Source organism: Arthrobacter sp. Soil763, from assembly GCF_001428365.1.
In the GTDB taxonomy this organism is placed as follows: domain Bacteria; phylum Actinomycetota; class Actinomycetes; order Actinomycetales; family Micrococcaceae; genus Arthrobacter.
Genome location: NZ_LMSH01000002.1, coordinates 730,094 through 843,137, shown reverse-complemented (window position 1 = coordinate 843,137; position 113,044 = coordinate 730,094). Strand labels below are relative to the sequence as shown.

Below are 113,044 nucleotides of genomic sequence, written 5' to 3'. Positions count from 1 at the left end.
AGCCGGTCCTTGTTCGACGCTTCCACGAGTTCCTTTGCCGTGAGGTCCACCTGCGCGGCGCCGGAGACCACGGGCACCGATTCGCGGGCCAGCTTCATCCCCGAGGGGAAGGCGCTCACGACGGCGCCCTTCAGGTAGGGGGCCGGGCCGCCGAGCAGGGCGCTGGCCATGGCCTTAACCGTCTTCTTCTTGATGAACCAGCGCATGTCCGGCACCGCGTAGGTGAAGGTGGGGTCGTAGAAGTAGATCGGGTAGGCGCCGTAGATGACCTTGAACGTCTCCTCCGGAATCGCTGTCCCGTCCGGGATTTCGGCGATCCGCCACTCCCCGTCCACCTTGGTCAGCGTGGCCGGGATGTTTTCCTTCGATCCCGGCGGCATCGGGGTGGCGATGCCGTCGGCGTCGACGGAGTAGGCGAGGTCGAGTTCGTAGTTGTAGACGTTCTCGACGGCGGTACGCACCACCCGGGCGGAGCGGAAGACCAGCACCCGCTGGTCCGGCTTCCACTTCACCGAGGACGCCTGGGTGAGGTACTGGCGGGCCACCGCGTAGTCGTCCTCGTAGCCGCTGCCGGCAAGGTAGAAGTCCTCGATGACCGCTTCCGGCCCCGCCCCGGCACGCGGGGCCACCGGGAAGAAGACCGGGGCGTTGTTGGGTTTTCCAGCGCTCTCGTCGGTGCTTTTGCCGACCGGCCCGGAACGCGGGATCTGCGCGCAGGAGGCCAGCAGCAGCACCAGCGCCAGGAGCGCCGCGGTCACCGCTGCCAGCTTCGGGGTCCGGCTCATGGCTGCTCCTTAGCGCCCGCGGCGGACGCCGGGCGGGGGTCGGTCGCGGGCTGGTTCACCAGCAGTGTGGTGCGCTCCATCAGGACCCCTGCGGGTCCGACGTCGGCCGGTTCCAGCTGCAGCGGCGACCGCGTGATCGTCTCACCCCGGCGCAGCGGAAGGGTCAGGCGGAAGTTCGAGCCGCTGCCCTTCTCCCCCCAGGCCTGGAGCCAGCCATTGTGCAGTTTGGTGTCCTCGGTGGCGATGGAAAGACCCAGGCCGCTGCCGCCGGTGGTGCGGGCGCGGGCCGGGTCGGCCCGCCAGAAACGGTCAAAGACCCGGGCTGCTTCCGCGGCGCTCATGCCGATGCCGTGGTCCCTGACGGCAACCGCCACGGCGGTGTCGTTGGCCGCCACGGAGATGTTCACCGGACGGCCTTCGCCGTGCTCCAGCGCGTTCAGGACCAGGTTCCGCAGGATCCGGTCGATCCTCCGGTCATCCATTTCGACGACGATGCTGCCGGCGGGGGCATTCAGGGTCACCTCCGAACCGTATTCGGCGGCCACCGGGGCGACACCCTCGATCACGTGCGAGATGAGCTGGACGATGTCGGTCGGTTCCGCGTCGAGCATCGCCACGCCGGCGTCGAACCGGGATATCTCCAGCAGGTCGGCCAGGAGCGACTGGAACCGTTCCACCTGGTTGTAGAGCAGCTCGGCGGACCGTTTGTTGATCGGGTCGAAGTCGTCGCGGGCGTCGTAGAGGACCTCGGCGGCCATCCGGACCGTGGTTAGCGGTGTGCGCAGCTCATGCGAGACGTCGGAGACGAACCGCTGCTGCATCTGGGACAGCGTGGCCAGCTGGGTGATCTGCTCCTGCAGGCTGGCTGCCATGTGGTTGAAGGAGGCACCGAGCCGGGCGACTTCGTCCTCCCCCTTGACCACCATGCGCTCCTGCAGCTGGCCGGCCGCCAGCTTCTCGGAGACGACGGCGGCGTGGCTGACCGGGCTGACGACATTGCGGGTGACGTACCAGGCGACGGCGCCGATCATCAGCGCCAGCGCGGCGGCGCCGGCGAAGAGGACGTTCTGGATCTCGTCCAGCGTCTTCTGCGCCGTGTTCAGGTCGTAGATCAGGTAGAGCTCGTAGACCGTGCCGTTGAAGGTCACCTTGTTGCCGACCGCGATCCCGGGCCGGTCCTCGGTGCCCACCGGGAATTCGGTGGAGGCCCAGAACTGGTCCTTGCCAGAATCCTGCACCGCTTTGCGCAGCTCGGGCGGAATGACGCTGATGGTGAGCTGGTCGGAAGCCCGCGATTCGACCCACCGGTTGCGCGGCTTGGTCTGTTCCGGCATGGCTTCGAAGACGTAGCGGCGCTGGATCACCGAGCCGCGCCCCTCGACGGCGTTCAGCGTGTCGTAGACAAGGGTGATGACGCTGGACTGGTCGGTGACCTGGGCGCCGTCGAACGTGTCCTGGACCTGTTTGACGTTGTAGCGGGTCTCGGACTCGGCCTGGGCCAGGCGCTCCTGGAAGAGGTTGTGCGCGATCTGGTTGGACAGGTAGGCGCCCACTACAGCGAACGAACCGACCGCCAGCATCAGGGTGGTCAGGACGGTGCGGAACTGCAGGGAGCGCCGCCAGCGCCGGTGCACGGCGCGCAGCAGGTACCTGATGCCGGGCAGCAGCCGGGTGGCCCCGGTGCGCACCAGCCGCAGCACGCGGGCGGTGACGATCCGGGCCCGGCGGCTCCAGATCCGGGCGCGGAACAGCAGGGACTGGCGCGGCTCCGGACCGGGCAGGCCGGAATCGTCCGCCGGTTCAGGAACCTGCTTTGTAGCCGACACCACGGACCGTCAATACAACTTCGGGGGCTTCCGGGTCGCGTTCGATCTTCGAGCGGAGCCGCTGGACGTGGACGTTGACCAGCCGGGTGTCCGCGGCGTGGCGGTAGCCCCACACCTGTTCCAGGAGCAGCTCCCGGGTGAAGACCTGCCACGGCTTGCGCGCCAGGGCGACCAGCAGGTCAAACTCCAGCGGGGTCAGCGAAATCCGTTCGCTGTTGCGGCTCACCACGTGGCCGGCGACGTCGATCGTGACGTCGGCGATGCGGAGCGTCTCGGGGGCTTTCTGGTCGCCGGGGCGCAGCCGCGCCCGGACCCGGGCCACGAGTTCGGCCGGTTTGAAGGGCTTCGGCACGTAGTCGTCGGCGCCGGATTCGAGCCCGCGCACGACGTCGGAGGTGTCGGACTTGGCGGTCAGCATCACGATCGGGACATCGGACTCCCCGCGGATCTGGCGGCATACTTCGATGCCGTCCATGCCCGGGAGCATCAGGTCCAGCAGCACCAGGTCCGGTTTGGCGGAACGGAAGATGTCCAGGGCCTGGCTGCCGTCGGCGCAAAAGACGGGGTCGAAGCCGTCGTTGCGCAGCACAATACCGATCATCTCGGCCAGCGCCTCGTCATCGTCCACAACCAAAATCCGTGCCTTCATAGCTTATATATTCCCCTATTGAAATGGCTTTGTCGTATTCGGGCGGTTCCCGGCATGGCGCCGCCGGCGGAGGCGGGCGCCGGGGTGCTTGCGGCGGGCGGCCGAAACTATAGGCTGGGGGCAAGCTTGGCGCGGGCCCGCGCCGGCGGGTGGGCGCAGCGGAGATACGGGGCCAGGCCGCGGCGTCCGCAGGGCACTTTCTTTGGGGAGGAAAAGTTTGTCTGATCAGGAGCCGGGCGGTCCGCCGCCGTGGGGCCGACCGCCGGGGCCGCAGCCGACGTGGGGGCAGCAGCCGCAGTGGGGACAACCGGCGGGCAGCCAGCCGGCGTGGGGACAACCGCGCTGGGGGCAGCCGGCGGGCAGCCAGCCGCAGTGGGGACAACCGCCGCAGTGGGCCGCGCACCCCGGGCCGGGCTGGCCCGGGCCGCCGCGGTACGCGGCCCCGCCGAAGCCCGGCATCGTGCCGCTGCGCCCGCTGCTGTTCGGTGAAATCGTCGACGGCGCCTTCCAGGCCGTGCGGCGCAATCCGGCGGCCATGCTCGGTGCCGGGGTGATCGCCCAGGCCCTGGGTTCCGTCACGACTGCCGTGGTCCGCTCCGGCGTCGTCTCCACCGGACCGCTCGGCCCATGGCTGGAGTCCCTCGCCCCCGCCGACGCCGTATCCCTCGGCCTCGGCGTTGCCGGGGCCGCCATGCTGCTGTCGCTGCTGGCAATCCTTCTCTCGGTCGTCATGCAGGGCTTCATGGCGGTACCCGTCGCCCGGTCGCTGCTGAACCGCCCCACCGGGTTCCGCCAGATGTGGACGCTGGCGCGGTCCCGCACCGGCGCCCTCCTTGCCCTGGCCGTCGTGCTGGTGCTCGGTGCCGTGGCGGCCGTAGCCCTCGCCGTGGCCGCAACTGTCGCCGTGGTGGGCCTCCTCGACCGATCGGCCGGGGTGCTGCTGGTCATCCTGTTCCCGCTGCTGGCCGTGGTCCTGCTGTGGCTGGCCATCCGTTTCCAGGCAGCCCCTTCGGCGATCGCCGTGGAGGAGCTCGGTGCGTTTGCGGGCCTGCGCCGCTCCTGGCACCTGACCGGGGGCCACTGGTGGCGCATCTTCGGAATCACCCTGGTGGTGGGCCTGCTCGTCGGGGTCATCACCCAGGTCATCCTGATTCCCGTGAATCTCCTCGGCCAGGGGCTGGGCGGGACAGTCTTCGCCCAGGGCGGAGACGCCGGGGACCAGGCGGTCAACGCCGCCGTGGTGGTCCTCGGCACCGTCGTCGCCGCCCTGGTGGCCGCCGTCGGCTTCGCGTTCCAGACATCGACGGTCGCGCTGGTGTACCTGGATCTGCGGATGCGCAAGGACGGCCTCGACCTGGCCCTGATGCGGCAGCTCGAGTCCGGCGCCGAACCCGGCGGGGTTCCGGGCCGGACAGCCGCTGCCGACGGCGGCTCCCGCCCGTGGCCGCCGGCCCCCGGGTGGCCCCCGGTCCGCGGATGACGGCCGGTCCCGCGCCGCGCGTGGCGGCGGGATGGACCGCCGGCCAGCCGGAACCGCCGGTGCTTCCCGGCAGGGAGGAAGCCGCCCGCTGGGCGGCCGAGGAGCTCGCGAAAGCGCCCTACCGGGAGGCCCGGCCCAGCTGGCTCGACAATGCCCTTGCCGACTTCGCCCGCTGGCTGGATTCCCTCGCCCCGGGCGGGGTGGACGCGCCCGGGTCCGGCGTTGCGGTGGTGCTGCTGCTGGCCGCCGCCGCCGTCGTCATCGCCGTCGCCGTCCGGGTGGTACGGCCCCGGCTCAACGCCCGGCGGCCGGACGCCAGGGTCGTTTTCGAGGCCGGCACGGACCTCACCCCGGAGGCCCACCGCGGCCGGGCTGCCGCGGCGGCCGCGGCCGGGGACTGGTCCACCGCCGTGGTCGAGCAATTCCGCGCCCTCGTCCGGGCAGCTGAAGACCGGGCCGTCCTCGACCCGCAGCCAGGCCGGACGGCCGCCGAGGTTGCGGCCCGGCTGGGCCGGGCCTTCGGCGCCCATACCGCGGAACTGGACACCGCCGCAGCCCGCTTCGACGCCATCCGTTACGGCGGCGCCAACGCCGGACCCGCCGATCACGCAGAGCTTGCCGCGCTGGACGCGGCGCTGGCGGCCACTGCCCCGGACTACCGCCAGGGCGCGCCCGATGCCCTCGCCCGGCCACTATGACGGACCAGTCCGCCGCCGTCCGCCCGACCGCGGGGAACACCCCGACCCCGCGCCGGGCGTTCCGGCGGCACCGCACCTGGGCCATCCTCGCCGCCGTTTTTGTCGCCGCCCTGGTCCTCACGGCGGTCCTGCAACTGCAACCCCGCGGCGACCGGGCTGCCCTCTCCACCCGGAACGCCGCCCCCGAGGGGGCGCGCGCCACGGCGGAGATCCTGGGCCGGCACGGCGTCGCCGTGGAGCAGCAGGACTCTCTCGAGGGAACCGCCCGGGCCCTCGAGGCCGCCCGGCGCGCCGGATCCGGCACGACCGTCCTGCTCTACGACCGCAACGGCTACCTCGGCCGCGAGCAATTGCAGCAACTGCGCGAAGCTGCGGACCGGCTGGTCGTGGTCACCCCGCGGCTGACTACCCTGCAAGGTGTGGGCAGCGGGTTTGCGCAGGCCGGCGTGGTGCGGGACGGCACAGTCGAACTCGCCCCGGCATGCGCGGATGCCGATCCCGCCGCAGCCGGGTCGGTGTCGGCCGCGGACGGCTTCCTGTACCTCGGGGAGGCGGTTTGCTACCCGGCACCCGGGGGCCGGGGAGGCCTGTACGCCCGCAGCGCGGACGGCCGGACCGTGGTCCTGGGCACCACCGCCATCCTCAGCAACCGGGCCCTGGCCGAGCACGGCAACGCCGCCCTCGTGCTGCGCACCCTGGGCAGGGAGCAGCAGCTGGTCTGGTACCTGCCCGGGATGGCCGACGTGGCAGCCGCGGCGCACCCGGTCACCCTGGACGAGCTCGCCCCGCCGTGGACCCGCGTCATCGGGCCCTGGCTGGCCTTCGTGGCGGTGCTCGCGATGCTCTGGCGCGGCCGCCGGCTCGGGCCGCTGGTCTTCGAGCCCATCCCGGTGGTGGTCAAGGCGGTGGAGACGGCCGAGGGCCGTGCCCGCCTCTACCATGACGCAGGGGCCGTGGACCGGGCCGCGGACGTGCTCCGCGCCGGCTCGCTGGTACGGCTGGCCAGGGCGCTGCGGCTGGGCCCGGAAGCGGGCGCCGCCGTCATCGTTGAGGCCGCCGCCCGGCACCTGGGCCGTACCCCGGAAAGTGTCGCCGCCGTCGTTGACGACATTCCGCGGAGCGAAACCGGACTCGTGCACTTTGCGGAGCGCCTGGACAGACTAGAGAAAGAGGTACACGCCCGATGAACGATCTACCCGGTGTCACCGGCGGCGCCGCCGCCGCCGCGGAGGCCCCCGCCCCCTGGCCCGCGCCGCGGCCGGTCCCGCACCATGCCCCGCACCAGTCGGCGCACGGCCCCCGCCCGTGGGACGACCGGGACCCCGACCCCGTCCGGCAGGCGCTGCTGGCCGTCCGCCGTGAGGTGGCCAAGGCCGTCGTCGGGCAGGACGCCACCGTCACCGGAATGCTGATTGCCCTGCTGTCCCGCGGCCATGTGCTGATCGAAGGGGTGCCGGGCGTGGCCAAGACGCTGCTGGTGCGCAGCCTTTCGGCCGCCCTGAGCCTGGACACGAAGCGGATCCAGTTCACCCCGGACCTGATGCCCGGCGATGTCACCGGTTCGCTCGTTTACGATGCGCACAGCTCCGAATTCAGCTTCCGCGAGGGGCCGGTCTTCACCAACATCCTGCTGGCGGACGAGATCAACCGGACGCCGCCCAAGACGCAGGCCTCGCTGCTGGAGGCCATGGAGGAGCGGCAGGTCTCGGTCGACGGCGCCTCCCGCCCGCTTCCGGCCCCCTTCATCGTCGCGGCAACGCAGAACCCGGTCGAGTACGAGGGCACCTATCCCCTGCCGGAGGCACAACTCGACCGCTTCCTGCTCAAGCTGACCATGCCGCTGCCCGGCCGGGATGACGAGATTGAGGTGATCCGGCGGCACGCGGCCGGCTTCGACCCGCGCGACCTGGCCGCGGCCGGCGTGCGTCCGGTCGCCGGCCCGGCCGAGCTCGAGCAGGCCCGCCAGGCCGTGGCGGCCGTGGAGATCGGTCCCGAGGTCCTCGCGTACATCGTCGACGTCGTCCGCGCCACCCGAGCGGCGCCGTCGTTCCAGCTGGGCGTCTCGCCGCGCGGTGCTGCTGCCTTGCTGAACGGGGCCCGGGCCTGGGCGTGGCTCTCCGGCCGGGGCTTCGTCACCCCCGACGACGTCAAGGCCCTCGCACTCCCCTGCCTGCGGCACCGGGTGGCCCTGCACCCTGAAGCGGAAATGGACGGCGTCCAGGTCGACGGGGTACTCGGCAGCATCCTCGCGTCCGTGCCGGTCCCGCGCTAGGCCATGGCGGTTTCGGGACGCTTCGTGCTGCTGGCCCTGCTGGGCCTGGTTCCCGTCCTGCTCGTTCCCGGCTGGCAGTCCGCCATGGTCACGGTACTGCTGCTCGCCGCGGCCGCGGTCCTCGACCTGGCCCTCGCCGCCCGGCCCCGGGACCTCTCGGTGCACCGGGCGGACCCCGGCAACGTACCGCTCGGCGGTTCGGCGGAATCCGTGCTCACGGTGGCCAATGCCGGCCGCCGCGCCCTGCACGCTGTGGTCCGTGACGCCTGGCAGCCCTCGGCAGGCGCCCAGGAGCCGGTCCAGCGGCTGCTCGTCCCGGCGGGCGAACGCCGCAGGATGAAGGTTGCGCTCCGGCCCACCCGTCGCGGGGAACTGGCCGCGGCCCACGTCACGGTCCGTTCCTTTGGCCCGCTGGGACTCGCCGCACGGCAGCGGACGCTGCCCTGCCCCGCGTCGCTGCGCGTGCTGCCGCCGTTCCGCTCCCGCCGGCACCTTCCGTCCAAGCTTCGCCAGTTGCGGGAACTCGACGGCAAGGCCGCGGTCCAGATCCGCGGCGCCGGCACCGAATTCGACTCGCTGCGCGACTACGTCCGCGGCGACGACGTGCGTTCCATCGACTGGCGCGCCACGGCCCGCCGCTCCGCCGTCGTGGTCCGCACCTGGCGGCCCGAACGCGACCGCCGGGTGGTGATCCTGCTGGATACCTCGCGCACCGCCGCCGCCCGGATCGCCGACGAGCCGCGGCTGGATACCGGCATCGAAGCCGCGCTGCTGCTGGCAGTGCTCGCCGAACGGGGCGGTGACCGGGTCGATTTCCTCGCCTACGACCGCAGGCTCCGGGCCCGTGCCGGTTCGGCGGAGAAAGGGTCGCTGCTGGGCCGCCTCGTCCAGGCGATGGTCCCGCTCGCGGCGGAACTGATCGAACTGGACTGGCCCGGGATTCCCGCGCAGGTAGGGGCGGTCTCGAGCCACCGGTCGCTGGTCGTGCTGCTCACTGCGCTCGACGGCGGAGCCCCCGAGGAGGGGCTGCTGCCGGTGGCCGCCCGGCTGGCCCGGGAGCACGTGGTCGTGGTCGCTTCGGTCCGCGACCCGGCGCTCGGCCGGATGCCGCAGGACCGCTCAAGCGCCGCCGCGGTCTTCCGTGCCGCGGCGGCCGAACATGCCCTGCTCGAACGCGAGGCGGTCAGCGCCCAGCTGCGCCGCGCCGGCGTCGAGGTCGTCGACGCCGAACCGCAGCAGCTGCCGCCGGCGCTCGCGGACGCGTACATTCGTTTAAAAGCCGCCGGACGGCTGTGACCCCCAGGAGGATGCCGTGACCAGCTACGCCCCCATCTACCGGACCGGCCTCGGGCCCGACTTTGCCCGGCTGCAGCCGGAACTGCAGGAGTACTTCTCGCTCGCGCCGGGATCCGGGCACTTCGGCGTCGGCGAGGGCGTCTTCGACGTCGTCGGCTGCCGGCAGCGCTGGCTGCGGCCGTTGCTGCGGCTCGCGACCGGCGAGGAGGCGTTCTTCCCGGAGTACGGCGAAGGGATCAGGTTCCGGATCGAGAACCACGCCCACCTTGACCCGTTCGGACGGTCCAGCCTGACCGCCCGGCGGGAGATTTTTTTTCCGGGGACCACCAGGATCTTCTCCGACACCACCAGCCTGGACGCCACCGGCGGCGCCCCGAGGCTGGTCGACTACGTCGGCAGGTACCGCCGGCTGGTCACCGACCTGAGCCTGGCCGTGACGCCGGAGGGCAGGTTGCGCGGGGTGTCCGAGGCGTCGCGGCTGCTCCTGGGGCCGTTGCGGATTCCGTTGCCGGAACCGCTGGATGCCAAGGCGTACGCGGAGCAGTGGTGGGCCCAGGAGGAAGGCCGGCACCGGATCCAGGTCAAGGTGATCCAGCCGCAGCTCGGACTCGTGCTGGTCTACGCGGGACACTTCGATTACCGCCTGGAGCCGTACCCGGGCGGGACGTCTGCGCCGGGGCACCTGCCCGCCCCGGCCCGGCCGGACCGCTGGGAGGCCCGGGTCTAGCCGAGCGCGAGCTGGTTCAGCCCGTCCGCCACCTGTGTCAGCCGGCCCAGCACCGCCGTCGCGGAGGCCGGTATGTGCCCGGCGAGGCCGCCGGCGGGGGTGACGCGGACCGCGCCGAGCGCGGCGGCCGGAAGTCCAATCTGGCGCCACGGACGCCAGAGCGCCTCGACCGCTTCGGGCACCCGCGGCAGCGCCGCGGCGGGTTCGTCGACCGGCAGCACCCCGGCCCAGAGGCGCTTCCCGGCTTCCACCGCGGCGGCAAGGTGTTCCCACTGGCGGGAGGTCAGTGCCCGCAGCGGGACCGCGATCCCGTCCGCTCCGGCGGCGAGGATCCGCTCGAAGGGTGCTTCCACCTCGGGCACGGCGATGACAATCTCCGCGGCGCCCGCCGCACGCAGGGCGTCGACGACGAGCCGCCAGGATTCGGTGGCTTCGGAACCGGCCACCGCGCGCAGGGTGCGGTAGCCGCTGGAGGTGGGGATGGTCCCGGCCAGGACGGCGGCGATGTCGGGTTCGTCGAGCTGCACCGTGATCCGGGCTCCCGGCGCCGCGCCGGCCACCCGCCGCAGGAAGTCGTCCATCCCGGCGGCAAGCGATGCCGCGAGATCCCGGCGGGCGCCGTGGTCGATCAGGGCGCGTTCGCCGTGGTGCAGGTGGAGCCCGGCGGCGAGGCTGAGCGGTCCGCGCAGCTGGACCTTGATCTCCGGGGCCGGGGACTCCTCCGCTCCGATGAGATCGGCCAGGATGTTCAGGTCCGTGGAAAGCGCGGAGCGGGCGCGCAGGTAGTCCTTGCCCGGCCGGTCCACGAGCCGCCAGCCGTAGGGCTGGACGTCGGCGGCGAGGCCTTCGAGCAGCGAGGCCGTGCGGCCCAGAGCGTCCGAGCCGACGCCCCGGCCCGGGAGCTCGGCCAGGAAGGGCAGGTGCGGGCTGCCGAGCTCACCGCGGATGATGCGGCCGGCCTCCACAGGGTCCTCGCCGGGCCACGGGCCCAGCGCGGTGGCGGTGACCTGGCCGGGAAGATCAGGCACGGCTACGCCTCGGCGGCGACGGCGGGGTCCGCGGCGGCGTCGGCAGCCGAGGTCCGCTGCGCGGACGCCTCGTGGTCTTCGGCGATCGCCTCGTGGTGGCGGATGACCTCGCCGATGATGAAGTTCAGGAATTTTTCGGCGAAGGCCGGGTCCAGGTGGGCTTCGGCCGCGAGCCGGCGGAGGCGGGCGATCTGGGCGGTTTCCCGGCCGGGGTCACCGGCGGGCAGCTTGTGCGCGGCCTTGAGGAACCCGACCTTCTGCGTCGCCTTGAACCGCTCGGCGAGGAGGAAGACCAGGGTGGCGTCGATGTTGTCGATGCTGGAGCGGATCGAGAGCAGTTCCGCCATCACCGCGGGATCAACCTGCCCGGCCAGGGAACTGGCGGTGGGGTCGTAGCTGTCGGCGTCGGGGAGGTTCTGGTTCTGCTCGGTCATTGGTCCAGTTTAGGGGGCCGGGGCCGAAATCCCCCGGGTGTTAAGCGGCCGGGCCCGCCGTGCGCTGCGATCGTTCGCAGCTCACGGCGGGCCCGGCCCCGGGTTCGTTCCGGCTCAGTACAGCTAGGCGCCGAGCACCGCGCGGAACGCCTCGCGGCGTTTGGCCTGCTCGTCCGGGTCGGGAACCGGCAGGGAGGCGATGAGCTTCTTCGTGTAGTCGTGCTGCGGGTGTCCCATGACCTGGTTGCCCAGGCCCTGTTCCACCATCTTGCCCTTGTACAGGACGCCCACCCAGTGCGAGAGGATGTCCACAACGGCCAGGTCGTGGCTGATGAAGAGGCATGCGAACCCGAACTCGGCCTGGATGTCCTTGAACAGTTCCAGCACCTTGGCCTGCACCGAAACATCCAGCGCCGACGTCGGTTCGTCGGCAATCAGCAGCTTCGGGTTCAGGATCAGGGCCCGGGCCAGCGAGGCGCGCTGGCGCTGGCCGCCGGAGAGTTCGTGCGGGAAGCGCTCGGCGTACGACGCCGGCAGCTGCACCGATTCGAGCAGCTCCCGGGTGCGTTGGCGTGCCTGCGCCGGGGTCGGGTTGCCGTGGATGACCAGGGGTTCGGCGATGCATTCGCCGATGGTCAGCTGCGGGTTGAACGACGCCGCCGGGTCCTGGAACACGAAGCCGATCTGCTTGCGCAGCGGTTTGAAGGTGCGCTCCTTGAGGTTGAGCATCTCGTAGTCGAGCACCTTCAGGCTGCCGCCGGTGGTCTTGTTCAGGCCCGCGATGGCGCGGCCGATCGTGGTCTTGCCGGACCCCGATTCGCCCACCAGGCCGAACACCTCGCCCTCGGAGAGGGTGAAGCTGACGCCGTCGACGGCCTTGAACGCCGGGCTGCCAAGACGGCCGGGGTACTCGATGGTGAGGTTCTTCGCCTCGACGAGGACCTTCCCGCCCTGGTGGGCGCGTTCGGCCATGCCCGCCGAGGCCGAGTTCCGGCTCAGGTGCGGGACCGCGGCCAGGAGCTTCTTCGTGTAGTCCTGTTTCGGTTCCGCGAACAGCACCCGTGCGCTGGCCTCCTCGACGACGTCGCCCTGGTACATCACGACGACGCGGTCGGCGAGGTCGGCGACGACACCCATATTGTGCGTGATCAGCACGATCGAGGTGCCGTACTGGTCCCGCAGGTCGCGGAGCAGGTCGAGGATCTCCGCCTGCACGGTGACGTCCAGGGCGGTGGTCGGCTCGTCGGCGACGATCAGCCCGGGATTCAGCGCCAGCGCGGCGGCGATGACGACGCGCTGCTTCTGCCCGCCGGAGAACTGGTGCGGGTAGTAGTTGACGCGGGTCTCGGGGTCCGGGATGCCGACCTTGCGGAGGGCCTCGACCGCGCGGGCCTTGGCCTCCTTGGCGCTGACCTTGCCGGCACCGCCATGTTTGGCGTGGGCGCGGATGCCCTCGGCAATCTGCCAGCCCACGGTGAAGACCGGGTTGAGCGCCGTCGAGGGTTCCTGGAAGACCATGGCCACGTCGCGGCCGCGGATTTCCCGCAGCTTCGAGGCGCTGACGCTGATCACGTTGTTGCCGTTGATCAGCACCGCTCCGGAGCTGATGGCCGTCTCGGGCAGCAGGCCCAGGATGGTCTTGGCGGTGACGGTCTTGCCGGAGCCGGATTCGCCCACGATGGCGACGACTTCACCGGGGTTGACCTCCAGGCTGACATCCTTGACCGCATAGACGTCCCCCGCGTCGGTGGCGAAGGTGACCTTCAGGTGGTCGATGTCCAGCACAGGCCCGGCGCTGCGGGGCTGCTGGTCGGAAACTGAACCGATATTGGTGCTCATGAACTGCTCACTTCTGCTGAGACCGGCGCCTGGCTGCCGGCGGTGCCGGATCCGGCGGTGTCGGGCCCGGTTTTGCCGGGGGCCGCTTTCCTGCGGCCGCGCAGCCGCGGGTCGTTGAGGTCGTTGATGCTCTCGCCGACCAGGGTCAGGCCCACGACGGTGAGGACGATGGCGAGGCCCGGGAACACGCCGGTCCACCAGATGCCGGAGGTAGTGTCCGCCAGCGCCTTGTTCAGGTCAAAGCCCCACTCGGCGGCCGACGTCGGCTCGATGCCGAAGCCGAGGAAGCCCAGGCCCGCGAGGGTCAGGATCGCTTCGGAGGCGTTCAGCGTGAAGATCAGCGGCAGGGTGCGGGTGGCGTTCCGGTAGATGTGCCGGGTCATGATCCGGATGTTGGACGCGCCCACCACCTTGGCCGACTCGACGAACGGCTCGGCCTTGAGCCGGATGGTCTCCGCGCGGATGACGCGGAAGTACTGCGGGATGAAGACCACCGTGATGGAGATGGCTGCGGCCAGGATTCCGCCCCACAGGCTGGAGCGGCCGCCGCTGATGACGATGGCCATCACGATGGCCACGAGCAGCGACGGGAACGCGTAGACGGCGTCGGCGACGACCACGAGGATCCGGTCCAGCCAGCCGCCGATGTAGCCGCTGACCAGGCCGAGGATGACGCCGATGAAGATCGACATGATCACGGCCACGATGATCACCAGGACGGCGGTCTGCGCACCCCACACCACGCGGGAGAACACGTCGTAGCCGCCCACGGTGGTGCCCAGCAGGTGCTTGCCGCCGGGCGCCTGCTGCGCCGGGAAGTTGCCCTCGGCATCGGAAATCTGCGAGAACCCGAACGGCGCGATCAGCGGAGCGAAAATCGCGGTGAGCAGGAACAGCCCGGTGAGGACCAGCCCGGTGACGAGCATGCCGCGCTGGAGCCCGACGCTCTTGTTGAAGTGGGAAATGACCGGGAGCCTGCGGAACCACGGGTCCCGGCGGCTCTCGGCGGCGATGGTTGGTTCGATGCTCATGTCAGTACCTCACGCGGGGGTCGATCAGCGCGGCGACGATGTCCACGATGAAGTTGGTCACGGCCACGATGACGGCGAGGAGCACGACGATGCCCTGCACGGCCACGAAGTCGCGGGCCGTCAGGTAGGTCGCCAGCTGGAAGCCGAGGCCTTTCCATTCAAAGGTGGTCTCGGTCAGCACGGCGCCGCCGAGCATGACCGCGATCTGCAGCCCCATGACGGTGATGATGGGGATGAGCGCCGGCTTGTAGGCGTGCTTGGTGACCAGGCGGAACTCGCTGACGCCGCGGGAGCGTCCTGCCTCCACGTAGTCCTTGCCGAGGGTGCCGATCACGTTGGTGCGGACCAGGCGCAGGAAGATGCCGGCAGTCAGCAGGCCCAGGGCGACGGCGGGAAGCACCGCGTGCGCGAAGACGTCGCCGAGTGCGGCCATGTTGCCGCTGCGCAGCGAGTCCAGCCAGTAGATGCCGGTGGGTGCCTGCAGCGCGGTGAGGGCCAGTTCCGTGGAGGTCTTGGCCCGGCCGGCGACGGGCAGCCAGCCCAGCCAGACGGCGAAGGTCAGCTTCAGCAGCAGGCCGGCGAAGAAGACGGGCGTGGCGTAGCAGAGGATCGCGAAGATGCGCAGTACGGCGTCGGCGGCCTTGTCGCGGCGGTGCGCGGCGATCATGCCCAGCGGGATGCCCACCAGCAGTGCCACGAGCAGCGCGTTTATGGACAGTTCCAGGGTGGCCGCACCGTAGGTGGTCAGCATCTCGGAGACCGGGCGGTTGTCCGAGAGGGTGGTGCCGAAGTTGCCGGTGATGAGCTGTCCGAGGTACTCGAAGTACTGCACGAAGATGGGCCGGTCGTAGCCGGCGGCGTGGATGCGTTCGGCCAGCTGCTCCGGAGGGAGCCGGCCGCCGAGGGCCGCGGTGATCGGGTCGCCGGTGATCCGCATCAGGAAGAACACGAGCGTGACCAGGATGAAGATGGTCGGGAAGATCAGCAGGAACCTGATCAGGATGTACTGGCCCAGTCCCCCACCGGACGCCTTTTTCTTTGTCGGCAATAGGCCGTCGGCGTCGCTGGGCGGCGCCTCAATAAGTGTTGTCATTGGTACCTAAAGTTGTGCTTCCGTCGGCTTCGTGGGCTTCCGGAATCGGTTGTCCCGCTACCCGCAAGAAAGGCGGGACGCCGCGCGGGCGCCCCGCCTCCTTGGCTGGTCAGGACCGGATGGGGATTGGACCTACTTGGAGATCACACCAAGACGGGTCTTGAAGGACGCGTCGAGGGTCTTTTCGACACCCTGGACGTCCTTGCCGGCGACCATGAGCTGGGCGCCCTGCAACAGCGGCAGCGTGGAGAGGTCCTTGGCGACGGCGGTCTGGGCCTCGCCAAGCAGCTTCTCGCGCTCGGTCTTGTCCACCGTGGTGAGCTGCTTCTTGATCAGATCGGTCACGGTGGGGTTCTCGTAGTGGTTCTTCAGGAAGTTGCCCGGGATGAAGAACGGGGTCAGGTAGTTGTCGGCGTCGGAGTAATCCGGGAACCAGCCGAGCTGGTAGACCGGGTAGACGTCGGCGGTGCGGTCCTTGGAGTAAGTAACCCACTCGGTGGACTGCAGGTCGACCTTAAACAGGCCGGACTTTTCGAGCTGCTCCTTGATCATGGCGTACTCGTCGCCCGAGGACTTGCCGTAGTGGTCCGGGTTGTACTGCAGCTTCAGGGTGACGGGGGCGGTGACGCCGGCGTCGCTGAAGGCCTTCTTGGCCTTGTCGAGGCTGGGCTTGCCGCTGCCGTCGCCGTACATTTCCTTCAGCGGCGTGATGGCGCCGACGAAGCCGTCGGGGACGACCGAGTAGGCGGGCAGGTAAGTGCCCTTGTAGACCTGGTTGGCGATCGCGTCACGGTCGACGACGTTGGCCATGGCCTGGCGGACGGCGAGCGCCTTCTTCGGGTCGGCGTCGGCGCTCTTTGCGCCAAACGGCATCGTGTCGAAGTTGAAGACGATGTAGCGCAGCTCGCCGCCCGGGCCCTTGTGGACCTTGACCTTGGAGTCCTTCTCGAGGTCGGCGGCGTCGGTCGCGGTCAGGCTGCGGCCGGCGACGTCGATGTTGCCCTGCTGGACGTCCAGCTTCAGGTTGTTCGAGTCGGCGTAGTACTTGATCGTGGCGCTGTCGTTGGCCGGCTTGCCGAGCAGACCCTGGTAGTCAGGGTTGGCCTTGAGGCTGACGAGCTCGTTCTTCTTGTAGCTCTCGATCGTGTACTGACCGGCGAAGGGCTTGCCCTTGACGATCTCGTCGTCGCTCATCAGCTTGTCCGCGGCGAAGACCTCTTCGTCGATGATCGGACCGGCGTTGGCGGCGAGCACGCCGGGGAAGACCTGATCGTTGCCTTCCTTGAGCTTGAAGACCACGGTGGAGTCGTCCTTGACTTCCACGGAGGCGAGGTTGCCCAGCAGGGAGGCCGGGCCGTTGTCATCGTTGATCTTGACGATGCGGTCGATCGAGAACTTCACGTCGGAGGACGTCAGCGCGTGGCCGTTGGCGAACTTCAGGCCGGGCTTGAGCTTGACGGTGTATTCCGTCGGGCTGGTGAAGGATGCGGACTCGGCGATGTCCGGGGTGGAGTCGGCCGTTCCGGGCTTCGAGTTCATCAGGAACGGGTAGATCTGGTTCATCACCATGAACGAGCCGGCATCGTAGGAGCCGGCCGGGTCAAGGGTGACAACCTTGTCCGTGGTGCCGTAGGTAATGGTGCCTCCGCCTGCGGCGCTGCCGGAAGCGGTTCCGCCGCCGGAAGGGCCGGTGCAGGCCGTCAATGCAAAGGCGGAAACCCCGGCAAGCGCGATGGCGCTCCGCAGGGCCTTGTTGTTCATTGCCATCTGTGAACTTTCTGTTCGATGAGTACTAGTGCGCAGCCCGAAGTAGCTTGACTCGTTGGGAGCCCACTGTCCTGATTCCTAGATTCAACCAGAAGACCCGGGGCAGAATCGTCGAATCTTGTGAGTTGAGACACAAAATTTACACGACGCGGGCGAAGTTGGCGTTTTCTTCGGCAGCAGGGGCCGTTCTCCGGCGTTTTAACCCGGGGCTGAGGGGTCCGCCGGCTGCGTTCCGGGACGGCCGCACGGCGCCGGCACCTCGGAGCGGACATGCCCATCACCCGGCATCGGCGACGGACATGCCCATCCCCCGGCATCGGCGACGGACATGCCCATCCCCCGGACCGGCCACCGGGCATAATCCTGAAATGCCCAGCCGTGGCCCCAAGGAATGGGCATGCTCAACGGCCGGGCAGGCCGGAGGATGGGCATGTCCAGCGGCGGCCAGCAAGGACGGGCATGTCCAGTGCAGAAGTGGCTTTACGGTCGCGGCCTTGGTTTTCACGCGGCGTGCGAGCCTACAGGCGGGAACAGACAGCCCCCGGCGCGCTTTAGCCCTACGGAATCCGCATCTTCACCCCGGTTGGGGACGGACATGCCCATCCCCCGGCTCAGCCAGTGGGCATAACCCTGAAATGCCCAGCCGTCGCCCTCAAGAACGGGCATGCTCAACGGGCCGCGCGGGCCGAGGGCGGGGCAGTTAGAGCGCAGCGCGCTGCAGCGACCGGGCGGCGTCGATGGTGGCCTGGCCCAGGACCCGGCTGCCCTGGTAGAGCACCACGGTCTGGCCCGGGGCGACACCGCGCAGCGGTTCCACCAGCGTGACCACAAGTTCGCCCGAACCCGCGGCGTGGTCCATGCGGGCGGTCGCCGGAACCGGGTCGCCGTGGGCGCGGACCTGCGCATGGCAGTCGAACTGATCGCCGGTGGCGATCTCGGCGATCGGGAGCCCGGCCCAGGAGACCTTGATGCCGCGGATCTCATCGATGGCCAGCAGCGCCTCCGGGCCCACCACCACCTTGTTTTCCTTCGGCCGGATTTCCAGCACGAAGCGCGGCTTGCCGTCTGCGGCCGGGGTGCCCAGCTTCAGCCCGCGCCGCTGGCCGACGGTGAAGGCGTTGGCTCCCGGGTGCTCGCCGACCTTGGCGCCGGACTCGTCCACGATGTCACCGGACGTCATCTCGATCTTCTCGGCCAGCCAGCCGGCGGTGTCGCCGTCGGGGATGAAGCAGATGTCGTGGCTGTCCGGCTTGTTGGCCACGGACAGGCCGCGGCGCTCGGCCTCGGCCCGGACCTCGGCCTTGGACGGGGTGTCCGCAAGCGGGAACATCGAGTGGCGGAGCTGTTCGTGCGTGAGGACCCCGAGCACGTAGCTCTGGTCCTTGGCCCAGTCGGCGGCGCGGTGCAGCTCCGGGTTGCCCTCGGCGTCGGTGATGACCTTGGCGTAGTGGCCGGTGCAGACGGCGTCGAAACCGAGCGCGATCGCCTTCTCGAGCAGGGCAGCGAACTTGATCCGCTCGTTGCAGCGCATGCAGGGGTTCGGGGTGCGGCCGGCGGCGTATTCGTCGATGAAGTCCTGGACGACGTCTTCCTTGAACCGCTCGGAGAAGTCCCAGACGTAGTAAGGGATGCCGAGGACATCGCACGCGCGCCAGGCGTCGCGCGAGTCCTCGATGGTGCAACAGCCTCGGCTGCCGGTGCGGAGGGTGCCGGGCATGCGGGACAGGGCCAGGTGGACCCCGACGACGTCGTGGCCCGCCTCAACGGCGCGTGCTGCGGCGACGGCGGAATCGACGCCGCCGCTCATGGCTGCTAGAACTCGCATGCTGGCTTTCTCCAGGGAACGGGGGGACGCGGACGGCGGCTAGCACACGCCCGCCGTACCAGTCTATCGCCGCGCCGAATGCTGCCCCAAAAAGCGCCGCCCGGCGGCAGCGGGATGCCTAGCCCCGGGCGGACTGGCGGGCCACGGTGCCTGCGGTCTGGATGCTGGATTCGTGACCGGCCATGCCGGCCTGGCGGGCCCGGGCGTAGGCGCCCGGCAGGGCCGCCAGCAGCGCGTCGACGTCGGCCTCGGTGGACGCATGGCCGAGGGTGAAGCGCTGGGCACCCCTGGCCGTGTCCTCGTCCAGGCCCATGGCGAGCAGCACGTGGGAGGGGCGCGGCACGCCGGCGGTGCAGGCGGATCCGGTGGAGGACTCCACCCCGGCGAGGTCCAGCAGGAACAGCAGTGAGTCGCCCTCGCAGCCGGGGAAGGTGAAGTGCGCGTTGCCGGGCAGCCGGCCGGCGCCGGCAGCGCCGCGGAGCACGGCTTCCGGGACGGCGGCGCGGACACCGTCGATCAGCCGGTCCCGCAGCGCGGAGATCCGGGCGGACTCCGCCGCCAGGTTGACGGTGACGGCCTCCGCCGCCGCGGCGAAGGCGGCGATCGAGGCCGTGTCCAGGGTGCCGGAGCGCACGTCGCGTTCCTGTCCCCCGCCGTGCAGGACCGGGGTCAGCGCCACGGCACGGCCCAGCAGGAGCGCCCCGACACCGACCGGCCCGCCGATCTTGTGGCCCGAGACGGACATGGCGTCCAGGCCTGTTCCGCGGAAGTCCACCGGCACGGAGCCGAAGGCCTGGACCGCGTCGGAGTGCACCGGCACCCCTGCGGCGTGCGCCAGCGCCACGACGTCGGCGACCGGCTGGATGGTGCCGACTTCGTTATTGGCCCACATGACGGTGACCAGCGCGATCGACCCGGGATCGTCGGCGAGTTCGGCCTCCAGGGCGGCGAGGTCCAGCACGCCGTCGGCGTCCACGGGCAGCCAGCGGACCTCCGCGCCTTCGTGCCGTTCGAGCCATTCGACGGTGTCCAGCACGGCATGGTGTTCGACGGCGGTGCACAGGATACGGGTCCGGCGCGGATCAGCTGCCCGGCGGGCCCAGTACAGGCCCTTGACGGCCAGGTTGTCCGCTTCCGTGCCGCCGGATGTGAAAATGACCTCCGAGGGATGCGCTCCGGCCGCCGCCGCAAGCGTCTCCCGGGCATCCTCGACCGTCGCACGGGCCCGGCGCCCGGATCCGTGCAGGGAGGACGGGTTGCCGGTGCGGGACAGTTCCCGCGTCAGGGCCGCCAGCGCCTCCGCGGCGAGCGGCGTGGTCGCGGCATGGTCAAGGTATACAGGCACGGACCAATTCTACCGTGGCGGCACGGAAGCCCGCCCTGCCGCAGCAGGCGAAAGCAGCCGCGTGCTGGTGTACATTCGAGCGGTGAAAGCGCCCCTGTACCTTGTTCTGGCGACCTTGTTCTGGTCCGGAAATTTCGTCGTCGGCCAGGCTGCGGTGGCCTCGATGACGCCGCTGGACCTGACCTTCTGGCGCTGGACGCTGGCGGCGGTACCGCTGCTCGCCCTGGCCCACTTGGTTGAGAAGCCGGACTGGCGGGCGGTCTTGCGCCGCTGGCCCGTACTGCTGCTGCTCAGCGCGCTGGGAATGAGCGGCTACACCCTGCTCCTCTACACGGCGCTGGGGTACACCTCCGCCATGAACGCCTCGCTGATCACGGCGGCCAATCCTGCCCTGATCGTGGTGATGGCCATCGTGCTGCTCGGCGAACGAACGACGCGGCTGGGTTGGCTAGGCATCGGCCTGGGCCTGCTGGGCGTCCTGCTGGTCCTGACCCGCGGCGACCTGCAGCGGGTGGCCAGCCTTTCGATCAACACCGGCGAACTGCTGATGATCGGCGCGATCATCGTCTGGGGCGGCTATACGATCATTGCCCGCCGGCTGGGGGTCCCTCCGATCGCCGCCACCGCGGTGCAGGTGGCCATGGCCACCGTGACGCTGGCACCCCTCGCGCTCGTCCAGCACGTGCGGCTGCCCGATACCCCGGCCGAGGCCTGGTCACTGGGCTACATCGCCCTGTTCCCCTCGCTGGGCGCCTACCTGTTCTGGAACCTGGCGCTCAAGACCACGCCGCCGGGGACCGCGGGGAACTACCTGAACCTGATGGTCGTCTTCACGGCGGCGATCACGCTGGCGCTGGGCACGCCGCTGACGCCGGTGCAGGTGGTGGGCGGGATCCTGGTGGTCGCCGGGGTCCTGCTGACCGGCCTCAAGGGGCAGCCGAGGCCTGCGCCGGCCTGATCCGCGCGCAGCACTGCGCCGGGGCTGCTTCCCCCCGGGACCGCAGGTCGGCGATGTCGAGCGCTTCCACGCGGCCGGGGTCCTCGCCGCAGCCCTCGGCGACTCCGGCCAGGAAAGCGCCGTTCATGGCGCACACGGTTCCGGCATGGCCCTGGGCCACCCGGTGGAACGGGCAATTGAGCAGCGTCAGCCCGCCCTCGCCGTCGTCCACCGGCCGGTATCCCTCGGCGGTAAGCAACCCGGCGAACCCGGTTCCGCCGGCGGCTTCCGCGGCATCGCGGCCACGGGCGCGGGCCACCCGCAGCAGCGCGTCCCCCACCGGGCCGCCGCCGGCCGCGGTTTCTTCCACGGCGGCGACCAGCAACTCCGCGGCAAGGTCGTAACTGCGCTCCGGAACCGACGCCGAGACTTCCTGGACGGCCGCACGGTAGAGCTTGGCCGGCCGCCCGGAGCCGGGACCGCTGCGGTCGCCGAGTTTGCGGAAGTCCGCGACCAGCAACCCGTCCCCCACCAGGCGGTCCAGATGGAACGAGGCCGTGCTGCGCGCCAGCCCCAGCGCCTCGGCCGTATCGTCACGGCCGACGGCCCGGTCCGCTGCCGCCACGAAGTCAAAGATCCTGCGGCGGTTCTGGTCGGCCAGGGAAGCGACGGCGGATACCCTGCGGGTCCACGGAAAACGGGTCATAAAGCCAGCCTAACTCTAAAACTAAGATCCGTTGCTTTAGTCCGGGGCCGGTTCTAAAATCAAGGTATCTATTTTTAGAAGTTAGGAGCGGACGATGAAAACCTCACCATTGCCGGCGGCAACGGCCCCGGCGGTTCTGCCCGGGACGCAGGGGCAGGCCTTCCTGCTGCTGCGGACCGTCTTTACGGTGGCCCCCATCCTGTTCGGGCTGGACAAGTTCACCAACCTGCTCACCGACTGGACGATGTACCTCGCGCCGGCGGCCACTGCCGTCATTCCCCTGCCGGCCCAGAACTTCATGTACATCGTGGGCGTCGTTGAGATTATTGCCGGCATCGCCGTGGCGGTCCGGCCGCGCTTCGGCTCGCTGCTGGTTGCCGTCTGGCTGCTCGGCATCATCGTCAACCTGCTGGTTCTGGGCAGCTTCTATGACGTGGCCCTGCGGGACTTCGGCCTGATGGTCGGCGCGCTTGCCCTGAACAGGCTCTCGCCGCGGCACCGCCGGTAGCCGGACGCCGCCGGTCTGCCTGCACGGCAGGTCGGCCGCGGCGTCGCACGGCCCGGCGGGATCAGGCCGACGGCGGCAGCACCGCCAGCCGGTCCGCGACGTCGGCCCGGGCGGCGGCGAGCGCCGCGGCGCTGGGGCACGAGACCGAGACGTAGATCGATGAGCCCGCCTTCGCAAAGACCCTCGCGTAGCTTGCCGTGGCCCGGGCACCCGCCCTCTTGCCGCCGTCGAGCACCAGGACCTGGACCCGCGGGCCCGGTTTGCCCGGCTCGCCGCCCCAGCGCAACTGGGCAGTCTTGAGGTAGGACGGCAGGATACTGGCGTCCAGGTAGTGGAAGAGCGCCTCGGTGGACGCCTTATCGTCGCCGGCCTCGGCGAGCGGCCACTGGTTTTCACGGACCTTGGCGGCGACCACGCAACCGGCGCCGTTGCGGTACTCGCTCGCCCCGGCCACGGCCTGCCGGCCGCGCTTCCAGCCCGGCGCATCGCCCAGCCCGTCGGAGAGTTCCACCGGCACCCCGGCCGCGAGGGACCCGCCAGCGCTAAACGGCAGGTCCCGCGCCGCGACCGCCTCGGCGTCATGGCCCGGCGTGATGCTGGGGGTGGCGATGCCGGCAGGACTGCCGGCCGGCACGGGCGCCCCGGGATCGGGAACTCCGACGCTGCACCCCGCCAGCAGCGTCGCCAGCACCCACGCCCCGGCCAGGCCGCCGGCACCGCGGCGCCCCGCGCCTGCAGCCTTCCGCCCCTGCCCCACCATCGCTGTTCCGCCCTTCCTATGCCAGGACCCGGAGCGCGGCCGGGACGACGTCGATCACCAAGGGCAGCGGTCCGATCCGCTCCCCGTCCGCGTACGCGACCACGCCGCGCGCCTCCAGCTCAACCCGCCGGACGCGGCGGAGCTGCACGGCCGGATGGTCCACGTGCCGGCCGGAAAACACCTTGGGGAATACGGCCAGGAAACGGGCGCGCGAGAGCGGCGTGACGATGAACAGGTCAAGGAAGCCGTCGTCGAGCGCGGCGTCCGGAGCGACCTTCATGCCGCCGCCGATCGACTGGCCGTTGGCCACCGAAATGAGCATGGCTCCCTGCTCCCAGCGCTCGCCGTCGGCGGTGACGGTGTACTCGATGGCGCGGAACGTGGCCAGTTCCCGCAGCATGGCCAGGTTGTACCGGGCCTGTCCCCGCGGCCGGCGCCAGGCATTGGCGCGCTCGTTGACCGCGGCGTCAAAGCCTGCGGACACGACCCCGGCAAACCAGTGGGTCCGGCCGCCGGAGCTGATCCTGCCGGCGTCAATCAGCCGTCCGCCCGACGCCAGGCCGGCCAGGACGCGAGCGGCGGCGGCCGGGGTGTCGTGCCGCGGCAGTCCGAGCGCGCGTGCCACGTCATTGCCCGTCCCGCTCGGGATGATGCCCAGGGGCGTGGCTCCGTAGGGCGCACCCGAGCCGGCGAGCGCGTTCACGCCCAGGTGCACCATGCCGTCGCCGCCGGCCACCACGAGCGCGTCAACCCCGTCGGCGAGAGCTTTGTCCACGGCCCGGGCCAGGGTCTCGTAGCTGTCCTCGCTGAGCAGCAGGACCTCTGCCCCGGCGGCGCGGAAGCAGGCCGCGGCGTCCCGGCCGGCCTGCGGGCCGCGGCCGAAGGAGGCGCGCGGGTTGACGGCCAGGGCGATCTTCATGGGCTGAATTATGCCAGCCGGCGGGAACCACCGGGGGCCACACGCTCGTTGTCCAGCCAGCCGGTTAAACTATCCAGGCCGGAGGTTCAGGCCGGACCGGCTCCACCGAGGCAAAGGAATCGTCCTTGACGCAGGGCAACAGCTCGCACTACCAGGTCCTGAGGATCCCCGTCACAGCGACGGATAAGGACATCAAGGTGGCCTACCGCAAGGCTGCCCGCCGCGCCCACCCGGACCACGGGGGCGACGCCGCCACCTTCCGCCGGGTCACGCTCGCCTATGAGACCCTGATCGATGCCAAGCGCCGTGCCGCGTACGACCGTTCCTACGGCAGCGGCACCGCCTTCTCCAGCCGCACCGCCCCGGCCGAGGAGACCGCGCACTTTGACGCCCCGGCCGCGGGCAGCCGGTCCTCCGCCCACATCCGCCGGCCGAATACGCCGCGCAACACCGCCGCCGACGCCCCGGTCTACGTGCCGTCCTTCGAGGAAACGGCGGCGGCCGGCGGGGTTCCGTTGATCCCGGCGCCGGTGGCGGCGCAGCAGGTCCACGGCATGCCGCGGCGGCGCGGGATCTTCGGGGCCGAGGCGCGAATCCAGCGCGAACTGAGGACGGTGCAGCTGATCACCCGCCAGGTGCTTCCGGCCGTTCCTGCCGCCCGGCTGGTCAACGGGCTCCAGTCCCCCGCCGATAACAGCCACATCGACCACGTGCTGCTGTCCGGCTACCGGCTGGCCGTCATCGGGTCCATGCTGTTGCCCCCGGGAGCCTATGCCTGGAACGGCAGCAGCCTGAACCACGGCGGCCGGTCCATCGCCCCGCCGCAACTGGCCCACGTGGTCCGAAGGATGCAGGACATCTTCCCGGAACTGAATGTCACGGGGTGGACGGTCGTCCACAGCACCGACGGGAACCTGCACGAACCGGTGATTGACCGGCATCCCCGCTCCCGGGACCGCGCCGCCGGGCACGAGACCGTCCAGGTGGTCAACGCCGCCGGGCTGGTCCGCGGTCTCAAGGAGTTCCTCAGCTCCGGACCGGCCCCGAACACGGTAAATGTCCCGGTGCTCGCCCGGCTGCTGCGCGGAATGCACTAGCCCCCGGACCGCTGGCTAGGATGGAGGGGTGTTCCGCATCCTCTTCCACAGCCCTGAAATTCCCGGCAATACCGGCAACGCCATCCGCCTGGCTGCAATCACCGGAGCGGAGCTGCACCTGGTGGAACCGCTGGGTTTCGATTTCTCCGATGCGAAGCTGCGCCGCGCCGGGCTGGACTACCATGACCTCGCCGTCGTGACCGTGCACCCGGACCTCGACGCCGCGTGGGAGGCGCTGCACCCGGAGCGGGTCTTCGCGTTCACCTCCGACGGCGAACGGTCCTACACCGAGATCGACTACCGGCCCGGCGACGTGCTGATGTTTGGCCGCGAATCGGTGGGCCTGTCCGAGGAAACCAAACACGACCCGCACGTTACCGCCCGGGTTCGGCTGCCGATGCTGCCGGCGCTGCGGTCGCTGAACCTGGCCAATGCCGCCTCGATCGCCGTCTACGAGGCTTGGCGCCAGCAGGGGTTCGCCGGCGCCAAGCTGTAACTCCGGTTCCGGATTCCGGCCCATCCGCCGGACGCTCCGCACCGAATCACCTCTGAGACATCATCGAGGCGGAGCGAGGAGCGAGGAACAGCAGGTGAGTACTTTGCAGGCGCACCGCCGGCCGGCTGCCGGCGGCGGACACCACGCGGTCGAGGCCGCTCCTGGCCCCCGGGCCGCGGACGGCACCTTATGCTTGAAGGTGATGGAAACTCCGAACGCCCCGAATCCCGAGGCCGCAGCTCCCCCCAGCGCCGCGGCCGAGCTAAACCGCCGGCTCGGAGGACTCCTGGGCCGCATCGCTGCCGGGGACCAGGCCGCCTTCGCCGAGTTCTACCAGCTCACCTCGCGCCGTGTTTACGGCATGGCCCGCCGCGTGCTGATCGACGCGGAACTCAGCGAGGACACCACCCAGGAAGTCTTCCTCCAGGTCTGGCAGAACGCGTCAAAGTTCAACGCCGCTGCCGGCAGCCCGCTCGCGTGGCTGATGACCATCTCGCACCGCCGGGCCGTGGACAAGGTGCGGTCCTCGCAGTCAGCCTCCGACCGCGAAGCCAGGTACGGCGCGACCAGCCAGGAGATCGACCACGATTCGGTCTCCGACGAGGTCGGCAGTCGGCTCGAGGCCGAGGCGGTGGTCCGTTGCCTGGACACGCTCACGGACACGCAGCAGGAATCGGTCCGGCTCGCCTACTACGGCGGCCTGACCTACCGGGAGGTCGCCGAAAAACTCAACGCGGCCGTGCCCACCATCAAGTCCCGCATCCGCGACGGACTAATCCGCCTGAAGACCTGCCTGGGGGTGAGTTGAGATGAACGAGCAGAACGCACAGCCCGGGGGCCCCACGCCCGCAGGGTTCACCGCCGACATCGCCGGAGACCTCAGCGCCGGCCGGGCCGTGGACCTCGCCGAGATCTACGCCCTGAACGCACTCGACGACGCCGAGCGCGCCGCCGTCGAACGCTATCTGGCGGACGCCGCGCCGGCCGAGCGCGCCGCGTTCGAAGAGCGCGTCCGGCAGGCCCGCGAGACGCTGGCCGTCAGTTTCAGCGCGGAAGAGGAGCCCCCGGCCGGGCTTTTCGACCGCATCGTCGCCACACTGCCGGCCCAGGCCGGGACGGCCGCCGGACCGGAAGCCGCCTTCCCGGGGTCAGCTCCCGTGGTGGCACGCCCGGTCCGGGAAGGCTCCGCCCCGGTCACCGATGAGCTCGGCGCCGCCCGGCAGCGCCGTGAGGAACGCCGCCGGCCCCAGGGCATGCGCGGCTGGCTGGTGGGGGTCGCCGCGGCGGCCGCCATCGCGCTCGGCGGCGTCGGGGTGGGCGCCTACGTGGCCAACCAGAACGACCCGCTCGCCCAGGTCCGGCAAGCCTCCGACGTGCGCAAGGCGACGGTCGAGGTCGTCGGCGGCGGAACCGCGTCCCTGACCCTCTCCTCCTCCAAGGACGCCGCGGTCGTGGAAATGAACGGGGTACCTGCCCCGCCGGCCGGCAAGGTCTACCAGATGTGGCTGATCCCCAAGGACGGGTCCGCCCCGGTGTCCAAGGGGCTGATGGATGCCGCCGCACTGTCCAAACCCGCGATGGTCACCGGCATCGGCTCCGCAGCGGCGCTGGGCATCACGGTCGAACCCGCCGGCGGGTCGACGACGCCGACCATGCCGACAGTGGCCGCCGCCCCGCTGGGCGCGTAGCCACGGTACGAAGAAGGTCACCGTACGAAAAAGCCGCGCCGGCCCCGGAGAACCGGGGCCGGCGCGGCTTTTCAGTGGGCGGCCTGCCTGCCGCTCAGATGACCAGGGAAAGCAGCATCACGAACCCGAAGCCCACCACGGAGATCAGGGTTTCCATGACGGACCAGGTCTTGAACGTCTGGCCGACGCTGAGGCCGAAGAGCTCCTTCACCAGCCAGAAGCCCGCATCGTTGACGTGCGAGAGGAAGAGCGAGCCGGCGCCGATCGCCAGGGCCAGCAGCGCCGCGTGGGTCGGGGACAGCGAGCCGGCCAGCGGCGCCACGATTCCCGCCGCGGTAACCGTGGCCACGGTGGCGGAACCGGTGGCCAGGCGCAGCGCGACGGCCACGATGAAGCCCAGGACCAGTACGGACATGTTCGCGCCCTCGGCCCACTTCTTGACGGCGTCGCCCACGCCGGCGCCGATCAGGGTCTGCTTGAAGCCGCCGCCGGCGCCGACGATCAGCAGGATCGCCGCGATCGGGCCGAGGCTGGCGCCGATCCGGGTGGTGATCCCGTTGCCGGTGAACCCGACCGCGTAGCCGAAGGTGACGATGGCGAGCAGCACGGCGAGGGTCATGGCCACCAGCGGCTGGCCGACAAAGTCGAAGAAGACCCGGATCCAGGGTGCCGTGGCGGCGTCGGGCCACATGATGTCGACCACGGCCTTGAGCAGCATCAGCACGACCGGGAAGATGATTGTCAGCAGCGTCGTTGGGAAGCTCGGCTGGCGCTTGACGCTGTCCGCGCCGGTGCCGGAGCCGTCGCCGGCGGGAACCGCGTCGGCCTGCCGGGTGTCGATGCCGCCGGCGACGGCGGGAGCACCCACGGGGACCCACCGGGCGGCGAGCCGGGAGAACAGCGGGCCGCAGATGATGACGGTCGGGACGGCGACCAGCAGACCGAGCGCCAGCGTGGTCCCGAGTTCGGCCTTGACCGCGCTGATCGCGATCAGCGGACCCGGGTGCGGGGGCACGAGGCCGTGCAGCACGGAGAGCCCGGCCAGGGCGGGGATGGCGACGCGCATCAGCGGCATCCGGGACCGCTGGGTGACCAGGACGATGACCGGGAGCAGCAGCACGAGGCCGATCTCGAAGAACATGGGCAGGCCGATGATGACCGCGACCAGCGTGATGGACCAGACCACCTTGTTCCCCGTCGCCTTGGCGAGCAGGGTGTCAACCACCCGGTTGGCTCCGCCGGAGTCCGCCAGGAGCTTGCCGAGCATGGCGCCGAGCGCGATCAGCAGGCCGACCTCCTTCAGGACGCCGCCGACGCCGTCTTCGAAGTTGCTGACGACCTTGGCCAGCTCGACGCCTGAGGCCAGGCCAACGAAGGCCGAACCAAGCACAAGGGCGAGGAAGGGGTGGAGCTTGAACTTGGCAATCAGGACGACAATCAGGGCGATGCCGAGGGCGGCGACGACCAGGAGCTGGGTGTCATGGCCGGTCCAGGCCTCGACGGCAGCCGGAAGCTGCAGTGCTGCAAGAGATTTCACAAAGGTTCCTAGCTAAGAAATGCGGAAAGCGGACGGCGTACTCAGCGCGCCGCGGCGCCGGCCCCGTCGAGGTTGAGCCGGTCAATGATTTCCTGGGCTTCGTCGGCGGGGGTCGCCCCGACCGAGAGGGTGATGGCGTTTTCGTCGGGCCCGGGGGCCTCCAGCGCCTCGAACTGGGACTCGAGCAGGGCCGGGGGCATGAAGTGCCCGTGCCGGGACGCGAGGCGGTCCGAAATCCGGTCCTTGCTGCCCTCGAGGAAGACAAACACCACGCCCTCGCCCCGCAGGATGTCCCGGTAGCGTTTCTTCAGCGCGGAGCAGGTCACGACGCCGGGGGTGCCGGCGGCGGTGTGCGCCTGGATCCAGGCGGCGATGCGCTCCAGCCAGGGCCAGCGGTCTTCGTCCGTCAGGGGCTGCCCGGCATGCATTTTGGCCACGTTGGAGGCCGGGTGCAGGTCGTCGCCTTCCGCGAGGTCCCAGCCGAGCCGGCCAGCCAGCAGGCCGGCCACCGTGGACTTGCCCGAGCCCGAGACGCCCATGATCACGAGTACGGGGCGCTGCGCAGTCTTCGCCATTAAAGTCTGCCTTCCATCAATAAATATGATTTAAACAATGGCAAGCATATGGCAGCGGCCCGACCCGGGCAACACTAGAAGCCGGCGATGGTTCCCGGTCCGTTGACGGCGACGACGTGGAAGGCCTCGGCGCTGCTCCCGGCGGGCAATCCGGCCCGTTCCCCGTTCGCGGCGAGCTGGCCGCGGACGGTGCGTTCCATCGCACCGGCGTCGGGATGCTGGCTGACGTGGATGTGGATCGCGGCCAGCTTCTGCTCCACGTGGTTGGTGACGTCCACGAAGTGGTTTTCCCGTTCGCCGGGTCCGGCGTACAGCCACAGCCAGGGCAGCTTGTAGGCCTCGAGTCCGGCCGCGGCGACCTCGGGGTAGGCGAAGGGGTTCTCCAGCGCCGGGTAGACCGCCCGGGTCACGGCCTCCCCCACGGCCAGGTGGTCCGGGTGGCTCTTCTGGATCCGGGTCCAGTTCCGTTCGGGGTGCATGGCCAGCACGACGTCGGGGCGGAGCCGCCGGATCAGGCGGACCACCTCGCGGATGACCTCGTGGGACGGTTCGAGGTAGCCGTCGCGCTGGTGGAGGTAGTGGATGTCGGTGACGCCTACCAGCGCCGCGGCGCGTTCCTGTTCCTCGGTGCGCAGCCGGACGATCTCCTCCCGCTGGTCCGGATCGAAGCCGCCGGCATCGCCGTCGGTCATGATGCAGTAGCTGACCTCGACGCCGGCGGCGGTCCAGGCCGCGATGGTTCCGGCCGCCCCGAAGTCGATGTCGTCGGGGTGGGCGGCGAAACAAAGCACCCGCCCGACCCGGTTGCGGTCCGGATCGAACGGGCTCTGTGCCGCGGGAGCGATCGTGCTCAATAGTCAGCCTTTGCGCTTGAGGATTTCTTCGGTGGCCTGCGGCAGCACCTCGAACAGGTCGCCGACGATGCCGAAGTCGGCGATCTCGAACACCGGCGACTCGGCGTCCTTGTTGACCGCCACAATGACCTTGGCGGTCTGCATGCCGGCCTTCTGCTGGATCGCCCCGGAGATGCCGGCGGAGATGTAGAGCTGCGGGGAGACGGTCTTGCCGGTCTGGCCGATCTGCGCGTCGTGGCCGATCCAGCCGGCGTCGGTGGCGGCCCGGGAGGCGCCGATGGCGGCACCCAGGGCATCCGCGAGGTCTTCGAGCGGGCCGAAGTTGCCGTCCACGCCGCGGCCGCCGGCCACAACGATCCGCGCTTCGGACAGCTCCGGGCGCCCGCTGGCGGGTTTGTCGCTGCGCGCCGTGACCCGGGCCGACGCGGCCGTGGCGGTCTCCGGGACCTCGACGGTGGCCGGCTGCGGGGCGGTGCCGGTCACCGCGGGCTCCGGGGTGACGCTGTTGGGTTTGACGGTCAGGACAGCCACCGGGGTGGTGGCCCGGGCCGTGGTCATGTAGGAGCCGGCAAGCACGGATTTGTGGGCGGTGCCGTCCGGGTCGACGGCGACGACGTCCGTGATGACGCCGGCGCCGAGCTTGATGCCCAGCCGGGCCGCGATTTCCTTGCCCTCGGCGGAGTTCTCGACCAGCACGACAGACGCTCCGGAGTCCTGCACGGCGGCCGCCAGGTAGGAAGCCTTCGGGCCGACGAGGTAGTCGTCCAGCTCCGCGGCGGACGGCCGGTACAGGGCCTGCGCGCCATATTCGCCCAGGGCGGCGGCGACGCCGTCCTGCAGTTCGCCGTTGAACGCAACCGCCGGTTCGCCCAGCGACCGGGCGATGGTGAGCAGCTCGAGGCTGGCCTTTTTCAGCGCCTCGCCCGGGGTGTCGATGAATACCAGTACTTTTGCCATGTCTCGGTCTCCCCTTAGAGCAGCTTCTGCGCGGCCAGGAACTCGACCAGCCTGATGCCGGCGTCGCCCTCATCGGTGATGATGGTCCCTGCGGTCCGCGGCGGCCGGGGCTCGGCGGCGTCGACGGCGGTCCAGGACCCGGCCAGGCCCACGTGGGCCGGATCGACGCCGATGTCGGCCAGCGTGAGGGTGGTGATGGTCTTCTTCTTCGCCGCCATGATCCCCTTGAAGTTCGGGTAGCGCGGCTCATTGATCTGGTCCGTCACCGAGACAAGGGCCGGCAGGTCGGCCTCGACGGTGTCGGCGTGCGTGCCGCCGTCGCGGCGGGCGGTGAGCTTGCCGCCGTCGAGGGCGAGGGAGGAGGCGAACGTCACTTGGGGCAGGCCCAGACGTTCCGCGAGCTGGGCCGGGACCAGCGAGGTCTCACCGTCGGTGGAGGCCATACCGGTCAGGACCAGGTCCGCCGGGGTGTCGGCGCCGAGGTGGCGGACCGCAGCGGCGAGCGCGAGGGAGGTTGCTGCGGCGTCGGAGCCCGCGAGGGCGGCGTCGCTCAGGTGCACGCCCTCGGTGGCGCCGATCTGCAGGGACTTCTTCACTGCATTGACGGCTCCGGCCGGGCCCATGCTCAGGGCGATGACCTTGTTTCCGGCGGCTTCCCCGCCACGGGCCTCGATCAGTTGCAGGGCCGCTTCCAGGGCGTACTCGTCCAGCTCGGACAGGATGCTTTCGGACCGGTCGGTGGTGTTGTCGGCGCCGCCGAGATGCCGGTCGAACTGTGCGTCCGGTACGTGCTTGACCAGCACAATGATCTTCAAAGTCTCTTCCACTGTTTTTACAGCAGCCTTCCGTGCGGTGGGCAGCCGGCCGGGCGGGGCCGTGGCCTGGGATCGCCCCGGGAGTGCCGGGATGCTCCTAGCTAACCATATAGCGCGGGGCCGGGGCCGCCTCGGTTAACCCCTGTGGCGGCGGGCGGCCGGACGGGCGGGGAAGCGTGCACGCGCAACACCGGCCGGCGCCCCGCGGGGCGCCGGCCGGTGTTGGTGGCCCGGGGGCCGGATGGCTACTGCTCGGCGGCGGCGCCGAGGGTGACCTCGAGTTCCTTCTCCTGGCCACCGCGCAGGACCGTGACTTTCACGGTGGCCCCGGCGGCCTGTTCGCGGACCGCAGCCGTCAGCTGGTTCGGGTCGCTGATGGTCCGGTCCTGGAACTTGGTGATCACGTCCCCGACCTTGATCCCGGCCTTGTCGGCGGCGGAACCGGATTCGACCGTGGCGACGTCGGCACCGACCGAGAAACCGGAGGACGCCGACCCTGCCGCCTTGGACTTCACGCTCACACCGAGCTGGCCATGGGTGGCCTTGCCGGTGCTGATGATCTCCTGCGCGACGCGCTTGGCGTGATTGATCGGGATGCTGAAGCCGACACCAATGTTGCCGCTGCTGCCACCGGCCGCGCCACCGCCGCCCGCCGAGGCGATCGCGACGTTGACGCCGATGATTTCGCCCTTGCTGTTCACCAGCGCGCCGCCGGAGTTGCCGGGGTTAATCGCCGCGTCGGTCTGGATGACGTTAATCGAGATGCTGCCCTGGTCCGCCGTGTTCGGCGCCTGGCCGCCGCCCGGAGGGGCGAACTGGAAGCCCTGGTCGCCGCCCTGGGAGTTGTCGGCGCCGTCCTTCGGCGCCGCGGAGGAGGCCACGCTGATCGTGCGGTTCAGGGTGGAGACGATGCCGTCGGTTACGGTTCCGGTCAGGCCCAGCGGGGAGCCGATGGCCACCGCCGTGTCACCGACGTTGAGCTTGCTCGAATCGCCCAGTGTGGCCGGGACCAGGCCCTCGGGGTTGTCCACCTTGATCACGGCCAGGTCCGAGAGGGGGTCCGTCCCGACGATCTTCGCGGTCAGCACCTTGCCCTCGCTGGTGCGGACCTCGACGGCGGCATTGGCCGTCTTGCCGTCCAGCGTGACCACGTGCGTGTTGGTCAGGATGTGGCCGTCCCCGTCGAGAATGATGCCCGAGCCGGTGCCGCCGTCGCTGCCGCTGGTGGCCTTGATGGTGACGACGCTCGGCGAGGCTTTCAGGGCCGCGGCGGTGATGGCGTTGACGTCATCCTTGTTGTTGACGATCACCGTGCCGGCCTGGCTGCTGCCGCCGGCCGAGGCCACGGGACGGGTGCCGAGCAGCGCGTTGCTGCCGGCGACGACGCCGCCGCCCACCAGGCCGGCGGCCAGGATGCTGGCGACGAGCGTGGGGACCCCGAACGCCGCCTTGCGCTTGGGGGCGTTGCTGGGGTGGTTGAACGCACTGCCCTGGCCGGGCCCGCCTGCGGGGGGCTGGCTGGCGTAGTTGCCGTACGGGTTCTGGCTGTGCGGGTAGGCGGCGCCGGGCTGCTGCGCCGGGGCGCCGAACTGCTCGGTGGCGGGTGCGGAGTGCTGGCCGTAACCGGGCTGGTGCTGCGGGTACACAGGCCGGGGCGCGTCACCGGCCGGCCGGTCCAGCCGCATGGTGGGATTCTCCGGAGCTGAGCCCTCTGCCGCAGCGGCGTGCGGGGCCCCGGCCGCGTCGGCCGGTTCCCGGTTTTTCGCGCTGGGATCCGGTGACGGGCCCTGCGTTGGGTTCTCAGTCATGGGACTTCCTTTCATCCTTGTCTGCAGACAATTATGGTCGTCCCGGCTGGAACAAGAGCGGACATTCGCTGGGAGGTTCCTGAACGTCCGCCGCTCCCGCGGCGGCCCGCCGAGCGGCTCCCGCGCTGGCTTCAGCGCGTTTCGCTGGTGGCATATTCCCGCCGGTGGACGGCCTGTGGGGTGCACCATAGAATCAAATGGAATTGCCACAGCGACCTGCGGCTTTGCACCTGCGTGGGGGCGCTGTTGCGTTCTGTGACGACCGGCTCGGCCCGATCCGGTCACAGACGTGCTGAAGGGTTGCACATGCGGTCAATGATGAAACGATTCCTCACCGTTGTTGGCGTGGCAGGACTGCTGGCGCTCCCCGCCGCTCCCGCCCTCGCCGAAGATCCGGTGACACTGGACCCTGCAAGCAAGATCGTCGATTCGGCCGGCGTGCTGGGCGGCAAGAAGCCGGCGGTCGAAGCCGCGATCAAACAGCTCGGAACCGACCACCAGATGAACCTCTACGTGGTCTACGTCAAGACGTTCCAGAACCCCACCGACAGCGGCCAGTGGGCGGAGACCGTGGCGGAGAAAGCCAACCTCGGCCCCAATTCGCTGCTGCTCGCCGTGGCCACCGAGGCCCGCAAGTACCAGCTGAGCAAGCCGGTCAACAGCAAAATCACCAACACCCAGCGCGAGAACATCATCAAGAACGCGGTCGACCCGCAACTGCGCAACGGCGACTACGCCCAGGCTGCGATCGACACCGCCAAGGCCATCGGCGACGCGGCCGGCGGCGGCAGCGGTTCGGTGCCTTCCGGCGCAGCGAACGGCGTCCTTGTCGGCGTCGGTGTGGTGGCAGCCGGCGGCGTTGGCACCTACCTGTACCTGCGCAACCGGCGGAAGAAGGCGGCCGGCGGAGCCGGGCAGGGCACGGAAGCGGCCCCGGACCCGCTGGCCGGCCTGAGCATCGAAGAACTCCGCCGCCGGAGCGGTTCGCTACTGATCGAGGCCGACGACGCGATCAAGTCCAGCGAGCAGGAACTCGGTTTCGCCCAGGCCCAGTACGGCGACGCCGCCGTCGGCAACTTCACGAAGGCGCTGCAGGATGCCAAGGCGCACATGTCCGAGTCCTTCAAACTGCAGCAGCAGCTCGACGACCACATCCCGGACACCGAGGAGCAGCAGCGGTCCTGGCTCGGCGAAATCATCCGCCGCTCGGAGGCGGCACTGTCCTCCCTGCAGGAGCAGAAGGCGGACTTCGATTCGCTGCGCGAGCTTGAGAAAAACGCCCCGCAGGCGCTGGCGGCCGTCGGCACCGGCGCCGCCGAAGCGGAAACGAAGATCGCCGCCGCGGAGGAGTCCCTGACCGGGCTGCGCGCCAAGTACGCCGAAAGCGCGCTGGTCCAGGTGGCGGACAACATCAGCCAGGCCAAGGAGCGGCTGGCCTTCGTGCAGAACGCCTCCGCCACGGCCCGGGAAAAGCTCGACGCCGGCGAGGGCAGCCTCGCCGCCGTCGCCGTCCGGGCGGCCGAGGAAAGCCTGCACCAGACGAACGTGCTGCTCGGCGCCATCACCAAGGTTGCCGGCAACCTCGACGAAGCCCGCAACGGGCTTGAGTCCGCCGTCGTCGACACCGCCCAGGACCTCGCCCAGGCCCGGGCCATGATCCAGTCCGGGGCTCACCCGGAGCTGGCCGGCCCGGTGGCCGGCGTGGAGACGGCCCTCGCCCAGGTCAAGGCGGAGATCCAGGCCGGCAAGATCGACCCGATCGCCACTCTGGAACGGGTGGAGAACGCCCACCAGTCCTTGGACCAGGCCCTCACCGGCATCCGCGACCAGCAGGAACAGGCCCGCCGGGCGCAGGCCTCGCTGCAGCAAAGCATCATGTCGGCGCAGGCCCAGATCAGCGCCACGTCCGACTACATCACGGCCCGCCGGGGCGGCGTCGGCACCGAGGCCCGGACCCGGCTCGCCGAGGCCCAGCGCAACTTGGACTACGCCCTGTCCATCTCCCGCACCGACCCGGTCACGGCCCTGCAGTACGCACAGCAGGCCCATGCCCTCTCCGCGCAGGCTGCCCAGCAGGCGCAGGCCGACGTGGACCACTTCGGCGGTTACGCCAACCAGGGCTACGGCCGCGGCGGCATGTTCGGTGGCGGTGGCGGAGGCGGCCTCGGCGGCGCCATCCTCGGCGGCATCCTGATCAACTCGATCCTCCACGGCGGCGGCAACGGCGGCGGCTGGGGCGGCGGCGGAGGCTGGGGCGGCGGCGATTCCGGCGGCGGCTGGGGCGGCGGGGACTCCGGCGGCGGCTGGGGCGGAGATTTTGGCGGCGGCGGCGACTTTTAGCCGGCCGGCCAGAGGCTAAGCGCCGGCGGAACCGTTCCGCCCGGCGGGTAGAAGCGGTACATTTCACTGTTCACCGGATCCAGTGGCCACCACTGGATAGGACGAAAGGTAACACCATGGTTAAGCAGTCCATTTTCGGCCGCATGGCGCAGCTGGCGAAGGCGAACATCAACTCCCTGCTGGACCAGGCAGAGGATCCGCAGAAGATGCTGGACCAGATGGTCCGCGACTACACGAACAACATCGCCGAAGCCGAGTCGGCGGTCGCCCAGACCATCGGCAATCTGCGGATGCTCCAGGACGACTACAACGAGGACGTCAAGAACGCCCAGGATTGGGGCAACAAGGCCCTCGCCGCGTCGCGCAAGGCGGATGAGTACCGCGCCAAGGGCGACATCGTGGATGCCGAGAAGTTCGACAACCTCGCGAAGGTGGCCCTGCAGCGGCAGATCACGTCGGAGAATGAGGCGAAGTCCGCCGAGCCGAGCATCGCCTCCCAGACCGAGGTCGTGGACAAGCTCAAGCACGGCCTGGACCAGATGAAGGGCAAGCTCAACGAGCTCACCAGCAAGCGCAACGAACTGGTGGCGCGCTCCAAGACGGCCGCGGCTCAGTCGCAGGTCCACGATGCGCTCAAGAGCATCGACATCATGGACCCGACCTCCGAGGTGGGCCGCTTCGAAGAGAAGATCCGCCGCGAAGAGGCCAAGGTCCGGGGCCAGCAGGAGCTGGCCGCCTCCAGCCTGGACGCGCAGTTCAACTCGCTGGAGGACCTGGGCGAGCAGACCGAGATTGAGGCCCGGCTGGCGGCCCTGAAGTCCGGCGGCACGCCTCAGGCCCTCGGCGCCGGCAACGGCTCGGCCGCCCGCAGCACCGTCGATGAGGCGGACTTCGACAAGCTCTAGGCCGGACGTTACCGGCACGGCCGGCGCACGGCAGGCAGGGGCCGGGTCTCGCGGACTGTTCCGCGGGACCCGGCCCCTGCTGTGTCCGCCGGCACCCGCACCGGGACGGTCCGGCCATCCAGTAGCGTGGAGCCATGTCTTCGACCCTTGTCTGGCTCCGCGACGACCTCCGCCTCGACGACAACCCTGCCCTGGCGGAGGCAGCGGCCGCCGGCACCGCGCTGACCGTCGTGTACGTGCTGGACGAGGAATCCCCGGGCATCCGGCCCCTGGGCGGCGCCGCACGGTGGTGGCTGCACCATTCGCTCGAGGCGCTGGCCGCGGACCTCACGGCCGCAGGGTCCCGGCTGCTCCTGCGGCGCGGGCCGGCAGGACAGATGATCCGGGATCTGGTCGAGGAGACCGGCGCCGACCGGGTGCTCTGGAACCGCCGCTACGGCGGCCCGGAGCGCGCCGTCGACGCCGGCCTCAAGGAATGGGCCGGCGGCCACGGGATCAGCGCCGAAAGCTTCCAGGCCAGCCTCATGTTCGAGCCGTGGACGGTGCGCACCGGCTCCGGCGGACCCTACAAGGTCTTCACCCCGTTCTGGCGGGCCTGCCTCGACGCCGCCGAGCCCCGGCAGCCGCTGGACGCCCCGGACCGGCTCCCGGGCCCGGCCAAGGCCGGCGGCGGGAAGCTGCCGGCAAACGAGGTGCTGGCCGACTGGGGGCTGCTCCCCCGCCGTCCGGACTGGAGCGCCGGACTCGCCGTGGAGTGGACCCCGGGCGAGGCAGGCGCGCACGCCCGGCTGGAGGACTTCCTGGACCGGCCGGTGGCCGACTACGGCACCGGCAGGAACGTCCCCGGCGAGGAGGGCACCAGCAGGCTCTCCCCGCACCTGCGCTTCGGCGAGATCAGCCCGTTCCGGGTCTGGCAGGCGCTCCGGGAGCGGTTCCCGCACAGTGCGCCGGCCGACGTCGGGATCTTCCGTTCCGAGCTCGGCTGGCGGGAATTCTGCTGGCAACTGCTCTACGAAAACCCGGAGCTTGCGACCCGCAACTACCGGCCCGAGTTCGACCGCTTCGCCTGGCGGACGCCGTCGGACGACGAATTGCGGGCCTGGCAGCAGGGCCGCACCGGGTATCCCCTCGTGGACGCCGGCATGCGCCAGCTCTGGCAGACCGGCTGGATGCACAACCGGGTGCGGATGGCGGCGGCGTCGTTCCTGGTCAAGAACCTGCTGGCGGACTGGCGGAGCGGCGAGGCGTGGTTCTGGGACACGCTGGTGGATGCGGATGCCGCCAGCAACCCGGCGAACTGGCAATGGGTCGCCGGGTCCGGGGCCGACGCCTCCCCCTACTTCCGGATCTTCAACCCCGTCACCCAGAGCAAGAAGTTCGATCCTGCCGGCCGGTACCTGCGCCGCTTCGTCCCCGAGCTTGCCGGGCTGGAGGGCAAGGCCGTGCACGAGCCCTGGAAGGCCGGCGCCGCGCCCGGGCGCTACCCGGAACCGCTGGTGGGGCTGCCGGAGTCCAGGGCACGGGCACTGGAGACCTACCAGCGGCTCAAGGACGGGTAGGAACCAACAAAGGCCCGGATCCGAAGATCCGGGCCTTTGCCGTTACTGCAATGGTTGCGGGGACAGGATTTGAACCTGTGACCTCTGGGTTATGAGCCCAGCGAGCTACCGAACTGCTCCACCCCGCGTCGCTTGTTCAACACTACCCTATTTTCGACGCCCCCACGACCACGGCCGTCGCATCCTCCCCCGCGATGCCCCCTGCCCACCCCCGGGGTGTGTCCGCTCCACCGGCAGCCGGACCGCTGAGGCGTGGACCGCGCCGGACGGGAACGGTAAGCTCCGAAGAACCGGCCCGAAGCCTGATCTGCGTCAGTTAGAGGGTCCATGGCAGGCGGGCCGTCTTCGACGCCCGTGGCGCCGACCGTCCAGGCGCAGCCGCAGCCGCAGCCGCGGCGATCCTCGGGAACGCTTTGAGGAACCAGCATGAGCACAGTGATGTCGACCGGACCCGCGCCTCACGCCCCGGCCCGGGACCGCTATCTGGATCTGCTTCGCGCGATCGCCCTGGTCCGGGTGGTCGCCTACCACACCTTCGCCGGCGCGGCCTGGCTGAGCCTGGTCTTTCCGTCGATGGGGGTCATGTTTGCCCTCGCAGGTTCGCTCATGGCCCGCTCCCTTGAACGGCCCGCCCTCGGCGTGCTGCGAAGCCGCACCCGCCGGTTATTGATCCCCCTGGCGGTGTACAGCACCACCGTCCTTATCCTCCTCTTGTGGCAGGGGTGGACGCCCGACCAGGAGCCCGGCGGATCCTGGCTTCAAACAGTCTTCTGGTTCGTCCCCGTCGCGGACCCGCCCTTTCCGCAGGAAATCGGCACGGACGAGGGCCTCGTGGAAGCCTCCTGGGCGGCCCAGGCCGAAGAGATCCTGTGGTACATCCGGGCGTACTTCTGGTTCATGCTGCTCTCACCCCTGCTGCTCACATCCTTCCGCCGGTTTCCGTGGGCCACCTTGGTGGCCCCGCTGGCCCTCATGACCGTCCTCGGCACGACAGCCGCCGCGCTGCCGGGCTGGGCATCGACCGGAATCACGGATTTCGCCACGTACGGTTTCTGCTGGGTCCTTGGCTTCGCCCACTACCAGGGGCTGCTGCGCCAGCTCCCGCTGCGGCTGGTCTACGCCGCCGGGCCGGTTCTCATGGCCTTGGGCTTCCTCTGGGCCATGAGCCACCTGGAAGACTCGGCCTGGGACCTGAACGACATTCCCCTCGCTCAGGCGCTGTGGTCAGCGGGCTTCTGTGCAATGCTGCTGCGCATCTCACCGGCGTGGCAGGCACTCCCCCGCCCCTTGCGCTTCCTGGACGGCACCGTCACGCTGATGAACAGCCGGGCCATGACCGTCTACCTCTGGCACAATCTGCTGCTGGTCATCACGGTGGTGATCGCCGACAGGCTCGACCAGATTGACGCACTCACCGCGTCCGCGTCCTGGGCGCTCGACAGCGAGTGGTTCCAGTTTGCCGCGGTCTGGCTCCTCCTGGCTCTCGTGTTCGTCACCATCGGCTGGGTGGAAGATGTCGCGGCGAGGCGTCCCCCGCAACTGTGGCCAACCGGTCCGGGCCGGCCGGCGTCCGCACCGAAGCCTGGACCGGCCCGTCCGGAACCCGCGGCGGAACCCGCCGCGGGGGAGGAACTGACCGTCCTGCCCCTCACCGGCCGCACCGGCCCGGTCCACGCCTTCAAGTGTTCCCTCCCGGCCGGATCCGGCGGGCTTCGACCCGAACCCCTGGCGCACGCGGGAGAGGAATCGGTCTATGTCTTGAGCGGCCGCCTCAGCCTCGTGCTGGGCGAACGGAAGATGATCCTGCTCCCCGGCGAGAGCGAGGGCTTCGACCCCCGCCTTCCGCACGCCTTCGGACGCGCCGGCACCGACGCCGTGGAGTTTCTGATCTTCTCCAGCCAGCCCCGCGAGCTTATCGGGATGCCCGGCGCCGTGGGCGCGCCGGCGCTGTGCGTCACCTCGCACGCCTGAGGATGGTCGGCCTGGCGAGGGCGTGCCGGGCGTGGCGGAATGCGCAGCCGGCGCGGAGCGGAATGCGCAGCCGGCGCGGAGCGCGGAAAAGCAGAAAGTCCGGAACACTTTTCAGTGTTCCGGACTTTCTCTCAGTTGCGGGGACAGGATTTGAACCTGTGACCTCTGGGTTATGAGCCCAGCGAGCTACCGAACTGCTCCACCCCGCGTCGCAAGAATTACTTTACCGGGCAGTGAACGCAGGGCCAAATCGGGACGGCGTGACGTGCATCGCAGGCGCTCCTCGACCGCACGGCGAAGGCCGGGTTCCGCGCTCCGGAGAGCGTGGAACCCGGCCTTCGAGAGACTGTCCCCGGCAGCCTAGCTGCTCGGCGTCGGCGACGGCGAGGCCGACGGCGACGGGCTGGCGGACGGGGCCGGGCTGGCCGGCGCGGCGCCGATCTTGGCCTCCGCATCGATGGCCCGCTGGAGGGCCGCCGAGAGCTTCTTCTGCTGCTCCCCGTAGGCCGCGAAGTCGCCCTTGGCCAGCGCCTCCTGGCCGGCCTTGATCGCGGCGTTCGCCTCATCGAGGGCCGCCTTGAGTTCCGCCTTGGCGTCGGTCGACCCGCCGGTGGCCGGGGGCGTTGCTCCCGGGGCCGGGCTGGCCGGGGTCTTGCCGTTGTTCGGGGCGTCGCCGGCCGTGGCGCCGGACCGGCCGCCGAACAGCTGGTTCAGCGCCTCATCCAGGGTCGGTGCGAAACCGATCTTGTCGCCGAAGGCCACCAGCACGCGCTGCAGCGTCGGGTAGGACGTCTCGCCGGTGGACTTCAGGTAGACCGGCTGGACGTAGAGCAGGCCGCCGCCCACCGGAAGGGTCAGCAGGTTGCCGTTGAGCACCGCCGATGCACCCTGGCGCAGCAGGTTCAGGGCCTGCGACACCGTGGGATCGGAGTTGAACTTGTTCTGTGCCTGTCCGGGGCCGGGAACCTGGGTCTCCGGCGGGATCTGCAGAAGCCGCAGCTGGCCGTAGCTCTGGGCCTTCACGCCCTTCTTGTTGCCGGCGTCGGAGTCAGCGGCCAGGAAGCCGTAGAGCACGTTGCGGGCGCTGCCGTTGACGACCTGCGGGATGAACGAGGAGGTCAGCTGGAAGGCCGGCTTTTCCTGGTCGGGCATCTGCAGCGACATGTAGAACGGCGGCTGCTTGACGCCCTCTTCCTTGACGGTCGGATCGTTCGGCACGCTCCAGGCGTCGTTGTTGGTGAAGAAGCTGTCCGGGTTGGTCACGTGGTAGCGGCCCAGCAGTTCCCGCTGCACCTTGAACAGGTCCTCCGGGTACCGCACGTGGCTCATCAGCGCCCCGGACATCTCCGAATACGGCTTCAGTGAGGACGGGAAGACGTTCTGCCAGGACTTCAGGACCGGGTCCTGGTCGTCCCAGGCGTAGAGCGTGACGGAACCGTCGTACGCGTCCACCGTGGCCTTGACCGAGTTACGGATGTAGTTCACCGAATTGCTCGGGAGCGCCGCGGTGCGGCCGGCGGACGTCTGCGAATCGCGGGTGGCGTCCGAGAGCTGTTCCTGCTGCGAGTACGGGAAGTACGGGCTCGTGGTGTAGCCGTCCACGATCCACTTGACGCGGCCGTCGACGACGGCCGGGTAGGCGTTGCCGTCCACGGTCAGGTACGGGGCGACCTTCTCCACCCGGTCCTTGGGGTTGCGGTCGTAGAGGATCTGCGACTCGGCGTTCACGCCGTCGGACAGCAGCAGGTCCGAGGACTGGAACTTGATCGCGTAGAGGATCTTGTTAAAGAAGCTGCCCACGTTGGGGCCGCCGTTGCCGGTGAAGGTGTACTGCGTACCGGAGTCGCCCTCCTTCGCGGCGGGGCGGTCCTGCTCGCGGTGCGGTGCACCCTCGGGGGCGCCGACGATCGAGTAGTCCGGCGAGTTCTCGCCGAAGTAGATCCGCGGCTGGTAGCTGGTGTCGGTGCCCAGCACGCCCGTGGACGGGATGCCGGACTGCAGGAATTCGGGTTTGCCGTCCGCGGTGAACTTGTTGCCCTTGGCCGCGACCACGCCGTAACCGTGGGTGTACACCACGTGCTTGTTCAGCCAGGACTGCTGGTTGGTGGCCAAGCCGGCGGGGTTCAGCTCACGTACCGCGATCACGGTGTCCTGGATCTTGCCGTTCACCTCGTAGCGGTCCACGTTCAGGGTGCTCGGGAACTGGTAGTACGGCCGGTACTGCTCGAGCTGCGAGAACGCGTCGGAGATGAGGTTCGGATCCAGCAGCCGGATGTTGGCGGTGGTCTGCGCGTCCGGGGCGAGCGCGCCGGTGGTCGCGTTCGTGGTGGCCTCGTAGCGCTTCTCCTGGATCTTATCCAGGCCGTACGCCGCGCGGGTCATGGTGATGTTGCGCTTGATGTACTCGTTTTCCAGGGTCTGCTCGGAAGGGCGGACCTGGAACTGCTGGATGACCCAGGGGTAGACGCCGCCGGCCAGGATGGAGGTGATGACCAGCATCGCGGTGCCGATCACCGGCAGCCGCCATTTGCCGATCACGGCCGCCACGATGAAGAGCACCGCCACGATGGCCGCCGCCACGGCGAGGATCGCCTTGGTGGGGATCACTGCGTTCACGTCGGTGTAGAGCGCGCCGGCCCAGCGGCCGCCGTTGTTCAGCACCGCCGAATAGCGGTCCAGCCAGAAGTTGACGCCCAGCAGCAGCAGGAAGGAGGCGCCGGTGACCGCGATGTGGATCTGCGCGGCGCGGCTGGTGAACACGCCGCGCTCCATCAGCCGGATGCTGCCGTAGAGGTAGTGCGTGAGGATGCCCGCGACGCCGGCGACGACGGCGACGCTGATCAGGAAGCCGGTGACGAAGCCCAGGAACGGCAGCGTCATCAGGTAGAAGCTGATGTCCAGGTTGAACTGCGGGTCGTTGCGCCCGAAGGGCTCCTGGTTCAGGAACAGGAGCACCTTCTGCCACTGGCTGGCCGCGGCGCTGCCGGCAAAGAGGCCGAAGAGGACCGGCAGGCCGATCATGACCACCCGGCGGATCGGCTCCAGCTGGGCCTGGTAGCGGTTGAGGTTGTCGCGGACGTCCGCGTCCGGGGCGTAGACCGGGCGGGCCGTGTAGGCGATCCGGATGGCGAAGAACACGGCGGCGAACATCACCGCGAAGCCGGCCAGGAAGATGGCGATGCGCGCGAGGTTCTCGGTGAGGAAGACTTGGAAGAAGCCCAGCTGCTGGTACCAGAGGACGTCCGTCCAGACATTGGCAAAGAATATGAAGCCGACCACGATGAGGGCGACGACAATCAGCGTGGGCGTCAGTGCGCCTCGCCGTTGGTGTGGCCTTCCGGGTGGGACGGTGCTGGGACGGGACAAACTCGGTACCTCATCGCTGGTCTCAATACTGCTGGTTTTCAGTTGTCAGGCTTCGCTGGCGCGGGCGGCCTTCAGTTAGTGCCACGACTGGCGCCCGGGCTTAGTTCCGGGGCCAGTCTAGTTGCTGGTGCAGGCCGGAAGTCCCGATGTGTCGCCGCCGCCGGCGGCGAGCTCCACGGCGCGGCGCGCCCCGGCCAGGTTCTCGACTTTCACGACCTGCAGCCCGTCCGGGATGTGGCCGACGACGTCGTCGCAGTTCTCCGCCGGGGCAAGGAACATCGTCGCCCCGCCGGAGCGGGCGCCGACCATTTTCTGGCCGATGCCACCGATCGCCCCCACCGAGCCGTCCGGCGTGATCGTCCCGGTGCCCGCGATGTGTTTCCCGGCGGTGAGGTCCCCGGGGGTGACCGTGTCCACGATGCCGAGGGCGAACATCATCCCGGCGCTGGGACCGCCGACCTTGTCGAGCGAGATTTTAACGTCGAAGGGGAACTTGAACTTGTACTGCAGGACCACGCCGAGCAGGTACCGGCCGGTTTCGGATTTGCCGGGCGTGACCGTCACGGGCAGCCGCTTCCCATTCCGGTCGACGACGACGGAGACCGGCTTTCCTTCCCCGGCGGCGAGTTGCGCCTGGATGACGCTCAGAGCGGTGATGGGTTTGCCGTCGATCGAGACGAGCACGTCGCCTTCTTCGATCTTGCCCCGGGAGGCCGAACCGTCGGACAGGGCGGCCACCTGCAGCTTTTGCTCGAACGGGATGCCCAGTTCCTTCAGCGCAGCGGCGACGGCGTTTTCCTGCGACGTCGTCATGGCGACGGCGCTTTCCTGCTGCGACTGCTCCCTGGTGACGCCGCTGGGGAAAATCAGTTCCTCGGGGTAGACCGCTTTGGCCGAGTTGAACCAGGCGCTGAGCGCTTCGAAGGCTGTGACCGGGCCGTTGGGGCCGCCGTCGACGTAGACCGTGGTGAGGTCCAGGCTGCCCTTGGCCGGGTAAGTCTGGTGCCCGGAAACACTGATGACGGGTTTGCCGTTGTCCGAGCCCAGCGTGTTGAACGTTGGCCCGGGCGACTCAACCACGTAGGGAACGGGCAGGCTCATCGCGGCCAGGCCCAGGCCGAAAGCGAGCAGCCCGGAAACCAGCATCGCCGAGGAGCGGTTGTCCGCGGCCCGGGGGCCCGCCGGTCCGGCGCCCGCGGACCGGCGGCCCCGGAAACCGGCGCTAAAGCGCTGGCGGACACCGGCGTCGGCGTCCTCACGGGACGCGGCGCCGCCGGGAGGCTCTTCGCCCTGGGTAAACGTCAATGCAAGACCTCTCCATACCGGGCGCCCCCGGCCGGAACGAGCCGGCCCGGGGCGCTGCGGCTGCCGCCGGACCCCGGCCTGCAGCGTGCAATTAATCCAGCCTCTAACACTACGTGTTCGGCCGCCCCGGGGCGCTTTGCCGACAGCGAACGTGGCCGGATTTCGGAGGACAGCGACGCGGCCGGAAGGTAGCGTGAAGATGAGCACCAGTCACACCGACGATCGGCGGGATCATGACCTCTAACCCACGCAATCCGTCCAACGGGGACGACGAGCCCAAGGACCCGCTGGCGGAAATGCTGCAGAACCTCATGGGCGGCAAAGGCATGGGGGACATCGATCCGGCGGAGCTGGCCAAGGCCGCCGGCCTGCCGGATGATCCGAACCTGCTGGCCCAGATGTTCTCCCAGGTACAGGCGATGATGAGCGCGCCGGCTGAGGGCCCGGTGAACTGGGAACTGGCCCACGAGAACGCCCGCCGCGTCGCCGCGAGCGGCTCCGACCCGTCCGTGACCGCGGCGCAGTCCCGCGAAGTGGATGAGGCCCTGCGCCTTGCCGAGCTGTGGCTGGACCAGGTCACCGAGCTTCCCTCCACCGGGCTGATCGGCCGGGCCTGGTCCCGCGCCGAGTGGGTCGAGGAGACCCTGGGCACGTGGAAGCGGCTGACCGAGCCGGTAGCCAACAGCATCGCCAATGCGCTGTCCTCGGCCATGACCGAGCAGATGCCGGAAGAGATGAAGTCGATGATGGGCGGCGCCTCCTCGATGCTGCAAAACATGGGCGGTGCGATCTTCGGCATGCAGCTGGGCCAGGCGATCGGCGCCTTGTCGGCCGAAGTCGTCAGCTCCACGGACATCGGTGTCCCGCTCGCCGATCTCGAAATGGCGCTGCTGCCGGCCAACGTGGCCAAATTCGGCGAGGGCCTGAGTCTGCCGGAAAACGACATCCGGCTCTTCCTCGCCGTGCGCGAGGCCGCCCACGCCCGCCTCTTCGTGCAGGTGCCCTGGCTGCGGGGCCACCTGCTGGGTGCGATCGAAGCCTACGCCCGCGGAATCCACATCGACACCTCCAAGATCGAGGACCTGGCCCGGGACCTGGACCCCAGCAACCCCGAAGGCATCCAGGAGGCCCTGTCCCAAGGGGTCTTCATGCCGCAGCGCACCCCCGCCCAGGAGCAGGCCCTCGAAAAGCTTGAAACCGCACTGGCCCTGGTGGAGGGATGGGTCGACGAGCTCACCGCTGCCGCCACCGCGAACCTGCTGCCCTCCGCCGCGGCCCTCCGGGAGACCGTCAGGCGGCGCCGTGCCACCGGCGGTCCGGCCGAGCACGCGTTCTCTTCCCTGGTGGGGCTGGAACTCCGGCCGCGGAGGCTGCGGGAGGCGGCCACGCTCTGGGCCCAGCTCAAGGAGGAACGCGGCGTGGAGGGCCGGGATGCCATCTGGCAGCACCCCGACCTGCTGCCCACGGCCGCGGACCTTGACGACCCGAAGGGCTTCAGCGAACGCCGCAAGCTGGCCGAGGCCAGCGACACCGAGGTGGACGACGCGTTGCAGAAGCTGCTCAGCGGCGGCTTTGACACCGAGGCGCCGGAGTCCGGCCGGGACACCGGCGACGGCACGGCGGACGGCCCGGGTGACGCGGACGGGGACAGCAGCCCCAAGGCCTGATTCGAACGTCAGGACATGGCGGGAAGCCCCGGCAGGACTTCGGTCCGGCCGGGGCTTCCCCGTGTTCGTCAGGTCTGTCCCGTGTCCGTCAGTGGCGGTGGACGGCCGTCAGCCGGAGGCGGGCCCGTCGACGTCGACGTCATCCTCGGCGTCCGCGGGAAGTCCGCGGGCGGTGGCGAAGGAAACGCCTTCCAGGAAGGCCTTGGCGCGCTCGGTCTCCGGGTAGGCAGCCAGCAGCCGCCAGAACGCGGCGTTGTGCGCGGCGACCAGCAGGTGCGCCAGTTCATGGAGCAGGACGTAGTCGATGACCCATTGCGGCATCGGCTGCAGCTTGTGGGAGAGCCGGATGGTCCCCTCCGACGGCGTCGCAGAGCCCCACCGGGAGTTCTGGTTGGTCACCCACCGCACCGATGCGGGAACGGCCTTCCCGCCGAGGTAGGTGGCGGAAAGTTCGGCGGCCCGGGCCGCGAGCGCCGCATCGGTGCGGCCCTTCGCTGCTCCGGCGCGGCGCTTGGTCTCCTGCCGGCGGAGCTTCTCCAGCATCCGGTCCACCCATTCGCGCTCCTGCGCGCCGCTGAAGTGGGCGGGGATGGCGACCACGGCGGTGCCGTTTTCCCAGAACGCCGCCACGGTCCGGCGCCGGCGTGCCGACCGGCGCACTTCCACCGGGGCGCCGTCCGCCGTCGTCAGCGGGACGCTGCCGGCAGCCATTAGGAGGCCGAGCGTCCGGCCAGGACGGCGAGGACGTCCTCGCCGTATTTCTCCAGCTTTGAGGCGCCGACGCCGGGAAGCTTGGCCAGTTCCTCCAGCGTCCCCGGCCTGGCCTCGGCGATCGCCGTCAGGGTCGCATCGGTGAAGACCACGAAGGCCGGGACGTCCGCCTCCAGAGCGGTCTCCTTGCGCCACTGCCGCAGCGCTTCGAAGGTCTGCTCCTCGTATGTGGGCGGGCACTGGTTGCAGCGGCCGACCTTGCGCTCCGCGCCGCTGGAGAGCATGCTGCCGCAGACCCGGCACGACGCCGGCACGGCCGCTTTGCGGCGCGGCGCGGCGCCCTTGCCCCGGATGGAAGAACCGGCCACGGAGTCCGGCCGCAATCCGTCGAGGAAGCGGGAGGGCTTGCGGTTGGCCCGGCCGCCGGGGGTCCGGGCGGTGGACCAGGACAGGTGCAGGTATTCCTTGGCACGGGTGATCCCGACGTAAAGCAGGCGGCGCTCCTCGTCCACGGCCTCAGGGGTGTCCGCAAAGGAGATCGGCATCAGCCCCTCGCTCAGGCCGACGAGGAAGACCGCCTCCCATTCCAGGCCCTTGGCGGCGTGCAGCGAGGCCAGGGTGACCCCCTGGACGGTGGGCGCGTGCTGCGCCAGCGACCGCTCCTGCAGTTCGTTGACGAAGTCGGCGAGGCTGAACTGCGCTCCCCTGCTGGCCACCAGCTCGTCGGCGAGCGCTACGAGCGCAGCCAGCGATTCCCAGCGTTCGCGCAGGGCCCCGCCGCTGTGCGGCGCCTTGTCGGTGTAGCCGAGCGAGGAGACGATGTCCCGGACCAGCTGGCCGAGAGGTTCGGGCGCGTCGGTTTCCGTGGCGGCCCGGGTGGCCGCCCGCAGCTGAAGGATCGCGTCCCGGACCTCCTTGCGGGCAAAGAAGCGTTCGCCGCCGCGCAGCTGGTAGCCGATGCCGGCCGCGGCGAGGGCCTGTTCGTAGGCCTCGGACTGGCCGTTGGTGCGGAACAGCACGGCGATCTGGCTGGCGGGCGTGCCAGCGTCGAGCAGGGTGCGGATCCTGACGGCCACCGTCGCTGCCTCCGCCTCGTCGTCCGAGCATTCCGTGAACTGCGGCGCCGGCCCGGCCGGGCGCTGTGCCACGAGCTGCAGCGGCGTGGCCCAGGCGGCGTCGGCGGCGGGGCCGCCGCTGCGCCGGCCGGCCAGCAGTTCGTTGGCCAGCTTCACCACCTGCGGGGTGGAGCGGTAGTCGCGGACCAGCTTGACCACGGTCGCGTCCGGGTACTGCGCCTTGAAGCCGAGCAGGTGCTTGGGCGAGGCGCCGGTGAAGGAGTAGATCGTCTGGCTCGCATCGCCGACGACGCAGAGGTCGTCCCTGCCGCCAAGCCACAGTTCGAGCAGCCGCTGCTGCAGCGGCGAGACGTCCTGGTATTCGTCGACCACGAAGTGCCGGTACTGCTCCCGGACGGTCGCCGCGACCTTGGGGTCCTCCTGCAGGATGCCGACGGTGATGAGCAGGACGTCTTCGAAGTCGATGACGTTGCGGTCCGTCTTGACGTCTTCATAGGACTGGAAGACCCGGGCGACGGCGGTCAGGTCGAAGCCGCCGGGGGTTCCGCGTCCCTGGGCCTTCTCCAGGTAGTTCGCCGGCGTCAGCATGGACACCTTGGCCCATTCGATCTCGGAGGCGAGGTCCCGGATGGAGGCCCGGTCGGTGCTGAGCCGCAGCCGCCGGGCGGCCTCGGCGATCATCTGGGCCTTGTGGTCCAGCAGGTTCGGCAGCGCCCCGCCGATGGCCTGCGGCCAGAAGAACTGCAACTGGCGCAGCGCGGCGGCGTGGAAGGTGCGGGCCTGGACATTGCCGACGCCCAGGTCCCGGAGCCGGCTGCGCATTTCGGCGGCCGCCCGCGCGGTGAACGTGACCGCCAGCAGCCGCTGCGGGCTGTACACGCCGGAGTGCACGCCGTAGGCGATGCGGTGGGTGATGGCGCGGGTCTTGCCGGTCCCGGCGCCGGCGAGCACGCACATGGGGCCGTTCAGGGTGCTGGCCACCTCGCGCTGCTCGGCGTCGAGGCCGCCGAGGACGCGCTCTTCGAGTGAGCGGTCGTCCGGTGCCGGGGGCGCGGCGGGTCCCGGACCGTCCTGGGAAGGTCCGGTCGGGAGGGCGCTGGTCTGGAATATGTCTGTGTTCACTTCTGCTGCTCAGTCGTTGGCGGTTGGGCGGGTGGTGCGCCGCGGCGGGCGCCCGGGGCAGCGGAGCGCTCAGGGACTCTCGGCACGGTCCTCGATGGTGCCCCCGTACCAGTGTTCGATCAGGGCGCGGGCGATCGAGAGCCGGCTGGAGATGACGATTTCACCGCTCAGGACGGCTTCCTGCAGTTCGGTGCGGCTGAACCACCGGGCCCGGGTGACCTCGACGCCGTCGGGCGTGGCCTCGGTGTCCGAGGTCACGGCGGTGAAGCCAAGCATGAGTGAGGCCGGGAAGGGCCAGGACTGCGAGCCGAGGTACTGGGAGGCGGTGACACTGACCCCCACTTCCTCGCCGATCTCACGAACGACGGCCTGTTCGAGGGATTCGCCGGGTTCGACGAAGCCGGCGAGCGTCGAGTAGTTACGGGCATCGAGCGGGCCCCCGCCGCCCAGCAGCAGCCGGTCGTCCGGGCCGACCACGGTGACGATGATCGCCGGATCGGTGCGCGGGTAGTGTTCGGAGTTGTCGGCGGGGCACCGTCGCACCCAGCCTCCGGCTTCCGGGACAGTGGCGGCGCCGCAGCGCGGGCAGTGGGTGTGCGTGGCGTGCCAGTTGGCGATCGCGCTGGCCTCGATGAACAGGGCAGTGTCCGTGGCGTCCAGTTGCCCGGCCACTTCCCGGAAGCCGGCCCAGTGCGCTCCCGCAGGGATGCCCTCGACATGCTGCTCGAACGGCTCGGCGTGGACCTCGAACTGCTCCGGCAGGACGAACAGGACAAACCGGTTCCCTTCGGCGGCGCCGCTTCCGGGCAGGCCGGTGCCGAGGTAGATCACCTGCTCGGGCTCGTACGCGGTGCCCTTGAGGCGCGCTGCGAGGGCGGTCGCGTCCAGGAAGACCAGTCCGTTGCCGCTGACCAGCGCCTGCCGCCGGGAGAGGACCATGGCGCGCGCGCCGCCGGAACGCAGCAGGTCCGCCAGCATGCCGGGTTGCAGCCGGGCGGCGGAGCCGCGGTCGATCAGCGCCGGGCGGACCGGGAGGACGGTTTCCCGCAGCTGGTTGGCCGCCTGACCTGCGCGCGGGTTTTGTCCAATAATTTGCCCGGACCCGGGCTCCGGTGACTCCGCAAGACTCATGTACCCACCGTACCGACCCCCACGGACAAATGACATTTTGCGGGCCCGGTGGCCGCTGCCGGAGCGGCGGCCGCCGGCCGCTATTTCGGGCCGAACTTTCAGACTCGCCGTGGTGCATCGCCGTCTTAGGCGCGGCTCAATCTACCGTGGAAGCGTGAGAAGAAAAGCAATCGAACTGGCAGCGGTGGCAACTGCGGCGGTCCCCGGACTGACCCCGACCGCCGTGAGCTCCGCGCCCGATGATCCGGCCGACTTCGATTCCGCCCTTCTCCTGGACTCCGAAGGCAAGCGCTGGCGGGTGCGGTCGCCGCGGCACGCCGAGGCCAGCACCCGTCTCGAAACCGAATTCCTGGTGCTGCGCGCCTTCACCCCGGGGATCCGTGCCGAGCTTCCTTTCCTGATGCCGACCGTGGCCGGCACGGTCAGGCAGGGCACCCTCAGCACCTTCGTGTACTCGCACCTGTCCGGCGCCACCCGCTCGGTGGAGGATCTGGGCGCCGGCTCGGCCGCGCTGGCCCGTGAGATTGGCGCCGCCCTGGCCGCCATCCACGACCTGCCGCACTCGCTGGTGAGCAACGCGGACCTGCCCAGCTACACGCCCAACGAGTTCCGCCAGCGCCGGCTCAACGAACTGGACCAGGCCGCCACCACCGGGAAGATCCCGCCGCTGCTGTTGCGGCGCTGGGAGCACGCGCTTGAGGACGTGTCCCTGTGGCGCTTCAACCCCAGCGTCGTCCACGGCGACCTGCATGAGGACAACCTGCTGGTCGACGGCGACCGGGTCACGGCCGTGACCGGCTGGACCGACCTGCGGATCGGCGACCCCGCCGACGACATGGCCTGGCTGGTCGCCTCCAATGACCAGGACTTCGTCGACGCGGTCCTGGCGCACTACAGCACCAGCCGCCGCGATGCTCCCGACGCGCACCTGCTGCGCCGGGCCGCATTGTCCGCCGAGTTTGCCCTGGCCCAGTACCTGGTCAAGGGCCTGGCCGCCGACGACGCCGAGATGATCGGCGAGGCCGAGTCGATGCTCGCGGTGCTCGCGGCGGACGTCGCCGAGCACGGCGGCCAGCCGATCAGCGTTGAACCGCTGCCGCAGCCTGCCGTGACCGTCCAGCCCATCAGCCCCGAGGCCGCGGCGCCGTCCAGCGCGCCGGACGCCGGCGGGATGCGCCCGGCGGTCCACGTCACCCCGATCCCGCCCGACGAGGCCGCCGGCACCGGGTCCACCGGCGAGGGACCGGCCGACCGGAAGCCCGACGCCGGCGAGCCCAGTGAGCCCGCCACCGGTGAGCCTGCCACCAGCCGCGAACCTGTGCCGGGCGATGCCGCCGCGCATCCCGTGTCCGGCGCCGCTGACTCCGCCAGCGCGTCGGAGGACGCCGCAACGGAGGACAGCGCAACGAAGGACGGTGCAACGGAGGACAGCGCCGCGGCGGACGGCGGCCCGGAGGACGCCGCTGCGGGTGGCAGCACTCCCCCGGACCGCGATACCGCGACCACGGCGCTGACGGTTGTGCCCGCGCCCGGCAGCGCCGGACGCTAGCCCGCCGGGCGCCCCAGGGCCTCCGCGACGATCGCCTCCAGCCGGTCGGCGGAGCCCAGGTCATGCGGACGGACCACCTGGTCCTGCGCCACGTAGTAGAACGCAGCCCGGACCTGGTCGAGCGGCACGCCCTTGAGCCTGGACCAGGCGAGGCGGTAGACGGCGAGCTGCACGGACTTGGTCCCCAGCTGCCCCGCTGAAGGGCGGCGCCCGGTCTTCCAGTCCACGAGGTCCCAGCCGCCGTCGGCGTCACGGAACACGGCATCGATCCTGCCCCGGACCACCACGTCGCCGATCCGGGTCTCCACCGGAACCTCCACGTGGGCCGGCGCGCGGTGCGCCCACTCGGACTGCCTGAAGGTCTCCACCATGGCGTCCAGGCCATATGCCGCGTCGATGTGGTCGTCCGATCCGGGGGCGTCCCCGAGGTCGAGCATGCCGGTGGTCCCGAAGTACTCCTCGACCCAGGCATGGAAGGCCGTGCCCTTGCGGGCGGACATCCCCGGTTCGCGCGGCACCGGCCGCCGCAGCCGGGCCACGACGCCGGCCGCGTCGTCGTCGAGGTCCACCAGCGTGGACGCGGAGATGTGCCCGGGAAGGTGAACGTCCTGGACCGCGGAGCGCCGCGAACGCCGTTCCAGCAGCGTCGCCGCTTCCTGCGCCCAGCCGGCCGCCGGACCGCGCAAGGCACCCGGCCGGGGCACCGACGGCGCCGCGCCCGGGGACGGCAGAGCCGGCGTACCGGCGTGTTCCAGCCGTTCGCGCACCCGCGCCGCCGCCGCATCCATGGCGGCGCGCCGGCCGGGGACGAGCCTCAGCCGGGTCCCGGTGTGCGGGTGCACCGGGCCCTCCAGGGGGTCGTAGGGCCAGAGCGCAAGCTCAAGCTCGGAGGTCAGCGGGCTCTCCTCCGGCAGGGCCTCCTCCGCGACGGAGCGCGGATGGATCTCCGCCGCCCCGGACGCGGCCAGCGCCTCAAGCTCGGACAGGAACGGCGACATTTCGGCCAGGCCGGCCCGGGAGCCGACCCAGGCGGCGCTGGAGACCCAGAGCACGTGCTTGGCCCGGGTGTAGGCCACGTAGGCGAGCCGTCGCTCCTCGGCTTCGCCGTGCACCTGGACCGCGGACTTGAACTCCTTCTCGGCGTCGAGCCAGCCCTTTTGGTCCGGGTGGTCAAGATCCCACTGGGGCAGGTCATGGCGGTCCCCGCGCAGCGGCCAGGGCAGCGCCGCGGACCCGCTGCTCCACCGCGAATCCCGGCTGGACGGGAAGGCCCCGGCATTGAGTCCCGGCACGAACACGACGTCCCATTCCAGGCCCTTGGAGGCATGCACGGTCAGCAGCTGGACGGCCTCGTGGTTGACCTCGGCCGCGGCCGCGACGAGGCCGTTCTCCTCCGCCGCGGCTGCCTCCAGCCAGGCCAGGAACGCGAGGACATCGACCCGCTGCGAGGTGTGCAGGAACCCCGCGGCGGCGTCCTGGAAGGCGTCGAGGTTGCGCCGGGCCTGATGGATGCTGATGCCGGGGCGTGCCGCGACTTCAATGTCCAGGAGCATGGCGCGTTCCACCTCGCCCAGCAGGGTGCCCAGGTCATCGCCCATGAAGCTGCGCAGCTGCCGCAGCTCGGCGGACAGCCGCTGCAGCCGGTCCAGCGCCGGCGCGCTCAGCCGCCGCCCGTGCGCGGACGTCCAGTCGGGCCGCGGCAGCCAGTCCAATGCCTCGACCAGGCTCGCGGCGTCGGTCAGGTCACCTTCGATGAGCGGCCCGGCGTCCTCCGGTGAGACATCGCCGGAGTCCGGCGACTGAAGGTCCAGGGCTCCGGGGCGGCCGCGGCGGCGGGCGAGGAAGGCAGACCAGTCGCGGAACGCCATCAGGTCCGCGGGCCCGATCCGCCACCGGGCGCCGGCCAGCAGGCGCATCAGCGAGTCCGACCGGCCCGGATCGGCCAGTACCCGGAGGGTTGCCACCAGGTCGACAATTTCCGGGGTGTCGAGCAGGCCGCCGAGGCCGACGATCTCGTACGGGATGCCCTTGGCCTCGAATTCGCGGCGGATGCATTCCATCTGCGCCCGCCGGCGGCACAACACGGCCATCGCCGGCGGTTCGGGGTTCTCCGCCGTGCCGTCTCCGAAATCGGTCCGGCGGAACTTCAGCACGTCGGCGGCGATCGCCGCAGCCTCGTCCTCGTCGGTGCCGAAGCGGCCCATCACGACCCGGCCCTGCACCGCGGCGGGGCTGGGCTGCAGCGGCGGGACCTCCACGCTCCCGGCGCTGTCGCGGGCTCCCGCGGGTCCTCCGGCGGCCTTGCTGAGCGGAGCGGAGATGACGTTGGCGGCGTCGAGGATGTTGCGCCCGTTGCGCCAGGCAGTGGTCAGGTACGACGTGGGCGCGACCGCAAGCTGCGCTCCGCCGTCGGCGGACGCATCGTCGACCCGGACGGGGAACTCCCGGACGAAGTGGAACAACTGGCCCGCCGAAGCGCCGCGGAAACCGTAGATCGATTGGTTCGGGTCACCCACGGCCGTGACGGCGTGGCCGCCGCCAAAGAGCCGGGAGAACAGCACCAACTGCGCGTGGGACGTGTCCTGGAACTCGTCCAGCAGCACCACCTTGTAGCGTTGGCGTTCGGTCTGCGCTGCGACCGGGATCTCGCTGGCGACCCGGGCGGCGAGGGCCACCAGGTCGCCGAAGTCGAGGGCCCCCCGGGCGCGTTTGGCCTCCGCGTAGCGGCCCACCATGTCCGCGACGCTGGCGCGCGTGCGCAGCAGGCCGGCGAGGTCTGCGGCGGCCTGGCTGGGGTTCTTCTTGGCCGTGGCGAGGTAGGGCAGCGCCTCGAATTCGGCCACCCGGTCCAGCAGCCAGCCCCGCACGGTGGCGGGGTCCTGCAGGTGTTCGGCGCACTCCCCGGCGAGCTGGATGACTGCTTTGACAAGGGTGGATTTGGCGGACCGGAAGTGCTGGTAGTCGCCGTCGTAGGCCTCCACCACCTCGCTCGCGAGCTGGAAGGACTGGGCGCCGCCGAGGAGCACGACGTCGCGTTCCACACCGAGCCGAAGACCGTAGTCGGAGACGATGCCGCTGGCATACGAATGGTAGGTGGAGACCTTCGGTTCCAGCGCGTCGGTGCTGAGCAGCCCGGCGGGGAAGACCTTGTGGGCGGTGTCGGCCGCGGCGATCCGGTCCAGCGCTGCGAGCTTGGCCCGGATCCGGGTGGCCAGTTCGCCGGCGGCCTTCCGGGTGAAGGTAACGCCGAGGACTTCCTCCGGCCGGACCCAGCCGTTCGCGACCAGCCAGACGACCCGGTCGGCCATGGTGGCGGTCTTGCCGGAGCCGGCCCCGGCGATTACCAGCCGGGGCGACAGCGGCGAGGCGATGATCTGGGCCTGCTCCGCCGTGGGGGTGTTCTTCTCCCCCAGCATGGCCGAGAGTTCGGCCGGGCTGAACCGCGGCTCCGGCAGCCCGTCCGGCCGGAGACCGGCTGCAGGCTCAGCCGCGGTGGCGGCGGTGCTGTTCATTCGGTGACCTGCTTTCCCCGTGCGCAGAGCGGACAGACTTCCGGCAACCGGCAGCCGTGGCCGCCGTGGCCGCCCTTGGCCGGGTCGTGGCGGCTCTCGAAGGTGCTGCCCGCCATGACGCGGGCCGCGTCCTGGACCATTTCCTGGGCCCAGTTCGCCTCCGGGTCCAGCGGCGGTTGGCTCTGCACGCCCGGGCTCTTGGTGCCGGTGCCGAGCTGGGCGAGCACCGCGCCCCCGGGCCGGGGCGGCGGGCCGTCGTCGTCGCCGGAAAAGCCGCCGGCCAGGACGGCGGCCTGGTAGGCGCCCAGCTGGGGGTGGCGTTCCAGCTCCGCCTTGCCGGGCTGGCGCTTACCGGTCTTAAGGTCCACGATCACCAGGCGCCCTTCGGCGTCGATCTCCAGCCGGTCCACCTGGCCGCGCAGCACCGCCGACCGCGCCGGCCAGGGGTCATCCCCGGTGACGGCCGGCGGGTCCACATCGGCCAGCTTCACCTCGAAATCCTGTTCCACGCCGAGCAGGCTGCGCCCCTCGCTGCGCATGACCAGCACGTACTGGGCGAGCTTGCGCACCATGGCCTCCGCGCGCTGGAAATCCAGCTTGCCTTCCCAGTTGTCCTTCATGCCCAGCGCCGGCCAGCGCTTGGCCAGTTCGGCGACGTATTCACTGCCTGAAGCGTCGGGAAGGTCCTGTGCTATGGCATGGACCAGCGTTCCGAGGCTGCGGGCAAAGTCCGTGGCGGCCTCCCCGCCGGCGGCCTGGACGAACCAGTCCAGCGGCGACTTCTGCACCGTCTCAACCTTGGACGGCGAGACGAAGACCGTCCCGCCCGGCGGGACCACGGGGTCGGTCGAAGACAACGGCGCCAGCCCCCACCAGCTGTCGGGGTGGGCCCCGGGAACCGGCGGCTCGGCAGCGGCCAGGGCGCCGAGCACGGCCGTGGCCTCGGCCGCTTCGGCGGAGCCGCCGTCGAGCTGGGCATACTGGCGCAGCTCGGCCACGAGGGCGCGCAGCGTCAGCGGCCGCTCCACCGCGGTGTACGGCCGCCGGTCCTGGTCCGGGTGCAGCGGCGCGACGTAGTCCAGGAAGGAGGAGGGCTGGTCGTCCTCAGAGGACACGGCGGTGCAGATCAGCACCTCCCGGACTCTGGAGACTGCCGTGGAGAAGCTGCGCAGTTCGTCATAGCGGATTTCGCGCAGCCGGCTCAGCGGGTCCAGCTGCAATGCGTAGTCGACGCCGTGTTCGACGGCGTCCGCGAAAAGGGTGCTTCCCAGCAGTTCGCCGCGGAGCCGGGTGTTGGGCCAGACGCCTTCCTGCAGGCCGGGCACGATCACGACCGGCCACTCGCGGCCGGCCGCGCTGGCCGGAGTCATCAGCTCCACCGCGTCCTCCAGCTGGGCCCGGGCCGCGAGCGTGTCCATCGGCAGCTCCTGGCTGAGCAGGTATTCGAGGAACTGCTCCGGGCCGGAGCCGGGCAGCTGGTCCACGTACCGTTCGGCGGTGTGGAACAGCGCCATCATGGCGTCCAGGTCCCGGTCCGCCCGGGCCCCCGCCGCGCCGCCGGCCAGGGCGGCCTCGGTCCAGCGGCCGGCCAGGCCTGTGGCATGCCACAGCGCCCAGAGCACGGTTTCGGCGTTGCCGCCGGGCGCCTCCGCCGCCTCCCGCCCGGCCTTGATCATCCGGGCGACACGGCGCGCCGCGTGGCCCTCGATGCCCAGCGTGGCCAGGGCGCCGGGCTCCAGCAGCGCCTCGACGAGCAGCGCGTCGCTGGAGCGGCCGCCGCCGCCGAGCAGTTCCTCGCGCCGCAGTGACTGGCGCAGCCGGCGGAGCTCGATCGACGTTGCCCCGCCGATCCGCGAGGTCAGGAGCGAGACCGCGGCCTCGGGGGTGAGCGCGGCGGGATCCAGCGCCACAGCGTAGGCGTCCAGCAGCGGACGGACCGCCACTTCGTCCCGGACCGCGGACTCGGCGACCGGGATCCGCACCGGGATTCCCTGGCCGGCGAGGTGGCGCTGGACCTGGCTGAGCTGCCCGCCGTTGCGCACGATCACAGCGATGTCGCCCAGGTCCCGGCCGTCGTTGAGCTGGGCCTCGAGGATCCGCTGGGCCACGTACCGCAGTTCGTGAACCGGCGACGGCAGCAGGTGCGCCTCGACCGTCCCGGCAGCGGCGGGGTGCGTGCCGGAAGGCTGCGGGGGTTCGAGCCGGCGGGCCGAGGTGCCGCCGGCGCGCAGCGAGATGCGCCCGGCGACTGCCTGCCAGGCCTCGGCCACGGCGGGCGCGTGGCGGTGGGCGGTCCACAGCGGCAGTTCCAGGACGGTGCCGCCGGCGGGGGCGAGCAGCCGGGGCAGTTCCGCGACAAGGTCCGGCCGCGCGCCGCGGAACCCCTGGACCACGGTGTCCGGGGAGGACGTGACGACGGCGTCCTTGCCGGCTGCGATGTCGGCAAGGAGTTCGAAGACCGCCGGGTTCGCTTCCTGGATGTCGTCGACCAGGACCAGCTGCAGCCGGTCCCGTTCCGCGGCCAGGAAGTCCGGGGCGTCCTGGAAGATCTGCCGCGCAGCCGTGATGATGCCGGCCGGATCGAAGGATTCGGGCATGCGCAGGTCCAGGACGTCACGGTACTCGGCGTACAGCGCGGCCGCGGCCGTCCAGTCGGGCCGCCCGCAGCGCTGCGCGAGGGCGGCAAGGTCCTCGGCCGTGCGCCCGGACTCGATGATGCGGTCGAACAGCTGGCGCACCTCCTGCCGGAAACCGCGGGTCTGCAGGGCGGCGTCGAGGTCCGCGGGCCAGGGCAGTTCCAGCCCGGGACTGGCGTGGCCTTCGAGGAGTTCCTTGATGATCAGGTCCTGTTCCGGGCCCGACAGCAGTTTCGGGGCCCGTGCCAGCGGCAGGATGCCCTCGGCCTTGGCCCGCCGGATCAGGTCGAACGCGTACGACGCCCAGGTGCGCGCCGGCGTCGTGCTCAGGCTGCGGTTCAGCCGCGCCGTGAAACGGTCGCGGAGGGCATCGGCGGCGAGCCGGCCGGGCGCGAGGATGAGCATCCGTCCCGGGTCCACGCCGTCGCGCTGCGCACGGCGGACGGCGGTTTCCACCAGCACGGTCGACTTCCCGGTGCCCGGCGCCCCAGGGACCAGGACCGGCCCGGAACCGTGGGCGACGTCGACGACCGCCAGCTGGTCCGGGGAGAGCACCGGGGCGGAGCCGTGCAGCGTCCGGGGCGGCAGCAGCCGCAGGCCGGGGCCGGACGGCGCGGTCCTTGGGGAAACCTGGGCGGCGGGTGCCGCGACGGTTGGGTCTGCTGATGCTGGGATTGCGGATGCTGGGTCGGGGCTACTCACACGGACATTTCATCATTGGGGACCGACAACTTATGCAACTCCCGTTCGAGGCGTTCGGCCAGGGCATCGATCCGCTCGAACTCCGGTTCTGTCGGCGCCCACCGCGCCGTCACCAGGTCCACCCGCCAGCGGCCCTCACCGGTGCGCTGGTAGTCCCCGTAGCGGCCCAGCAGCGGTGTGCCCTCCGCAAGATAGCGGGCCAGGGCGTCGCGTTCGTGGCCCGGCGGGGCCTCTCCGTTGGCCTTGAGGATCCGCCACCACGGGACAGTGCTGCCGTGGTGGCTCATCACCGCGCCGACCTGCCGCGGGCCTCCGGCGCCGAGGAGCTCGGAGACATCCCCGTACGCGACGGCGGTGCCCGGCGGCACCATGGCGGCAAGCTCCAGCACCGCCTCCACATACTCCGTCCGCATGGCTTAAGGGTACCGGTGCACGGTGGCCGCCGTGCCGGGCCGGGGGTCCCAAAACCGTCGGCGGCAGCCGGTAGCGTTAAAGCATGAGCACCTGGCACACCCTCCCCCGCGCAGCCTTTGATCTTGAGACCACCGGCCGGAATTCCCGCGCGGCCCGGATCGTGACGGCCTCGGTCACCGTGGTGGACGCCGACGGCTCGGTCATCAAGGAGCACGAGTGGCTGGCCGATCCGGGCGTGGAAATTCCCGCCGAGGCCAGTGAGGTGCACGGCGTCACCACCGAGCGCGCCCGCAGTGAGGGCCGCCCGGCCGCGGAGGTCGTCAGGGCGCTGGCCGCCGTCCTCCAGGAGCTCTTCGACACCGGCGTGCCGGTCATCGCCTTCAACGCCAGCTACGACTTCACCGTCCTCGCGGCCGAGTCGGCACGGTACGGCGTGCCGCAGCTGAGCCGGTTCCCCGTGCTGGACCCCTACATCATGAACAAGCAGGTGGACCGGTACCGCAAGGGCAAGCGCACCCTGACCGCGCTCTGCGAGGAGTACGGGGTCAGCCTGGACAACGCCCACACCTCGGCGGCGGACGCGCTGGCGACCCTGCGGATGCTGGACGCCATGGCCGGAAAGTTCCCGAAGCTGCGGATGCCGGCCGGCCACCTGCACCAGCTCCAGGTCGAGTGGGCATCGGCGCAGGCCACGGACTTCCAGAGCTACCTGCGCAAGACCAAGCCGGCCGCGGTGATTGAGGGCGACTGGCCGGTCCTGCCGCCCGAGGACGCCAGCCGCGGCGGCTTCTAGCCGTACTGAGCCGTAAGGCGGGCCCGCAGGGGCCCGTTGGGACGGAGATCACAGGCGGCGCCTGCCGCCCGGACCTGTGCCGCCGCCGTCGCCGATTCCGCCCCGCGGCGCTCTCCCGCCGCCCTGCCGGGCCCTGGGCGCAGGCCGCAGAATTTTGCGAAGTATTTCGCCGATAAGGGTGAACTTCATGCGCAACTGGATGCCAAATCGTGCCGCTGACATAATTTAGTTCAGCAAAGGCCGCGTGTTATGGCGCGCCCGAAACCCAACCGCCAAGGGATAAATGATCACAGTTACCGACCTGCGCAAGGTCTACCGGCAGGGCAAAAAGGAAGTCGTGGCGCTCGACGGCGTCACCCTTTCCGTGCCCAAGGGCTCGGTCCACGGCATCATCGGCCACTCCGGCGCCGGAAAGTCGACGCTGGTGCGCTGCCTGACCCTGCTGGACCGGCCGACCTCCGGCTCCGTCAGCATCGACGGCACCGAGCTCAGTTCCGTCCGGGATTCGGAGATCCGTGCAGCGCGGCGGCGCATCGGCATGGTCTTCCAGCATGCGAACCTGATGGACTCGAGGACGGCGGCCGGCAACGTGGCGCATCCGCTCGAGCTGGTCAGGACCCCGAAGGAGAAGATCCGCACCCGGGTGGCCGAGCTCCTGAAGCTCGTCGGCCTGGAGGGCTTCGAGAATGCCTACCCGTCCCAGCTTTCCGGCGGCCAGCGCCAGCGCGTCGGGATCGCCCGGGCCCTCGCCTCTGATCCGGAGGTCCTCCTCTGCGATGAGCCCACCTCCGCCCTCGACCCCGCCACCACGGACGAAATCCTGGATCTCATCCGGGACCTGACCCAGCGCCTCCAGCTGACGGTGCTGATCATCACCCACGAAATGAACGTCGTGAAGCGCGTTTGCGATTCGGTGTCGCTGCTCTCCCGGGGGCGCATCATCGAGCACGGCGCCCTGGAAGACGTAGCGGGAGAGCTCGACAGCAAGCTCGCCCGTGCGCTGCTTCCCCTGCCGCCGTCGGAACCGCTGCACGGTGCGCTGCAGCGCGGGCCCGTCCTGGAAATCCTGTTCTCCGGTGACAGCGCCAAGGAACCTGTCCTGACCGGCGTGGCCCGGCACTTCGACATTGACCTCAACGTCCTCGCCGGCAGCGTCGAGACCCTCGGCGGCCAGCAGTTCGGCCACCTGCGCGTGCAGCTTGCCGAAGGCGCCGACTTCGACGCCGTGCTGCGGTACCTGCACGAGCGCGGCATCAGCGCCAAGCGCGTAGCAGCCGACGCCGCCCCGGCGGACCAAGGAGCCACCTCATGAATGACATCTTCAGCAACCCTGTCCTCGTCCGCGCCTTGCCCGAGGCGATCGTGGAAACCCTGCAGATGGTGGGCATCTCCGCGTTCTTCACCGTCCTGGTGGGCCTGCCGCTGGGTGTCTTCCTGCACGTCACCGCCCCGGGCGGGCTGCGTCCGATGCCGGTCACGAACCGGATCCTCAGCGACGTCGTCGTCAACATCACCCGGTCGATTCCGTTCGCCATCCTCATGGTGGCGCTGATTCCGCTCGCCCGCGCCCTGACCGGCACGAGCCTGGGTCCGGTCGCGGCGTCCGTGTCGCTCTCGATCGGCACCATCCCGTTCTTTGCCCGGCTCGTGGAGTCCTGCCTGCGCGATGTGCACCACGGCAAGATCGACGCCGCCCAGGTGATGGGCTCCACCAACATGCAGGTCATCAGCAAGGTGATGCTGCGCGAATCCCTGCCGGCCCTCGTCGCGGCCACCACCACCACGGTGGTGACCCTCGTGGGCTACTCCGCGATGGCCGGCCTGGTCGGCGGCGGCGGCCTCGGAAAGCTGGCCTACAACTACGGCTTCCAGCGCTTCGACGTCACGGTCATGATCGTCACCATCGTCCTGATCGTCGTCCTCGTCCAGGTCATCCAGCTTGTCGGGGAGCGGATTTCCCGCGGCCTCGACCACCGCTGACCGGCCCACCCACCCCAGCCTTGCAGCGGGTAGCCGCCCCCTGCATCTGCGCGGACCACGACACTGCCGTGGACTTCCGCCTATTTTGAAAGGAACGCATCCGATGCGTAAGTCACTCACCCTCCTGGCCACCGGCATTGTCACTGCCCTGGCGCTGACGGCTTGCGGTGGTTCGTCCACCCCCAGCGCCCAGGTCACGACCCTCGACCCGGCCAAGCCCGCCACCCTGACGGTCGGCGCCAGCCCGGTCCCGCACGCCAAGATCCTCGAGTTCATCAACCAGGAGCTCGCCCCCAAGGCCGGGCTGAAGCTGGAAATCAAGGAGATCGAGGATTACCAGACGCCCAACACGGCGCTGAGCGACGGTTCCCTCGACGCCAACTTCTACCAGCACCTGCCCTGGTTCGAGGACCAGGTCAAGACCAAGGGCTACAAGTTCGGCCACGGCGAGGGTGTGCACATCGAGCCGTACGCCGCGTTCTCCGAAAAGGTCAAGGACATCAAGGACATCAAGGACGGCGCCAAGGTCGCCATCACGAATGATCCGTCCAACCAGGTCCGGGCCCTCAAGGTCCTCCAGGTGGCCGGCTTGGTCAAGGACATCAAGGACGACACCTCGGTGCTGACGATCAGCGATGAGCAGAACCCGAAGAAGCTCAAGTTCTCGGAGAACCAGCCGGAACTGCTGATCAACGACCTTAAGGACCCCTCCGTGGACCTGGCCCTGATCAACGGTAACTTCATCCTCAAGGCGGGCCTGAGCACCAAGAACGCCCTCGCCGTCGAGTCGGTGGACAACAACCCGTACGCCAACTTCCTGGCCTGGCGCGAGGATTCGAAGGATGACGTGCGAATCAAGAAGCTCGACGAGCTGCTGCACTCCCCCGAGGTCAAGGCCTTCATCGAGAAGGAATGGCCCAACGGCGACGTGACCCCGGCCTTCTAGTCCGGACACCGCGTTAAACACTTTCGGCACCCGCCGCGGCGGGTGCCGAAAGTGTTTAAGAACGACGCCGACGGCGGCTCGCTCGCGCTGTTCCTCTAGGCTTGCGCCGCTGCGGCAGCTTTCGCTGCTGCCGGAAGGGCGTCGAAGACCCGGTTCATCGCGGCGTCGTCGTGCGCGGCGGAGAGGAACCAGGCCTCAAACACCGACGGCGGCAGGTACACCCCGGAGTCGAGCATGGAGTGGAAGAACGGCGCGTAGCGGAAGACCTCCTGGCCCTGCGCGTCGTCGTAGTTGTGGACGCCGCGGGCCGAGGTGCCGAAGGCGACGGAGAACAGGTTCCCCGCGCGCTGGATCGAGTGGTCCACACCCGCGGCGTCCAGCGCCGAGGACAGGGCGCCGGAGAGTTCCAGCGACCGGGCGTCGACGAACGAGTACACCTCGGGCGTGGCGTGCGTCAGGGTGGCGACGCCGGCGGCCATCGCGACCGGGTTCCCGGAGAGGGTGCCGGCCTGGTAGACCGGGCCGGTCGGGGCGAGGTAGTCCATGACCTCGGCGCGGCCGCCGAGAGCCGCCGTCGGCATGCCGCCGCCGATCACCTTGCCGAAGGTGAGCAGGTCCGGGGCCCACGGCTCGGCGGCGTCGGCCGCGCCGCCGGTGAGGCCCCAGTAGCCGGAGTAACCGGTGCGGAACCCGGTGAGGACCTCGTCGAGGATCAGCAGGGCGCCGTGCTCGCGGGTGATCCGGGCCAGGCCGGCGTTGAAGCCCTCGCCCGGGGTGACCACGCCCATGTTGGCGGGGGCGGCTTCGGTGATGACGGCGGCGATGCTGTCGCCGTGCTTAGCGAAGGCGGCCTCGACGGCGGCCAGGTCGTTGTAGGGCAGCACCAGGGTCTCGGCGGCGGTCGCGGCGGTGACGCCGGCGGAGCCGGGCAGCGCGAGCGTGGCGAGCCCGGAGCCGGCGGCGGCGAGCAGGCCGTCCAGGTGGCCGTGGTAGCAGCCGGCGAACTTGATCACGAGGTTCCGGCCGGTGTAGCCGCGGGCCAGCCGGATCGCGGTCATGGTCGCCTCGGTGCCGGTGGAGACCATCCGGACCCGCTCGGCCGCCGGCACGCGTTCCTGCACGAGGGCCGCCAGGTTTGCCTCGTCGGGGGTGGACGCGCCAAAGGACAGCCCGCGGTCGACGGCGGCGTGGACCGCCGCGAGGACCTCCGGGTGGGCGTGGCCGAGCAGGGCCGGGCCCCAAGAGCAGACCAGGTCGACGTATTCGGCGCCGTCGGCGTCGGTCAGGTAGGCGCCCTTGGCGGAGACCATGAAGCGCGGCGTGCCGCCCACGGAGCCGAAGGCCCGGACCGGTGAGTTGACGCCGCCGGGCATCAGCCGGCGGGCGCGGTCGAAGAGTTCCTCGTTGCGAGGGTGGCTGGAAGTCATGGTTCCTATTCTTTCAGTGCTTGCGGTGTGCCGGCGCCGCGGCCGGCCAGCAGGGCGGCGACGCGGAGCGCCACCTCGGTGCCGAACAGTTCGATCGAGCGCATCATGGCGGCGTGCGGGAGCGTGCCGTTGCTGTATTTGAGGTCGAAGCGGTCCGCGCCCAGGGTTTCCTTGAGCAGGGCGATCTTGGCGGCGACGGTCTCGGGCGAGCCGACGAAGAGTGCTCCCTCTGGGGCGCACAGGTAATCGAATTCGGCCCGGCTGCCCGGACCCCAGCCCCGTTCGGCCCCGATCTGGTTGCGCTGGCCCAGCCAGTGCGGGAAGAACTCTTCCCGCGCTTCCTCGTCCGTGGCGGCGACGTGGCCGGGCGAATGCGTGGCCACCTGCTGCATCGGGTGCCCGTACTTGGCCATGGCCTCGCGGTAGAGGTCCGCCAGCGGGCCGAAGGACCGCGGTTGCCCGCCGATGATGGCGAAGATGATCGGGTAGCCGTATTCGGCGCAGCGCAGCACCGACTCGGGGGTGCCGCCGACGCCGATCCAGGCCGGCAGCAGGTGGTGCTCCAGCGGCGGGTAGACGCTGAGCCCGTTGATGGGCCGGCGGGTCCTGCCCTCCCACTTGACCGGTTTCTGCGCGCGGACCTTGTCGAAGAGCTCAAGCTTTTCCTCGAACAGGACCTCGTAGTCGGCCAGGTCCAGGCCGAACAGCGGGAACGACTCCACGAAGGAGCCGCGGCCCAGCATGACCTCGGCCCGGCCGTTGGAGATGGCGTCCACGGTGGCGAACCGCTGGAAGACCCGGATCGGGTCATCCGAGCTCAGCACGGTCACCGCGGAGCCGAGGCGGATCTTTTTGGTCCGGGCCGCGGCGGCGGCGAGGAAGACCTCCGGGGCGGAGACCGCGAAGTCACGGCGGTGGTGCTCCCCCACCCCGAAAGCGTGCAGTCCGACCTCGTCCGCGAGTTCCGCCTGTTCGAGCAGCTGCCGCAGGACCTGGGCATGCGGGACGGGGTGCCCGTCGGGGAACAAGCCGACGTCGCCGAAGGTGTTCAGGCCGAGCAGGATCGTGTCCGGACCGACCGGGGCGGTCGGGTTGGCTCCCGAGGCCGGGTCCGGCACGTCCGCGGCGCTCAACGGGTTTCCTTCAGCCAGCCGGCGAGTTCGCTCGCCCAGTAGGTCAGCACCATGTTGGCGCCCGCCCGCTTGATGCCGAGGACGGATTCGGTGATCGCTGCACGGCGGTCGATCCAGCCGTTCGCGGCGGCGGCCTCGATCATCGAGTACTCACCGGAGATCTGGTAGGCGGCGACCGGCACCGGGCTCATCGCGGCGACGTCGGCCAGGATGTCGAGGTAGCTCATCGCTGGCTTCACCATCACCATGTCGGCGCCCTCCTCGAGGTCAAGTTCGACCTCCAGGATGGCTTCGCGGCGGTTGGCGGCGTCCATCTGGTAGGTGCGCCGGTCGCCGGTGAGCTGGGAGTCGACAGCTTCGCGGAACGGGCCGTAGAACGCGGAGGCGTATTTGGCGGCGTAGGCCACGACGGCGGTGTTGGCGTGGCCTGCCTCTTCGAGGGCCTGGCGAATGACCGCCACCTGGCCGTCCATCATGCCGGAGGGTCCCAGCACGTGGGCGCCGGCCTCGGCCTGGGCGACCGCCATCCGACCGTACAGCTCAAGGGTCGAATCGTTGTCGACATAGCCGTGCGCGTCCAGGACGCCGCAGTGGCCGTGGTCGGTGAACTCGTCGAGGCAGACATCGCTCATGATGACCAGGTCGTCGCCGACCTCGGCCTTGACGTCGCGGATGGCCTTGTTCAGCACGCCGTCGGGATCCAGGGCGGCGGTGCCGCGCGCGTCGCGTTCGGCCGGCACGCCGAAGAGCATGATGCCGCCCACGCCCAGCCGCACGGCTTCGGCGGCGGCGCGCTTGAGCGACTCGGTGGTGTGCTGCTGCACGCCGGGCATGGAGGCGATCGGGTTCGGTTCGTTGAGGCCCTCGCGGATGAAGGCCGGCAGGATGAGTTCTGCCGGGTCCAGCCGGTACTCTGCCGTCAGCCGGCGCATTGCGGGGGTGGTGCGGAGCCTGCGGGGGCGGTGGGTCGGGAAGCTCATGGCTGATCCTCAATCTGCTCGGGGTCGGGAAGGGGTTGGTGGCGGGCCGGCGCCAGGGCCTCGGTGACGGCGGCGACGAGCCCGGAAGCGGTGGGCTCCGGGGCGACGGCGGCGACCTGCAGCCCGAGGGCGTGCGCCTCGGCCGCCGTCGAGCGTCCGATCGCGACGAGGCGGCAGCCGCCCAGGGGCGCCAGGCCGCCGTGGACCCGGCGCGCGGCGCTGGGTGAGGCGGCGACGACGGCGGCCAGGGTTCCGGCGTCGAGCGCGGACTTGGCCTCGGCGAAGCTCAGCACGGCCGCGCCCACTTCCGCCGCGGCAGCCACGGATGCGCCCGGGTCCAGGCTGCGCCGCGGGTCCGCGGGGTAGTCCACGGTCCGGTAGGCGGTGACGGCCTGCACCGCGGCGCCGCTGGCGGCCAGCCCACGGCGCAGCCGGGGGTCGGCGATGTCCGCCTGCGGCAGCAGCACCGTACCGCGGCCGGCGGGCCAGACGTCCAGCAGCCCGGCGCCGGAGTGCTGCCCGGCGGGGGCAAGGTCGACGGCGACGTCCAGGCGTTCCAGCGCGCGTCGGGTGGCGGGGCCGACGGCTGCCACCTGCAGGCTGCCCGGCAGCCAGGCGCTCAGGGCGGCGCCGCGTTCGGCGGCCTTGGCGGCCAGGACCTGGACGGTGGTGACGCTGCTGACTACCAGCCAGGTGTAGGCGCCGGCGCCGAGCGCGTCGAAGGCAACGTCGAGGGAGTGCTGGTCCGGGGCGGCTTCGAAGTCGATGAGCGGCAGCAGCAGCGGTTCCGCGCCGGCGGCGCGGAGCGCGGAGACGAGCGCTCCGGCCCGGTCCGGGCTGCGGGTGACCAGCACGCGGGCACCGGCCAGTTCCTCCGCCCCGGTGTCCGGGTCCGGGCGGAAGCCAGCGCTGCGGCGTCCCATGGGGTGTGGATCCGTCCGGTTCAGGAGGCGGCCAGGTCGGCGATGTCGGCCGCGCCGGCGGCCAGCAGCGCCTCGGCCAGCTCGATGCCCAGCAGCGTCGCGCCGACTTCGGTCAGCCCGTCGGTGGCCTTCTTGTCCCGGACCGTGGCGGTGCCGTCGACGGCGCAGACCACGGCTTCAAGGTGCAGCATGCTGCCCTTCCGGTAGGCGTAGGCGCCCACCGGCGCGGCGCAGCCGGCTTCCAGCCGGGCCAGCAGGGCCCGTTCGGCCGTGACGGCCAGGCGCGTGTCCGGGTCGTCCAGGGCCGCGAGGGCCTGCGCGAGCACGCCCTGCGAGCCCTCGGTGGAACCGGCCTTGCGGGGGGCGTCGGCGGTGCGGCATTCGATCGCCAGCGAGCCCTGCCCGGCGGCGGGCAGCATCACGTCGGTGTCCAGGTATTCGCTCACAGCGTCCAGCCGGCCGATCCGGTGCAACCCGGCGGCGGCCAGCACGACGGCGTCGAGGTCGCAGGATTTACCCTCGACGTACGTCTCGGTGCTGTTCCCCGGCAGCCCCGGCACCCGGCCGAGCCGGGTGTCGACGTTGCCGCGGATGTCGCGGATGTCCAGGTCGGGCCGGGCGGCCCGCAGCTGGGCGGCGCGGCGGGGCGAGCCGGTCCCCACGGTGGCGCCGGCCGGCAGGTCGGCGAGCTTGAGCCCGTCCCGGGCGCAGAGCACGTCCCGGACGTCGACGCGTTTCGGCGTCGCGGCCAGGCTCAGCCCGAGGGCCGGCCCGGTGGGCAGGTCCTTGAGCGAATGCACCGCCACATCGCAGGCGTCCCGCAGCAGCGCATCGCGCAGGGCCGCGACGAACACGCCGGTGCCGCCCATCTGGGACAGGGGCCCGGTCAGGATGTCGCCGTCGGTGCGGACATGGACGAGCTCAACCGGGAACCCGCCGACGGCGGCCAGCTGGTCCGCGGTCTGCTGGGTCTGGGTGAGGGCGAGCTTGCTGGCCCGGGTGCCGATCCGTACGGTCACGGCGTGGCCTGCCCTGCTGCCGGGGCTGCCGCGGTGGCGGGGGTCCCGGCGGGATAGGGGTCGTGCCCCGTCCCGACGGTGGTGTCCGCGCCGGCGATGGTGGGCTTTTCGCCGCGGAAGTTCGCGCAGCAGCCGGGCCGGCAGACGTCATACCAGGGGCCGAGCTTGGTCAGGTGCGGCCGGTCGGCGATGTTGTTCGCGGCGGTCCGCTCGCTGATCAGGTCCACGATCCCGGCGACGAACTTCCGGTGCGTCCCGGGCGTCGGGACGCGGGTGGCGGCCAGGCCGAGTCCCGCGCAGGTTTCCAGGGCTTCGGTGTCGAGGTCCCAGACGACTTCCATGTGGTCGCTGACGAAGCCGAGCGGCACGATTACGACGCCCTTGACGCCCTGGCCGGCGAGCTCCTCGATCGCGTCGTTGATGTCCGGTTCCAGCCACGGCACGTGCGGGGCGCCGGAGCGGGACTGGTAGACCAGGGACCACGGGGCGGTGAGGCCGGTTTCGGCTTCGACCCGGCGGATGACCTCGGTGCCGGTGGCCAGGTGCTGGGCCACGTAGGCCGAGTCCTGGTCGAACTGCCGCGGTTCGCCCTCGGACCGGCCGGCGGCTTCGGCGTCGCGGGTCGGAATCGAGTGGGTTGCGAAGAGGATATGCACCGGGGCGTCCGGGGTGCCGGCGGCGGCCAGCTGGGCGCGGACATCGGCAAGGCCGGCCGCGGTGCCTTCGATGAACGGTTCGACGAAGCCGGGGTGGTCGAAGTACTGCCGGACCTTGTCCACTTCGAGTTTGCCGTCCAGGCCGGTCTCGGTAAGGGCCAGGCCGATGTCCTCGCGGTACTGGCGGCAGCTGGAGTAGCAGGAGTAGGCGCTGGTGGTGATCATCAGCACCTTGCGGTGTCCGGCGTCGTAGATCTCCTGGAGGGTCTGCGGGATGTAGGGGTCCCAGTTGCGGTTGCCCCAGAAGATCGGCAGCTTGATCCCGCGGGCGGCGAACTCCGCCTCCATCGAGGCTTTGAGCTGGCGGTTCTGCTCGTTGATCGGGCTGATGCCGCCGTTGGCGCGGTAGTGGTGCGAGACCTCCTCCAGCCGTTCGTCCGGGATGCCGCGGCCGCGCGTGACGTTGCGCAGGAAGGGGATGACGTCGTCCTGGCCTTCGGGGCCGCCGAAGGAGGCCAGCAGCACGGCGTCGTAGTCCTTGGGGGCCATCCGGCCGGCCTCGGTGACCGGGTTCACGGCGGTCAGCTCCGGGGACTCCTGCGGATCGAGCGGGCTCATGCGAGGACCTCGGCAATCTCGGCGGCGCTGACGCGGCGGCCGGTGTAGAAGGGGACTTCTTCGCGGACGTGGTGGCGGGCCTCGGTGGCGCGCAGGTGGCGCATCAGGTCCACCAGGTCCACCAGCTCGGGGGCTTCCAGGCCCAGGATCCACTCCCAGTCGCCGAGGGCGAAGGAGGACACGGTGTTGGAGATGACCTGGGGGAAGTCGCGGCCCAGCAGGCCGTGGTCGCGGAGCATCTTGCCGCGTTCGGCGTCCGGCAGCAGGTACCACTCGTAGGAGCGGACGAAGGGGTAGACGCAGAGCCATTCGGCCGGTTCCACCCCGCGGGAGAAGGCCGGGGTGTGGTTCTTGGCGAACTCGGCCTCGCGGTGCACGCCCATCGCGGACCAGGCAATCTCGGTTCCGGTGAACAGCTTGCTGCGGCGGATGTCCCGGATGGCGCGCTGCAGGGCTTCGGCCCGCGGGCCGTGCAGCCAGACCATGACGTCGGCGTCGGCGCGCATGGCCGAGACGTCGTAGCTGCCGCGGTGGACGACGCCGTCCTCCGCGAGGCGGGCCAGGAGCGCCTCAAAATCTTCGGCCGCGTCGCCGCTGCGCAGGACGTCGGCGGAGCGCTTGAAGACCGTCCACAGCGTGAAGTACTGCTCGGTGGCTTCCTCGGCTGCTGTTCCGGTTTTAGTGACAGATTCGGCAGAAGTGTGGCTCATGGTTACCATCCTGCACCCTCCCCCGGGCTAAGTCGAAACAGAGCACTTCTACAAAGCGTAGAAGTGCTCAATTTCACAGCTGCCGGGGCGACCTGCGCCTAGATTTTGCGCATCCGGAGGACGACGGCGCCCGCTCCGAGGGAGACGGCGACAAGGCAGATCCCCCAGCCCACCAGGGCGGAGGGGCCCACCGGTTCGACGGCCGACGCGGCCTGCATCTTGTCCCCGGAGGAGGGTGCCGGGGCCGGCGTTACGGTGGCGGCGGACCTCGTGGTGGCCGAGCGGGGCGTCGCGCCGGGGGTCGCGGTGGGCTTGCCTGCGGCGGGAGCAGTGCCGGCGGGGGCCGCCGGAGCGTTCTGTTCCGGGGTTCCCGGCGCAGCCTGCTGGCCGGTGGCCGGAGCCTGGGCGGCGGGCGGCTGCGGGGCGGAGGTGCCCGGCGCCGCAGTGCCGGGCGCCGGGCTGCCGGGCGCCGGGCTGCCGGGCGCGGCGGTGCCCGGGGCGGTGGTGCCGGGAGCTGCAGTTTCCGGGGAGGTGGCAGGATCGGTGGCCCGCCGCGAGTCGCGCTGTTCCGGCGGGTCGGTGGGGTCCGGCTCGTCCGTGGCCGTGTCCTGCGTGGGCGACGGTGTGGCGGTGCCGGAGGTCGGTGAGGGTTCGGGCGATCCGATCAGTCCGCCGATCAGGTCATCGATGCCGACGGAGATCGAGGCGGACGGCGCGTCCGGGCTGGGTGAGGGCGTTGCCGCCTGTGTGGCAGGAACTCCTGCGGTGAGAGCCAGTACCGCTCCGAGCGCTGCCACGGCAGTGCCGCGTCGGAGTCCCCCATGGTGACCGGCCGGTGTTTCTGGAACTTCGGACCTGTGCGTAACCATGGTCATCGAGCCTAATCGCAGAAAGCCGGCGGGGAAAATTTGCCCAAACCGCCTCTTTCCGGTTAGCGGGGTGCCGTCGGAAGCGCGTCAGGGCAGCAGGGCGGCCACCTGGCCGGGCGTGTCGGCGACGATCGCGGCGAGGCCGTTTCCGGACAGCCAGCCGCCGACGACGGCGAGGTCGCCTTCAGCGGCACAGAGCCGGCGGACCTGTTCGACCCGCTGCCGGTGGCCGAGCGTCGCGAACGGCAGGGCGCCGGACCACCGGACCACGTCCCAGCCAACGACGTCGTTGCGGGAGAGCGGAATGCCGAGCAGCGCGGAGGCGTCCTGGAGCGCGGCGTCGTAGAGTTCCTCGTCGCCGGAGGGCAGCGGGACGGCGGCCGTCCCGCTCTCGTCCCCGCCGCGGCCGAAGGACAGCCGCAGGACGTGGCGGCCCGGCGGCGTCAGCGCGGCCAGCCATGCCCATTTGGCCGTGGCGTGGGTCAGGGCTTTGGCACGGATGCCCGGACTTTGGGGGGCCACGAGCACACCGGTTCCGCGGGGTGCCGCATCGAGCGCGGGCTGGTCCACCACCAGCGTCACGAGCCGGACGTCGGGTCCCGGGTCCGGGCTGAGCGCTGCCAGTGCCGGCAATGTGTCTGCGAGCAGCGCGACGGCGGCGGGGCCTTCCACCGCCACCACGAGCCGTCCGGCGTCGATCCGGGCCGTTCCGGTGCTGATCCGCCAGCCGCCGGGGATGCGCTGGACCGCCTCGGCGGGGGTATCGCTGAGCAGGGTGGCGCCGAGTCCCTGCAGTTCGGCGAGCAGGGCCGTGACCAGGGTGTGCATGCCGCCGCGGAGACCGGCGACGGCGGAGCCTGCCTTGCGGAGCCCCGGCGCGGGGCTGTGCTGGGCCGGGCTCCCGGCGGTGGGACGGTCCGCAGCGGGGCGGCGCTGCGCGGCGACGGCGGCGGCGAGGGACCCGTGGTTGCGGACACCGGCGCGCAGCCCGGGGGCCACCATGTCCACGTCCAGCAGGGCCGGGTCGGCCGAGTGCACGCCGCCGACCACGGGCGCGACCAGCCGTTCCAGCACGCGGCTGCCCATTCGTGCGCGGACCAGCGCGGCGACGCTGGTGGCATCGGCCGCGGTGCCGACGGACGCCGGCAGCAGTGTGTCGAGCCAGGCCCGGAGCGAGCCCAGCACCCCGAGGGACCGGCGGACCTCGGGGTCCCACGGGTTAGCGGGGATGCCCAGCACCCCGGTTTTTGGCAGTTCACGCGGCCCCTCGGGCAGCTGCACCCAGGCGCCGCCGGGGTTGGGCGGAACGATCCGGTCGCCCAGGCCCAGTTCCTCGGCCAGCGTCGCCACCGCCGCGGAGCGGGTGGCGAAGGATTCGGCGCCGCTGTCCAGGGTCAGCCCGGCCACCGCATGGCGGCCTACGCAGCCGCCCCACTCCCCCGAGGCTTCGAGCACCGTGGTCTGGAGGCCCGCCCGGGCCAGTTCCCGGGCTGCGAGCAGCCCGGAGATGCCGCCGCCGATCACGACGGCGGTCCCGGCGGGCGCGGAAGTAGCCGGGCCGGCGGCGTCGGTGCCCATCGGGGGCCTACTCCGGCGCGATCGAGTGGATGAGTTCCACGACGCGGGTGAGTACCGCCGCGTCGGTCTCGGGGGGTACGCCGTGGCCCAGGTTCAGCACGTGGCCCGGGGCGGCGGAGCCGGCCGCGATGACCTCGCGGACGTGGGCCTCGAGGATGTCCCAGGGGGCGGACAGCAGCGCCGGGTCGATGTTGCCCTGCAGCGGAACGGTCCCGCCGAGCCGGCGGTTGGCTTCGTCGAGCGGCAGCCGGTAGTCAACGCCGACGACGTCGACGCCGACGTCGCGCATGGCCACCAGCAGTTCCGAGGTGCCGGTGCCGAAGTGGATCAGGGGTGCGCCGAGGTGGCGGACGTGGTCCAGGGCGCGGGCGGATGCGGGGGCGACGAACCGGGTGTAGTCGGCAAGGCCCAGCGAGCCGGCCCAGGAATCGAAGAGCTGGCCGGCGGAGGCGCCGGCCTCAAGCTGGGCGCGGAGGAACAGTCCGGAGGCGTCGGCCGCCCAGTTGGCCAGCGCGGTCCAGGTCTCCGGATCGGCGTGCATCATGGTGCGCGGGCCGAGGTGGTCACGCGACGGCCGGCCCTCGACCATGTACGCGGCAAGGGTGAAGGGCGCTCCGGCAAAGCCGATCAGCGGGGTGCTGCCGAGCTCGGCCACGGTCAGCCGGACGGCCTCGCGGATCGGTTCCAGCGCCTCCCAGCTCAGCTGCGGCAGGGCCGCGACGTCTGCGGCGGTACGCACCGGCTTGTCCAGGACCGGGCCCACGCCCGGGACGATGTCCACGCCGACGCCGGCAAGCTTGAGCGGGATGACGATATCGGAGAAGAAGATGGCGGCGTCGACGTCGTGCCGGCGGACCGGTTGGAGCGTGATCTCGGACGCCAGTTCCGGGCGCAGGCAGGAATCGAGCATGGCGACGCCTTCACGGACCTTCAGGTACTCGGGCAGCGAACGTCCCGCCTGCCGCATGAACCACACCGGGCGCCGGGACGGCTTGCCGCCGCGGTAGGCCGTAATCAGGGGTGAGCCGGCGGTGCGGCCGTCCATCAAGGGGTGGCCGGCGTCGAGGCCCGTTGCCGTGCCGTCGTTAACCGTGCCATTGCTTGCCGTGCCATCGTTTGCCGTGCCGGCGGTTGCCGCAGCGCTAGGAGTCATGCCTCTGATTGTGCCGAAAACTGCCCTCAAAAGATAACGACAACCTGTCAGACGGCGCCCGCAGCGGCCCGCCGTGGCGCGAATCACAACCTCGCGTGGGCAGTCCCACCCCGGGCTGTTGTTCTACACGGGGACGAAAAAGCTATGATTGTCGTGCTGTGGTTCTTTTCTCATTGGTGGCTACACACGCCGACATCGACCTCGAGACCGTTGCTCAACTGAGCACCGGCGCTTCCGGGCTTGCCGCATCCGCCCTCGCCGGTTCCCCGGCCGTGGCGGGTGCCGTTGTCCTGGCCACCTGCAACCGCTTCGAAATTTACGGCGAAGCGCCGCACCCGGATGACGTGGAAGCGGCCCGCGCCGCCCTGGTCTCGCAGATCAGCGGCGCCAGCGGCCTGAACCAGCAACTCGTCTCCCGGTCCTTCAACACCCGAACCGGCCCGGATGTGACCCGGCACCTGTTCGCGGTCAGCTCCGGGCTGGACTCCGCCGTCGTCGGCGAACGCGAAATCGCCGGCCAGGTCCGGCGCGCACTGATCAGCGCCCAGCAGGAGGGGACGGCCAGCGCCGGCCTCGTGCGGCTGTTCCAGGCCGCGTCCAAGACCGCCAAGGACGTCGGTGCTCAGACCGCCCTCGGCTCCCGCGGCCTTTCGATCGTGTCGGTCGCCCTCGACCTGGCCACCGACCTTTCCGAGAACGCCGACTGGTCCGCCAAGAAGGTTGTGGTCTTCGGAACCGGCGCGTACGCCGGCGCCACCATGTCCCTGCTGCGCGAACGCGGCTGCACCGACGTGTCGGTCTTTTCGTCCTCCGGCAGGGCCGCCGGCTTCGTGGCCACCCGCGGCGGCACAGCACTGGACAGCGACTCACTGCCCGGCGCCGTGGCGGCCGCCGACGTCATGATCGGCTGCAGCGGCTCGGACAACCGCGTGGAGGCTGGGGAGCTGGCGCGGATCCGTGCAGCGTCGCCGCAGCCCCTGATCGTGATCGACCTGGCGCTCACCCACGATTTTGATCCCGCCGTCGCCGAACTGGACGGCGTCGAACTGTTGACCCTGGAGTCCGTGCGGCTGGCCGCCCCGCAGGAGCAGGCCGAATCCCTGAGCCAGGCCAGCGACATTGTCGACGGCGCCGCGACCGCGTTCGAGCAGGAACGCCAGGCGCGCTCGGTCGACTCGGCCATCGTCGCCCTGCGCCGCCACACCATGGACGTCCTCGACGCCGAAATGGAGAAGGTGCGCGCGCGCCACGGCTGCACCGCCGCGGCGGAGGAAGTGGAGTTCGCGTTGCGCCGGATGGTCAAGCAGCTGCTGCACGTCCCCACCGTCCGTGCCCGCGAACTCGCGGCGAACGGCCAGCAGGCCGACTATGTCGCCGGCCTCGAGGCTGTCTACGGGATCACGGTCGAGCAGCCCGCGGCCCGCGCCGCTGCCCCCGGAACCGAGGCGCAGTGCCCGGTCGACCACGACGGGGCTGCCGCGCCCGAAAGCGGCCGGGAAACGGCCTAGGCCCCGTCGGCGGCGAACGCGTCGACGCCTGTCAGCCCGTTCGACGCGCGCATGGCAGCGCCTCTCAGTAGACCGGCTTCTGCGGCTCAACCTCGCGCACCCAGGCGAGGATGCCGCCCTCCAGGTGGCTGACCCGCTCGTAGCCGGCGGCCCGGGCGGCGGCCAGCACGGCCGCGGAGCGGGTGCCGCCCTTGCAGTGGAACACAATGTCCGTGTCCTGCGGCAGCTCGGCCCACGCGTCGCCGGCCAGGATCCTGCCCTGCGGGATCAGTCTGGCACCCTCGATGCGGACGATGTCGAACTCCCCGCTTTCGCGCACATCCACAAGCTGGAAGTCCTTGAGCCCGGCCTTGCGGGAGGCGAGCATGGTGGCCAGCTGGGTGGCCGTGACGGTGTGTTCGGTGCCGGCGTCCGCGGCGGGAGCGATCCCGCAGAAGGCTTCGTAATCGGTGAGTTCGGTGATGCGGGGCGCCGCGGGGTCCCGGGACACCCGGATTTCGCGCCAGGTCCCGCCCAAGGCGTCGAACAGGGCCACCCGGCCCAGCAGGGACCGGCCGACGCCGGTGATCAGTTTGACCGCCTCGGTCACCATCAGGGAGCCGACGGCGGCGCAGAGCATGCCGAACACGCCGCCTTCACCGCAGGACGGAACGGAGCCGGCCGGGGGCGCCTCGGGGTACAGGTCCCGGTAGGTGGGCCCGTGCTGCTCCCAGAACACACTGACCTGCCCGTCGAAGCGGAAGATGGAGCCCCAGACGTAGGGTTTGCCCAGGATGGCGGCCGCGTCGTTGACCAGGTAGCGGGTGGCGAAGTTGTCGGCGCCGTCGATGATCAGGTCGTACCCGGCGAACAGGTCCAGCGCGTTGGTGGCATCCAGCCGCACGTCATGCAGCCGGACCTCGACCAGCGGGTTCAGCGCGGCGATGGCGTCCCGGGCCGAGGCGGTCTTGGGCCGGCCCACGTCGGCGACGCCGTGGATCACCTGGCGTTGCAGGTTGCTGAGGTCCACATCGTCGTCGTCGATGATGCCGAGGGTCCCCACGCCGGCCGCGGCCAGGTACAGCAGCGTGGGCGAGCCGAGGCCGCCGGCGCCAATCACCAGGACCTTGGCGTTCTTGAGCCGGCGCTGCCCGAGGGCACCGATCTCAGGGATGATCAGGTGGCGGGAGTAGCGCTCCACTTCCTCCGGCGTCAGGTCCGGCCCGGGATCGACCAGCGGTCCGGGCGCCGAGGGCGGGGTAGCCGGGATGCCGTGCGCGCTCAACTGGGAAGCCATACTTCAATGTATGCCCGAAGATGCCGCCAGGTCATATTACCCGCGCGTAAAGTGGAGCTAACAGCGAGGGAAAGAAGGCGGACAGTGGTTCATCAGGCACCGGATGCGCGGGGACAGACCGGAAAGCCGGCGACCGGCCACGGCCGGAGCGGGAGCCAGCGTTCGGCCCGGCTGCCGCGCGACGAACGGCGGGCCCAGCTACTCGCCGCCGCCCAGGAAGTTTTCGTGGCCAACGGCTACCACGGCGCCGCGATGGACGAAATCGCCGAGACGGCGCACGTGAGCAAGCCGGTGCTTTACCAGCACTTCCCGTCCAAGCGCGAGCTGTACCTGGCGCTGCTGGACAGCCACCTGTCGGCCCTGACCGAACTGCTGCTGGGCGCCCTCAACTCCACGACGGACAACGACGAGCGCGTCCAGGCCGTCATGCGCGCCTACTTCCGCTTCATCGCCAGTGACGACCAGGCCCACCGGCTGGTCTTCGAATCGGGGCTGGTCAACGACGCCGACGTCAGCGCCCGGCTGGAAACCTTCAACAAGACCTTCGCCGACGCGATCGCCAAGGTCATCGCCGAGGACACCAAGCTGCCGCTCATCGAGGCCCAGCTCCTGGGCCGCGGGCTCTCCGGCATGGCCCAGGTCAGCGCACGCTACTGGCTGGAAACCGACGGCGACCTCGACCTCGATGTGGCCAGTGACCTGGTCTACCGTTTAGCTTGGCGCGGAATCTCGCGCTTCCCCAAAGAGTCCTAGACTACAAATAGAGAACACCCTCAAACTTTTTGATTGGCTGGGAGGCCTTGCTGTGGAAGTAAAGATCGGCATTCAGAACATCGGCCGCGAAATCGCCCTGGAATCGAACCAGGACGCCGACGCGGTGGCGGCGCTGGTGGCAGAGGCCCTGTCCAAGGGCACCGAGCTGCGCCTGACCGATGAGAAGGGCCGCCAGATCATCGTCCCGGCGAACGTCCTGGGCTACGTCGAGATCGGCGCCGAAGAGGTCCGCCGCGTCGGCTTCGGCGCCCTCTAGGCCCGGCCCGGCCGCCCCCGGGTACGCCCCGCACTTCCCTGAAGGAGTCTGAATGCTGTCCCTTATTGTGGTGGCCATGGTGGCCGTGGCCGCGGGCTTTGTGGTCTGGGCCAATGACAAGCGGCACGCCAAATACGGCATCGCCGTGCCGGCCGGGGTTGCCCTGGCCGTGGCCATGCTCAGCTGGATCATCTTCATGGCCGCCGGTTTCGGCTACCAGCCGGGCCTGACGTGGATTCCTTGGGTGCTGCCGCTGCTGCTCGGCACGGCGGCGGCGATCGGCGCCGTGCTCTACCTCGGCCGGTCCCGCACCCGGCAGGACACCGCGCGGATGACCGCCATCCTCCGGCTCTAACTCCGCCGCAGCCAGCACTCCAGCGTGGCCGTTCCACCCCCCCGGGTGGAGCGGCCACGCTGCTTTTGGCGGCCCGGGTCAGAGGAACTCGGCCCGGCCCTCCATGGCGGAGGAGGCCAGGGCGTGCTCGCGGCGCGGGATCCGGCCGGCCTTCCGGGCCAGCCGGCCGGCGGCGACGGCGTGCCTGAACGCCGCGCCCATCAGTGCCGGATCCTGGGCCCGGGTCACCGCGGTGGCGAGCAGCACCGCGTCACAGCCGAGTTCCATGGCGAGTGCCGCGTCGGAGGCGGTGCCGATGCCGGCGTCGAGCACCACGGGCACCGACGCCCGCGAGACGATCAGTTCGATGTTGTGCGGGTTCAGGATGCCCAGACCGGTGCCGATCGGGGCGCCGAGCGGCATCACGGCGGTGGCGCCGAGGTTTTCCAGCCGGAGGGCCAGCACCGGGTCGTCGTTGGTGTAGGCAAAGACCTTGAAGCCGCGGGCCACCAGCTGGTCGGTGGCCTCTACGAGTTCCAGGGCGTCGGGCAGCAGGGTGTGCTCGTCGGCGATGACCTCCAGTTTCACCCAGTCGGTCTCCAGCGCTTCGCGGGCCAGCTCCGCGGTCAGGACGGCGTCGCGGGCCGTGAAGCAGCCGGCGGTGTTCGGCAGCACCCGGATGCCGTGGTCCGCCAGCAGCTGGAACAGGGACCCGCTCTCGGCCGGGGAGTAGCGGCGCATGGCCACCGTGGTGAGTTCCGTCCCGGACGCCAGCAGCGCCGCGCCCAGGCCCTCCAGGCTGGGCGCGCCGCCGGTGCCCATGATCAGCCGCGAGCCCAGCTCGACGCCGTCGATGGTGAGCGGATCCCGCGCCGGCTGCTGCGTGGTGGGGGCAAGTGCTGCCATCGTGTTCATCCTCCCTGTACTGCGGTGACGAGTTCGACGTCGTCCCCGTCGGCGAGTGCGGTGGAGTGCCACTGGCTGCGCGGCACGACCTCGGCGTTGCGGGCGACGGCGACGCCGAGCTTCCGGCCGTCGGTGGCGTGGCCGTCCTCGGCCAGGGCCCGGCCCGTGACTCCGCTGACCAAGGCGCCGACCGTGGCGCCGTCGGGGACGGCGTGCTGCGCTCCGTTGAGCCTGATGTTCATGCTGTTGTCCTGTCGTCGGTGGGGAGTCGGGAATCCTGGTGTGCGGCGAACCGGTCCGGGCGGAAGCCGGCCCAGCGCGGGTCCGGTTTCCCGTCCAGCAGCTGCCGGCACACCGCAGCGGCCGCCGGGGTGAGGAGGACGCCGTGCCGGAAGAACCCGGTGGCGATGATCAGCCCGGCGGTCTCTTCCCCGCCGGAACCGGCCACGCGGCCCAGCAGCGGTGCATTGTCCGGGGTCCCCGGCCGCGCCCGGGCGGTGGCCTCGAGCAGCTCCAGTTCGGCGACGGCGGGAAGCAGCTGCTGGGCGTCGCGCAGCAGCTGGTACACCCCTCCCGCGGACACCGCTCCGGCGTGGGCGGGGGCATCCTCACGCTGGGTCGCGCCGATGACCACGGTGCCGTCTTCCCGCGGCACGAGGTAGACCGGGACCCCGCGGACCAGTCCCCGCACCGTGCACCGCAGCAGCGGCCGCAGCGCCGGGGGGACGCGGAGCCGGAGGATGTCCCCGTAGACCGGCCGCAGCGGCAGGGACAGTCCCGGGGGCAGGCCCTTCAGGTCCGCGGCTCCCAGTCCGTTGACCACGATCGTTTCGGCGGCGCGGACCTGGCCGCCGCCCGCCAGGCCGACGCCGGCGACCCGGCCGTTGTCCCAGAGCAGCCCGGCGGCGCGGCGGCGAATGGCGGTGAACTTGCTGTCCGCGGCCAGCAGGGACGCGGTCCGGGCCAGGAGCCGGCGCGGATCCACCTGGTGGTCGGCGGGAATCTCGAAGGCACAGGATATCCCGGGGCTGAGCAGCGGCTCGCGTGCGCGCGCTTCGCGCACGCCCAGCGGCTCGACCGCCAGGCCGGAGGCCAGCTGTACCGCCCGCAGGTCGGCGAGCGCGCGGCGGTCCGCCGGGTCGACGCCGACGGCGAGCGTCGGGGTCGGAAGGTAGCCGGTGCCGGAGGCGTCTCCGGTTTCGGTCTCGGCGTCGAGGGCGGCGGCGAACGAGGGCCAGAGCCGGGACGCTTCCAGCATGAAGGCCAGGAGCCCCTCTTCCTGGTAGTGCAGTTCGCTGACCGGGGCAAGCATGCCGGCGGCGGCCCAACTGGCCCCGGTGCCGGGGGCGTCGTCGATCAGCACGACGGAACGGCCCGAACGGCGCGCCTCCCAGGCGATGCCATGCCCCACCACTCCCCCGCCGATCACGGCGACGTCGTACTGCACGGCCGGTACGGCCAAGGTGTCCATGGATTCCTCCCTACGCCGGTACTAACCGGATCAGGTCAAGCGGTCGGCTCTGACGCCCTCTCAGCCCTGCCGTCCGTCGACGGCTTGTGCGGGCTCCCGCGGTATGCGCCCAGTTTAGAGGAACTAGGCTGGGACCATGAGCCAGGATGTCCACACCACCGCCCGCCTGTACCTGTGCACCGATGCCCGGAAGGAACGCGGTGACTTCGAGGACTTCGTCGACGCCGCCTTCGTCGGCGGGGTGGACATCATCCAGCTGAGGGACAAGTCGCTGGAGGCCGCCGAGGAACTGGAACTGCTGGAGGTTCTGCACTCCGTGGCCCAGCGCCACGGCCGGCTTTGGGCGGTCAACGACCGCGCCGACCTGGCGTCGCTGGCCGGGGCGCCGGTCTTCCACATCGGGCAGAAGGACATCCCCTTCGGCGCCGCCCGGGACTTCCTGGGCAAGTCCACCGTCATCGGGATGTCCACCCATACGCCGGAACAGGTCGACGCGGCGATCGCCGCCGCCCCGGGCCGGAGCGGACTGGATTATTTCTGTGTCGGACCGGTCTGGGCCACGCCCACCAAGCCGGGCAGGGCCGCCGTCGGCCTGGACCTCGTGCGGTACGCCGCCGACGCGATCGGCCGCGCCGAGGCCGCCGACGCCGGCAGGGTCGCCGGTGTGGTCCCGTGGTTCGCGATCGGCGGCATCGACCTGGGCAATGTTGAACAGGTCGTCGACGCCGGCGCCCGCCGCATTGTGGTGGTCCGTGCCATCACCGAGGCCGACGATCCGGCCGGCGCCGCCGCCGCGCTGCTCGCGGCACTGGACGCCGGGGCGCCGGGGCGCTGACCGGCCCGGCCGGCGGACCTAGCCGGCGAGCCCCAGCTCGGACATCCGGCGGGCGTGGGCCGCAGCCAGCCCGGCCGCGATCCCGGCGGACAGGGGGTGCCCCGGCACGGCGGTCTGCTCCGGCCTGTCTGCGGCGGCACCTCCAGCAGCCGCGGCCGGCGGGGCCGCGGCGTCCGCCATGCCGGTGAGGCCGGCGAGGAAGGCATGCTCCGTACTGATCCGCTGCGCCTGGGTGAGGGCCTCGCCCAGCAGCCGCCGCGCCCACAGCGCCAGCCGCGACGCCAGGCGGGGATCGTCCGCGAGCGCGGCCTTCAGCCGGTCCCGCAGCACCGCCGTCGCGTCGCCCGGGGCCTGGACCCGCTCAATCAGCCCCGCGGTGTCGGCGTCGACGTAGCCGGAAACAGCCCGGTAGAAGTCGGCGGAGACGGTGTCGATCACGTAGGCCTTCATCAGCGACTCATACCAGTCGGCGGGCCGGGTGCGCTCGTGGAAGTGGTCCACCGACGGCTGGAAGGGCAGCATGGCGTCCTCCGGGTCGACGCCCATCGCGGTGAGTCTGGCGCAGACCAGTTCGAAGTGCCCGAACTCGACCACGGCCAGCCGGCCCAGCACGGCGCGGTCCTTGAGTGTCGGCGAATAGCGGGCGTCCGAGGAGAGCCGCTCGAAGGCCGACAGCTCCCCGTAGGCCATCGCGCCGAGCAGGTCGCGGAGGAAGCGGTGGTGGCGTGCAGGTCCGTCCGGGGAGGTGCTCATCCTTCAACATTAGCGGCGGAAATCGGGCTAACCTGATTTCGTGTCTCATCATCGCCTGACCCCTAACGTCCGCCGCCAGCAGAACCAGCTGGCCCAGGCCCTTAACGCGCTGCGAACCACGCTGGAACTGCCGGGCGAGTTCCCCGAGGATGCGCTCCGGGACGCGGAGGCGGCCGTGGCCGGCCATGAACTGCCCGGACTGGACCTGACGCATGTTGAGTTCGTGACCATCGACCCGGCGTCGTCGACCGACCTGGACCAGGCGTTGTTCATTGACCGCGCCAGAGACGGGTACCGGGTGCTGTACGCCATCGCCGACGTCCCTTCCTTCGTGGCTCCCGGCGGAGCGCTCGATGCCGAAACGCGGCGCCGCGGGCAGACCTTCTACACCCCGGACGGCCGCATCCCGCTGCACCCCGAGGTCATCAGCGAGGCGGCCGGCAGCCTGCTGGAAGGGCAGCTGTGCGCTGCCTTCGTCTGGGACTTCGACCTGGACGCCGCCGCCGAGGTCTCCGCCGTCCAGGTACGCCGGGCCCGGGTCCGGAGCCGGGCCAAGCTCAGCTACCACGGGGTCCAGGCCGCGCTCGACGGCGGCACCGCGGACCCGGTGCTGCAGCTGTTGCGGGAGGTGGGCGGCAAGCGCGTGGAACTGGAGCGCCTGCGCGGCGGGGCGAGCCTGAACATGCCCGACCAGGAGATCGAACAACTGCCCGACGGCGGCTACCGGATCGTCGCCGCGCCGCCGCTGCCGGTGGAGGACTGGAATGCGCAGATTTCCCTGATGACGGGCATGGCCGCGGCGGAGCTCATGCTCCAGGGCAAGGTAGGGATCCTGCGCACCATGCCCGCCCCGGATGAAAACTCCCTGCGGCACTTCCGTCGCCAGACCGGCGCACTGGGCAAGCCGTGGGACGGCCGGATCAGCTACGGCGAATACCTCCGCACGCTCGACCCCACGGATCCGCGCCAGCTTGCGATCCTGCACTCCGCCGGGATGCTCTTCCGAGGTGCCGGTTACACCCACTTCGACGGTGACGTGCCCGAAGACGCCATCCAGGCCGCCATCGGCGCGGCCTACGCGCACTCCACCGCCCCGCTGCGGCGCCTGATCGACCGCTTCGTCCTGGTGATCTGCGAGGCCCTGTCCACCGGAGCCGAGGTCCCCGGCTGGGCCCGTGAGGCACTGCCCTCGCTGCCGGCGATCATGGCCGCCTCGGACCAGCTGGCCGGCAGGCTGGAACGGCTCTCGCTGGACACCGTCGAGGCCGCGCTGCTGGTCAACCACATCGGCCAGGAGTTCGACGCCGTCGTCATCTCCGGCTCCAAACCGGCCAAGAACGGCAACGGCAACGGCAACGGCCCCTCCGGCATCGTGCAGATCGCGGACCCGGCGGTCACGGCCCGCTGCCCCGGCGAACTGGTGTCCGGCACCCAGGTCCGGGTGCGGGTAGTGTCCTCCGATATCGCCACCCGCGAGGTCAAGCTGGAACTCGTCGGCTGACGGCCACAGGACGGCGCGGCCCCGCCGTACCGGGTTGCGGACCGCCACCCGGTAGACTGGGAGGGTAGTAATGGATGCCCGGTCGTTGATTTCCACGCATTTTCGAATCAACAAGCCCGCCCCTACGCGATCTTGAGACACACCCGCTGGTCCCAGTGCCAGCAATTAGATAGCCCGCGATCGGCTTCCACTGGACATGCTTGCGCCCCAGAGCGTGCTCCGGACCGGACCTTCGGGACGTTCCGTTGAGCAGGCAGCGCAGCCCAAATGAATAAGGAAACTCCCACGTGAGTGAATTGCACACGCACCAGCTTCTGACTGACGAATCCGGCACGGAATCGATTGAGCCGGAAGAGACCATCATCTCCGACGAAACCCCGCACGAAATCGCGGAAAAGTCCTTCGCCGACTACAACGTCCGCGCCGACATCGTCGAATCCCTGGCCGACGCCGGGATCACCCACCCCTTCCCGATCCAGGCCATGACCCTGCCGGTCGCCCTGGGCGGCCACGACATCATCGGCCAGGCCAAGACGGGCACCGGCAAGACCCTCGGCTTCGGCATCCCGGCGCTGCAGCGCGTCGTCGGCCGCGACGACGCCGGCTTCGAGGCGCTGCCGGCCCCGGGCGCCCCGCAGGCCCTCGTGATCGTCCCGACCCGCGAGCTCGCCGTCCAGGTCGCCAGCGACCTGCAGAACGCGGCCAAGAAGCGCAACGCGCGCATCGCCACGATCTACGGCGGCCGCGCCTACGAGCCGCAGATCGAAGCGCTGCAGCAGGGCGTTGAGGTCGTCGTCGGCACGCCCGGCCGCCTGATCGACCTGTACAAGCAGAAGCACCTGGTCCTGAAGAACGTCAAGATGGTCATCCTCGACGAGGCCGACGAAATGCTGGACCTGGGCTTCCTGCCCGACGTCGAGACCCTGATTGCCGGCACCCCCGCCGTGCGCCAGACGCTGCTGTTCTCGGCCACCATGCCCGGCCCGGTCATTGCCATGGCCCGCCGCTACATGAGCCAGCCCACCCACATCCGTGCGGCGGACCCCGAGGATGAGGGCCTGACCAAGCGCGACATCCGCCAGCTGATCTACCGTGCCCACAGCATGGACAAGGTCGAGGTGGTCGCGCGCATCCTGCAGGCCCGCAATCGCGGCCGCACCATCATCTTCACCAAGACCAAGCGCACCGCCGCGAAGGTCGCCGAGGAGCTCGTGGACCGCGGGTTCGCCGCGGCCGCCATCCACGGCGACCTGGGCCAGGGCGCCCGGGAGCAGGCGCTGCGCGCCTTCCGCAACAACAAGGTGGACGTCCTCGTGGCCACCGACGTCGCGGCCCGCGGCATCGACGTCGACGACGTCACGCACGTGATCAACTACCAGTGCGTCGAAGACGAGAAGATCTACCTGCACCGGGTGGGCCGCACCGGCCGTGCGGGCAACAAGGGCACGGCCGTGACGTTCGTCGACTGGGACGACATGCCGCGTTGGGGCCTGATCAACAAGGCCCTCGGCCTGAGCGTTCCGGAGCCGGTGGAAACCTACTCCTCGTCCCCGCACCTGTACGAGGAACTGGACATTCCGGAAGGCACCAAGGGCCGCCTGCCCCGCGACAAGCGGATTCTCGCCGGTGTCGACGCCGAGGAGCTTGAGGACCTGGGCGAGACCGGCAAGAAGAACACCCGCGACGGCGGCCGGGGCGGCGCACGCGCCGGTTCGCGCGAGGGCGGCCGTGCCCCGCGCGAGGGCGGCCGCTCCGGCGGGCGCTCCGAGTCCCGCGACGGCGGCCGCTCCGGCGAACGGTCCGAGTCCCGCGAGGGCGGACGCTCCGGCGGTCGTTCGGGCGAGCGGCGCCGCCGGTCCCCCGAGAAGGAGGCCGCAGCCGGTCCCGCTGAGGCCACCGCACCCGCAGCGCCGGCAGCCAGCGCCCCGACCGAAGTGGACCGTGCCACCCGGGCACGCCGCCGGACCCGCACCCGCCGCCGAAACGGCGAAGTCGTGGCCGGCGAGGCCCAGGCCACGGCACGCGGCGCCGAGGCCTAATCCGCTGCATGACTGACACCGTCTGGGCGCCGGACGGCAGCAACCTGGTGGTTCACGCGGACAACGCGGAGTACCTCCCGACGCTGCCGGACGGCGCCTTCACACTCATTTACGTGGACCCGCCCTTCAACACCGGGCGGGTCCAGCGGCGCCAGGAGACCAAAATGGTCCTCAACGCCGGCGGCGAGGGCGACCGCGTCGGCTTCAAGGGCCGCTCGTACGACACCATCAAGGGTGCGCTGCACAGCTACGACGACGCCTTCAGCGACTACTGGTCCTTCCTCGAGCCGCGGCTGGTCGAGGCGTGGCGGTTGCTCGCCGACGACGGCACCCTGTACCTGCACCTGGACTACCGCGAGGTGCACTACGCCAAGGTCATGCTGGACGCGATCTTCGGCCGCGAGTGTTTCCTCAACGAGATCATCTGGGCCTACGACTACGGCGCCCGCGCCAAGTTCCGCTGGCCGACGAAGCACGACAACATTCTCGTCTACGTGAAGAACCCCGCGAAGTACCACTTCGACAGCGCCGAGGTGGACCGTGAGCCGTACATGGCGCCCGGCCTGGTCACGCCGGCCAAGCGTGAACTCGGCAAGCTGCCCACGGATGTCTGGTGGCACACGATTGTTTCGCCCACCGGCCGCGAGAAGACCGGCTATCCGACGCAGAAGCCGGAGGGGCTGATCCGGCGGGTGGTCGCGGCCTCCAGCCGGCCCGGGGACTGGTGCCTGGACTTCTTCGCCGGTTCGGGCACGCTCGGCGCCGTGGCAGCGAAGCTGGGACGGAAATTCGTCTGCGTGGACCAGAACCAGGCCGCCGTCGACGTCATGGCCAAACGGCTGGGCGCCCACGCTGCGTTCACCGCCCAGCCCTCCGCGGCCGGGCCCACTGCGGCGACGCCCGACTAGGCCGCCGCAGCCGGGCGGCGGGTCAGGTCCAGCTGGTGACGAAGGCGTGCACCGCGTCCGCGATCATCTGCACCGCGATCGCGGAGAGCAACAGGCCCGCGATCCGGGTGACCAGCTCGACGCCGTTCTCGCCGAGGGCGCGCTGCACGAGGCCGGCGAAGCGCATCGCCAGGTACAGCGACGCGAGCGTCACGGCGATGCCCAGCCCGACGGCGAGGTACTGCGCCGCGCTGCCGGAGCGCTGGACAAAGACCATGACCGCCACGATCGCGCCGGGACCCGCCATCAGCGGGGTGCCCAGCGGGACGAACGCGACGTTCTTGTACTTGGCGGCGTTGTCCTCCCCGCCGGTGGAACCGGTGAGCAGCTGCAGCGCGATCAGCACCAGCAGCAGGCCGCCCGCGCCCTGGAGCGCGGCCAGCGAGATGTGCATGTAGTTCAGAATCGACTGGCCGAAGATCGCAAAGGTCACGATCACGCCGGTGGCCACGAGCAGCGCCTGGAAGGCGGAGCGGTTGCGGTCCCGGGCGTCCATCTGCGCCGTCAGCGACATGAAGATCGGGACGGTGCCGGGCGGGTCCATGATCACAAACAGCGTCACGATCACCGAAGCGAGCAGCTGAAGGTCAATCCAGTCCATCAGCGCACCACGGCCGTTCCGGTCCCCTGCTCCTCGATCCGGGCCAGCACCTCCGGCGCCGTCAGGTTCTCGCCGAACAGGTTGGGCTTCCCGGTGCCGTGGTAGTCGGAGGAACCGGTCACCAGCAGGCCGTGCCGTTCGGCCAGCCCGCGCAGGAACGCCCGGCCCTCCTCCGGGTTGTCCCGGTGGTCGATCTCCAGGCCCGCCAGGCCGGCGTCGATCATCTCCCGGTAGGTCCGCTCCCCCACGATCCTGCCGCGGGCGGAGGCGACCGGGTGCGCGAAGACCGGCACCCCGCCGGCGGCGCGGACCAGCTCGACGGCGGACGCCGGGTCCGGCGCGTAGTGCTGGACCCAGTACCGGGAGCGGGAGGTCAGGATCGTCTCAAAGGCTTCGCTGCGGTCCGCGACCACGCCGGCTGCGACAAGGGCGTCGGCGATGTGCGGCCGGCCCAGGGTCGCGCCGGGGGCCACATGGTGGATGACGTCGTCCCAGCTGAGCGGGTAGTCCTCGGCGAGCAGGCTGACCATGCGCTCGGCCCGTGTGAACCGGGCGTCCTTGGCCTTGGTGATCTCCTCCAGCAGCCCGGGGTGCGTCGGGTCGTGCAGGTAGCTGAGCAGGTGCACGCTGATGCCCTCGCCGGTGCGGCAGGAGACCTCCATGCCGGGCACCAGGGCCACGCCCAGGCTCCGGGCGGCGGCGGAGGCTTCGGCCCAGCCGTCGGTGGAGTCATGGTCGGTGAGGGCGACGACGTCGAGGCCGGCCTCCACCGCGGAGGCGACCAGCGCGGCAGGGTCTTCGGTGCCGTCGGAAACATTCGAGTGGGCATGCAGGTCAATCCTCACCTCCCCATGCTAGTAGATGGGCCGCCGCCGGAACGGCCGGTGCGGCTTGTTGGCCCCGGCCGCGCCGCTGGTGAGACGATGGGACCGTGAACGATGCAGATAACACCCAGATCTCCGCTTCCCAGCCCCTCGACGAGCGCGTCAACAACCGCTCCCAGCGGCCCAGCTCCGACGCTTTCAAGGCGTTCATGGCCAGCAACTGGGCTCCGGCCCAGGAGCAGCTGCCCGGCCTCGACGCCGTCGCCGGCCACGCCGCCGCGCGCCGCCGGGCGGTGTCCGAGTTGTTCAAAGGTGAACGGCTTGTCATCCCCGCCGGCCCGCTGAAGGTCCGCTCCAACGACTGCGACTACCGTTTCCGCCCGCACTCGGGCTTCGCCCACCTCACCGGGCTCGGCGTGGACCACGAACCCGACGCCGTGCTCGTGCTCGAACCCACCGACGAGGGCAAGGGCGACGACGGCGGCCACCACCACGCGACGCTGTACTTCCGTCCGCTGGCCGGCCGCGACACCGAGCAGTTCTACGCCGATTCCCGCTCGGGCGAATTCTGGATCGGCGCCCGGCCCACGCTCGCCGAGTTCCAGGCCCGGCTGGCGCTGGACACCGCCGACCTGGGCGGCCTCGAGCTCGCCATCACCAAGAACGTCGGGGCTCCGGAGATCGGCGGGATCTCGATCCGGCTGGTGCGCAAGGTCGACGAGAACATCGACGCCCTGGTGGACACCGCCCGGTACAACACCGCCAAGGACCCGGAGAACCTGGACCTGGGCGTGCTGGATGCCCTCGACGAGAAGCTCAGCGAGGCCCTCTCCGAGCTGCGCCTGATCAAGGACGAATGGGAGATCGAGCAGATGAAGACCGCGGTGGCCGCCACCGTCGAGGGCTTCACCGAGGTCGTCAAGGCCCTCCCCCGCGCCCTGACCCACCACCGCGGCGAGCGCGTGGTCGAAGGCGCGTTCTTCGCCCGTGCCCGTGAGGAAGGCAACGAACTCGGCTACGACACGATCGCCGCCTCGGGCAACAACGCCACCGTGCTGCACTGGACCCGGAACACCGGCAAGGTCAACGCCGGCGAGCTGCTGCTGCTGGATGCCGGCGTCGAGGCCGACTCGCTGTACACCGCGGACATCACCCGCACCCTCCCGGCCAACGGCACCTTCTCCCCGATCCAGCGCAAGGTCTACGAGGCCGTGCTGGACGCCGCCGACGCCGGGTTCGCCGCCGCGCAGCCGGGCACGAAGTTCCGCGACATCCACACCGCCGCCACCACCGTGCTGGCCGAGCGCCTCGCCGAGTGGGGCCTGCTGCCGGTGTCCGTCGAGGAGGCCATCAGCACCGAGGGCCAGCAGCACCGCCGCTGGATGCCGCACGGCACCAGCCACCACCTCGGCCTGGACGTGCACGACTGCGCCCAGGCCAAGCGCGAGCTGTACCTGGACGGAATCCTGGAACCGGGCATGGTCTTCACGATCGAACCCGGGCTGTACTTCAAGGAAGAGGACCTCGGCATCCCGGCCGAGTACCGCGGGATCGGCGTCCGGATCGAGGACGACATCCTGATGACCGCGGAGGGTCCGGTCAACCTGAGCGCCGCGCTGCCCCGGAAGGCCGACGACGTCGAGTCCTGGATGGCCGGCATCTACCAGGAGATCGACGCCCAGCTGCCGTAACCGCCGCACCGCACCGGGGTGCCCGGTGCGGTGGAGCGGCGACCAAAGGAAAGGGAGGGCCGGCGGCCCTCCCCTTCCTTTTTGTTCTTCACCGATCCGGCGGCGGTGCCGCCCGACCCCGCGGAAACCTAGCGCTGCGTGTCGCCGCCCTGGCCGCCGTCCCGGTACTGCCCCTCTTCCGGCTCCGTTGCGGCCGGCTGGCGGGCCTGCCCCTGGGCGCCGGAGTCGCTGACGCGGATGCCGTACTGCGGGCGGCCGTCCGGCAGGTCCGGGTAGCGGACCGCCGAGGGTCGGACCGGGGCCGGTTCCTGGGCCTCCTGCCCCGGGGCCGCCTCCGGCCCTGCGGCAGGGGCGGGCTGCTGGCCGGGGGCGGCGGCCCGCTGGCCGTAGGGGTCGCTCCACCCGGCGGGACGCTGCGGACCCTGTTGCTGGCCCTGCGGGCCCGGCTGGCCCTGCTGCTGGCCGGGCTGGAACGGCTGCGGCGCGTGCTGCTGGTAGCCCTGGCCGGCGGCGTCGTGCTGGCTCATCGGCAGCTGGTGCAGCAGCCGGCGGGCCTCATGGGCCGCCTCGAACGCCACCACCACGTCATAGTTCGTGGCCACCACCTGGCTGGTGGAGGTGAAATCCCGCTTGCCGCGCTGCATGGCGTAGGTGACGATGCCGAACAGCATGAAGAACGCCGCACCCATCAGCACCGAGGTGACGATCGAGAAGTAGCCCCCGGATTCGGAGAAGAAGGAGAGCATGACGCCGACGAACAGGCCGAACCACATGCCGCTCAGGGCACCGGAGAGCGCGACGCGGGGGTAAGTAAGCCGGCCGGTGACCCGCTCCACCATCTTCAGGTCGTTGCCGACGATCGAGACCAGCTGCACCGGGAACTGCTGGTCCGCGAGGTAGTCCACGGCCTTCTGGGCGTCCAGGTAGGAGCTGTAGGAACCGACCGTGTCCCCCTTGGGAACGGTGCGGGACTCATCCGCCCCGCCGGGGACGCCTGCCTTTGGACCACCAAAAATGTTTGACATAGCCCCATTCTGGCCCATGCAGCTGTACGGCGCCTGCCAATTCAGCTAAAAGAGAGCAGACTCGGTAGCCTGTAGGAGTGAGCACAACTCTTTCGCGGGTATTTGTCGCGCGCCTCCTCGGACTGGACGTCTTCGACCCTCTGGGCGACCGTCTGGGCCGTCTGCGCGACGTCGTGGTGCTCGCCCGTGGCAACCGCGGAGCCCCGCATGTGGTGGGCATCGTCGTCGAGGTTCCCGGCAAGAAGCGGGTCTTTGTGCCGATGACGCGCATCACCTCGATCGACCAGACCCAGGTCATCTGCACCGGTCTGGTCAACCTCCGCCGGTTCGAGCAGCGGGGCGCCGAGACACTCGTCGTCGCCGAGATGTTCGACCGCCGCGTGACTCTGGCCGACGGCAGCGGCGACGCCACCATCGAGGACATTGCGATGGACCGGCACCGCTCCGGTGACTGGTTTGTCAGCAAGCTCTTCGTCCGCCGCGGGCACTCGCTGTCGCCGCTAAGCAGGCTGCGCCGCAACGAAACCCTGATCATCGACTGGGCCGATGCCCGGCAGGGCGCCCGCACGGAACCGCAGGCCGCCACCCAGTTCGTGGCCACCCACGAGGACCTCAAACCTGCCGACTTCGCCGAGGCCCTGCAGGAGATGAGCGACAAGCGCCGCTTCGAGGTCGCCAGCGAGCTCCAGGACGAACGCCTCGCCGACGTGCTCCAGGAGATGCCGGAGGGCGACCAGGTGGAGATCCTGTCCGCGCTCGACGTCGAACGCGCCGCGGACGTGCTGGAGGAAATGGATCCCGACGACGCCGCCGACCTCCTCGCCGAGCTGCCCAGCGCCCAGGCGGAGGAACTGCTGCAGCTGATGGAACCCGAAGGCGCCGAGGACGTGCGCCGGCTGCTCGAATACGACGAGGACACCGCCGGCGGCCTGATGACGCCCGTCCCGGTGATCCTGCCCCCGGAGGCAACGGTCGCCGAGGCCCTCGCCCACGTCCGCCGCGAGGAACTGTCGCCGGCGCTGGCGTCCTCGATCTTCATCGCCCGCCCGCCGCTGGAAACCCCCACAGGGCGGTTCCTCGGCGTCGTCCACATCCAGCAGCTCCTGCGCTACCCGCCGCCGGAGCCGCTGGGAAACCTGGTGGACAAGAACCTCGAACCCGTCTCGGACCAGGCCCACATCAGCGAGGTCGCCCGGACCCTGGCCACCTACAACCTCAACTCGCTTCCCGTGGTCAATGACGACGGCCGGCTCGTCGGGGCGGTGACTGTTGATGACGTGCTTGACCATCTGTTGCCCGATGACTGGCGCGCCCACGAGGACGACGCCCCGATAAGGAAGCTTGGAGGCCGCATTGGCTGATATCAGCGCACCCCGGAACTCCAACGCCCGGCCCGGGCCCCGGACCGCCGGCGGGCTGGACACCCCGCTCAGCGGCCGGCAGCGGATCCTGCCCAAGTTCTCCCCCAATCCCGACGCCTTCGGCCACGCCACGGAAGGGTTCGCCCGCTTCATGGGCACACCGCAGTTCCTGGTCTACATGACCGTGTTCTGCGTCTTCTGGCTGGTCTGGAACACCTGGGCGCCGGCGGACTGGCAGTTCGACTCCAAGGATCTGGGCTTCACGCTGCTGACCCTGATGCTGTCCCTGCAGGCCTCCTACGCGGCCCCGCTGCTGCTGCTGGCCCAGAACCGGCAGGACGACCGGGACCGTGTCTCGCTCCAGCAGGACCGGCAGCGCGCCGAGCGGAACCTCTCCGACACCGAATACCTGACCCGGGAGCTGGCCTCGCTGCGCATCGCGCTGCGCGAGGTCGCCACCCGCGACTACGTCCGGGCGGAGCTGCGCAGCCTGCTGGAGGACATGCTGGAAGCGCAGGAGGAGCTGCGCAGCGAAGACGCCGCCGCCGTCGACTCGCCCCGCGAGAAGGTCAAGGAAAAGCTCAAGGAGCGCCGCGACAAGCAGCGCGGTCCGCGCACCCAGCAGATCCCCCGGGTCCGGCCGGACGCCGCCGCGGACAAACCGGACGGCGCCGCACGGCCCGCCCACCGAACCTCCCCCGAAAGCTGAGCGGAACCGCGCCATGAGCACACCGCAGGGACGCCCCGGCGCGTCCGGCCTTGAAGCTGCCGTGCACGCGGCGCTGGCCACTGTCATCGATCCGGAACTGCGCCGGCCCATCACGGAACTGGGCATGGTCGACTCGGTGGAGGTCTCCGAGACCGGCGTCGTCCGGATTACCGTGCTGCTGACCATCGCCGGCTGCCCGCTGCGGGGCACCATCACGGCGGACTGCGAGGCGGCCCTCGCGGCGGTGCCGGGCGTGACCGCCGTCGAGGTCGACCTGAAGGTGATGAGCCAGGAACAGCGCGACGCGCTCAAAGAGCGGCTCCGCGGTCCCGGCGGGGCGCGGGGCATCCCGTTCAACGCCCCTGGCTCGCTGACGAAGGTCTACGCTGTCGCCAGCGGCAAGGGCGGAGTGGGCAAGTCCTCGGTCACCGTGAACCTGGCCTGTGCGCTGGCCGCGCAGGGGCTGCGCGTCGGCATCGTCGACGCGGATGTCTACGGGTTCTCCGTGCCCGCGCTGATGGGCATCACGCAGGCCCCCACCCGCGTGGACGACATGATCCTGCCGCCGGTGGCGCACGGGGTGAAAGTCATCTCGATCGGCATGTTCGTCACCGGCAACCAGCCGGTCGCCTGGCGCGGGCCGATGCTGCACCGGGCCCTCGAGCAGTTCCTCACCGATGTCTATTTCGGCGACCTGGACGCCCTGTTCCTGGACCTGCCGCCGGGCACCGGCGACATCGCCATCTCGGTGGCGCAGCTGCTGCCCGGTGCCCGGATCCTCGTGGTCACCACCCCGCAGGCCGCGGCGGCCGACGTCGCGGAGCGCGCCGGTGCGATCGCGGTACAGACGGGCCAGTCGGTGGCGGGCGTGGTGGAGAACATGTCCTACCTGGAGATGCCCGACGGCGGCCGGATGGAACTGTTCGGCAGCGGCGGCGGCGCGGCGCTTGCCGAGCGGCTCACCGCGACGGTCGGGGCCGAGGTTCCGCTGCTGGGCCAGATCCCGCTGGACATCGCGCTGCGTGAGGGCGGGGACAACGGCGTTCCGCTGGTGCTGGGCCGGCCGGAAACCCCGGCCGCCGCGGCGCTGCAGGCGATCGCCGGGAAACTGGCCTCCAGCCCGCGCGGGCTGAGCGGCATGGCACTGGGCCTGCAGCCCCGCTGACCGGCCCGGCCCCCAGGGGCTGGGGGCTAGACGCTGGGGCTACGTGGCTTCCGAGTCGAACGGTGCGGCCACGCCGTGCGGCAGCCGTTCCACCACCCGGGCCGGACGGCGCTCCTCCGCGGCGGCGACGGCCGCCGGCGCCCCGGCGCTCACGGGCTTGGTGTCATCCTCGAGCAGGGCTTCCTTGATGATCCGGCGGGGATCGTATTGCCGGGGATCGTACTTGCGCCAGTCGACATCGTCGATGTCGATGCCGACCTCTTCCTTGATCTGCTCGCGGGCTCCGGAGGCCATGCGCCGGACTTCCTTGACGATGTTGGCCAGCTTCTGGGTGTATTCGGGCAATCTGCTGGGACCGATCACGAGCAGGCCGATGATCAGCAGGAGGATGAACTCCGGTCCGTTGATTCCAAGCACTCTAGGAGATTACCCTCTCAGTCCGGCGTGCGACGATTCCGCCTGCGCCGCCGCCGCCCGCACCGGGACGGGGCCGCGGCGGGCCGTCCGGGGCCCGGTCACCGCGCCAGCAGTTCCAGGATGCGTTCCAGCCCGCGCCCCAGCCGGGCCGCAAACCAGCCGTCGCGCTCCGGGGCTCCGGCGGCAATGGGCCGGGCATGGACGAGGGCGGCCACGCCGTCGTCGGCCTGCTCCGCCGGCAGTTCGGAGATGTACGTGTAGGTGGCGGCCTGCGTGGCGTAGATGGCCTGGAAGGGCGCGTGGGTGTTGACCCACAGCGCGGGGCTGCGCGCACCGTCCGCCGCGGGCGCGCCGGTCCCGGCCGGAACGCCGTCCGGGCCGGCAGGAACGAAGCCGTCCTCGGACGCCCGGTGCCCGGTGAGCACATTGACCGGTTGACCGGCGCTGCCGCGGCCGGCGGCGCCGTCCGTGGGCCGCTGTTCCAGGACCGTGGCGAAGTGCGTGCCGTCGGTCAGGTGCAGCTCCAGCACCTCCGAACCGCCGGCGACCGCGCCGCGCGCCCAGACCAGGTGGTAGCCCAGTTCCCGGAGCTGCGGGCAGGTCCAGCCGTGGCCGCAGAGCGCCGCCAGCTCGTCGGCGCCGAGCGCGCCGGGCGGCGCAACCTCGGGTTCGCCGCTCAGCTTCCAGGCGGCCTGCGAGACGCTCCCGGAGGTCAGGCCGCCGCGCTCAAAAGCCGCGGAGGGAAGCGCCGCGGTGAAGGAGTCGTCCGGGGCCTGCCCCGGACCGGCCCCGCCCAGCAGGAACGCCGCCCCGCCGACCAAGGCCAGGGAGGCGGCGGCTCCGCCGGCGAACCCCGCGGCAAGCCGCCAGGGCCGGCCGGCGCCCCGCGTCGTCCGCGGCTCCGGGCTTTGCTGCCCTTCCGTGGCTTTGGACGGCCGGGCTGCCCGCTCCGTGGCCGTTCCGTCCTCGGCCGCCAGGGCGCCGGTGCGCGCCAGCAGGCGGGCCGTCAGGTCATCGCTGGCCGCCGGCACGGCGGCGCCGCGGAGCCGTTCAAGGTATTGCCGTTCCCGGTGGAGCCGCGCCTGGCACGGCATGCAGCGCTCGACGTGTTGGCGGCGCAGCTCGCCGGACCGGCCGGCCAGTGGCGTGGCGCCGAGCCCGGCGCGGCCCGGGCGGCGGCTGTAGTACCGGCATGCAAGGCCGGATAAGTAGTGTCCCAGCGGAGCCATCGTCCGGTTCAGAGGAGGCCGGCGATGCGCGGCAGCTTGAGCCGCGGCTTCAGGGACTGCTTGGCGTTGGCGGCCGTCTTCGGGCGGGGGTCCCGGTGCGCGAGCTTCTCCCGCAGCATGGTCCGGCCGCGGTGGATCCGGGACCGCACGGTCCCCAGCTTAACGTCCAGGGCCTCGGCGACCTCGTCGTAGGACAGGCCTTCAAGATCGCACAGCACCACCGCGGCGCGGAAGTCCGGCGGCAGTTCTTCAAGGGCGGCCTGCACGTCCAGGTCCAGGTTGTTCAGCTCAAAACTCTGCTCCGGGCCCGGTTCGCGTCCCGGGATCCGCGACTCGGCGTCTTCGGCCAGCGCGTCGAACCGGATGCGGCTCTTGCGGCGCGCCTGGTCGAGGAAGAGGTTGGTGGTGATGCGGTGCAGCCAGCCGTCGAGGGTTCCGGGTTTGAAGTTCTCCAGCGAACGGAACACCCGGACGAACACCTCCTGGGTGAGGTCCTCGGCGTCGAACTTGTTGCCCGTCAGCCGGTACGCCAGGCGGTAGACCTTGGCGGAGTGGTTGGTCACCACTTCTTCCCATGTCGGCCGGACCCACTCGGCGTCTGCCGTGGGCCGGGTCTCGTCAGTTACAGGGACAGCTGCCAGAACCGACATTGTCCACTCCCCTCGCGGATGGTACTTACGCCTGGACGGGGCCCGCGTCCTGCGGGCTCTTACCCTTGGATTCGGCGCCGATCACCTCGCGGATGAGCGGATCACCATCATCGCAAAAGAAGCTGGGAATTTCCTGACGCGGGCGCCCCTTCCGCCCACGGCGGAACGCGGAACACCCCGCCGGACACAGTACGCTGTAAGGAACACTCCCCCTGCCCGGAAAGCGATACCACCCATGAGCGCCGATAAGTCCACGAGCTGGTCCTACGCAGAAGATCTGCCTGCCGAGGATGAGGTTCTGATGCGCGCTCGGGAGCGGTCCTTCGAACTGGGCGTCACGCCGATCGGGCCCGGCGTCGGGGCCGTGCTGACGGTCCTTGCCGCAGCCTCGAAGGCGCAGACCGCGGTGGAGATCGGCACCGGGGCCGGCGTCTCCGGCGTCTGCCTGCTGCGCGGCCTGGGCCCGCAGGCCGTCCTGACCACTATCGACGTCGACGTCGAACACCTGCGCGCCGCCCGGGAGTCCTTCCAGGAATCCGGCAGCCCGGCCAACCGGACCCGGACCATCTCCGGCCGCGCCCGGGACGTGCTGCCGCGCCTGACCGACGGCGCCTATGACCTGGTTTTCATCGACGCGGACAAGCCCAACTATCCCGGCTACGTGGAGCAGGCGATCCGGCTGCTCAAGTCCGGCGGGCTGCTGATCGTCAACGACGCCCTGGACAAGGACCGGGTCGCCAACCCGGCGGCCCGGGAGGCGACCACCGTGGTGCTGCGCCAGGTGGGCAAGTCCATCCGCGACGACGACCGGCTCGCCTCGGCCATGCTGCCCACCGGCGACGGGCTGCTGGTGGCCGTCAAGAAGTAGCCCGGATGCCAAGAAAGGGGCCCGCTGCCAGCCGGCAGCGGACCCCTTTCATGGCGGTGGTCCGGCTATTCGGTGACGCCGACCAAGCACTCCCGCAAATTCGTAGCTTCCGCAGTGTTGAGCTCAACGACGAGCCGCCCTCCGCCTTCCAGCGGAACCCGCATGATCAGGCTGCGACCCTCCTTGGTCACTTCCATCGGGCCGTCGCCGGTGCGTGGTTTCATAGCAGCCATGAGGAATATCCCCCTCCAGTAGTCCCGTGACTTTCCAGCCCGGCCGGGCTGTGTCCGCTTGGTCAACAAGCCGCCCGGCGTCCGCAACAGTGGCCGCCGTGGCTCACACTCAATTTTCCTTGCTTGGTGCCTATTATCCCGTAATTACGCGCGTGTAGCTAATCGATGGACTTTCCGGGGCGCCGCGGAATGCCGCGCGTCCGGCCCCGAAAGGTGTCCGGCGTCACGGCGGATAGTCGCCGCCGCCGGGCAGTTGCGCCCAGGTCCAGAGCCACACGATCCAGACAATCTGGAGCAGCACGAACATGAGCACGACCGTGCCGCGGTAGGCGCGGGAGCGGGACACGAACGCCGCCCCCAGGGCCAGCGGGAAGAGCGGCAGCAGCATCCGGAAGGTGCTGGTCTGCGGGTGCAGGAAGGCCAGCAGGTAGCCGACGTAACACACGCACCAGAGCCGCAGTTCGGTGCCCAGGGCGGCCACGGGCCGGGACATCATCACCAGCACGAACACGGCCACGAAGGCGAACGGCGCCAGCAGCCCCAGGACCGGCCCAAAGAGCTGGACGCCGGTATCGAACCAGGGCTTGAACGGCACCAGGTCATGGCCGCGCCACACGGTTTCCGTCTTGGTGTACGCCTGGATGTCGCCGGTGGTGGCCCAGGCAATGGCCGGCCAGGCGAGGGCGCCGGCGGCGCTGACGACGGCGAGGGCAGCCAGCGACCACAGCCCCCCGGCGCCGGACGGACCGCCGGCGACAGGCGCCGGCGCGCCGGCCGCCGGGAGGCCACGGCGCCGCAGCACCCGGCCGCGGAACCCGTCGTGCGTGAACAGCCGGTGCAGGAACAGCAGGCCGACCATCGCGGCGAACGGCACGCCGGTGGGCCGGGACAGGCACATCAGCAGCACCACCGGCATGGCCCAGAGGTAGCGCCGGCGCACCACCAGCAGCAGGGCTGTGGCAAGCAGCAGGAGGTTCAGTGACTCCGCGTAGGGCACCTGCAGGACCGGAGCGACGGGGAAGGTCGCGAAGAACGCGGCGCCCCACAGCGCCGTGCGGTGCGTGGCCAGCTCCCGGAAGAGCCGGTAGACCACCAGCGCGGCCGCCAGGCCCGAGGCCATGGCGATAATGGTCAGCGACGCTGCCGGCGCGATGCCGGTGAGCCCGGTCAGGGCACGGCCCAGGACCGGGAACAGCGGGTAGAAGGCCCAGGCGTTTTCCTGGACGTTGCCGGCCTCGTCGGTCGGCAGCCGGGAGGGATAGCCGTTGCCGAGCGCCTCGCCGTACCAGCGGGCGTCCCAGATGTTGATGAAGTTCCAGTAGTCCGGTTTGGCCGGGAACCACGGATTCACGCCCTGGTGCAGGGCCGCAGCCATAAAAATGGCGGCACTGACCAGGCGGGCGGCGAGGTAGAGCACGCCCGCCTGCAGCCACCACGGCCACCGCGCGGCGTGCGCGCCGGCGGCCGCAAGCGTCGCGCCAGGTGAGGGCCGGGGGCGGTCCGGGGCGGTCACGCTCACGCTTGCCGGTCCGGCGCGTGCTCCGGCGCCCGGTTCTCCAGCTCGCTCTGCAGCCGGGCGATCACGCCGTCCTTCCGGGCAAGCTGGTCCCGCAGCTCGTCGAGGACCTGGTCCACCTGGTCCATCCGGTAGCCCCGGACGCCCACGGCAAAGCGGATCCGGTCGACGTCGGCCGGGCCGGCCTCGGCGGGGAGCAGCACGGCCGGCAGCGAAGCGACGGGTTCGTCGAAGCCGTCGTCAAAGGGCTGCTCGCCGTCGCGGCGGCGGAACAGCCGCGGCACCAGGTCGGTGCCGGCAAGGATGGCGACGGCGGCCAGCAGGACCGCCACGAAGACCAGGAAGAAACTCACAGCACCATCGTGCCAGACGCGGCCGGGCGGACTGCTCAGGCCTGCGGTCCGCCGGCGGGGTCCGTGCCGGCACCGGTGGTCCCGCCGTTCGGGTTGCGGTGCCGGGCGGCGCCCTCGACGATCAGGGCAACCGCGAGCGCGGGGTCGTCGACAATCTGCACCAAGTCCAGGTCCTCCTCGGCCATCATGCCCTCGGTGACCAGGGTGGTCTGGAGCCAGTCCAGCATGGGGCTCCAGAAGGCCGTGCCGATCAGCACGATCGGGAACGAGGTGACCTTGCGGGTCTGGACCAGGACCATGGCCTCGAAGAGTTCGTCCAGGGTGCCGAGGCCGCCGGGGAGCACGATGAACCCTTGGGCGTACTTGACGAACATGGTCTTCCGCGCGAAGAAGTAGCGGAAGTTGATGCCCAGGTCCACCCACTGGTTCATGCCCTGCTCGAAGGGCAGTTCGATGCCAAGGCCCACGGAGACGCCGTTGCCCTGGACGGCGCCCTTGTTGGCTGCCTCCATCGAGCCGGGGCCGCCGCCGGTGATAACCGCCAGCCCTGCCTCGGCCAGCTTGCGCCCGACTTCCACGGCCAGTTCGTAGTTCAGGCTCCCGGGCTGCGTGCGGGCGGATCCGAACACGCTGACGGCCGGGCCGAGGTCGGCGAGCGCGCCGAACCCTTCGACGAATTCGCTCTGGATCCGGAGTACGCGCCAAGGGTCGGTGTGCACGAACTGTCCGGGCCCCTTGGTGTCCAGCAGCGTCTGGTCGGACATCGTGACCCTGGCGGCTTTGCGGCGCAGTTCCAGCGGCCCCTTGTGCCGGATTCCGTTGGCGGGCGGGGTGTCCCGCCGCCCGGCCCCGGCTGCCGGCGCGGGGTTCTGGTCTTTGGAGGGCTGCGGTTCGGTGCTCATGTCCATAGGCTAGCGCGGATCAAAGCACCGGCCGGGCGGCGCGGCCGGGCCGGGTACACCGCACCGCAGGCCCGCTGACCTGCGGATATCTCTTGGGTCACGATGTTGGGCATCTCCGAGTGATTGGGGTCATAATCCGCTAATGTTCGCTAGATTCTTCTTATGACTACTCAAGTGCCCGGCGATGCCCTCGTCTCCCTGAATGCCGTGAACAAGCATTACGGCCAGTTGCACGTCCTCAAGGACATCAATCTGAACGTCCGCAAGGGAGAGGTCGTTGTCGTGATCGGCCCCTCGGGCTCCGGCAAGTCGACGCTGTGCCGCGCCATCAACCGCCTGGAAACCATCGACGACGGCGTTATCAAGATCGATGGCAAGGAACTGCCCGCCGAAGGCAAGGAGCTCGCCAAGCTGCGCGCCGACGTCGGCATGGTCTTCCAGTCCTTCAACCTCTTCGCGCACAAGACGATCCTGGAAAACGTCACACTCGGCCCGATCAAGGTCAAGGGCGTCTCCAAGGCCGAGGCCGACAAGGACGCGATGGCGTTGCTGGAACGCGTCGGCGTCGGACACCAGGCTCCCAAGCTGCCTGCACAGCTTTCCGGCGGCCAGCAGCAGCGTGTGGCGATCGCCCGCGCCCTGGCGATGAAGCCCAAGGTCATGCTCTTCGACGAGCCCACCTCGGCCCTCGACCCGGAAATGATCAACGAGGTCCTCGACGTCATGATCCAGCTGGCCAAGGAAGGCATGACCATGATCGTGGTGACCCACGAGATGGGCTTCGCCCGCAAGGCGGCGGACCGCGTGGTCTTCATGGCCGACGGCCAGATCGTGGAGGACGCCACGCCCGAGGAGTTCTTCACCAACCCGAAGAGCGACCGGGCCAAGGACTTCCTCTCCAAGCTCCTGACGCACTGAGCCTCCTCAGCGCACCGGGCCGTCCCCGTCCCGCCAGGCTCCAATTTTCCGCAGAGTTCGCACCCAGGCTGCCGTGAGGCAGCCGACCAATGAAAGGAATGTCATGAAGGCATTTTTGACCCGAAGGAAATCCCTTCTGGTTGCCGCATCGGCAGCTTTGGCCCTGAGCCTGAGCGCGTGCGGCGGCAGCTCCTCCACTTCCAACCCGCCTGTCGCCGAGAAGCCGAGCTTTGCCGCCGACAGCACCATGGCAAAGCTTTCCTCCGCCGGCAAGATCACCATCGGCACCAAGTTTGACCAGCCGCTGTTCGGCCAGAAGGGCCTGGACGGCAAGCCGGTCGGTTTCGACGTCGAGATCGGCAAGCTGCTCGCCGCCAAGCTGGGCATCCCCGCTGACAAGATCGAGTGGGTTGAGACGGTGTCCGCCAACCGTGAGCAGTTCATCAAGCAGGGCAAGGTCGACCTGATCGTCGCCACCTACACGATCAGCGACAAGCGCAAGACCGAAGTCGACTTCGCCGGCCCGTACTACGAGGCAGGCCAGGCGCTGATGGTGAACAAGGACAACTCCTCGATCACCAAGCCCGAAGACGTTAAGGGCAAGAAGGTCTGCTCCGTGACCGGTTCCACCCCCGCCTCGACCATCGTCGAGAAGTACGGGGCTGTCCTGGTCCCGGCCGCGACCTACTCCGCTTGCCTGGAGCCGCTGCGCAACAAGCAGGTTGAAGCCGTCACCACCGACAACGTCATCCTCGCCGGCTTCGTCAACAAGGAGCCGGACGCCTTCAAGCTCGCCTCCGACGAGACCTTCACCAAGGAGCCCTACGGCATCGGCCTGAAGAAGGACGACAAGGTCTTCCGCAGCTGGATCAACGACCAGCTGGAAGCCTTCGACAAGGACGGTTCTTACAAGAAGGCCTGGGAGGCCACTGCCGGCGCCGTCATCAAGACGGCCCCGAAGCTTCCCGCCATCGACCGTTACTAAACAGGCACGGCGGCCGCCGGCACCCGCGACCCATGCGGGCCGGCGGCCGTCCCTGCCCTGTTCTTGCTTGAACCCCCTCAACGCAGCTGAAGGAACCTATGGACGTCATCATTGAAAGCCTGCCCCAGTACTGGGACGGCTTTCTCAGAACCCTCTTCCTGGCCGTGGTCTCGGGAATCATTGCCCTGGTTTTCGGCACCTTGCTCGCGGCGGCCCGGGTCTCCCCCATCGCGGCGCTGCGCGGCTTCAGCATGGCCTACGTCGAAGTCGTCCGGAATACCCCGCTGACCATCGCGTTCTTCTTCGCCGCCGTCGTACTGCCCCGCCTGGGCGTCACCTTCGAGCAGTTTGAAATCGCGGCCATCATCGCCCTGAGCGCCTACACCGCGGCGTTCATCGCCGAGGCCGTCCGCTCCGGTGTCAACAGCGTTCCGGTCGGCCAGGCCGAGGCCGCCCGCAGCATCGGCATGAAGTTCGGCCAGGTGCTCTCCCTGATCATCCTGCCGCAGGCACTCCGGACGGTGATCCCGCCGCTGATCAACATCCTGATCGCCCTGGTGAAGAACTCCTCTGTGGCCGGCGCCTTCTACGTCCTGGAACTCTTCGGCTACGGCAAGCAGCTGGCCAACGACCACGGCGACGCCGTCATGTGGGTGCTGGTCGGCGTCGCGTTCTTCTACCTGCTGATTACCGTCCCGCTTGGCTACCTGGCCAACGTGGTTGAACGAAAGGTGGCGATCGCACGATGAGCTCAGTTCTCTACGACGTCCCGGGTCCCAAGGCCCGCCGCGTTTCCCTGATCGGTTCGGTCATCGGCATCATCCTGATCGCCGCCGTCGTCGCCGTGGCCGTGATGACCCTCGCCCAGCAGGGCATCTTCGAGAGCCAGCGCTGGGCCATTTTCAGCCAGGCGGACGTGTGGAACCTGATCGCCAACGGCATCGGCGCCACGCTCAGCGCGGCCGCGGTGGCCGCGGTCATCGCCTTCCCGCTGGGCCTGCTGCTGTGCCTGATGCGGATCTCCGACATCGCCTGGATCCGGGTGCCGACCCGGATTGTGCTGGAATTCCTGCGCGGGATGCCGGTGGTCCTGATGATGCTGTTCGTGCTGCTCGTCTTCGCCACCAGCTCGTTCATCGCGGTCGTGGCAGGCCTGGTCCTGTACAACTCGGCGATCTTCGCCGAGATCATCCGTGCCGGCATCCAGTCCCTGCCCAAGGGCCAGCGGGAAGCCGGCCTGGCGATCGGCCTGACCAGCTTCCAGTCGCGGCTGACCATTGAGCTGCCGCAGGCCATCCGCCGGATGCTCCCCTCGCTGGTGGCGCAGCTGGTGGTGCTCCTGAAGGACACCTCGCTGGGCTACATCGTGGCGTACGGCGAGCTCCTGCGCGCGGTGCAGGTGATGGCGGACTTCCTCGGCCCGCAGTACCTCTTCCCGGTGTTCTTCGTGGCCGCGGCCATCTACATCGCGATCAACCTGGCGGTCTCCCGCCTGGCGATTTGGATCGAGAAGCGGGGCTCCAAGAAGGCCGCCGGCGGCACGGCGCACGTCCCGGTCGCCGGGACCGCCCCGGCCAAGTAGGCCGGTCCAGCCCCTGGACACAAAGGAAGGTCCGGAACCCCGCAGGGTTCCGGACCTTCCTTTTTCTACTTATGAGTGCAGGTTCGGAGCGGCGCTACACGCCAAGCCAGGTGCGCAGCGCGCGCAGGCAGTCGCGGATCGCGTCGGCGTCGACGTGCTCGTCGTCCTTGTGCGCCAGCAGGGCGTCCCCCGGGCCGAAGTTCACTGCGGGAACGCCGAGTTCGCTGAAACGGGCGACGTCGGTCCAGCCGTATTTGGGCTTCGGTTCGGCGCCGACGGCGGCGACAAAGGACGCGGCGGCCGGGTGGTTCAGGCCGGGACGGGCGCCGTTCGCGCCGTCGGTCCGGACCAGGTCGAAGCCCTCCAGGAGGCCCCGGACGTGTGCCTCGGCCTGTTCCATGGACTTGTCCGGGGCGAAGCGGTAGTTGATCTCCACGACGCAGCGGTCCGGGATGACGTTGCCGGCGGTCCCGCCGTGGACGCGCACGGCGTTCAGGCTCTCGCGGTAGTCCAGCCCGTCCACAGTCACGGTCTGCGGTTCGTAGGCAGCCAGCCGGGCCAGGATCGGAGCCGCGGCGTGGATGGCGTTGCTGCCCATCCAGGCACGGGCCGAGTGCGCGGCTTCGCCGAGGGTCGTCGCCTCGAAGCGGATGGTGCCGTTGCAGCCGCCCTCAACCGTCCCGTGGGTGGGCTCGAGCAGGATCGCGAAGTCGCCCTCGAGCAGGTCGCCGTGGTTGCGGACCAGCCGGCCCAGCCCGCTTTTGACCCCTTCGACCTCCTCGTGGTCGTAGAAGACGAAGGTGACGTCCTTGTCCGGCTCCGCACCGCCGTCGAACAGTCCGGCCGCGAGTGCCAGCTGCACGGCGACGCCGCCCTTCATGTCGGTGGCGCCCCGGCCGTACAGGAGGCCTTCCCCCGGCGCTCCGGAGGGCCAGTAGGAGGGCACGGTGCCCAGCGCGCCGTCGGTGGTGGGCAGCGGGACGGTGTCCAGGTGTCCGGCGAGGATCACGCGTTCGTCCCGGCCGAGGCTGGTCCGGGCGACGATGGCGTCGCCGTCGCGGGTCAGCTCAAGCTCCGGGATGCCGCGGAGGGCGCGCTCGACGGCGTCGGCCAGCCGGCCTTCCTCCCCCGAGACGCTGAAAATGTCGATGATGTCCGCGGTCAGCAGGGCAACGTCCTGGCGCAGGTCCAGGCGGGCGGGGGCAGGGTGCTCAGTCACCGTTCCACTCTAGCTGTCCTCCCCCGTCACCGTTTTCGGGGGCGCGGGGACCGTCGATAGACTTGTGGCATGACTGAAACCCCTGCTGCCGCCGTGCCCTCCGACGCCCGTTCAGCCTTCGGCTACGGGATCGCGACGATCGCCACCCGCAACGCCGACGCCACCGTGCTGGACGTTTGGTTCCCTGCTCCGGCCCTGGGCACCGCCGCGGAGCAGCTCCGCGACGTCGCCAACGCCGACCAGGCGCTGCTGGAGATCGCCGAGCAGGGCGACGACGCCGACCGCGGCACCGAGCAGAAGGTCGTCTTCGTCCAGGTCAACCTTGACGAGGCCCCGGCCGACACCGCCGACGCGTACCTGCGGCTGCACCTGCTTTCCCACCGCCTGGTCCAGCCGAACACCATCAACCTCGACGGGATCTTCGGCAAGCTGCCCAACGTGGTGTGGACCAACTTCGGCCCGGCCGCCGTCGACGGCTTCGAGCTGACCCGTGCGCGGCTGCGCAAGCGCGGCGCGGTCACCGTCTACGGCGTGGACAAGTTCCCGCGGATGGTCGACTACGTGATCCCCTCCGGTGTCCGGATCGCCGACGCCGACCGGGTGCGGCTCGGCGCGCACCTGGCCGAGGGCACCACGGTCATGCACGAGGGCTTCGTGAACTTCAACGCCGGCACGCTCGGCACGTCCATGGTCGAAGGCCGCATCTCCGCCGGCGTCGTGGCCGGTGACGGCACCGACGTCGGCGGCGGCGCCTCGATCATGGGAACCCTCTCCGGCGGCGGCAAGGAAAAGATCTCACTCGGCGAGCGGGTCCTGCTCGGCGCCAACTCCGGCGTGGGCATCAGCATCGGCGACGACTCGGTCGTCGAGGCCGGGCTGTATGTCACGGCCGGCACGCGCGTGCGGGTGGCCGGGCCCAAGGACGCCGACGGCGAGGACACCAGCCGGATCGTGAAAGCCGTGGAGCTCTCCGGCGTTCCCAACCTGCTGTTCCGCCGCAACTCCTCCACCGGCGAGGTTGAGGTCCTCCCCCGCGCCGGGCAGACCGTGGAACTCAATGAGGCCCTGCACGCCAACTAGCCGCCGCCCGGCCACCGGCCGGCGCAGGACCGGACCGGCCCCGCGGGGCCCAAGGGAGTAGTCACGTGGCACGCAAAGGTAGCTGGCGCCGTCGAACGGTGCTGATGCTGGTGCTGGTCATGGTGGCCGGCGCCATCTACACGGCCGTGGGGTTCCTGCAGCGCTCCGAGACGCTGATCACCGAGCGCTGCACCGCCACGGGCGCCGGCGGCGAGGATCTCGCCACCGACCAGGCCGCCAACGCCGCCCTGATCAGCGCCGTCGCTGTCCGGCGCGGGCTGCCCGCGCGCGCCGCCAGCATCGCCCTGGCCACGGCCATGCAGGAGTCAAAACTGCGCAACATCGGCCATGGCGACCAGGCCGGTCCGGATTCCCGCGGCTTGTTCCAGCAGCGGCCTTCCCAGGGCTGGGGCACCGAAGAACAGGTAATGGACCCGTACCATGCGACCAACGCGTTCTATGATGCGCTGGTCAAGGTCCCCGGCTATGAATCCCTGCCCATCACCCAGGCGGCGCAGCGGGTGCAGCGCTCCGCCTACCCCGGTGCCTACGCCCAGCACGAGCCGATGGCGCGGGCCTTCGCCTCCGCCCTCACCGGCTTCACGCCGCAGGGCCTGGACTGCTCCCTCCGCAAGCCCGACGCCGCCGGCGACCCGGCCGAGGTCCAGGACCGGCTGGCCGCCGACTTCGGGGTCGCGGCAGCGGTGTCCGGGCGGACGGTGACGGTTGTGGCCGAGGGCAACCGCGCCTGGGCGGTCGCACAGTGGGCCGTGGCCAATGCCAAACCGCTGTCCATCGCCGATGTCCGGGCGGACGGCCAGGCCTGGTCGAGGTCCGCCCGCAACGGCTGGCAGGCCACGGACGGCACGGCCGGCGGCCAGGTCACGATCACCCTCGCGGAGGCGCCGGCGGGCTAGGCGGGACCGGCGCACTGGGCGACGCATCCCGAGGGCGGCGGGGCAGGCTCAGACCAGCAGGTCGACGACCGGCTGGACGTAACTGCGGAACAGCTCGGGTTCGGAGAGCAGTGCCGAGCTCATGATGATCTTGTCCGGTTCCAGGTACCAGGCCCGCGGTTCGGCGAGCGGGAGCTCGATGATGGTCAGCTCGAAATCCCGGGCGGCGCGGCCCACTTCGAGTAACCGGTCATCCACCATGTCGGCGAGCAGCTGGGTGGCTCCGCTGGCGTCCCGCTCCGCTTCGAGCGCGAGGTACTCGCCCCGGCGTTCCCGCGCCCAGCTGAGCGCGGCGCCGAAGTGTGCCTGCAGTACCCGCCGCAGGGCCGGGGAGTTCCCGAAAGCCCGGAAACCCGGCGGCCCGAGCTCCGGCTCCATCTCGGGGTGGGCCTTGAGCAGCTGGGCCCACCAGGCTTCCCACTCCGTCTTCAACGCCGGCATGCCGCCGACCTCGTTGATCAGGTGCGAGTGGTCGGAGGGCCGGATTTTCGGGGCCACGTGGCAGAGCGCCGGGTGGCCCGCGGTATCCAGGCCGGCGGCGTCGCGAACATACAGCGCTATGAGCATAGGGCCGGAGGTGTCCATGGTGATTCGCCAGCCGGGACCGCCTGTGTGGTGCATCCGATTTGCCTCCCTTGGCAGCACGTACTTTTCCAGTCTATTCCTGATGTCCCCGCGCGGTAATGGCGGCGGTCAACGGCCCGTTCCCGGACCGCCCAGGCTGGCCAGGTGGGCCTCCAGGACGTCGTGGCACATCTGCGCGGTCATCCATTCCGGCTGCAGCAGGGCGTGCATGGTCAGGCCGTCGAGGGTGGCGAGGAGACGCTCGGCCTCGGTGACCAGCCGCTGGTGGTCCGGGTCGCCGGAGGCGCCGTTCAGGTCCATCATGAGGCGTCCGACGACGGCGGCAACCGTGCGGTGGCTGCGGTCAGCCTCCGGGGCCAGGAACGGGCGGGTCCGTGCGGCGTTCTTGAAGGCCATCCAGACGCAGGCGTCGACGGCGCGCTCCTCGTCCAGCGGCAGCAGTTCCTTCAGCAGCTCCAGCACCGCGGCCCGGTGTTCGGCCGTGCCGCGGGTCCCCGGCAGCCGGGCCTCGGCGGCGTCGAGCCGGCCGGCGATGCGGTCCACCACAGCGCCGAAGGAATGGGCCAGGAGCTCGTCGCTGCTGGCGAAGTAGTGCCGCACGGAGCCTACGGCGAGGTTGGCCTCGTCGGCCACTTCGCGCAGGGACGCCCGTTCCAGGCCGTCGGCGGCGACAATTCGGAAGACGGCGTCCACGACTTCCTGGCGCCGCAAAGCAGCGTCGACAAATTTGGGCATTGGTCTTTTTTAGCACGGATGGGCAGTTGGTCCGGCGCCCCACGCCGGTCACACCTGTAACTCCCGCATCACGGCGGGGCCGGCTGCCGCCGAGAGGGGTGCGACGCCCTAAACGCCGACGCCGGCCGCGCGCCTCAAGCGTGAGGTGCGCGACCGGCGTCGTGCGTTGCTGAATTTAGACCGTCGGGTACTGCCGTTCCGGCTCACCCGTGTAGAGCTGCCGCGGGCGGCCGATCTTGGTGTTCGGGTCGCTGATCATTTCGCGCCACTGCGCGATCCAGCCCGGCAGGCGGCCGATCGCGAAGAGGACGGTGAACATCTTCTCCGGGAAGCCCATGGCCTTGTAGATCAGGCCGGTGTAGAAGTCCACGTTCGGGTAGAGCTTGCGCTCGATGAAGTAGTCATCCTGCAGCGCCTTCTCTTCGAGGCGGAGGGCGATGTCCAGCAGTTCGTCGTTGCCGCCGAGCTTGCTGAGGATCTCGTGCGCGGTGGCCTTGACGATCTTGGCGCGCGGGTCGTAGTTCTTGTAGACCCGGTGCCCGAAGCCCATGAGGCGGACGCCGTCTTCCTTGTTCTTGACCTTCTCCATGTAGTCCTCGGGCTTGATGCCGTCGGCCTGGATCTGGCGGAGCATCTTGAGCACGGCCTCGTTGGCGCCGCCGTGGGCCGGGCCGAAGAGGGCGTTGATGCCGGCCGAGACGGAGGCGAAGAGGTTGGCGTTGGAGGAGCCGACCAGGCGGACCGTCGAGGTGGAGCAGTTCTGCTCGTGGTCCGCATGCAGGATCAGCAGCAGATCCAGGGCCTTGGCGACGACCGGATCCACCTCGTACTGCTCGGCGGGCAGGCCGAAGCTCAGGCGCAGGAAGTTCTCGACGAGGTTGTGCGAGTTGTCCGGGTACAGCATCGGCTGGCCGACGGACTTCTTCAGGGCGTACGCGGCGATAACCGGCATCTTGGCCAGCAGGCGGTAAGTCGAGACCTCGACCTGCTCGGCGTTGAAGGGATCCAGCGAATCCTGGTAGAAGGTCGAGAGCGCGGACACGGCCGAGGACAGGACCGGCATCGGGTGGGCGTCCCGCGGGAAGCCGCTGAAGAAGCCCTTGAGCTCCTCGTGCAGCAGGGTGTGGTGGCGGATCCGCTGGTCGAAGGCCTCAAGCTCCGCCGGCGTCGGCAGGTTGCCGTAGATCAGCAGGTAGGAAACCTCGAGGAAGCTGGAGTGCTGGGCGAGCTGCTCGATCGGGTATCCGCGGTAGCGCAGGATGCCGGCGTCGCCGTCGATGTAGGTGATGGCGGAGGTGGTGGCCGCGGTGTTCATGAACCCGGGGTCAAAGGCAACGGCGCCGGTCTGCTTCAGCAGCTTGGAAACGTCGTAGCCTTCGTTTCCCTCAACAACCTTGATGCGGGGCAGCTCGAGCTCGCCGCCCGCATGACGCAGGGTTGCGCTGGTGGTCTCAGTCATGGATTCTCCTCATGAGGCATCTGGGCCCCTTGTTGAAAGCTTGATCCAACATCTGGTGAAGCCGCCCACGGAACCTGCATCTGGACACGGATTCCAACGGCCGCGCTGCCTTCTTGTGGAAAGCCACCATTGATAGTCAGTTAAAAACTACCGGCAGATCGCGGGTGGCACTAATCCGGGGCGGCGTAAAGACGCGCAAACCGGGCATGTTGTGGCCCGCGTCACAGCATTGTTACGGTCCCGTAGCCAAGCGCCCGACGGCGGTGTCGATCCGCTCATCGGCGGCCGTCAGCGCCACCCGGATGAAGCCGTCGCCGGCGTCGCCGTAGAAGACGCCGGGACCGACGACGATGCCCCGGTCTGCGAGCCGGCCCACGGTCTCCCAGGTGTCTTCGCCGGCGGTGGACCACAGGTACAGCCCGGCGCGGGACTCGTGGATGGCCAGGCCGAAGCGCTCAAGGGCCGGCAGGATCCGCTCCCGGCGGCCCCGGTACAGGTCCTTCTGCGCCTGGACGTGGCCGTCGTCGCCGAGGGCCACCCGCATGGCTTCCTGTACGGGGAAGGGAACGATCATGCCCGCGTGCTTGCGGCTGTTGACGAGGTTGGCCATCAGCCCGCCGTCCCCGGCCACGAAGGCGGCGCGGTAGCCGGCCAGGTTGGACTGCTTGCTCAGCGAATACACCGCCAGGAGTCCGTCGTGCGAGCCGCCGCAAACGCGCGGATCCAGGATGCTGGGGACGGGCTCCCCGCCGCGCTGGACGTCCCACTCACCCCAGCCGAGTTCGGCGTAGCACTCATCGGAGGCCACGACGGCGCCGACGTCCCGCGCCTGCGCGACGAGCCGCGCCAGGGACGCGGCGTCGCGGACGCTGCCGGTGGGATTGCCCGGGGAGTTAACCCAGATGAGCCGGACCCGGGCCCGGGTCCCGGCGTCGAGTTCGTCCAAGTCATCCGCGGCCACGTGCTCGGCCCCGGCAAAGGTGGCCCCGATGTCGTAGGTGGGGTACGCCACCGTGGGCCGGACGACGACGTCGCCGGTCTTGAGCCCGAGCAGGAACGGCAGCCAGGCCACGAGTTCCTTGGACCCGACGGTGGGCATGACGTGGTCCGGGTTCAGGCCGGGGACGCCGCGGCGCCGCTCGAACCAGGCCGCGATGGCCTCGCGGAGCGCCGGGGTGCCGTGCACCGTCGGGTAGCCCGGGGCGTTGGCCGCGGCCCGGAGCGCCTCCTGGACCAGCGCGGGGGTGTCATCGACGGGGGTACCGATTGAGAGGTTCACGACGCCGCCGGGGTGGTCCGCCGCCCGGGCCAGGTACGGGGCCATGGCTTCCCAGGGGTAGTCGGGCAGGCTGAGGCCGAAGCTGCGCACGGCAGAGGTCACCGGGGCGCCGCCCTAGTTGTCCTGGTTCTGCGGCGGCAGGGCCGCGATCATCGGGTGGTCCGTGTGGGTGTTGCCGATCTTCGCGGCGCCGCCGGGCGAGCCAAGCACGTCGAAGAACTCGACGTTGGCCTTGTAGTAGTCCGCCCATTCCTCCGGGGTGTCATCCTCGTAGTAGATGGCCTCGACGGGGCACACCGGCTCGCAGGCGCCGCAGTCCACGCACTCGTCCGGGTGGATGTACAGGGAACGCTCACCCTCGTAGATGCAGTCGACCGGGCACTCTTCAATACATGCCTTGTCCTTGACATCAACACACGGCTGCGCGATTACGTACGTCACGTCCCTGGCCTCTCCACGTTGGGTCCGGCGTCCGGCCGGATCATGCCCGGCCTGAGCGCCGGGCTGCTGACTTCCGAGCCTATTATCTCCCAGCCTGCATGCGCGAACCTAGCCGGGCGTCACACGGGTCCGCGCGGGCTGATCGGCCGGACGGCGCAGGGCGGGCTCCCGGACCTTCCGCGGGCCTCCCGCGACCTAGGATGGACGGGTGAGTGCCTCCCTGCCGCCGCCCCAGGCGTTCCTTGCCGCCGCATGCCTGGGCACCCGCGTGGTGGTCCGGTACCGCATCGAGGGCGGCATGACGGACGCCCTGGGTGAGCTGGTGGCCCGCACCGATACCGACTGCACCATCCGCACCAGGCGGTCCGACGTTGTCGTGCCGCTCGCCCTCGTCCTGGCTGCCAAGCCGGTGCCGCCGCCCCCGCCCCGCCGCCGCCCCGGCCCGTCCGCCGCGCTCCGGTAGCCACCACTCCCCCACCGGCGCTATCCCTCCGGACATGCCCATCCTTCGCCGCGACCGCTGGACATAACCGGATACGCCCATTCCCTGCCCGGCCCGCTGGACATGCTCAGCTCTCGCCCGGCCCGCCGCCTCCGGACATGCCCATCCTTCGCCGCGACCACTGGACATGACCGGATATGCCCACTCCCGGTCTGGTCAGCCGGACATGCCCGTTGCAGGCAAGTCGGTCCGACCGCTGCGCCCGCCCAGTGCTATGCGGCGGCCGGGAGCCGGCGCAGCGTATCCCGGACGAGGGCCAGGAATTCCTGCGGGCGGTATCGGAGCAGCGAGTAGCTCACCACCAGGGTTGGCACGCCCAAACGGGTGGTGACGTTCCATCGGCGCCGGTCTTCCTCGAAGCTCGTCCGGTCCATGTGAAACTCCGCGCCGTCAGCCTCGATGCCAAGCCGCCCGTCGACCATGAGATCCAGGTGTCCCATCCCGGGGATGTTGACTTGCGACTCGACCAGGTAGCCCGCACGCCGGAGGAGGTACCGGGCCATGCACTCGATGATGGACTGTGACTGCGGCACAATCGCAGCTACGAGCCGACGCTCCCGGGCATCGTTTCGCCCGACCAGACCCCGGCGCAGCTCCGCCAGCGGTAGCCCCTTGAGCACGACGGCGGATTCGGCCACGGCAAGCCCGTCCAGGTC

102 protein-coding genes, 2 tRNA genes and 1 riboswitch (2 of these 105 cut by a window edge) are annotated in these 113,044 nt (G+C 70.4%); of the genes, 42 read left to right on the top strand and 62 right to left on the bottom strand.

Translation table 11 applies throughout. The features are described from left to right. The 3 genes in view from ASG71_RS07525 to mtrA are tightly spaced (at most 19 nt apart) and all read right to left on the bottom strand, a layout consistent with a single transcriptional unit that may run on beyond the window. A protein-coding gene (locus tag ASG71_RS07525; protein ID WP_056738024.1) for an LpqB family beta-propeller domain-containing protein crosses the window boundary here: on the bottom strand, positions 1-785 show its 5' portion. 931 nt of this gene lie to the left of the window's left edge; only the first 785 of its 1,716 coding nucleotides appear in the window; it begins with the start codon at positions 783-785; its stop codon lies beyond the left edge, outside the window. Next, positions 782-2,566: an MtrAB system histidine kinase MtrB gene (gene mtrB, locus ASG71_RS07520; protein ID WP_056738630.1), complete on the bottom strand. Its 1,785-nt coding sequence runs from the start codon at positions 2,564-2,566 to the stop codon at positions 782-784. Before mtrB ends, ASG71_RS07525 begins: the two co-directional genes overlap by 4 nt. Positions 2,567-2,585: 19 nt before the next feature. Further along, positions 2,586-3,260, bottom strand: coding sequence for an MtrAB system response regulator MtrA (gene mtrA / locus ASG71_RS07515; RefSeq protein ID WP_056738023.1), 675 nt, complete (start codon positions 3,258-3,260; stop codon positions 2,586-2,588). A 460-nt stretch (positions 3,261-3,720) separates the two neighbouring features. Here mtrA and ASG71_RS07510 point away from each other — a divergent pair, with 460 nt between their 5' ends. Genes ASG71_RS07510 through ASG71_RS07485 form a run of 6 tightly spaced genes read left to right on the top strand, consistent with a single transcriptional unit; the run spans position 3,721 to position 9,733 of the window. Next, positions 3,721-4,740, top strand: a complete 1,020-nt coding sequence (locus ASG71_RS07510) for a hypothetical protein (protein WP_235563951.1) — start codon at positions 3,721-3,723, stop codon at positions 4,738-4,740. Continuing rightward, on the top strand, positions 4,737-5,438 hold the full coding sequence (locus ASG71_RS07505; protein WP_056738625.1) for a DUF4129 domain-containing protein: 702 nt from the start codon (positions 4,737-4,739) through the stop codon (positions 5,436-5,438). Before ASG71_RS07510 ends, ASG71_RS07505 begins: the two co-directional genes overlap by 4 nt. Further along, positions 5,435-6,625, top strand: coding sequence for a DUF4350 domain-containing protein (locus ASG71_RS07500; protein ID WP_056738022.1), 1,191 nt, complete (start codon positions 5,435-5,437; stop codon positions 6,623-6,625). Before ASG71_RS07505 ends, ASG71_RS07500 begins: the two co-directional genes overlap by 4 nt. Next, positions 6,622-7,710, top strand: a complete 1,089-nt coding sequence (locus ASG71_RS07495) for an AAA family ATPase (protein ID WP_056738021.1) — start codon at positions 6,622-6,624, stop codon at positions 7,708-7,710. The genes ASG71_RS07500 and ASG71_RS07495 overlap by 4 nt, the downstream gene beginning before the upstream one ends. A gap of 3 nt (positions 7,711-7,713) precedes the next feature. After that, on the top strand, positions 7,714-9,006 hold the full coding sequence (locus ASG71_RS07490; protein ID WP_056738020.1) for a DUF58 domain-containing protein: 1,293 nt from the start codon (positions 7,714-7,716) through the stop codon (positions 9,004-9,006). A gap of 16 nt (positions 9,007-9,022) precedes the next feature. Further along, entirely contained in the window at positions 9,023-9,733 is a 711-nt protein-coding gene (locus ASG71_RS07485) for a DUF4166 domain-containing protein (protein ID WP_056738019.1), read from the top strand. Here ASG71_RS07485 and ASG71_RS07480 read toward each other — a convergent pair. From ASG71_RS07480 to ASG71_RS07445, 8 genes are all read right to left on the bottom strand, one after another. After that, positions 9,730-10,761, bottom strand: coding sequence for a hypothetical protein (locus tag ASG71_RS07480; RefSeq protein WP_056738018.1), 1,032 nt, complete (start codon positions 10,759-10,761; stop codon positions 9,730-9,732). The two genes, ASG71_RS07485 and ASG71_RS07480, sit on opposite strands and share 4 nt — an antisense overlap. 2 nt (positions 10,762-10,763) lie before the next feature. Beyond that, positions 10,764-11,195, bottom strand: a complete 432-nt coding sequence (locus tag ASG71_RS07475; protein WP_056738017.1) for a chorismate mutase — start codon at positions 11,193-11,195, stop codon at positions 10,764-10,766. A gap of 123 nt (positions 11,196-11,318) precedes the next feature. After that, positions 11,319-13,034: an ABC transporter ATP-binding protein gene (locus tag ASG71_RS07470; protein WP_056738016.1), complete on the bottom strand. Its 1,716-nt coding sequence runs from the start codon at positions 13,032-13,034 to the stop codon at positions 11,319-11,321. Next, on the bottom strand, positions 13,031-14,065 hold the full coding sequence (locus tag ASG71_RS07465) for an ABC transporter permease (protein WP_056738015.1): 1,035 nt from the start codon (positions 14,063-14,065) through the stop codon (positions 13,031-13,033). Before ASG71_RS07465 ends, ASG71_RS07470 begins: the two co-directional genes overlap by 4 nt. Position 14,066: 1 nt before the next feature. Further along, on the bottom strand, positions 14,067-15,158 hold the full coding sequence (locus ASG71_RS07460; RefSeq protein ID WP_056738014.1) for an ABC transporter permease: 1,092 nt from the start codon (positions 15,156-15,158) through the stop codon (positions 14,067-14,069). Positions 15,159-15,290: 132 nt separating this feature from the next. Then, positions 15,291-16,925: an ABC transporter substrate-binding protein gene (locus tag ASG71_RS07455; protein WP_056738013.1), complete on the bottom strand. Its 1,635-nt coding sequence runs from the start codon at positions 16,923-16,925 to the stop codon at positions 15,291-15,293. Positions 16,926-17,625: 700 nt separating this feature from the next. After that, positions 17,626-18,750: a tRNA 2-thiouridine(34) synthase MnmA gene (gene mnmA / locus ASG71_RS07450; protein WP_082574934.1), complete on the bottom strand. Its 1,125-nt coding sequence runs from the start codon at positions 18,748-18,750 to the stop codon at positions 17,626-17,628. Positions 18,751-18,868: 118 nt separating this feature from the next. Further along, complete coding sequence (locus ASG71_RS07445) at positions 18,869-20,095, bottom strand: cysteine desulfurase family protein (RefSeq protein ID WP_056738011.1); 1,227 nt, start codon at positions 20,093-20,095, stop codon at positions 18,869-18,871. Between the two features lie 82 nt (positions 20,096-20,177). Here ASG71_RS07445 and ASG71_RS07440 point away from each other — a divergent pair, with 82 nt between their 5' ends. Further along, a complete protein-coding gene (locus ASG71_RS07440) occupies positions 20,178-21,053 on the top strand; it encodes a DMT family transporter (RefSeq protein ID WP_056738623.1) in 876 nt (291 codons plus the stop codon). On the opposite strand, the gene ASG71_RS07435 is transcribed toward ASG71_RS07440, so the two are convergent. Next, positions 21,022-21,738: a helix-turn-helix transcriptional regulator gene (locus tag ASG71_RS07435; RefSeq protein WP_056738010.1), complete on the bottom strand. Its 717-nt coding sequence runs from the start codon at positions 21,736-21,738 to the stop codon at positions 21,022-21,024. The genes ASG71_RS07440 and ASG71_RS07435 overlap by 32 nt on opposite strands. 94 nt (positions 21,739-21,832) lie before the next feature. Here ASG71_RS07435 and ASG71_RS07430 point away from each other — a divergent pair, with 94 nt between their 5' ends. Further along, positions 21,833-22,246, top strand: a complete 414-nt coding sequence (locus ASG71_RS07430) for a hypothetical protein (protein ID WP_056738009.1) — start codon at positions 21,833-21,835, stop codon at positions 22,244-22,246. A 61-nt stretch (positions 22,247-22,307) separates the two neighbouring features. Here the strand turns inward: ASG71_RS07430 and ASG71_RS07425 are convergent, their stop codons facing one another. Continuing rightward, positions 22,308-23,006: a hypothetical protein gene (locus ASG71_RS07425; RefSeq protein ID WP_056738008.1), complete on the bottom strand. Its 699-nt coding sequence runs from the start codon at positions 23,004-23,006 to the stop codon at positions 22,308-22,310. Positions 23,007-23,022: 16 nt separating this feature from the next. Further along, on the bottom strand, positions 23,023-23,925 hold the full coding sequence (locus ASG71_RS07420; protein WP_056738007.1) for a diacylglycerol/lipid kinase family protein: 903 nt from the start codon (positions 23,923-23,925) through the stop codon (positions 23,023-23,025). Positions 23,926-24,050: 125 nt separating this feature from the next. Here ASG71_RS07420 and ASG71_RS07415 point away from each other — a divergent pair, with 125 nt between their 5' ends. The 4 genes from ASG71_RS07415 (at position 24,051) to ASG71_RS07400 (ending at position 27,206) form a co-directional block, all read left to right on the top strand. After that, on the top strand, positions 24,051-25,022 hold the full coding sequence (locus tag ASG71_RS07415; protein WP_056738006.1) for a J domain-containing protein: 972 nt from the start codon (positions 24,051-24,053) through the stop codon (positions 25,020-25,022). Between the two features lie 28 nt (positions 25,023-25,050). Continuing rightward, a complete protein-coding gene (locus ASG71_RS07410) occupies positions 25,051-25,518 on the top strand; it encodes a tRNA (cytidine(34)-2'-O)-methyltransferase (RefSeq protein ID WP_056738005.1) in 468 nt (155 codons plus the stop codon). Between the two features lie 202 nt (positions 25,519-25,720). Further along, the gene (gene sigK / locus ASG71_RS07405; protein ID WP_056738004.1) at positions 25,721-26,326 is read left to right on the top strand and encodes an ECF RNA polymerase sigma factor SigK; all 606 of its coding nucleotides are present in this window, start codon (positions 25,721-25,723) and stop codon (positions 26,324-26,326) included. 1 nt (position 26,327) lies between these two features. Continuing rightward, positions 26,328-27,206 (top strand): anti-sigma factor domain-containing protein, encoded by an 879-nt coding sequence (locus tag ASG71_RS07400; RefSeq protein WP_056738003.1) that lies wholly within the window; start codon positions 26,328-26,330, stop codon positions 27,204-27,206. A gap of 94 nt (positions 27,207-27,300) precedes the next feature. Here the strand turns inward: ASG71_RS07400 and ASG71_RS07395 are convergent, their stop codons facing one another. From ASG71_RS07395 to ASG71_RS07370, 6 genes are all read right to left on the bottom strand, one after another. Then, the gene (locus ASG71_RS07395) at positions 27,301-28,743 is read right to left on the bottom strand and encodes a gluconate:H+ symporter (RefSeq protein ID WP_235563950.1); all 1,443 of its coding nucleotides are present in this window, start codon (positions 28,741-28,743) and stop codon (positions 27,301-27,303) included. A gap of 41 nt (positions 28,744-28,784) precedes the next feature. Beyond that, on the bottom strand, positions 28,785-29,318 hold the full coding sequence (locus ASG71_RS07390) for a gluconokinase (protein WP_056738002.1): 534 nt from the start codon (positions 29,316-29,318) through the stop codon (positions 28,785-28,787). 74 nt (positions 29,319-29,392) lie between these two features. Beyond that, on the bottom strand, positions 29,393-30,172 hold the full coding sequence (locus ASG71_RS07385; protein ID WP_056738001.1) for a PIG-L deacetylase family protein: 780 nt from the start codon (positions 30,170-30,172) through the stop codon (positions 29,393-29,395). A gap of 3 nt (positions 30,173-30,175) precedes the next feature. Then, positions 30,176-31,129 carry an electron transfer flavoprotein subunit alpha/FixB family protein gene (locus tag ASG71_RS07380; protein ID WP_056738000.1) on the bottom strand — a complete coding sequence of 318 codons (954 nt, stop codon included), beginning with the start codon at positions 31,127-31,129 and terminating at the stop codon, positions 30,176-30,178. A gap of 14 nt (positions 31,130-31,143) precedes the next feature. After that, positions 31,144-31,944 carry an electron transfer flavoprotein subunit beta/FixA family protein gene (locus ASG71_RS07375; protein WP_056737999.1) on the bottom strand — a complete coding sequence of 267 codons (801 nt, stop codon included), beginning with the start codon at positions 31,942-31,944 and terminating at the stop codon, positions 31,144-31,146. A gap of 245 nt (positions 31,945-32,189) precedes the next feature. Then, entirely contained in the window at positions 32,190-33,752 is a 1,563-nt protein-coding gene (locus tag ASG71_RS07370; RefSeq protein WP_056737998.1) for a S1C family serine protease, read from the bottom strand. A gap of 306 nt (positions 33,753-34,058) precedes the next feature. Here ASG71_RS07370 and ASG71_RS07365 point away from each other — a divergent pair, with 306 nt between their 5' ends. The 3 genes from ASG71_RS07365 to ASG71_RS07355 all read left to right on the top strand — a co-directional run bounded on the left by ASG71_RS07365 (position 34,059) and on the right by ASG71_RS07355 (position 38,556). Further along, positions 34,059-36,092, top strand: a complete 2,034-nt coding sequence (locus tag ASG71_RS07365) for a TPM domain-containing protein (RefSeq protein WP_200947948.1) — start codon at positions 34,059-34,061, stop codon at positions 36,090-36,092. Between the two features lie 116 nt (positions 36,093-36,208). Next, positions 36,209-36,997 (top strand): PspA/IM30 family protein, encoded by a 789-nt coding sequence (locus ASG71_RS07360; protein ID WP_056737996.1) that lies wholly within the window; start codon positions 36,209-36,211, stop codon positions 36,995-36,997. Between the two features lie 134 nt (positions 36,998-37,131). Next, the gene (locus tag ASG71_RS07355) at positions 37,132-38,556 is read left to right on the top strand and encodes a cryptochrome/photolyase family protein (RefSeq protein ID WP_056737995.1); all 1,425 of its coding nucleotides are present in this window, start codon (positions 37,132-37,134) and stop codon (positions 38,554-38,556) included. A 51-nt stretch (positions 38,557-38,607) separates the two neighbouring features. Here ASG71_RS07355 and ASG71_RS07350 read toward each other — a convergent pair. Beyond that, positions 38,608-38,684 (bottom strand) — tRNA-Met (locus ASG71_RS07350). A 298-nt stretch (positions 38,685-38,982) separates the two neighbouring features. On the opposite strand from ASG71_RS07350, the gene ASG71_RS07345 reads away from it, so the two are divergent. Next, positions 38,983-40,527 carry an acyltransferase family protein gene (locus ASG71_RS07345; RefSeq protein ID WP_082574932.1) on the top strand — a complete coding sequence of 515 codons (1,545 nt, stop codon included), beginning with the start codon at positions 38,983-38,985 and terminating at the stop codon, positions 40,525-40,527. Between the two features lie 135 nt (positions 40,528-40,662). Here the strand turns inward: ASG71_RS07345 and ASG71_RS07340 are convergent. The 3 genes from ASG71_RS07340 to ASG71_RS07330 form a co-directional block, all read right to left on the bottom strand. Further along, a tRNA-Met gene (locus tag ASG71_RS07340) sits at positions 40,663-40,736 on the bottom strand. A 151-nt stretch (positions 40,737-40,887) separates the two neighbouring features. Continuing rightward, positions 40,888-43,893, bottom strand: coding sequence for a UPF0182 family protein (locus tag ASG71_RS07335; RefSeq protein ID WP_157366261.1), 3,006 nt, complete (start codon positions 43,891-43,893; stop codon positions 40,888-40,890). 117 nt (positions 43,894-44,010) lie between these two features. Beyond that, a complete protein-coding gene (locus ASG71_RS07330) occupies positions 44,011-45,198 on the bottom strand; it encodes a PDZ domain-containing protein (RefSeq protein ID WP_414826651.1) in 1,188 nt (395 codons plus the stop codon). 233 nt (positions 45,199-45,431) lie between these two features. On the opposite strand from ASG71_RS07330, the gene ASG71_RS07325 reads away from it, so the two are divergent. Then, positions 45,432-46,865 carry a zinc-dependent metalloprotease gene (locus ASG71_RS07325; RefSeq protein ID WP_056737993.1) on the top strand — a complete coding sequence of 478 codons (1,434 nt, stop codon included), beginning with the start codon at positions 45,432-45,434 and terminating at the stop codon, positions 46,863-46,865. A 108-nt stretch (positions 46,866-46,973) separates the two neighbouring features. On the opposite strand, the gene ASG71_RS07320 is transcribed toward ASG71_RS07325, so the two are convergent. The 3 genes from ASG71_RS07320 to nudC all read right to left on the bottom strand — a co-directional run bounded on the left by ASG71_RS07320 (position 46,974) and on the right by nudC (position 50,905). Continuing rightward, the gene (locus ASG71_RS07320) at positions 46,974-47,576 is read right to left on the bottom strand and encodes a M48 family metallopeptidase (protein WP_056737992.1); all 603 of its coding nucleotides are present in this window, start codon (positions 47,574-47,576) and stop codon (positions 46,974-46,976) included. After that, positions 47,576-49,774: an ATP-dependent DNA helicase UvrD2 gene (locus tag ASG71_RS07315; protein WP_321164500.1), complete on the bottom strand. Its 2,199-nt coding sequence runs from the start codon at positions 49,772-49,774 to the stop codon at positions 47,576-47,578. Before ASG71_RS07315 ends, ASG71_RS07320 begins: the two co-directional genes overlap by 1 nt. A 69-nt stretch (positions 49,775-49,843) precedes the next feature. Continuing rightward, entirely contained in the window at positions 49,844-50,905 is a 1,062-nt protein-coding gene (nudC, locus tag ASG71_RS07310; protein WP_056737991.1) for an NAD(+) diphosphatase, read from the bottom strand. 154 nt (positions 50,906-51,059) lie between these two features. On the opposite strand from nudC, the gene ASG71_RS07305 reads away from it, so the two are divergent. Beyond that, complete coding sequence (locus ASG71_RS07305; protein ID WP_082574930.1) at positions 51,060-52,454, top strand: macrolide 2'-phosphotransferase; 1,395 nt, start codon at positions 51,060-51,062, stop codon at positions 52,452-52,454. On the opposite strand, the gene ASG71_RS07300 is transcribed toward ASG71_RS07305, so the two are convergent. From ASG71_RS07300 to ASG71_RS07290, 3 genes are all read right to left on the bottom strand, one after another. Further along, on the bottom strand, positions 52,451-55,966 hold the full coding sequence (locus ASG71_RS07300; RefSeq protein ID WP_056737990.1) for an ATP-dependent helicase: 3,516 nt from the start codon (positions 55,964-55,966) through the stop codon (positions 52,451-52,453). The genes ASG71_RS07305 and ASG71_RS07300 overlap by 4 nt on opposite strands. Beyond that, complete coding sequence (locus tag ASG71_RS07295) at positions 55,963-59,199, bottom strand: ATP-dependent helicase (RefSeq protein WP_157366337.1); 3,237 nt, start codon at positions 59,197-59,199, stop codon at positions 55,963-55,965. Before ASG71_RS07295 ends, ASG71_RS07300 begins: the two co-directional genes overlap by 4 nt. A 101-nt stretch (positions 59,200-59,300) precedes the next feature. After that, positions 59,301-59,717: an MGMT family protein gene (locus ASG71_RS07290; RefSeq protein ID WP_056737989.1), complete on the bottom strand. Its 417-nt coding sequence runs from the start codon at positions 59,715-59,717 to the stop codon at positions 59,301-59,303. Between the two features lie 83 nt (positions 59,718-59,800). Between ASG71_RS07290 and ASG71_RS07285 the strand changes: the two genes are divergently transcribed. From ASG71_RS07285 to ASG71_RS07270, 4 genes are all read left to right on the top strand, one after another. After that, positions 59,801-60,511, top strand: coding sequence for a 3'-5' exonuclease (locus ASG71_RS07285; protein ID WP_056737988.1), 711 nt, complete (start codon positions 59,801-59,803; stop codon positions 60,509-60,511). 283 nt (positions 60,512-60,794) lie between these two features. Then, positions 60,795-61,823 (top strand): methionine ABC transporter ATP-binding protein, encoded by a 1,029-nt coding sequence (locus tag ASG71_RS07280; RefSeq protein ID WP_056737987.1) that lies wholly within the window; start codon positions 60,795-60,797, stop codon positions 61,821-61,823. Next, the gene (locus ASG71_RS07275; protein ID WP_056737986.1) at positions 61,820-62,491 is read left to right on the top strand and encodes a methionine ABC transporter permease; all 672 of its coding nucleotides are present in this window, start codon (positions 61,820-61,822) and stop codon (positions 62,489-62,491) included. The genes ASG71_RS07280 and ASG71_RS07275 overlap by 4 nt, the downstream gene beginning before the upstream one ends. A 103-nt stretch (positions 62,492-62,594) precedes the next feature. Continuing rightward, entirely contained in the window at positions 62,595-63,437 is an 843-nt protein-coding gene (locus ASG71_RS07270; protein WP_056737985.1) for a MetQ/NlpA family ABC transporter substrate-binding protein, read from the top strand. Positions 63,438-63,532: 95 nt separating this feature from the next. On the opposite strand, the gene hemL is transcribed toward ASG71_RS07270, so the two are convergent. The 10 genes from hemL to hemE all read right to left on the bottom strand — a co-directional run bounded on the left by hemL (position 63,533) and on the right by hemE (position 74,503). Further along, positions 63,533-64,864, bottom strand: coding sequence for a glutamate-1-semialdehyde 2,1-aminomutase (gene hemL, locus ASG71_RS07265; RefSeq protein WP_056737984.1), 1,332 nt, complete (start codon positions 64,862-64,864; stop codon positions 63,533-63,535). Positions 64,865-64,869: 5 nt separating this feature from the next. After that, positions 64,870-65,997, bottom strand: coding sequence for an LLM class flavin-dependent oxidoreductase (locus tag ASG71_RS07260; RefSeq protein WP_235563949.1), 1,128 nt, complete (start codon positions 65,995-65,997; stop codon positions 64,870-64,872). Beyond that, positions 65,994-66,977, bottom strand: a complete 984-nt coding sequence (gene hemB / locus ASG71_RS07255) for a porphobilinogen synthase (RefSeq protein WP_056737983.1) — start codon at positions 66,975-66,977, stop codon at positions 65,994-65,996. The genes ASG71_RS07260 and hemB overlap by 4 nt, the downstream gene beginning before the upstream one ends. After that, positions 66,974-67,900: a uroporphyrinogen-III synthase gene (locus tag ASG71_RS07250; protein ID WP_056737982.1), complete on the bottom strand. Its 927-nt coding sequence runs from the start codon at positions 67,898-67,900 to the stop codon at positions 66,974-66,976. Before ASG71_RS07250 ends, hemB begins: the two co-directional genes overlap by 4 nt. 20 nt (positions 67,901-67,920) lie before the next feature. Beyond that, on the bottom strand, positions 67,921-68,919 hold the full coding sequence (gene hemC / locus ASG71_RS07245; protein ID WP_056737981.1) for a hydroxymethylbilane synthase: 999 nt from the start codon (positions 68,917-68,919) through the stop codon (positions 67,921-67,923). Then, positions 68,916-70,193, bottom strand: coding sequence for a ferrochelatase (locus tag ASG71_RS07240; protein ID WP_056737980.1), 1,278 nt, complete (start codon positions 70,191-70,193; stop codon positions 68,916-68,918). The genes hemC and ASG71_RS07240 overlap by 4 nt, the downstream gene beginning before the upstream one ends. After that, positions 70,190-70,903, bottom strand: coding sequence for a hydrogen peroxide-dependent heme synthase (gene hemQ / locus ASG71_RS07235; RefSeq protein ID WP_056737979.1), 714 nt, complete (start codon positions 70,901-70,903; stop codon positions 70,190-70,192). Before hemQ ends, ASG71_RS07240 begins: the two co-directional genes overlap by 4 nt. 98 nt (positions 70,904-71,001) lie before the next feature. Beyond that, entirely contained in the window at positions 71,002-71,700 is a 699-nt protein-coding gene (locus ASG71_RS07230; protein WP_056737978.1) for a hypothetical protein, read from the bottom strand. 159 nt (positions 71,701-71,859) lie between these two features. Next, positions 71,860-73,350 (bottom strand): protoporphyrinogen oxidase, encoded by a 1,491-nt coding sequence (hemG, locus tag ASG71_RS07225; RefSeq protein ID WP_056737977.1) that lies wholly within the window; start codon positions 73,348-73,350, stop codon positions 71,860-71,862. Positions 73,351-73,357: 7 nt separating this feature from the next. After that, the gene (gene hemE, locus ASG71_RS07220; protein ID WP_056737976.1) at positions 73,358-74,503 is read right to left on the bottom strand and encodes a uroporphyrinogen decarboxylase; all 1,146 of its coding nucleotides are present in this window, start codon (positions 74,501-74,503) and stop codon (positions 73,358-73,360) included. A gap of 158 nt (positions 74,504-74,661) precedes the next feature. Here hemE and ASG71_RS07215 point away from each other — a divergent pair, with 158 nt between their 5' ends. Further along, positions 74,662-76,011 carry a glutamyl-tRNA reductase gene (locus ASG71_RS07215; protein ID WP_056737975.1) on the top strand — a complete coding sequence of 450 codons (1,350 nt, stop codon included), beginning with the start codon at positions 74,662-74,664 and terminating at the stop codon, positions 76,009-76,011. 64 nt (positions 76,012-76,075) lie between these two features. Here ASG71_RS07215 and moeB read toward each other — a convergent pair whose 3' ends face one another. Continuing rightward, positions 76,076-77,287 carry a molybdopterin-synthase adenylyltransferase MoeB gene (gene moeB, locus ASG71_RS07210; protein ID WP_056737974.1) on the bottom strand — a complete coding sequence of 404 codons (1,212 nt, stop codon included), beginning with the start codon at positions 77,285-77,287 and terminating at the stop codon, positions 76,076-76,078. Between the two features lie 6 nt (positions 77,288-77,293). On the opposite strand from moeB, the gene ASG71_RS07205 reads away from it, so the two are divergent. Genes ASG71_RS07205 through ASG71_RS07195 form a run of 3 tightly spaced genes read left to right on the top strand, consistent with a single transcriptional unit; the run spans position 77,294 to position 78,672 of the window. Beyond that, positions 77,294-78,040 (top strand): TetR/AcrR family transcriptional regulator, encoded by a 747-nt coding sequence (locus ASG71_RS07205; protein WP_157366259.1) that lies wholly within the window; start codon positions 77,294-77,296, stop codon positions 78,038-78,040. 52 nt (positions 78,041-78,092) lie between these two features. Further along, entirely contained in the window at positions 78,093-78,317 is a 225-nt protein-coding gene (locus ASG71_RS07200; RefSeq protein ID WP_056737972.1) for a DUF3107 domain-containing protein, read from the top strand. Positions 78,318-78,369: 52 nt separating this feature from the next. Further along, entirely contained in the window at positions 78,370-78,672 is a 303-nt protein-coding gene (locus ASG71_RS07195) for a hypothetical protein (protein WP_056737971.1), read from the top strand. A 78-nt stretch (positions 78,673-78,750) separates the two neighbouring features. On the opposite strand, the gene ASG71_RS07190 is transcribed toward ASG71_RS07195, so the two are convergent. The 3 genes from ASG71_RS07190 to thiO all read right to left on the bottom strand — a co-directional run bounded on the left by ASG71_RS07190 (position 78,751) and on the right by thiO (position 81,028). Next, positions 78,751-79,557 (bottom strand): thiazole synthase, encoded by an 807-nt coding sequence (locus ASG71_RS07190; protein ID WP_268760366.1) that lies wholly within the window; start codon positions 79,555-79,557, stop codon positions 78,751-78,753. Between the two features lie 5 nt (positions 79,558-79,562). Then, positions 79,563-79,799 carry a sulfur carrier protein ThiS gene (gene thiS / locus ASG71_RS07185; protein WP_056737969.1) on the bottom strand — a complete coding sequence of 79 codons (237 nt, stop codon included), beginning with the start codon at positions 79,797-79,799 and terminating at the stop codon, positions 79,563-79,565. Beyond that, on the bottom strand, positions 79,796-81,028 hold the full coding sequence (gene thiO, locus ASG71_RS07180) for a glycine oxidase ThiO (protein ID WP_056737968.1): 1,233 nt from the start codon (positions 81,026-81,028) through the stop codon (positions 79,796-79,798). The genes thiS and thiO overlap by 4 nt, the downstream gene beginning before the upstream one ends. Beyond that, a riboswitch (TPP riboswitch) is annotated at positions 81,019-81,138 on the bottom strand. (Overlaps the previous gene by 10 nt.) Before the next feature lie 26 nt (positions 81,139-81,164). On the opposite strand from thiO, the gene thiE reads away from it, so the two are divergent. Beyond that, complete coding sequence (gene thiE, locus ASG71_RS07175; RefSeq protein WP_056737967.1) at positions 81,165-81,863, top strand: thiamine phosphate synthase; 699 nt, start codon at positions 81,165-81,167, stop codon at positions 81,861-81,863. Between the two features lie 18 nt (positions 81,864-81,881). Here the strand turns inward: thiE and ASG71_RS07170 are convergent, their stop codons facing one another. After that, entirely contained in the window at positions 81,882-82,616 is a 735-nt protein-coding gene (locus ASG71_RS07170; protein WP_056737966.1) for a ferritin-like fold-containing protein, read from the bottom strand. Between the two features lie 40 nt (positions 82,617-82,656). On the opposite strand from ASG71_RS07170, the gene ASG71_RS07165 reads away from it, so the two are divergent. The 3 genes from ASG71_RS07165 (at position 82,657) to ASG71_RS07155 (ending at position 87,064) form a co-directional block, all read left to right on the top strand. Then, entirely contained in the window at positions 82,657-84,117 is a 1,461-nt protein-coding gene (locus tag ASG71_RS07165; RefSeq protein ID WP_056737965.1) for an RNB domain-containing ribonuclease, read from the top strand. A 287-nt stretch (positions 84,118-84,404) separates the two neighbouring features. Beyond that, the gene (locus ASG71_RS07160; RefSeq protein ID WP_056737964.1) at positions 84,405-86,156 is read left to right on the top strand and encodes a DEAD/DEAH box helicase; all 1,752 of its coding nucleotides are present in this window, start codon (positions 84,405-84,407) and stop codon (positions 86,154-86,156) included. An 8-nt stretch (positions 86,157-86,164) separates the two neighbouring features. Then, complete coding sequence (locus tag ASG71_RS07155; RefSeq protein WP_056737963.1) at positions 86,165-87,064, top strand: DNA-methyltransferase; 900 nt, start codon at positions 86,165-86,167, stop codon at positions 87,062-87,064. A gap of 22 nt (positions 87,065-87,086) precedes the next feature. Here ASG71_RS07155 and ASG71_RS07150 read toward each other — a convergent pair whose 3' ends face one another. Continuing rightward, on the bottom strand, positions 87,087-87,695 hold the full coding sequence (locus ASG71_RS07150; protein WP_056738612.1) for a MarC family protein: 609 nt from the start codon (positions 87,693-87,695) through the stop codon (positions 87,087-87,089). A gap of 8 nt (positions 87,696-87,703) precedes the next feature. Further along, the gene (locus tag ASG71_RS07145; protein ID WP_056737962.1) at positions 87,704-88,549 is read right to left on the bottom strand and encodes a PHP domain-containing protein; all 846 of its coding nucleotides are present in this window, start codon (positions 88,547-88,549) and stop codon (positions 87,704-87,706) included. 86 nt (positions 88,550-88,635) lie between these two features. On the opposite strand from ASG71_RS07145, the gene ASG71_RS07140 reads away from it, so the two are divergent. Further along, positions 88,636-90,219 (top strand): aminopeptidase P family protein, encoded by a 1,584-nt coding sequence (locus ASG71_RS07140; RefSeq protein ID WP_056737961.1) that lies wholly within the window; start codon positions 88,636-88,638, stop codon positions 90,217-90,219. A gap of 128 nt (positions 90,220-90,347) precedes the next feature. On the opposite strand, the gene ASG71_RS07135 is transcribed toward ASG71_RS07140, so the two are convergent. Then, complete coding sequence (locus tag ASG71_RS07135; protein ID WP_056737960.1) at positions 90,348-91,244, bottom strand: general stress protein; 897 nt, start codon at positions 91,242-91,244, stop codon at positions 90,348-90,350. Between the two features lie 77 nt (positions 91,245-91,321). On the opposite strand from ASG71_RS07135, the gene ASG71_RS07130 reads away from it, so the two are divergent. The 3 genes from ASG71_RS07130 to ASG71_RS07120 are packed head-to-tail and all read left to right on the top strand — an operon-like array spanning position 91,322 to position 94,479. After that, positions 91,322-92,605, top strand: coding sequence for a magnesium transporter MgtE N-terminal domain-containing protein (locus ASG71_RS07130; protein ID WP_056737959.1), 1,284 nt, complete (start codon positions 91,322-91,324; stop codon positions 92,603-92,605). Continuing rightward, a complete protein-coding gene (locus ASG71_RS07125) occupies positions 92,586-93,314 on the top strand; it encodes a DUF1003 domain-containing protein (protein ID WP_056737958.1) in 729 nt (242 codons plus the stop codon). The genes ASG71_RS07130 and ASG71_RS07125 overlap by 20 nt, the downstream gene beginning before the upstream one ends. Before the next feature lie 13 nt (positions 93,315-93,327). Beyond that, positions 93,328-94,479, top strand: coding sequence for an Mrp/NBP35 family ATP-binding protein (locus ASG71_RS07120; RefSeq protein ID WP_056737957.1), 1,152 nt, complete (start codon positions 93,328-93,330; stop codon positions 94,477-94,479). Positions 94,480-94,518: 39 nt separating this feature from the next. On the opposite strand, the gene ASG71_RS07115 is transcribed toward ASG71_RS07120, so the two are convergent. From ASG71_RS07115 to sigE, 3 genes are all read right to left on the bottom strand, one after another. Then, positions 94,519-94,896, bottom strand: a complete 378-nt coding sequence (locus tag ASG71_RS07115; RefSeq protein WP_056737956.1) for a twin-arginine translocase TatA/TatE family subunit — start codon at positions 94,894-94,896, stop codon at positions 94,519-94,521. A 98-nt stretch (positions 94,897-94,994) separates the two neighbouring features. Then, entirely contained in the window at positions 94,995-96,125 is a 1,131-nt protein-coding gene (locus ASG71_RS07110) for a hypothetical protein (protein WP_056737955.1), read from the bottom strand. An 8-nt stretch (positions 96,126-96,133) separates the two neighbouring features. Continuing rightward, the gene (sigE, locus tag ASG71_RS07105; protein WP_056737954.1) at positions 96,134-96,775 is read right to left on the bottom strand and encodes an RNA polymerase sigma factor SigE; all 642 of its coding nucleotides are present in this window, start codon (positions 96,773-96,775) and stop codon (positions 96,134-96,136) included. A 235-nt stretch (positions 96,776-97,010) separates the two neighbouring features. On the opposite strand from sigE, the gene ASG71_RS07100 reads away from it, so the two are divergent. After that, the gene (locus ASG71_RS07100) at positions 97,011-97,643 is read left to right on the top strand and encodes an O-methyltransferase (RefSeq protein ID WP_056737953.1); all 633 of its coding nucleotides are present in this window, start codon (positions 97,011-97,013) and stop codon (positions 97,641-97,643) included. Positions 97,644-97,708: 65 nt separating this feature from the next. Here ASG71_RS07100 and ASG71_RS07095 read toward each other — a convergent pair whose 3' ends face one another. From ASG71_RS07095 to ASG71_RS07080, 4 genes are all read right to left on the bottom strand, one after another. Further along, positions 97,709-97,876: a DUF3117 domain-containing protein gene (locus tag ASG71_RS07095; RefSeq protein ID WP_082575015.1), complete on the bottom strand. Its 168-nt coding sequence runs from the start codon at positions 97,874-97,876 to the stop codon at positions 97,709-97,711. A gap of 223 nt (positions 97,877-98,099) precedes the next feature. Next, positions 98,100-99,389 (bottom strand): glycosyltransferase family 39 protein, encoded by a 1,290-nt coding sequence (locus ASG71_RS07090; RefSeq protein ID WP_056737951.1) that lies wholly within the window; start codon positions 99,387-99,389, stop codon positions 98,100-98,102. Between the two features lie 2 nt (positions 99,390-99,391). Beyond that, on the bottom strand, positions 99,392-99,745 hold the full coding sequence (locus ASG71_RS07085; RefSeq protein ID WP_056737950.1) for a DivIVA domain-containing protein: 354 nt from the start codon (positions 99,743-99,745) through the stop codon (positions 99,392-99,394). A 35-nt stretch (positions 99,746-99,780) separates the two neighbouring features. Next, entirely contained in the window at positions 99,781-100,647 is an 867-nt protein-coding gene (locus tag ASG71_RS07080) for a TIGR00730 family Rossman fold protein (RefSeq protein WP_082575014.1), read from the bottom strand. Positions 100,648-100,809: 162 nt separating this feature from the next. Here ASG71_RS07080 and ASG71_RS07075 point away from each other — a divergent pair, with 162 nt between their 5' ends. The 4 genes from ASG71_RS07075 to ASG71_RS07060 all read left to right on the top strand — a co-directional run bounded on the left by ASG71_RS07075 (position 100,810) and on the right by ASG71_RS07060 (position 104,132). Beyond that, positions 100,810-101,565 (top strand): amino acid ABC transporter ATP-binding protein, encoded by a 756-nt coding sequence (locus ASG71_RS07075; protein WP_056737948.1) that lies wholly within the window; start codon positions 100,810-100,812, stop codon positions 101,563-101,565. A gap of 103 nt (positions 101,566-101,668) precedes the next feature. After that, a complete protein-coding gene (locus ASG71_RS07070) occupies positions 101,669-102,550 on the top strand; it encodes a glutamate ABC transporter substrate-binding protein (RefSeq protein WP_056737947.1) in 882 nt (293 codons plus the stop codon). A gap of 98 nt (positions 102,551-102,648) precedes the next feature. Continuing rightward, on the top strand, positions 102,649-103,299 hold the full coding sequence (locus ASG71_RS07065) for an amino acid ABC transporter permease (RefSeq protein WP_056737946.1): 651 nt from the start codon (positions 102,649-102,651) through the stop codon (positions 103,297-103,299). Then, positions 103,296-104,132 (top strand): amino acid ABC transporter permease, encoded by an 837-nt coding sequence (locus tag ASG71_RS07060; RefSeq protein WP_056737945.1) that lies wholly within the window; start codon positions 103,296-103,298, stop codon positions 104,130-104,132. The genes ASG71_RS07065 and ASG71_RS07060 overlap by 4 nt, the downstream gene beginning before the upstream one ends. 94 nt (positions 104,133-104,226) lie before the next feature. Here the strand turns inward: ASG71_RS07060 and dapE are convergent, their stop codons facing one another. Next, entirely contained in the window at positions 104,227-105,351 is a 1,125-nt protein-coding gene (gene dapE, locus ASG71_RS07055) for a succinyl-diaminopimelate desuccinylase (RefSeq protein ID WP_056737944.1), read from the bottom strand. Between the two features lie 69 nt (positions 105,352-105,420). Between dapE and dapD the strand changes: the two genes are divergently transcribed. Beyond that, the gene (dapD, locus tag ASG71_RS07050) at positions 105,421-106,431 is read left to right on the top strand and encodes a 2,3,4,5-tetrahydropyridine-2,6-dicarboxylate N-succinyltransferase (RefSeq protein ID WP_056737943.1); all 1,011 of its coding nucleotides are present in this window, start codon (positions 105,421-105,423) and stop codon (positions 106,429-106,431) included. Positions 106,432-106,496: 65 nt separating this feature from the next. Then, positions 106,497-107,348, top strand: coding sequence for a hypothetical protein (locus ASG71_RS07045; protein ID WP_414826650.1), 852 nt, complete (start codon positions 106,497-106,499; stop codon positions 107,346-107,348). A 48-nt stretch (positions 107,349-107,396) separates the two neighbouring features. Here ASG71_RS07045 and ASG71_RS07040 read toward each other — a convergent pair whose 3' ends face one another. The 5 genes from ASG71_RS07040 to fdxA form a co-directional block, all read right to left on the bottom strand. Further along, positions 107,397-108,008: a hypothetical protein gene (locus ASG71_RS07040; protein ID WP_056737942.1), complete on the bottom strand. Its 612-nt coding sequence runs from the start codon at positions 108,006-108,008 to the stop codon at positions 107,397-107,399. A gap of 72 nt (positions 108,009-108,080) precedes the next feature. Further along, complete coding sequence (locus ASG71_RS07035; protein ID WP_056737941.1) at positions 108,081-108,707, bottom strand: TetR/AcrR family transcriptional regulator; 627 nt, start codon at positions 108,705-108,707, stop codon at positions 108,081-108,083. Between the two features lie 175 nt (positions 108,708-108,882). Beyond that, positions 108,883-110,166: a citrate synthase gene (locus ASG71_RS07030; protein ID WP_056737940.1), complete on the bottom strand. Its 1,284-nt coding sequence runs from the start codon at positions 110,164-110,166 to the stop codon at positions 108,883-108,885. Between the two features lie 232 nt (positions 110,167-110,398). After that, on the bottom strand, positions 110,399-111,547 hold the full coding sequence (gene dapC / locus ASG71_RS07025) for a succinyldiaminopimelate transaminase (protein WP_056737939.1): 1,149 nt from the start codon (positions 111,545-111,547) through the stop codon (positions 110,399-110,401). A gap of 12 nt (positions 111,548-111,559) precedes the next feature. Further along, positions 111,560-111,886, bottom strand: a complete 327-nt coding sequence (gene fdxA, locus ASG71_RS07020; RefSeq protein WP_056737938.1) for a ferredoxin — start codon at positions 111,884-111,886, stop codon at positions 111,560-111,562. Positions 111,887-112,094: 208 nt separating this feature from the next. Here fdxA and ASG71_RS07015 point away from each other — a divergent pair, with 208 nt between their 5' ends. Continuing rightward, positions 112,095-112,349, top strand: coding sequence for a hypothetical protein (locus ASG71_RS07015; protein WP_056737937.1), 255 nt, complete (start codon positions 112,095-112,097; stop codon positions 112,347-112,349). A gap of 251 nt (positions 112,350-112,600) precedes the next feature. On the opposite strand, the gene ASG71_RS07010 is transcribed toward ASG71_RS07015, so the two are convergent. Continuing rightward, on the bottom strand, positions 112,601-113,044 hold the 3' portion of the coding sequence (locus ASG71_RS07010; protein WP_157366257.1) for a type IV toxin-antitoxin system AbiEi family antitoxin domain-containing protein. 366 nt of this gene lie beyond the right edge of the window; 444 of the gene's 810 nt are visible here — the last part of the coding sequence; the start codon falls outside the window, past its right edge; its stop codon occupies positions 112,601-112,603.

Coding starts and splice junctions, on each gene's coding strand:
- mtrA (WP_056738023.1), bottom strand. CDS start 3,260: ATGAAGGCACGGATTTTGGTTGTGGACGATGACGAGGCGCTGGCCGAG.
- ASG71_RS07505 (WP_056738625.1), top strand. CDS start 4,737: ATGACGGCCGGTCCCGCGCCGCGCGTGGCGGCGGGATGGACCGCCGGC.
- ASG71_RS07500 (WP_056738022.1), top strand. CDS start 5,435: ATGACGGACCAGTCCGCCGCCGTCCGCCCGACCGCGGGGAACACCCCG.
- ASG71_RS07495 (WP_056738021.1), top strand. CDS start 6,622: ATGAACGATCTACCCGGTGTCACCGGCGGCGCCGCCGCCGCCGCGGAG.
- ASG71_RS07490 (WP_056738020.1), top strand. CDS start 7,714: ATGGCGGTTTCGGGACGCTTCGTGCTGCTGGCCCTGCTGGGCCTGGTT.
- ASG71_RS07475 (WP_056738017.1), bottom strand. CDS start 11,195: ATGACCGAGCAGAACCAGAACCTCCCCGACGCCGACAGCTACGACCCC.
- ASG71_RS07470 (WP_056738016.1), bottom strand. CDS start 13,034: ATGAGCACCAATATCGGTTCAGTTTCCGACCAGCAGCCCCGCAGCGCC.
- ASG71_RS07465 (WP_056738015.1), bottom strand. CDS start 14,065: ATGAGCATCGAACCAACCATCGCCGCCGAGAGCCGCCGGGACCCGTGG.
- ASG71_RS07460 (WP_056738014.1), bottom strand. CDS start 15,158: ATGACAACACTTATTGAGGCGCCGCCCAGCGACGCCGACGGCCTATTG.
- ASG71_RS07455 (WP_056738013.1), bottom strand. CDS start 16,925: ATGGCAATGAACAACAAGGCCCTGCGGAGCGCCATCGCGCTTGCCGGG.
- mnmA (WP_082574934.1), bottom strand. CDS start 18,750: ATGCGAGTTCTAGCAGCCATGAGCGGCGGCGTCGATTCCGCCGTCGCC.
- ASG71_RS07435 (WP_056738010.1), bottom strand. CDS start 21,738: ATGACCCGTTTTCCGTGGACCCGCAGGGTATCCGCCGTCGCTTCCCTG.
- ASG71_RS07430 (WP_056738009.1), top strand. CDS start 21,833: ATGAAAACCTCACCATTGCCGGCGGCAACGGCCCCGGCGGTTCTGCCC.
- ASG71_RS07425 (WP_056738008.1), bottom strand. CDS start 23,006: ATGGTGGGGCAGGGGCGGAAGGCTGCAGGCGCGGGGCGCCGCGGTGCC.
- ASG71_RS07420 (WP_056738007.1), bottom strand. CDS start 23,925: ATGAAGATCGCCCTGGCCGTCAACCCGCGCGCCTCCTTCGGCCGCGGC.
- sigK (WP_056738004.1), top strand. CDS start 25,721: ATGGAAACTCCGAACGCCCCGAATCCCGAGGCCGCAGCTCCCCCCAGC.
- ASG71_RS07400 (WP_056738003.1), top strand. CDS start 26,328: ATGAACGAGCAGAACGCACAGCCCGGGGGCCCCACGCCCGCAGGGTTC.
- ASG71_RS07390 (WP_056738002.1), bottom strand. CDS start 29,318: ATGGCGAAGACTGCGCAGCGCCCCGTACTCGTGATCATGGGCGTCTCG.
- ASG71_RS07380 (WP_056738000.1), bottom strand. CDS start 31,129: ATGGCAAAAGTACTGGTATTCATCGACACCCCGGGCGAGGCGCTGAAA.
- ASG71_RS07370 (WP_056737998.1), bottom strand. CDS start 33,752: ATGACTGAGAACCCAACGCAGGGCCCGTCACCGGATCCCAGCGCGAAA.
- ASG71_RS07365 (WP_200947948.1), top strand. CDS start 34,059: ATGCGGTCAATGATGAAACGATTCCTCACCGTTGTTGGCGTGGCAGGA.
- ASG71_RS07360 (WP_056737996.1), top strand. CDS start 36,209: ATGGTTAAGCAGTCCATTTTCGGCCGCATGGCGCAGCTGGCGAAGGCG.
- ASG71_RS07355 (WP_056737995.1), top strand. CDS start 37,132: ATGTCTTCGACCCTTGTCTGGCTCCGCGACGACCTCCGCCTCGACGAC.
- ASG71_RS07345 (WP_082574932.1), top strand. CDS start 38,983: ATGAGCACAGTGATGTCGACCGGACCCGCGCCTCACGCCCCGGCCCGG.
- ASG71_RS07325 (WP_056737993.1), top strand. CDS start 45,432: ATGACCTCTAACCCACGCAATCCGTCCAACGGGGACGACGAGCCCAAG.
- ASG71_RS07320 (WP_056737992.1), bottom strand. CDS start 47,576: ATGGCTGCCGGCAGCGTCCCGCTGACGACGGCGGACGGCGCCCCGGTG.
- nudC (WP_056737991.1), bottom strand. CDS start 50,905: ATGAGTCTTGCGGAGTCACCGGAGCCCGGGTCCGGGCAAATTATTGGA.
- ASG71_RS07300 (WP_056737990.1), bottom strand. CDS start 55,966: ATGAACAGCACCGCCGCCACCGCGGCTGAGCCTGCAGCCGGTCTCCGG.
- ASG71_RS07290 (WP_056737989.1), bottom strand. CDS start 59,717: ATGCGGACGGAGTATGTGGAGGCGGTGCTGGAGCTTGCCGCCATGGTG.
- ASG71_RS07285 (WP_056737988.1), top strand. CDS start 59,801: ATGAGCACCTGGCACACCCTCCCCCGCGCAGCCTTTGATCTTGAGACC.
- ASG71_RS07280 (WP_056737987.1), top strand. CDS start 60,795: ATGATCACAGTTACCGACCTGCGCAAGGTCTACCGGCAGGGCAAAAAG.
- ASG71_RS07275 (WP_056737986.1), top strand. CDS start 61,820: ATGAATGACATCTTCAGCAACCCTGTCCTCGTCCGCGCCTTGCCCGAG.
- ASG71_RS07270 (WP_056737985.1), top strand. CDS start 62,595: ATGCGTAAGTCACTCACCCTCCTGGCCACCGGCATTGTCACTGCCCTG.
- hemL (WP_056737984.1), bottom strand. CDS start 64,864: ATGACTTCCAGCCACCCTCGCAACGAGGAACTCTTCGACCGCGCCCGC.
- hemB (WP_056737983.1), bottom strand. CDS start 66,977: ATGAGCTTCCCGACCCACCGCCCCCGCAGGCTCCGCACCACCCCCGCA.
- ASG71_RS07250 (WP_056737982.1), bottom strand. CDS start 67,900: ATGGGACGCCGCAGCGCTGGCTTCCGCCCGGACCCGGACACCGGGGCG.
- ASG71_RS07240 (WP_056737980.1), bottom strand. CDS start 70,193: ATGAGCCCGCTCGATCCGCAGGAGTCCCCGGAGCTGACCGCCGTGAAC.
- hemQ (WP_056737979.1), bottom strand. CDS start 70,903: ATGAGCCACACTTCTGCCGAATCTGTCACTAAAACCGGAACAGCAGCC.
- hemG (WP_056737977.1), bottom strand. CDS start 73,350: ATGGGCACCGACGCCGCCGGCCCGGCTACTTCCGCGCCCGCCGGGACC.
- hemE (WP_056737976.1), bottom strand. CDS start 74,503: ATGACTCCTAGCGCTGCGGCAACCGCCGGCACGGCAAACGATGGCACG.
- moeB (WP_056737974.1), bottom strand. CDS start 77,287: ATGGCTTCCCAGTTGAGCGCGCACGGCATCCCGGCTACCCCGCCCTCG.
- ASG71_RS07205 (WP_157366259.1), top strand. CDS start 77,294: ATGTATGCCCGAAGATGCCGCCAGGTCATATTACCCGCGCGTAAAGTG.
- ASG71_RS07195 (WP_056737971.1), top strand. CDS start 78,370: ATGCTGTCCCTTATTGTGGTGGCCATGGTGGCCGTGGCCGCGGGCTTT.
- ASG71_RS07190 (WP_268760366.1), bottom strand. CDS start 79,557: ATGGCAGCACTTGCCCCCACCACGCAGCAGCCGGCGCGGGATCCGCTC.
- thiS (WP_056737969.1), bottom strand. CDS start 79,799: ATGAACATCAGGCTCAACGGAGCGCAGCACGCCGTCCCCGACGGCGCC.
- thiO (WP_056737968.1), bottom strand. CDS start 81,028: ATGGACACCTTGGCCGTACCGGCCGTGCAGTACGACGTCGCCGTGATC.
- thiE (WP_056737967.1), top strand. CDS start 81,165: ATGAGCCAGGATGTCCACACCACCGCCCGCCTGTACCTGTGCACCGAT.
- ASG71_RS07170 (WP_056737966.1), bottom strand. CDS start 82,616: ATGAGCACCTCCCCGGACGGACCTGCACGCCACCACCGCTTCCTCCGC.
- ASG71_RS07155 (WP_056737963.1), top strand. CDS start 86,165: ATGACTGACACCGTCTGGGCGCCGGACGGCAGCAACCTGGTGGTTCAC.
- ASG71_RS07135 (WP_056737960.1), bottom strand. CDS start 91,244: ATGTCAAACATTTTTGGTGGTCCAAAGGCAGGCGTCCCCGGCGGGGCG.
- ASG71_RS07120 (WP_056737957.1), top strand. CDS start 93,328: ATGAGCACACCGCAGGGACGCCCCGGCGCGTCCGGCCTTGAAGCTGCC.
- ASG71_RS07110 (WP_056737955.1), bottom strand. CDS start 96,125: ATGGCTCCGCTGGGACACTACTTATCCGGCCTTGCATGCCGGTACTAC.
- sigE (WP_056737954.1), bottom strand. CDS start 96,775: ATGTCGGTTCTGGCAGCTGTCCCTGTAACTGACGAGACCCGGCCCACG.
- ASG71_RS07100 (WP_056737953.1), top strand. CDS start 97,011: ATGAGCGCCGATAAGTCCACGAGCTGGTCCTACGCAGAAGATCTGCCT.
- ASG71_RS07095 (WP_082575015.1), bottom strand. CDS start 97,876: ATGGCTGCTATGAAACCACGCACCGGCGACGGCCCGATGGAAGTGACC.
- ASG71_RS07080 (WP_082575014.1), bottom strand. CDS start 100,647: ATGAGCACCGAACCGCAGCCCTCCAAAGACCAGAACCCCGCGCCGGCA.
- ASG71_RS07075 (WP_056737948.1), top strand. CDS start 100,810: ATGACTACTCAAGTGCCCGGCGATGCCCTCGTCTCCCTGAATGCCGTG.
- ASG71_RS07070 (WP_056737947.1), top strand. CDS start 101,669: ATGAAGGCATTTTTGACCCGAAGGAAATCCCTTCTGGTTGCCGCATCG.
- ASG71_RS07065 (WP_056737946.1), top strand. CDS start 102,649: ATGGACGTCATCATTGAAAGCCTGCCCCAGTACTGGGACGGCTTTCTC.
- ASG71_RS07060 (WP_056737945.1), top strand. CDS start 103,296: ATGAGCTCAGTTCTCTACGACGTCCCGGGTCCCAAGGCCCGCCGCGTT.
- dapD (WP_056737943.1), top strand. CDS start 105,421: ATGACTGAAACCCCTGCTGCCGCCGTGCCCTCCGACGCCCGTTCAGCC.
- ASG71_RS07040 (WP_056737942.1), bottom strand. CDS start 108,008: ATGCACCACACAGGCGGTCCCGGCTGGCGAATCACCATGGACACCTCC.
- ASG71_RS07035 (WP_056737941.1), bottom strand. CDS start 108,707: ATGCCCAAATTTGTCGACGCTGCTTTGCGGCGCCAGGAAGTCGTGGAC.
- ASG71_RS07030 (WP_056737940.1), bottom strand. CDS start 110,166: ATGACTGAGACCACCAGCGCAACCCTGCGTCATGCGGGCGGCGAGCTC.